Below are 115,343 nucleotides of genomic sequence, written 5' to 3'. Positions count from 1 at the left end.
TTGCCCGGGTCAGCGCCAGCGCGGTGGGTGGTGCGTTTGAGGGTGATGTGCCTTTGGTGCGGCTGGAGCCTGTCGAAATTGCGCAGATCAATCCCGATACCGGTGAAGACCGGTTGCCGGTGTCCCTGACGCAGGTGCCGGATGCTCTGGTCAATGCCATTATTGCTGTGGAAGATCAGCGTTTCTATCAGCACTGGGGCGTTGATCCCAAAGGTATTCTGCGAGCATTGTGGGTTAATCTGCGCCGGGGTGAGGTCGCTCAGGGTGGCAGTACCCTGACGCAGCAATTGGTCAAGAATCTCTACCTGACACAAGACCGTACGTTGCGTCGCAAGATCGAAGAAGCGGTCATGGCATTGGCGCTTGAGCTGCATTTCAGTAAAGACGAGATCCTCGCGGCCTATCTGAATGAAGTGTTTCTGGGCCAGGACGGTAACCGTGCCATCCATGGTTTCACACTGGCCGCGCAATTTTACTTTGCGCGGCCCCTGGCGGAGCTGTCACTGGCCGAGCTCGCACTGTTGGCGGGCCTGCCCCGCGGTGCATCCTATTACAATCCACGACGCAATCCCGAACGCGCCATGAATCGTCGCAATACGGTATTGCGCAACATGTTTGAGCAGGGATATATCTCTGCGGCTGACTACGATAGCGCACGGGTCGCAGATTTACGGACCAGTCAGCGGCCCACCCGTCGCAACCGGGCCTATCCGGCGTTTATGGAGCTGGTGCGGGCGGACCTGGCCCGGGATTATGACGCTGATGCCTTGCGTTCGGAGGGGCTGCGGATTTTTACTACCCTGGATCTGCGTGTGCAGGACACCATGGACTCGGCGCTGGAACCGGCGGTAGCGGCTGTCGAGGTGACTGCAGATGATGGCACAGCGTTGCAGGCCGCGATGGTTATTACCGATAGCAATACAGGTGAAGTCAGAGCACTCGCGGGCGCGCGCCGGTCCGGCGCGGTCGGCTTTAACCGGGCACTTAATGCCGTTCGTCCGATCGGGTCGCTGGTAAAGCCGGCGGTCTATCTGGCAGCACTGGAGTCGGGCAACAACACGCTGGCCACGGTGTTGTCGGATCGTCCGGTTGACTTGTTGGCAGAGGGCGGTCAGCAGTGGTCGCCGCGCAACTACGATGACCAGATGTTCGGTGATGTTTATCTGCACGATGCGCTGGCGCGTTCCCTGAATCTGGCTACTGTCGACCTGGGCATTAAAATCGGCGTCGATACGGTGATAGATATGCTGGCAAAACTGGGTCATACACGGCCGGTACCCGAGTATCTGTCGCTGTTGCTTGGTGCGGTAGACATGGCACCTCTTGAGGTGGCCCGATTCTACCAGACTCTGGCCAGTAACGGCTTTTACTCGCCATTGCGCTCGGTCGAGGCGGTGACAACGGGTACCGGCGAGCGGCTGCAGCGTTATGGCTTTGAAACTGAACAGGTCGCTGATGCATCTTCTGTTTTCCTGCTGGAACAGGCGCTGCAGGATGTTTTCGCGCAGGGCACTGCGCGCAGCGTCGCAGACGATCTGGCGGACAAGTTACCGCTGGCCGGGAAAACCGGCACCACTAATGACTTCAGGGATAGCTGGTTTGCCGGCTATGGAGATGATCTGACGGGTGTGGTATGGCTGGGCTACGACGATAACAGAAGTACTGGCCTGACCGGCGCAACGGGTGCTTTGCGGGTATGGACCGCAGTTATGCAACAATTGAATATTCAGCCCAGACAAACGCGCGCGCCAAATGCTATTGTATGGCATGAAGTACCTGTTCAGGCAACTGCACGCCCGGCTGATGACGATTGCCGTAACACCCGATTGTTGCCCTTTCGCGCCGGACAGTTGCCTGTCGCGGTGACCCATTGTCTGCAGAGCGAATCATTGTTGGAACGGGTATTTGACCGATTTCGGAGTCAGAATCCATGATGTTGCGAGTGTTGTTACTGATCACTTCAGGCCTGTTGACGGCCTGCGCCGGATACCAGCCGGTCAGCCAGCAGCCGGCGCCAGTCGAGCGTAGCGAGCCCGACACGGTAAACACGCCGGCTCTGGTAGGACCGCCGCCGCCGTCGTCTGGGCAATCAGTGCCGAGAGCGTCGACACCGTCCTCGCCGTCACCTGAATCGCCGCGGGACACGGTACCGGCAACTGCATCATCAACCCTGTTGGCATCGGTGGATGCCGCGATCGCTGCGGGTGACCTGGAGCGCGCAGCCGCCGTCAGTGAACGGGCCTTAAGAATCAGCCCGCGGGACGCGATAATCTGGTACCGGCTAGCCGATGTCCGCTACCGGCAACAACAGTACGCTGATGCCAGGGGGCTGGCCAGAAGGGCACTCAGTTATGCGGGTTCTGATGCGCTATTGCGACAACAGATCAGTGATTTTATTGAACAACTGAATCGTCTTTGATAGGAGGCGCCATTACACCGGTACAATGCTTTATTGAATCGGGTTTGTCAGTGGTATTCGGGTAACCAAAAGGACATTGGAGTTTTTTGTGAGTGACAATCCGGAACAGCGCGGTGAACGTGCGGATGAGTGCACCACAGGCAGGCAGCCGGAGAATCTGGAAGCCATGCTGGATCTTCTTCATGACGTGGCCTCGGATGGCGATGAGGTCTCCCTGAATGATGTTTTTGACACTATCGGCAGACGCTCCTTTGGCCCGGTCGTATTGTTTGCCGGGCTGGTGACGCTGGCGCCGGTGGTTGGTGATGTGCCGGGAATGCCTACCATTATGGGATCGATTGTGTTGCTGACCGTCGCGCAGATCGTCCTGCAGGCCCGACATTTCTGGCTGCCTGACTGGTTGTTGGCCCGTTCAGTGTCATCAGAAAAGATGCGCAAGGCGGTGTCGGCAATGAGGAAACCGTCGCGCTTTATCGATCGTTTGCTGAAACCTCGCCTGACGGTTTTGGTGCGCGGCGCCACGAGATATGCCGTGGCGTTGGCCTGTGGTGTCACCGCGATGATGACACCGGCTATGGAGTTTATCCCGTTCAGCGCCAATGGTGCGGGGTTGATCTGGACATTGTTTGGCCTGGCATTGATCACTGATGATGGTTTTGTGGCGTTGCTTGGGTACTGCCTGTCGGGTGGCGTGCTGGCGATAATCGTGGCCAACCTGATGTGATGGCGGGCATTTGCCAGTGCAGAGGAGTTTCTTTAGTATTAGACAAGGTTTGAGGATAAGACTGTTATACTCACCGCAACAGGAGAATGGTTATGGCAACTGCAAAGAAACAGGGATCGGAAGCGGAACTGGAAGCAAGTAAACAATCGGCCCGGGAGGCGCTGGACAAGTTGCTGGAGGCAAAAGATCATTTCCGTCATGCGGCAGAAATTGCCGGCCTTGATGTGAAGGCGGAAGCGTTGGATCAACTGGTCAAAGGTAAGGACAAAGCCGATGACCTGACTGGCTCGGCAATCGAATACGTAAAGGAAAAGCCTGCACAGGCGCTTGCTATCGCGTTTGTGGGCGGGTATGTGCTATCGAAAATATTCTCCAGAAATTGAAGCGGGTAGCATGAGCGACGATCATCGCGAGCCGCTGAAACTGCCTGGCCCCGAAAAAGACAGCGGCAAAGCGCAGGATGAGCTGAATGCCTGGCTTGCCTGGTTCCGGCAGCTGGCAGCATTGGCCAGCGCCTTGTCGGTGTTGGCGACGGCAGAAATCAGGCTTGCCAGCGCCGATTTGCGTCGATTATTTTTTCTGGTTTTATTTTTTCTACCCATCGTTGTTTTTGCCTGGTTGGGTCTGTCAGTTTGTATTTCCTGGCTGGTGTACAGTCAGAGTGGTCTGCCCGGCGCCGGTTTTTTTACCTTTTTTGTGGTGCAGGCAGCCGCTGTGGTTTATATGTGGCTTTTGTTCAAAAAGTACCGTCGCAGTTTGACGTTGCCAACGACCCGCCGCTACCTGGATGAGATCATTGAGGACATAAAACATGGCCCGTGACGACCTGGTGCTCAGAATCAAGGCGGCGGCGATAACAGTCGAGCTGGAGCAATTGCGCAGCCAGCGACTGGGATTGCGGCCGATCAATACGTTCAGACGTCACCGAGGCTGGGTTATTCCGCTGTGTGGATTTACCGCCGGCGCTATTGCGGGCAGTGCGTCCGGCCGTGCTTCGGTATCAGCGTTATTGTCCACAGGATTCGCTGCGATTCGATTGCAACCGTATGTGGTCCGATTTCTTAAAATTATCTAGTTTGCCTTCGGGCAAAACAGCAAACGACCACAGCAGGACTTGAGTACCGCAGGGATGAACCCAGACGCAGAACAAAAACAGAGTCGGCAGACAGAGTTGCCAGTTACGTTGATCACAAGAATGCTGCAGGGCTTGCTCGCACTGGCCTTGTTGTACACCCTGTATTTCGCCAAAACCCTGCTGGTGCCTATCGTGGTGGCGTTGTTGCTGACCTTGCTGCTGATTCCCGCCGTTAACTTTTTCCGCCGCTATCACGTGCCTCGGGCGCTTTCGGCAATATTGCTGATGTGCAGCATTGCTGTGCCGTTCACCCTGCTGGGCATGGAGTTGGCGGGTCCGGTACAAAAGTGGGCACAGCGTCTGCCGGAACTGTCAGCCACGTTTACGCAACAGATTGATATCATGACCTCCGCCTGGAGTGCCGAGCCAGAGACAGAGCAGGAGGACCCATCGCGGGCATTCTTCTCCCGATTATTCGGCGGCGATGACGAGGCCCCCCCCGAGCTTGTTGATGACAGCAATGCGGTAACCGAGCGCATTACTCAGGGTGGCGTCGAACTGATGATTTACATGTTGGCGGCAACACCAATCTTTCTGGCGCAATTGGTAACATGCCTGACGCTGACCGTTTTTCTGTTGGTGTTTGGTGCCCGGCTGTTCGATTCTGCTATCAGGTATCTGCCACGAGTGACCGACAAGGAGGGGGCTCATGGGCTGATTGATACCATAGAGCTTGAGTTGTCCCGCTACATATTGACGGTCAGTATCATCAACTCCCTGCTTGGCATGACCACTGCCGGCGTATTCTGGCTTTTAGGTGTCGAGGATGCCTTGCTGTGGGGGGCTCTGGTTGCTCTGCTCAATTTCGCCCCGTACGTGGGTATGTTTATCGGTTTGAGTCTGCTCTCGCTGGCCGGTTTGGCACAATATGGTTTTGTGCCGTTTGCCATGGTACCGGCGCTCGTCTACTTTTGCATTAATGGCATCGAAGCGCAGTTTGTGACACCCACCGTGCTGGGCAATCATATGCGCCTCAACCCGCTGGTGTTAATGATCTGGCTGATAATCTGGGCCTGGTTGTGGGGTGTGGTGGGTGTATTGCTGGCGGTACCATTGCTGGTATGCATCAAGCTGGCTGCCAGTGAGCTCAATGTTCCGGGTCACTGGATTCGGATTATCGAAACCCGCGCATGAGTTGTTTGTGAAACCAAATTCCCGACAGTGTCTGTTTTGTGGCCTGCTTGACTCGCGAACTCCCGGCGAGATTGCCGACCGCCATCTGGAGCCGGTTTGCGTCAAGTGCGACACCCCGTTGTGGAGCCAGAGTGATGGTTCCACAGTGACGGTTGATATCGCGCATCAACGGGAGACCGTGGCACAGGCATTGGGCAAATTCAAAGAGGCATTGAGCCGGAGTTGGCAGCGCAGCCATGCAGAGCATTTGCGCCTTATTGTAGGTGGCGGTCTCATCAGGGACGCGGTGCTGGGTGAATTGTTTTTTCTGAACAGCAAGGGCATCGTGCTGGCATTCGAGGAAGAAAATCGCGGGGCGGTGCTGGTGCGGCTGCGATGGCCGTTACTGTAACGGCCGGGTTGCTGTCTTCCGGCCTAACACTGTCTCAGCGGCGCAAGGAGCGACAGGTAAATCTGGCGCCTGCCGCCACACCCTGGACCACAGCTTTTGCCGCTACCCAGAAGGACAGACGGGCACGCTGTCCCCAGGACAGGCCGGCAGTTGCATGCCAGGATTGCAGCTGTTTGCGGAACCAGGGCTGATTGTGGGCATAGGCAGAGGCCCGACGCGATACCCGGGTTAACAGGAGCGCCGCCAGAAACAGGAAAAGCACGCCGGGTATAATAGGCAGAATGAGCCCGATAATACCAAGCAGCACAAAACCAACTATCACGACCAGGGCAATGACTTTGGCATAGAGTGGCAGTGGGTTGAATTGTGGTGTGGGTAGATGCACAAACACGCTCCTGAGGCTTGGGGTGTGACAACAAGACCGCCAACATGACGATCTCCGTGCAAATACTCAAGCAGTGTTTGTGCCAGTTTTCAAGCCATTGATAAACAACTACTTTTAGTTCGCTTTGTGAGCCATTGGTGGCATCAGAAACCAACAGTTGGCGTGTTTGGCAGTGTTGCCGGTCATTTTGGCCATGCCAGTCGGACCCACGCCAGTCTGAAGAGCCGGGGCGCTAGTTGACCAGATAGGCGCGGGCACGTCTCAGTGCCGGACGATCAGAGTCAGCGGTCGCGGCCACGGTCAAAAGCTCCCGATAATAACCCCGGGCCGCTTCCGTATCGCCGGCATCATGGGCTGCCTGAGCGGCGCCCTTGAGTGCCAGAAAACGGTTGGGTTCTTTCGCCATGGTGGCCTCGAATTCGACCAGTGCCAGTTCCGGCAGTTCGGCAGCCAGCAACATCATGCCCAGCAATTCGCGAGCAGGCGCCAACGGTCCTGGCGAAACTGCCGATTTGTCGGTACCGTCCTCGACCAGTGCTGCCGCCCGCAAATCAGCGATAGCCTGCTCCTGCTCTCCCCGTGCAAATGTCACCCAGGCGCTCGAGACCTGCAACTGGATGTCAATCTGCTCGGTCCAGTAGGCGTCACTGTTTTGTTCTGCACGTTGCTTCTGGGTTCGCAGCATATCGATATCGGTACTGGCAGCGTCAGGGTTGCCGCTTCGAGCCGCACCCAGGGCGCGGGCGAAATGCGTCATGGCCTGGGTATGCGGCGTGTCAGCGGGATTCACGGTAAGACCGGCTGCGGCAGTAAAATCCTCTCTCTCCAGTGCATACCGAGCCGGAATGGCAGCTATTGCGAATGCGCCTGCCTGAGTGGCGCCCACCGCGGTAATATTGACCTGTTCAGTCAGGGACAGCGCGCGCTCTACGACGCCCGCCGCCGCCTGATCCCGTCCCATTTGCAAATAGGCGTAAGTCAGATAATCCAGCGCATGCAATTCAGAACCTGCATCGTTATCGTTACGGGCAGCTTGTGCCGCGCGCAGATTGGTATTCACCGATTCCTCCCACATGCCCACCCGGGTGAAGGTGTGTGACGGCATATGCAAGGCATGCGGAGCGTCCGGCGCCAGCGACGCGTAGACCTGAGCGGCATTCAATGCGCGTTCAGCCAGCGGCGGGTGGTCGTAAGCGTGAATAATGTAGTGCGCCAGCCCGGGATGTTCCGGGTATTGTTCAAACAGGGGCTCCAGAATGCCCGCGGCTTTTAATTGCTGCGCGTAGGTCTTGTCACTGGCCCGGGCATTCTGGTTAATGGCCAGGGCATAGAATATTTTGCCTTCCCTGTCGTCCGGATAACGAGTAGTCAGTGTTTGCATGGCATTTTCATAAGCCATCGTGCGCTGATACTGGTTGCCGGGCTGATCGTCGGCAAACAGTTCGGCGACAGCGTCTATGTACAGCGATTCTCTTGGTGTCGGGGAGCCGGTCTGCTGCGCCAGTGTCACGGCTGCCTGCCCGCGCTGCAGTTGTTGGGCATTGCGTTGACCGGCAAATGGATTGCCCCAATGGCTCAGGGCTATGCCCCAGTGTGCCATGGCACAGTTCGTATCCTCTGCCAGCACGTCATTAAAAACGTCAATTGCCTCTGCGAACCAGAATGAGTGCATCAGGGCGATCGCGCGATTGAAATCATCCCGGGTCGACTCGGCGCAGGAGGTGGTGAATTCAACATTTGCACTGCCCACCTGACTGGCATCCGGTGTATTCTGTCCTGAGTGTTGAGCGGCCGCAACTGAGCTCAGCGTAAGGGTGAACACAGCAGCAGTAAGCGATTTAAGCTGACTATTCATGGCAAAACCTCCTTTTGGAAGCCTACTCTAACATTATCTTCTCCCCGTTGGGGCGGGTGCGAGTGTGGCGGATGCGGAGTTAACTATAAAATGTCAAAATATTTATTAATAAAATCATGTAAGTGCTGGACAAACTGAACAATTAACGTGAGAATGCGGCGGTAGCAGAAAAATAATGACCAAATTTAGTGGGGCAGACGGTATGCGGAACCTGACACCAGCACTTGTAGCGATACTCCTGATTGCAGCGGTCAGTACGGCGCAGGCACAGACCCTGCGAGGCTCGCGCGAGTCCATCACACAACAGAATCAGCATGCGGTGACGCATGGCTATACGTTCGTTCAGACCTCCAGTCAGGTGACTGACCTGGTCAATACGGGCGAGCTGGTCCGGGTCGGCGCAACTCGCACCATGGTTCTGCACAACGTGTCTTATCCGTATGCACGGCCTCCCGTTAAAACCCTGATCGAACGCCTGAGCGCCCAATATTTCAACGCCTGTGGCGAAAAACTCACGGTCACCAGTCTGACCCGGCCCATTGCCCGTCAGCCGGCGAATGCCTCTGACGATTCGGTGCATCCTGCCGGCATGGCGGTAGATCTTCGCATTCCGTCGAACGGTCGGTGCCGAGCCTGGCTGGAAAACACCCTGTTGTCGCTGGAGAAAAATTATGTGCTGGATGTTACTCGCGAGCGACGACCACCGCATTACCATGTTGCCGTGTTTCCGGAAACCTATATCAATTACCTCGCCACGATCACCGGAGACAGCCGCGAATATACCGTCAGGCGTGGTGATACGCTGACAGCCGTCGCAGCGCGGATGAATACCACGGTGGCGCAATTGCGTGCAGCCAATGGCCTGCGTAGCGACCTGATTCATATCGGTCAGCGTCTGACGGTACCCGGTGACACCGCTTCGACCATTGCCAGTGCCTCATCTGCGCCCGTGATTCGCGAAGTCACGCATCGCGTCCAGCGCGGGGAAACCCTGTGGCGTATCGCCAGCCGCTACGAGACCAGTGTCGATGTACTGCGCAGCCAGAACGATCTGGCCGGAGATCTGCTCAGAATTGGTCAGACCTTGCGCGTTGTCCTCGACGGATCCTAGCGCTTAACCCGTTACTCTTAACACCCTGGCCAACTGTCGGGCACCACAAAAAAACGCTGAACCTCGCGCCACGAAGCGGATGCTTTGTCATGAGCCAGTGACGCAAACAGCCGTGGCGTGTCGCTACTTTCTATCTCTGCAAACACTGATGACAACGCTTCTGCTTCGGGAGTCCCGGTCTGTGACCAAGGCCCCAGCCAGTGCGGTTTGCGCAAGACCACCCAGGTCTCCGACATATCTGATTGTGCGCGCTTGCGGGCATCCGGCAATCGCAGCCAATAGCCGCGCAAGTGGCCGGAATCGGCTGAAGCAGGTGCCGTCAGTGCACTATCACGTGGATAAAACAGGTAGCCGGGCATGAATATCCGACTCGTTACGGGGGGCGTGATGCCGGATGCCGACAAGGTAGCAATGGTCTCGGGCAGCCGGCACCGCTGACTTTGTTCCCGGAGCATGCGGCTGGATTTGAGATCCAGACGGTCGCGTGCATTGGGGCCGTACCAGCGTATCTCCAGGTCATTACGGGCCATATATCCCAGATAGAACTTAACGGCGATTTCATGATGTTCATTGTGTCCGGTATGCGGATTGTGGACGATAAAATCCAGTTCACCCAACGTGATGCCAGCATCCCGGATAGGCAGATTTCTGGCGACGACAGTCCATCCCAGAAGGTCGCGCATCAGGCATTCGTAAAGCCGTTCGGCGTAGAGTCCCAAGCGGTAGTGTGGTGTCTCGGTCAACACGTCGGGTCCGTCTTCCGGATGACGGTCCCAATGTCTAAGGGTGGTCAGCGAACCTGTTGGTAACCAGTCATTGGGTCTGAAGCTGATGGGGCTGTTGATAAGCTGAGGCGTTTGGCAAAGCCAGGCCAGGTGGCGGACGGCAGGTGTCTGAAAGCTGGCTGCGACACGGGGAGTGAGCAGCCCGGGGGCCAGCGTCAAACAGTCACGTCCAGCAGTGAACCCACCATGGCGTCGGAAGTCCCGACCACGTTGGCGGAGGCATCAAACAGGGTCTGATTCATGCGGAGCTCGACCAGTGGTTGCGCAAAGCCCGTCACTGCAGCATTGATATCGGCACCGGCATCATTGGTCCGGACATTGAGGCGCGCAATGTCGTTTGCTGAATTAGCCATGCCCTGATAAGCGGCTTGCATGCCGTTCAGGCCAGCTTGCATTGTCGAGTTGATCATCTCGGTACCTTGTACATGGTCTGATCATCAGATTACTGCCTGTGGCGCATAGGGTCAAGCGTCGCCATCATCATGCTTGCGGCAGCCTGCCTGCAGTTAACAAACCGGAAGCAGCGTTGCGCTGCCCCCGGTTTGAAGGCATCAGGACAGTGGTGTTTTCAGTTGTCGATAAAAACTCTCACACTTCTCACCCTGGTTTTCCGGCGACTGTGTCAGCAGCGATACAACCGGGATGACAACGAGCGGCACCAGTGTTGTGAAGTAGGCAGCAACGTCATTTTCCAGATGCAGGAAGAAGGTGTTTACTGCCCAGGCCAGCAGGCCCAGACCATAACCCAGGGCAATCCCCCAGAAGACTCCCTGTTCCGTCGTCTTGCGCCAGTAGAAAATAAACGCGATGGCCAGCGCAGGCGGCACCACCATGGCGAAGCCCAGCAGCAATAGTTGCAGCACCGACGTAATCGGCAGCACACACGCCAGCGCACCGGCAAACAGGCCGTAGACCACACTGGTGATGCGGTAGGTTTTAAGTTTTCGTTTGGGTTCGAAGTCAGCCGAGCCCGGAATCCAGTCGTTGACAAACAACGTGGCGCTGGACAACAGGATTGGCCCGCCGGATGAGATCAGCGCGGCCAGCACGGCAGCAATCGCAACCCCCCCGATGATTGGACCTGTATCCGTGGCTATCTGGGTGATAGTGGCGTAACTGCTGATGCCGCTTTCGGTGCCGTAGCGGGCGACCGCTTCTATGCCAATAATGGACGCCAGAATAGGCATGATGGCTGCCAGTACACCGGCGATCAAAAATGCCGGTATCAGCAGGTTCTCGCTGCGGGCAGAACTGGAGTAGTTAACATACACTGACGCCGCTGGCGTGTGAATGACCGCCGAGAAGAACATGGCGATGATCGGGAACCAGCCCAGGCCAACAAAGCTCCACCAGCTTGTGGGTGCAATATCCGAGTTCAGCAAAGCGATATCAACTTTCTCCCGGATGCCGCTGATGCCACCCAGTTCGTTACCGGCAATGATGGCGACTGCGCCCAGTCCGAACATCACTACCAGTACATGTATCACATTGGTGGCCGAGGCGCCGCGCAGCCCGGAGAATGTGGTCGACATGATAATGATGACGGCGCCGAGCATGATGGCCACTTCGCGGTTGATGCCAAACACGGCACTGATAATGATGCCCACCAGCAATGGTTCCAGAATATTGATGATCAGGTATTCGGTCTGTACGCACAGACTGGTCAGCCAGCCGTTGCGGGAACTGTTGTGACGCTTGACGAATAGTTCACTGATAGTGGTAAGACGCAGGCGACGATAGGGAACCGCGAACAACAGGCCCACCAGGGCCAGGGCAAGAAAGGAGTTGACGCCGTACCACATGTTCCAGACGCCGGTGTTCATGGTGTCGCCAGCTACGCCGTAGGTACCGGCGCCACCGATACGGGTGCCGGCAATACCGGCGGCAATCAGCCACAATCCCATGCCGCCGCCGCCGATGGCCCAGTCGGCGGAGTTTTTGTTGCGTTTGGTCAGGTAAACACTTACCAGTGCGATAAGTGCCAGATAGACGATAATCGTCACGCCAGCCAGATTCATTGTAATTCCCCCCGGAATTTACCTGTTCTAATGATTTTGATAGCGCTTGCGCTTGTCGCGCGGCATGATGTTCTGCCCTGAGCAAGCAACGCGCAGGGATTGTATAGCCCTGCCGAACGGTTGTTAACCTTTATTTTGTGGCAAGCTGCAACCTGGCGCTGCCTGCTGCGAGCCTGGCGACAATGTGGATCAGCTCAGGGTTGTGCAGAAACGCCATGCTCTCTGCGGGTGTCAGCCAGGCTTCCAGTGCGTCCATTGATGGTGAGCGTTCCGCCTTGGCGGCTGCCAGGACCTGCGCGGGGTCAAAACGATTTTTGTCCGCAGGCGTCTGCGGTAACTGCGCACAATGCCACTCACAAAAAGCAGCATCATGCAGCATCAGAGCCAGCCCCGGTTGCGCATTGGCAGAATTGTCCCCGCGTGTGCTTTCCAGCCGCCGGGTGACGTCTGTCAAAATTCTGTTGGGACGTCTTTCTTCCGGTGTTCGCAAAATGCCAAACAATTTCAGTGCCTGCCCTGGCCCGCGCTTGCCGCTGGCCCATGACAGCAGCGCTGATGATAACAGGCCAGCGGTCACCGGCAACGTCCACAAAAACAGATCATGGTGCAGATAAAATGTGAGGCCTGATACCACGATGCCCACCACGGTATGCCATTTGTGTCGGCGCCAGGCATCCATCAATGGGATGGAACCATCATCCCTGCGTTGAGGTTTCCAGCCGCTGTCACCGCCGGTAAAGATCTCCCAGACCATTCGGCTTTGCGCCAGCATCATGATTGGAGCTACCAGGGCAGACAGCAGAATCTCGACCAGAACGCTGAGGGTCACCAGCACGGGGCCGCCATAACGGAAACACCGGCGCAGATTGATGATGGCGCTGGCCCAGCCCAGAAACTTGGGCAGCAGCACGATGGCCATGGATGCCACAAACAGATTGATGGCACGCTCGGAGTCGAACACCGGCCAGGTCGGGAACAGCGACGGTTGGGTAAAGTACTCCGGTCGCGTCATGTCGGCCTGCACGGCCAGCAGCAGACCGGTAGCGACCAGCATCAGCCAGAATACTGCGCTCATGTACGCCATGATGCCCGAAAGAATGTGCAGTCGGCTGGTCATCGCCAGACCTCTGGCGAACAGGAAACGCGAATGTTGCAGATTGCCCTGACACCAGCGTCGATCGCGCACCATGACATCGGTGATCGACGGTGGTGGCTCTTCGAAACTGTCATTCAGATCGGTTGCCAGCTTGACTCCCCACCCATTGCGTCTGAGTAGCGCCGCTTCGATGAAGTCATGGCTTATGACATGCCCGCCGAAGGGCGGCTTGCCTTTGAGTATTGGCAGGTGGGCAGAGGCCGCAAATGCTTCGGTGCGGATGATGGCGTTGTGACCCCAGAAGTTGCTGCCTTCACCATGCCAGATCGACAGCCCATGGCTGAAAATAGGCCCGTAGAGTCGGTTGGCAAATTGTTGCAGTCGTGCATAGAGTGTGTGACCCCAGACAATCGCGGGTACCGTTTGCAACAACCCCAGTCCGGGCTCTGCTTCCAGGCGCCGGGCCAGTTCGATCATGGTGTCAGTGCCCATGACGCTGTCCGCATCAAGCACCAGCATGGCCTCATAACCGCCACCCCAGTGCGTCACCCAGTCGGCAATATTACCGGCTTTTCGCTCGCTGTTGTCGCGACGGTGACGGTAGTAAACGGGACAAACTCTGTTGCTGTTGATGATCAGTTGGCGGAATGTTCGTTCCTCGTTGATCCAGGCAGAAGCATTGTTGGTATCACTGAGAATGAAAAACGCAAACCGGCCAGGTGCGTCGTCCGCAAGCCCGGCAGCCATGGTCTCTATTGCTGCCGCTACACGAACAGGGTCTTCATTGTAAACGGGCACCAGAACCGCTGTACGGATGGCCGGTGGTCGGTCATGAAGATAACGGCGTCCGCGGATATCGCGAAACATCAACAACAGGAAACCGAGCAGGGCCTGGCTGCCAGCAAAACTTATCCATGCGAAATTAATCGAAAACAGGATCAGGAATACCCACTGCACAGTAGTGATGCTGCGATTGAGCACAGCATACATTTCATACACGCCGTAGCTGGTTACTGCCAGCGTGATGATGGTCAATAACAGCCGCATGAACCACGTTCGTGCGCGGAATGCAGACCAGCCACTGCGCAATGCTATACCCGCCGCGTGTTGATGCTGGCGCGGCATGTCCAATGGTTGCTCCGGGGGCAGCGCAAGGTCAGGCCTGGTGTTCATGGCATCAGTTCCCTGTCCAGCGATAGAGCCATGTCTCACCGATGGGCTGGCCCTGCAATACCGGCTTGCCCCGGATTTCGATCAACTCGGCGCCGCGTGGATCGAAGGTGACGATGAAGCGTGCACCGTCGAGGTGATTGGGTTGAGCAATGGTTTCCAGCACGGTGCCGGCACTGACCGTTACGTCGAAATTGACATCATTCAGGTTGATGCCTGCAGGCAGGTCACTGTAGTCAATGACCATTTGCGGATGTGGTTGCGCCAGTTTCAGGCCGTAAGCACTTCGGGTCACCCGTCCGAACCCCTCAGGCAGAGGCCGCTCGTCCGGCCAGCTCATATGGTAAGCGAACCGGAACGGTTCACCCGGCACCAGAGGTGTAGCGGGCTGCCAATAGGCAACGATATTGTCATTGAACTCCGATGGTGTCGGAATTTCCACCAGTGTCACATGACCTTCGCCCCAGTTTCCCACCGGCCGTATCCACGCGGAAGGCCGACTGTGATAGTTTGCCTCAAGATCCTGGTAATCCTCCAGCGAGCGTTGCCGCTGCATGAGGCCGAATCCTTGCGGGTTGTAATCCATGAAGGCGCTGATCTGCAACGCACGCGGGTTGTTCAGTGGGCGCCAGATATACTCACCCTTGCCATTGAGGATGGCCAGGCCATCGGAGTCGTGCACAGCGCTACGATAATCAGGGCGATCCGAGGTATCCATACTGCCAAACGTATACATTGAGGTCAGCGTGCCGATACCAATGTGACGCAGCTCGCTACGAGCGAACAGGGTGGCCTCAACATCCATCCTTGTCGGAGCACCAGGGTAAATACCAAACCGGTAGGCGCCGGTCACCCGAGGACTGTCGAGCAGGGCATGGACAACGATACTGTCCGCCCGTGATGAAGGTCGCTCGATCCAGAACTCACGGAAGATGGGGAACTCTTCCCCGGTCGGTTCTGCTACATCAATAGCAAGGCCGCGCGCGGACAGGCCATAGGATTGTCCCTCAGATACTGCGCGGAAGTAGCTGGCGCCCTGAAATACAATGAACTCATCCTGATAGTCTTCGTTGAACGAATAGTGCAGACGAAAACCTGCCACTTTGGCAATGGACGCCAGTATTTCACCGATCTCGTCAGAGACTCCTTCAAACGCGTCCTCATCAAGCGGGATGGGCAGCGCCCTGGCGTTCTCCACGATGGAGATATCAACGCCGGTGTCGTACAGACTGCCGGGGGCAAAGAATTCAATGGAAAACCGGGTGGGTGTTCCGCCCCAAATGGCAGCACCTTTTCGATAGCGGATGCTGCGATATTGATCATAGTTCAATGACAGCAGTTCGTCGGGCACGGCTTCCAGCGGTTGAAATCGGGTTTCAGCTAATGCGCGTGCGGCTTCAATAACCACATTGTGTGAGAAGCGTGCCTCCTGGGCTGATGACCCGAAAGGCAATAGCAGCAGGACCAGAGCGGCAAAAAGCGCAGGGATGCCAGTGTTTACAGCACTACTATAGGGGGAGGCGGGGAGCCTTAACTGCATGATTCACTCCGTTTGAACCGTATTCCGAGTTTGGCGTCGCTAAGGTAACAGAAATGCAAGAATTAACTATGGGCCGGATAAAATAATCCTGTCCGACGTGGTCTGACCTTTGACTATAGACCGTATTCGGGGTGTTAAACGTTCACACGGGGTTACGCTGCGATTGTCGGTCCGGATGACTGGGGATGTCGTATTTGTTATGTTCGTCAGATGTTTAAGTCAATTATCAGGGTCACGGAACCCAGGCACAATCGGGGAGAGACATGAGAGCAGTCACAAAACTTAACGCAACATGGCTGCTGACGCTGGTGTCGTCAGCAGCCATGGCGGGCAAAGCGCATCAGACGGCAACGACACAGGATGCAGACAGCGCGGGCAGTCAGCAAAGCCCTGCACTGTCGATCGTCGAGACCGAGCCCAGTGTTGATGTCGATGACGTTGATAGCTCTACCGTTGTGTATCCGGCGACATTCTTCGAGCCCTACAGTCCGGTTTCTGCCAACGACATGCTGGATCGTATTCCCGGGGTCGATGTGGACGGTGGCGGTGGTGGGGGACGCGGCCTGGGCACCGGCGGCGACCTGCTGATCAATGGGCAACGTATTGCCGGCAAAGACAACTCTCCGCGCGCCCAGCTCAGCCGGATCCCGGCACAGGAAGTACTCCGCATCGAAATTATTCGTGGCACCTCGGGGGACCTGGCTGTGCGCGGTGCCGGTCAGGTGGTCAATATTGTGCTTACCGATGTTGGCAGCCGCGCCAGCACGTCGGCGGAGCTGGTTGCCCGCCTGAACCACGATGATTTGTTCGAAACCGGTGCGGAAATTTCACACAGCCGCCAGATCGGTAATTTTCAGGCGCTGATCAGCGCGCTGGCGCGGCCCAACTATGAAAACCGCGAAAGCCGGGAAACCCAATTGAATGCCGCAGGACTGGTCGTCGGCTCACTGTTCGAAACCAACATCCGCGATCAGGATATAATGGAGCTCAGTGGCAATACCAGCTACCGGACGGGTTCGCACCGCATGCAACTTAATGCGTTGTACAGTGACTCGGGGCATCCCCGGCGAATTCGGCGTGAATTCCTTGAGTTCGGCGACAATGAGACTGTGGCCCGCACTGAAGCTGAAGCTATCGCCAATGATCATTTTAATTGGGAAGTCGGCGGCGACTACGAGTACAGCTTTGCCAATGAGCACCGCTTGCAAGTGTTATTTATCGTCAATGATCAAACGCGTGACTCTGTGCGCGAACGCTTTGCTGTCACACCGACAGGCGGTGGCGCCGTGCCGCGCGACAAAAATCTCTACATAGAATCCAATCAACGCACCCGTGAGCGTATTGTTCAGGGCAATTACAGTTTTCCTCTGGGCGTGAGCCAGGACTTGCGGATGGGTCTTGAGAGTGCTGACACCCGGCTCGATTCCAGCCTTTTTATTGGTAGTTCAGGCGGTTCGGCGCCGGCCTCGGATCGCTATGGCGGACTGCCACCGCTGCGCGATATCTCCAACCCCGGCACTGAGGTGCAGGAGATCCGGTACGAAGGCTTTGTATTCCACAACTGGACACTCAGCGATCGGATGACCCTGGAAAGCAGTGTTGTTTATGAGAGTTCGGAAATCTCCCAATCCGGTGTGGTCAACAACAGCCGCCGATTCAACTTTGTCCGGCCGGGCGTGGATTATCGTTTCAATCTCACTGAGTCATTCCAGATCCGCGCGACTATTGAGCGTGATGTGTCGCAACTGAGCTTTGCCAACTTTGCGGCCACTGCCAATAATTCTGATCGTGATCAGGACGCTTCTGCCGGAAATCCAGAGCTGGAGCCGGAACAGGAGACCCGCTACGAACTTGGTTTTGAATATCGCCTGCCCAATGACAATGGGGTATTGAACACGCGGTTCTTCTACCGTGATATCGAAGACTATATTGGCAGGATCAATGCGACCCGTGATCCGGCGCAACCGCTTTCTGCTGTCGGCAATGTGGGCTCCGCGCAACGTTGGGGCGTGTTCAATGAGTTCAGTACGCGGCTGAGCTATTTCGACTTGCCTGATGCAATCGTGTCAGGGGAATTGCGTGTGTTTGATTCAAGTATCAGCGATCCGTTTCTGGGGACCGATCAACGCATCAATCGCCGTGGTGACGCGTCACTGGCGTTCCGTCAGGATGTCACCGAGTATGCACTTAACTACGGCATGGAATACAACTATCCTTTTCACGGCGGCGAATACGAAATAGATATCACCACGGTGACCCGCAATGACCAGCAGCCATCGCTGAACATGTTTGTGTCCAAGGTGTTTTTTGACGACATTACCGTGCGTCTGGAGTCCGACAATACCCTGGGTCAGTCACGTTGCCGTGAGCGCCGCCGTTATGACGGTACTACCATCAATGGCAATATCAGTGAAATTGAGGATTCCTGCAGCAGCCGCTATCGTCGCCTGACCTTGCGGGTGCAGACGACGTTCTGAGCGTTGTCAGCGCTATTACTCTGACAGAAACTCAAGCAGCGCCGGATAGAATTCAGCGGGCTTCTCGAAGAACGGCATATGCCCTGCCTGTTCGATCAGGTGCAGGCGTGCATCGGGTATGTCTGCTACCACTTGCTGTGCATCTTCGCGAAAGCTTGCGCCATCCTCTGCCCCACTCAGGAACAGTGTTGGCGCCTCGATATGGGGCCGGTCATACACAGTAGGGTCCTGATACAGCCACTGGGAATTGAGTGCCAGCACCTTGGCCAGCCGTGGCCACTCGCTGCTCAGTGTCCAGCCATAATTGATGTTGATATAGCGTTCGAAGCGCGGGTCCCAGGTTACGAAATAACGCTCGAAGTTGCGACGAACAGCTTCATAGTCGCGGTTGTCGCGGCGTGATTCATAACTGTCCTGCAAGCGCGTCCAGCCCCTGCCCATGCGCCAGTCAGTGAGGGCAATGGGGTTGACCAGCACCAGTTTTTCAGTGGTCTCGGGATAGGAGAAGGCAAACCGTGTGGCCATTACGCCGCCCATGGAATGGCCCAGTATGATCGCTTTTTCAATGCCCAGTTCATCCAGCACAGCATGGGTGTTTGCTACGTGGTCGTGCAGACTGTAAGGCATGATGGGTTTGGAGGAGCGACCGAAACCTATCTGATCGGGTGCGACGACACGGTAGCCTTCAGCCGTCAATCGTGCCATGGTTTCGCCCCAATACTCCGCATACCAGTTCATGCCGTGCAACAACACCACGGTTTTTCCATTTGACCGGCCCTGCGGCCGGGCATCCATGTAGGCCATGCGAATATCATTGCCATAAAGTGTCAGCTCAAGCGTATGCACCGGATAGGGGTAGGGTACATCTTCCAGATTGATACTGGTGGCTTGCAAATCCTCCGGGGCCTGGCGGCGCTCCTGGGCAAGTGCCGGGTTAAGCGCGAGCAGTGTCAGCAGCATTCCGGACAGAATCTGGATAATAAGACTACGGTGCACCAGTCGGCGCGGAATTGTTGTCATGATTTCCTCCATTGTAAAAATACGCGAGTGGCGTCCAAGCCCCGTACCATACGTCAGCTCGGTGACAGGCGCCAGACATCCATTGCCGGGGTCAGGTACCGGAATCTGGATTAACGACTTGAGTGGGGAGTGATTGCGAAGGTCTCAGCGGGCCAGCAAACGTGATACGGATCACCTTCACTGGCCAGCACATCGACAGCAAATACAGGGTTTTAGTGACGCTTTACAGCTCGCCCGCAGCCTCGGCCTCAGCACGTCGGGCTCCTGCCAGAATGCCGGGCATGGCATAGTTGCCTTCGTGACAGGCATATTCGTACATGGGGCCTTCAGTGGCATGATAACTCAGCTCGGCTGTCCACGGCTGGCTGTACAGGTTGTCATCGTCGACGGTGAACTGGTAGACAATCTCTGTGTCCGAATGGCGCATAAATCGTTCAGTAATCACGCCATCTGCAGTGATTGGCACCGAACTTTCAGCAATTTGCAGGGGATTAATGTTGATGGTCTCCACCACCAGCCAGCCGTCTTCGTACCAGCCTCGTGAGTCGCCGAACCACTGGTTCAGTTCCGTCGGGCGGGCATTGGCGCGTGCTTCCTCAGCGCTGTCATACAGCGGAATGATACGGGCGTCGTGGTTCATCTCGACCAGAATGGTGAAGTAATCGTCGGTCTGCACGAACTGATAGGTGCTGTTGTACAGCGTGCCCATCATGCCGGGTCCGGCGGTATTACCGAAACCGATAAAACAGCGCTCTGACAGTGGCAGTGCTTCCGGACCATCAGCGTTGCCCTGGCCGGTGACATAACGTGCCCCAAAGCTGCGGGCAATCTCTACTTTCGGGGTTTCCAGTCGTGGTACACGACCGTTTTCCGGGTCGATAACGTAGGAGGTACGGAACTCGCCCTTGACCAGTGCCAGATTGGAGCCGGGATCGATCCAGAAGTCATTGTAACCTCGCAGTCCGAAGTCGAAGCTGCCTGCCGGTGGCGCCTCGCCACTGCTGGAGTCCGCCGCATCAACTTCGTCAATGGGCAGGCCCGCAACCGAGGTGTTGGCCACGATCATCTGGGCTTCCTCTGGCGTTACCACCAGCTGGTCCACGCCTTGCGGGCGGTTCAGGCTGGTCAGCGACGCATTGGTCCACAGGCCGCTTAAATCGGGGCGTTCTGCGTCCTGGGCGCTGAGCGTTGATGCCATCGCCAATGACAGGCCAAGCAGGGTGTATTTAGCGACGTGCTGACGTGCCTTGATCATGTCCGGACTCCTGATATTGTTCAGTTAAGCTGTAGTCGTTCTGATCCCAACGGTATCCCTGTCGACCGCGCTTGTAAAGTAGGTTCAGATCGGTTGTGACAAAATTGAACAAATTCAGAAGCCGTCACGGTCGCGAAAACCGAGCAAATACAGAATGCCGTCAAGGCCCAGCGTAGAGATAGCCTGTTTGGCAGATTTTTTGACCAGCGGCTTGGCACGGAAGGCCACGCCCAGACCCGCGATAGACAGCATGGGCAGATCATTGGCGCCGTCACCCACGGCAATGGTCTGTTCCAGGCTGATGCCCTCGCGTTGCGCCAGCTCGCGCAGCAGATCGGCTTTGCGCTGGCCGTCAACAATGGGTTCGACGACCTCGCCGGTGACCTTGCCATCGATGATGGGCAGGGTATTGGCATAGACGTAGTCGATGCCGAGCGTTTTTTGCAGGCGTTCAGCAAAATAGGTAAAGCCGCCTGACAGGATGGCGGTTTTGTAACCGAGGCGGCGAAGCTGGTTGATCAGGGTTTCAGCGCCTTCGGTCAGCCGGAGCTGCTCTGCAATCGTTTCCAGGGTGGACTCGGGCAGCCCCTTCAGCAACGCCATGCGCTCCCGGAAACTGGCCTGAAAATCCAGTTCGCCGCGCATGGCACGCTCGGTGATGGCGGCGACCTGATCACCAACGCCGGCGGCCTTGGCAAGTTCATCGATGACTTCGGCGTCAATCAGTGTGGAGTCCATATCAAAGACCACGAGGCGACGGTTGCGCCGGAAAATACTGTCCTGCTGGAAAGCGATGTCGACATTCAGCTCTTGGGCAATGGTCAGAAACTCAGCGCGCAGGGCGTCCGCGTCTTCCGGTTCGCCACGGACAGAGAACTCGATGCAGCCTTTGCCCTGATCATCGGCCAGCCCCAGCGCCATGCGGCCGGACAGGCGGTCAATGTGATCGATATTGAGGCCGTGCTGTGCGGTGATGGAGCTCACGCGGGCAATATGGTCGGCCGTTACCCGGCGCGCCAGCAAGGTGACGATGTGACGCGATTTACCCTGGCCGGTAACCCATTGCTCGTAATCATCTGCACTCACCGGCGTAAAACGCACCTGTTGGTCGAGCTGGGACGCGCGTGTACGCACATCATCCAGCACATGGGATTGTTCGTGCTGGGTATCTATGTCTACCAGAATACCAAATGACAGCGTGTCATGGATGACAGCCTGGCCGATGTCCAGAATGCTGACGTCGGATCGCGCCAGTATGCCGGTAATGGCAGCGGTCAAGCCGGGGCGATCAGGGCCGGTAATGTTGATCAGGACAATCTGTTTCAAGGTCAGGCGCTCCGGAATCCTGGGAACTGCGACTGGGGGTCGGCAACGTAAGGCGCGTATTGTACCCGTAAAAGTGCATCCCTCACAGATGCCGATGCATTGCCCAGTCTTGCAGCATGAGCAAAGGCAGGTATACTCCGGTGCGAATCAATTGAACGGAATTCCCGCGATGAACAAGCTAGTCCTTCTTGCCTTTGGTGTCAGTGTGCTGGCAGCTGCCTGCAGTGATAACGCATCAACGACCGCGCCCGCCGTGGTTGCCGACGATGAGCCCTGTCTGCAGGCCGATCTCGTGCTTCATAATACGACTGTCTATACCGCCAATGACGCTCAGTGGACGGCTGAGGCCGTAGCCAGCAGGGATGGCAGGATTGTATTTGTCGGCAGCAATGCCGATGCCGAAGCTTACATGTGTGGCTCCGCCAATGTCATGGACATGGCGGGCAATACTGTTTATGCCGGTTTCACTGACAGTCACCAGCATCTCGAAGGCGTAGGGCGCCGAACCAAGACTCTGAGTCTGTTCGGCATTGCCACCCTGCAGCAAACCGTGCAGACCATTGAGCAGTGGGCACAGACCATTCCCGAAGGCGACTGGATTCTGGGTCGCGGCTGGATTGAGCGTGAATGGACCGATGAGCGTCGGTTTCTGAACAAGGCCGACGTCGATTCATTTACTGCCAACAAGCCTTTGTACATGCCGCGAGCGGACGGCGTGTCGGCGTTGGTCAACTCGCGGGCCCTGGAACTGGCAGGGGTGACACGTGACACCCCTGATCCGGAAGGTGGCCGTTTTGAACGGGATCTGGACGGCAATCCGACCGGTTATGTGCTGGCCAATGCCATGAACGTCTTCCGTGATATTTTGCCGCCGGAGACCGACGACTATCTGAAGGACAATCTGCTGCGTGGTCTGCAGGCGAATGCTGCCATGGGCTGGACGCAGACCCAGGACGCAGGTATGTCCTATCGGCTGGTGGATCTGATGAAAGAGATTCACGCTGAAGGTGATATGGCGCACCGTATATACGCGGCCATACCCATTGCTGAGGCCGACGAAATGCTAGAGCGCGGGCGTGAAACAACAGCAGACGACATGTTTGATGTGCGTGGCATCAAGGTATTCATAGACGGCACTTTGGGCTCTCGTGGCGCAGCCCTGATCGAAAATTATTCGGATGCCGACCACAACGGTTTCATGAATCGTACCACCAAAGAAGAATTGGTGCCGGTGCTGCACGCTGCCTTGCGACAGGGTATTCAGATTGAGACCCATGTGATCGGGGACCGTGCCGTACGCACGCTGCTGGATTGGTATGACGAGGCTTATGCGGCAGTGCCACGCAATGAATGGGCCAGTGAGGACCTGCGCTGGCGCATGGAACACGCTCAGATTATTCCGCCCAGTGACCAGCAACGTTTTGTTGACCTGGGCGTGCTGCCATCCATGCAGCCCAGTCACGGTATCGGTGACCTGAATTTCGCTCCTGATCGGCTGGGCCCGGATCGCCTCGGTTACGCTTACCCCTGGCAGCAGCTGGTGGAGCAGGGCCTGATGATTCTGGGTGGTTCCGATGCGCCGGTGGAAGCCGGCGATCCGCGCATCGAGTTTTATGCCGCCATTACCCGCAAGCGTCTGGATGGCACCGATGGCGCCGGCTGGCACCCGGAGCTGGCAGTCTCGCGTGAAACTGCGCTCAAGATGTTTACTTTGTGGCCAGCGCACGGGGCGTTTCAGGAACACCTGCGCGGTTCAGTGGAGGTCGGTAAATATGCTGATTTCACTGTGTTCAACCGGGACTTCATGACGGTTGATCCCCAGGATATTCTGACCGCACAAACGGTGCTGACCGTGGTCGGCGGCGAGGTCACCTATCAAGGCAGGTGACTGCCAACGGCGGTCGCTGTGCTAGTGCTGCTGAGCGCGCGAGTCACTGCGGGCGATTGAATCGCCCCATGTAGACTGACTTGCCCAGCACATGCCCGTCCATTGCCGCCATCACCGCATCGCGGGTTTCCAGCGGATCGTCTGTCGCACCGATGTTCAGTTCGGTGTCCAGCGCATAAACCTCAAACAGGTAATGATGTCTGGGGCGCGTGGCCGGTGCACCGGGCCCGCGGTAGACGCGACCGGTGGCGCTGATCTGGGAGGCACCATTGGGTAGCTGGTTGCCTTCGGGCTGGTTTTCCGCCAGCCCGTCCACTGTGCCGGGGATATTCCACACCACCCAGTGCACCTGGGTGCGCGTGCCGCGGTTGGGCGCAAAGTCCAGATCCATCATGTTGATGACAAAACTGCGGGTGCCCTCCGGCGCGTTAACCCAACTGAGGGCAGGCGACGTTCCGCCACCTGGTCGGGCATCTTCTGCGGCCTGCGAGAAGCGCACCGGTATGTTACCCCCGTCTTCAAAGCCGTCGACGGTGAGGACAAAGTTACCCTGCGCCTGGACAGTGGAGCTGAAAATCAATGTCATGGCGAGTAGCGCCATGAATCCCGTGAGCGAACGTTGTCCTGCAAGCATGCTGGCTCTCCTGGTGTAATTTGGTAAGGGCTGTGAACATCAAAAGATGGGGCACTGTCGCAGGACGGATGACGTATCAGTCGTCCTCGGATCTGGCCTCAACTGTCTGCAGCTCACCGCCATCGGCATAAACAGAGATTATGATGGGCCGACAACAGACGCTGCAATCTTCAGTATACTCCTGCTCCGTGACCGAGCAGTCAACGACAACCTCTATGGACTCCCAGCAGTATGGACATTGCAGAGTGGCAAGTTCAGTCAGCATAGCGATGCACCTCCTGGTTTTTGCTAGGTGGCAAGGACCCAGCGAGTTGTTGGAGCCTTGCGTGTAAGAATGCCATAATCCAGACCCTGACAGCGTAACAATATGAACCACGCTGAGTCACTTCAAGCACGAGATTTATGCATTATGGAATCCATCCCACGCGCGATCGGGCGCCGACTGGCCGCCTACCTGAGTAAGCCCCGCCCGGGCTATGAACGCCTGAGTCGCCTGCCATTGCAGGATATCATGGATACGCTGCAGCCAGCCGACATTGTGCTGGTAGATGGTAACAGCCATATCAGCACCGCTATCAAGTACCTGACCCAGTCAACCTGGTCGCACGCCTGTCTTTATGTCGGTGCCGAGAAGGCGGACGTGGAGCAGCCCAGCTTGATAGAAGCTGATCTCAATGATGGCGTCACTCAGGTGCCGTTGCGCAAATATGAGCAATTCAACCTGCGTATCTGCCGCCCGGTAGGGCTAAGTGCTGAGGACAAGGCCTCCATCATTGCGTTTGCCCGGGCCAGGGTAGGACATGTTTATGACCTGAAGAATATTTTTGATCTTGCCCGGTATCTGATCCAGAGTCCCGCCGTGCCGGTCAGGTATCGTCGGGACCTGATCACCTTTGGTAGCGGTGAGCCGACCCGGGCCATCTGTTCAACGCTGATTGCCGAGGCATACCAGGAAGTTGGCTATCCGATCCTGCCGGAATTTATCAGGGTCGAGAATAAGAAGGGAGAAGCAGTTTCCATGGCGCGGCATTTCACCCACTACGTGCCCGGAGATTTTGATCTGTCACCTTATTTTAGTATCATCAAGCCGACCATTGAGCACGGTTTTTCCCTGAGTGCTCCGCCACAGTCGGAATAAGTATGTGTCCATGATATTTAATCCGGCTGACCGGGATCTGACGCAGCTTGCCGTTCAGATCAACTATTGTGTCTCTTGTACAGGCTGTCAGAGCCAGGTCAAACATTTTATGCAAAACGCAGTGCTGTTAGTATTGTTTAGCGTGTCAATTTTCATTGGCACTATTTTCGAGTTTCCTCTTCCCGGAACCACGATCATGCAGACAGGGCAGACCATCGCGGTCCTGTGCGCTGGCGCTTTGCTTGGCCCGCTATTGGGGGCCGCCAGTGTAGGGCTGTATCTTGTGCTCGGTATCGCCGGCCTGCCAGTATTCAGTGAAGGTGCCTCTGGCGCGCAGGTGCTGTCAGGTCCCAGTGGGGGTTACCTGATAGGCTTCGTGATCGCGGCCGGGGCAATGGGGCTATGGCGTAACGCCGGGCTAATGCGAACGCCCGTGACGGCAGTACCGGGCATGCTGCTCGGGCACGTTGTTATCCTGGTGTGTGGATGGTCATGGATGAGTGTTCTCATGGGGCCCCAGGCAGCGTACGAGAATGGCATTGCACCGTTCTACCTGGGTTCTTTGGTAAAATCTGTGCTGGCAGCCCTGCTGGTACTTGCCATACAGCGGCTGGTGCCCGGTGGGCGCAAAGAACTCTCTCAAGAGTAAACGATTGCGCAGTGCATCATCAGGCCCGGCTTGCTGGCGTGAGTGGACTCCAGTTGGATCAACGTCTTATTTTTTTGTTGCTACCCGGTGCACCAAATACAGCTTGCGTAAGCTCTCCACGGTCAGCACAAAGGGATAACTGTCCGGTTGACCCATGCTTCGCGCCAGTACATTCAGCACGCTGCTGAGTCGCACCCAGCGATTGACCATGTCCAGGAATGAGTCGGGGTCGGTTTCGCTGTCGGTATTATCGACAGGGAACCTGTTGTCTTCCAGTCGGTTCCGGGTGAAAGGGTCGGTTTGTATGGCGATGGTCCTGGGATTGATGCCAAACTCTTCTGCGGCGTTTAGGGTGTCGGTCATGTGAAGGTAGTGCGCCCAGGTTTCTGCCCAGTCTTCCCAGGGGTGGGAGGCGGCATAACTGCTGATGTAAGTTTGCTGCCAGTTGGCGGGCGGGCCATTCTGGTAGTGCTGCTGCAAGGCAGTGCCGTAGTCCAGACGTTCGTCACCAAAGAATTGGCGGCAGACGGTCAACCAGGGCGTGTCGCGGACCAGCAGGTCCCAGTAATAGTGACCGGACTCATGGCGGAAGTGGCCGAGCAGTGTGCGGTAAGGTTCGTGCATCTGCTGGCGTAGCTGCTCGCGGTGGGCAGGGTCGGCTTCCATAATATCGAGTGTGATGACGCCGTCTTCATGTCCGGTCATCACCGGCGGCTCCCCCTGTTGCCAGCGCAGCAGTTCGAAACCGAGGCCGCGGTAGGGATCAATGTTGCGATTGTTGACTGGCAGTCCAAGAATTATAAGCTGGGCGATCAGTTGACGTTTGGCACCTTCGCAGGTCTGCCAATACTCGGCATTGTCAGCCTGGCTCAGGTCGGGGATGGTGATGTTGAGGGCGCAGGCGGTGCACAGAATGCCAGTGCGCACGTCAGTCACGAGCCAGTTACACTGCGCAGGGGAGTGGAGGTTGGCGCATCGGGCATAGCTGCGACGGGTATTGGTGTCTTCGCCGTGAATGTACCATTGCTCTTGCGTTTCGGCGGGTTCCAGGCTTATTACCTGGCCAATATTGGGCTGATAGGCCACCGCAGCGCCGCAGCGCAAACAGACTGAGTTGTCAAAAAAAAGCAGTTGGCCGCACTGACATTGATGAACATGCCCGTATGATGTGCCTGTCAATTTTTGCACCTATTCGCTCTGCTGCCGGGAAATTTCTGTCGGGCCGTCGAAATAGGTTTGTCGGATGGCTTCATGCAGGTCGGTAAAATCGACCTGAATTTCATCCACGAAAGCGTGAAGTCGATCCGGCTCTGCCGCCAGTACCGCGATTTCGGCATCTGCCAGGTGCTGGCGGCAGGTTTCCACTTCGTTAAGCGCGGTTTCGTTGCGTGGCAATGTCAGCAAGGCATTAGCCAGCCGCTCCAGGCTGCAGGCAACTGCTCGCGGAAAATTCCGGTTCTGCAGCAGAAAGCTTAGCACGTCCGGCCCGCGAATCCGCAGGCGCACATGTTGGCGATACATCTGGTACCCGGTGAGTGATTTGAGCACACTCATCCACTGCAGGTTTTCAAACGGGGTCAGTTCGCCCGGACTGCGTGGCAGCAGATTGGCGGAGCGCACATCAATAATACGGGTGGTCATGTCGGCGCGCTCCAGCTGGCGGCCAAGCATCAGGAAAGTGCGTACCTGGGTGTAGCTGAGCGAGCCCTCAATCAGTCCGTTGACGGTCTGGCAGCTGTGAATGACCCGGCGCAGGAAAGCATCGCGCTTGCGCGGCGTCACACCGGATTCGACCAGGTCGCGCACGCCCAGATAAAGCTGGTTGATCTCTTCCCATATTTCGCGCGGAATAACATCGCGCGTGGTCCTCAGATTTTCACGGGCCGCAGACAGGGAGCTGATGATGGAGCCGGAATAGCGTCGATCGCTGCAGATAAAGGACAGGACGCTGACTTCGTCACGGTTGGGGTACAGCTCATCAAACAACTCGCCGTGTCCGGTAATGGCGATAATCTCCGACCAGCCCAGCTGTGTGGCACGCGGCAGGTCCAGCATCAGGTTGCTGTTAACGCTCAACAGTCGTGCGGTGTCTTCGGCACGTTCAATATAGCGTGCAAGCCAGTAAATATTTTCTGCAACACGTGAAAGCATTTTAGTTACCTGCTCTCTGTGAAAGTCCGGGGCTATTGGTCAGGCCGTCGATGTCGACTATCCAGGTGTCCTTGCTGCCGCCACCCTGGGATGAATTCACCACCAGTGAACCCTTGGTCAGCGCCACGCGCGTCAGCCCGCCGGTGGTTACGAAAGTCGATTCGCCCGACAGAATAAAGGGGCGTAAATCCACGTGGCGTGATTCCATGCCATGGTCAATCAAGGTGGGTGAGGTGGACAGCGCCAGTGTCGGCTGTGCCATGTAGTTGCGCGGATCTGCCTTGATCAGTTCGGCAAATTTCTTACGCTCCTTTTTGCTTACGTGCGGGCCGATCATCATGCCGTAACCGCCGGACTCATTGGCGGGTTTAACGACCAGTTTGTCCAGATTGTCGAGCACGTAATTACGGTCATCTTCAAACATGCACAGGTAACTGGGCACGTTAGGCAACAGCGCTTCCTGATCAAGATAGTATTTGATGATTTTGGGCACAAAGGCGTACACCACCTTGTCGTCCGCGACGCCAGCGCCGGGCGCATTGGCGAGTGCGACATTGCCTTTGCGCCAGGCGCGCATCAGGCCCCGGCAGCCCAGTGTAGACTCGGGGTTGAAAACTTCGGGATCCAGAAACATGTCATCAACACGGCGGTAGATCACATCAACCCGTGACAGGCCGTCTACCATACGCATGTAGACGCAGTCGTCGTCACCCACCACGAGGTCCGAGCCTTCCACCAGCTGCACGCCCATCTGTTGTGCCAGGTAGGCATGCTCGTAGTAGGCGGAGTTATAAATGCCGGGTGTCAGGATGACGATGGATGGATCATCTCCGGGGCGTGGTGACATTGATGCCAGCATGTCATAAAGCTGGGAGGTATAATCGTCCACTGGCTGGATCTGACCGGAGGCAAACAGTTCTGGCATCACGCGTTTGGTCACATTGCGGTTTTCCAGCATGTAGGACACACCCGACGGTACCCGCAGGTTATCTTCCAGCACATACAGAGTGCCATCCTTGTCGCGCACCAGGTCTGAGCCACATATATGAGCCCAGACATTATGCGGTGTTTTGATACCCACGCACTGGGGCCGGAAATTGACCGAGTGAGTCAGCAGTTCCCTGGGGAAAATACCATCTTTGATGATTTTCTGATCGTGATACAGGTCATTGATAAACATGTTCAGGGCCTGTACGCGTTGCTTCAGGCCGGCTTCGGTCTTTTGCCATTCCTGTAGCGGTATGATGCGCGGCACGATATCAAAGGGCCAGGCGCGGTCGATCATGGCGCCTTCGGTGTATACAGTAAAGGTGATGCCCATCAGCTGAATGGCAACGTCGGCAGCGGTCTTGTGCTCCTGAAGTTCCCGGGCGTCGAGGTTGGCGAGATACTGGCATAACTTGTCGGCTTCCGGGCGTGGTTTGCCGTCAGCAGCGATCAGTTCGTCGTAGAATCCGGTAGCTTTGTATTCTTCCCAGTTGATGTTGCTCATTCACCCTCGTTTTGGCTTTGTGTCTTGATCAGTCTGAACCCGTTCTGTGCGAACCAATTTGTTTAAACCAACCTGTATAAACCAGTTCAGTCAAACCAGGTTGTATGAACACAGTGAAGCAATCTGTGTACCAGCTTTGGAAAGTCTGTTCTCTGCATCTATCTTTTCACGGCTCGCGCGAGCTGACAACTGTTTGCTAATAAAATTATGATAACTTGCTTTTGGCACAGGCGTTGCTATCCTCTTAACATACTCTCTGGAAGCCTAACCCGATGACCATCCGCGTAGCACTGAAACATTCCACCCGTTATGATTTTGACCGGCCTATTGAGGTTGGTCCACATCAGGTCCGGCTGAAGCCGGCACCGCATTGCCGCACGCCCATTGATGCGTACAGCCTCAAAATAACCGGGGGTGAATATTTCATCAATTGGCAACAGGACCCCTTTGGCAACCACATCGCGCGCCTGGTATTTCCGGAAAAAATCTCCCGCCTGCATATCGAAGTTGAACTCATTGCCCCGATGACGGTGGTGAACCCGTTTGACTTTTTTGTGGAAGAGTATGCCGAGCATTTTCCCTTCGATTACCCACCTGATCTGCGTAAAGAGCTGGCACCTTATCTGGAAAGTAACCAGTCGTGGCCGCTGCTGGATAAGTGGCTGAGCAGCGTCAAGCGAGAAAAAACAGATATTACCGGTTTCCTGGTGGGCCTGAATCAACGCCTGGCACAGGATATCGAATACCTGATTCGTATGGAGCCCGGCGTGCAATCGCCACAGGAAACACTGAAGCTGGCTCGTGGGTCCTGTCGCGACTCGACCTGGTTGCTGGTGCATATCCTGCGCCGACTGGGTCTGGCCGCACGCTTCGTCTCGGGCTACCTGGTGCAATTGACCGCCGATGTGAAGGCGCTGGACGGTCCGTCCGGTACCGACAAGGATTTCACCGATCTGCATGCCTGGTGTGAAGTGTTTATTCCGGGTGCAGGCTGGATAGGTCTGGACCCGACCTCGGGTCTGTTTGCCGGCGAAGGCCATTTGCCGCTGGCGGCGACGCCGGACCCGGCGGGTGCGGCCCCGATTACCGGTGCTACCGAACCCACGGAAGTGACCTTTGGCTTTGACATGAGCGTGACCCGGGTGCACGAAGATCCGCGCGTCACCAAACCTTATACCGATGCGCAGTGGTCGGATATTGAAGAACTGGGTAATGTCGTGGACAGTGAACTGGACGCGCTGGATGTCCGGTTGACCATGGGCGGCGAGCCCACATTTGTGTCAGTTGATGATATGGATGCACCAGAATGGACCATTGCCGCGCAGGGGCCCACCAAACGTAAATTGTCAGAACAGTTGATGCAGCGCTTGCGCCCGCATTACGCGCCCAACTCCTTATTGCAGTATCAACAGGGTAAATGGTATCCGGGTGAGGTTCTGCCACGCTGGGCACTGGCCTGCTACTGGCGCCGGGATGGCAAACCCATGTGGCGTGACGACCAGTGGCTGGCTGACATCGACAGGGACTATGGTTATGGCGAAAAAGAGGCCAGGGGCTTTGCCAACGCTCTGGTAACTGCGCTCAAGGTGCCCGGTCGTTTCCTGATACCGTGTTACGAAGATGCCTACTACTATCTGTGGCTGGAGCAACAGCAGCCAGCGGATCTCGACCTGCACGCTGAAGATCTGAGCGATGATATCAATCGCGCGCGGCTGGCGCGGGTACTGGAGCGCGGTCTGGATAAACCCGTGGGACTGACGCTGCCGCTGACGCGCGAGAAGGATCGCTGGATGACTGGGCACTGGCCGCTGAAACGTGACCATCTGTTCCTGATTCCGGGTGACTCGCCGATGGGTTTGAGGCTGCCGCTGTCTTCGTTGCCAATCAAAAAGCGAGAAGAGATCCAGCCGCGTTCGCCATTTGCAGAGTTGCCCGATCTGGATGATCTGCATACACAGGCGGGGGAGGTGGCGCGCATGTATAACCATGTGCCGACTGAAGTCTCGGGTACGCCCGGGCACCATCACCTGGCAGCCGGACAGAACTGGCAGGAACAGTTGGTGGATGCCGCCGACGAAGGCGTCATCGGCACCGCGCTGTGCATCGAAGCACGCGAGGGGAAACTGTTTGTATTCCTGCCGCCGCTGCCACTTCTGGAGGACTATCTGAGCTTGCTGGCGGTCGTTGAACATACGGCGGCAGCACTGAATCTGCCGGTATGTATTGAGGGCTACTCGCCGCCGGCCGATCCGCGTCTGGAAAAGTTCATGATTACGCCGGACCCGGGAGTTATTGAAGTTAACGTCATGCCGGCCTCGTCATGGCCGGATCTGGTTAACAATACGCGTATCCTGTACGAGGAAGCGCGGCTGACCCGGCTGGGTACGGAAAAATTCATGCTGGACGGGCGTCATACCGGCACTGGCGGCGGCAATCACGTCACTCTGGGCGGGCGCACGCCGGAAGAGTCACCTTTCCTGCGCCGTCCGGATCTGCTGGGCAGCATGTTGACTTTCTGGCAACACCACCCCAGTTTGTCGTATCTGTTTTCCGGCATGTTTATCGGGCCGACCAGCCAGGCGCCGCGTGTGGATGAGGCCCGTCACGAGGCCCTGTATGAACTGGAAATCGCCCTGTCGCAAATGCCCAGGGGTGATGTCAAGGAGCCTTGGCTGGTGGATCGCCTGGTGCGCAATCTGCTGACCGATATTACCGGTAATACCCATCGTGCCGAGTTCTGTGTCGACAAGATGTATTCCCCGGACTCAGCCACCGGGAGGCTGGGTTTGCTGGAGCTACGCGGTTTCGAAATGCCACCGCACCCGGAAATGAGCCTGATGCAGCAATTGTTGATTCGGGCGCTGGTCGCGCGTTTCTATAAGGAGCCCTACCGCAAACCGCTGGTGCGCTGGGGCACGGCATTGCACGACAAATGGATGATGCCGCATTTTATCTGGCAGGATCTTGCCGATGTCCTGTTTGACCTGCGCGAGCACGGCTTTGACTTTGATCTGTCATGGTTTGCCCCGTTTCTGGAGTTCCGCTTCCCGATGATTGGTGAGGTGCGCTATGAAGGTACGCACCTGAGCCTGCGTCAGGCGATCGAACCCTGGCATGTACTGGGGGAAGAGGCCAGTGGCGGCGGCACCGCGCGTTATGTGGATTCTTCCGTGGAACGTCTGGAAGTGAAGCTTACCGACTTCAACCCGTCACGACATGTGCTGACCTGCAACGGTTATAAAGTGCCGCTGCAGTCCACCGGGATGCCGGGGGTAGCCGTTGCCGCTGTGCGTTATCGGGCCTGGCAGCCGCCGTCGGCATTGCACCCACGCATCAAGGTACATGCGCCGCTGGTGTTTGACCTGATAGACACCTGGCATCAACGCTCCATGGGTGGATGTACCTACCATGTGGTGCATCCGGCCGGGCGTAACTATGAGACTTTCCCGGTCAATGCCAACGAAGCCGAGGCACGCCGCATGGCGCGCTTCTGGGCACATGGCCACAGCCACGGCAAGATCGACCATGTGCCGCAGGCGCCAGGGCAGGATTATCCGCATACGCTGGATTTAAGACGTGCCGGTGTTGCCGGCACTGGTCTATAATGTTCCCCCGGCCAAATTGGCAGTACACCACACTGCGGTAAACGATATGCAGCCTTCGGGCATTAAAGATCCTGCCTTGAATGACCTGCTGGGCGACTATCCCGGTTACAACGGCCGCGATGAGTTGCTCGGTCCCGGTCAGCAGCCACGCCCGCATTGGCAGGCCTTGCTGGCCGAATTTGTCGCCATGGGCGCCGATACCCTGGTCGCCCGTAGCGAAGAAGCGCAGAGTCTGCTGCACGAAAACGGTGTCACCTTTAACCCCTATGAAGATGATCCGGGACAGTTGCGCTCCTGGCGCCTGGATTGTCTGCCCTATGTGATCAGTGATGACGACTGGTCTTACCTTGAAGCCGGTCTGCGACAGCGCAGCCGATTACTGGCGCTTTTGCTGGATGATCTTTATGGCGAGCGGCTGGTCATCGATGAAGGTCTGCTACCGCCAGAGCTCGTGTTTACCCATCCCGCATTCCTGTTTTCCGCAGCTGATTCGCCATCACAGGTGGATCGGCCACTGTTGATTTTTCACGGGACTGATGTCATTCGTGATGAACAGGGGCAGTGGCAGGTATTGGCTGACTGGACTCAGTCACCTGCGGGCGTGGGTTATGCGCTGGAGAATCGAATAACCCTGTCACGCGCATTACCTGGCGTTTATCGGGATGCGCCAATGAAGCGTCTGGCCGGATTTCTGCAGGCCCAGCACCGTTGTCTGGCCAGTCTGGCAAGCAATCAGCGCCAGGAGCCCAATATCGTGCTGTGGACGCCCGGTCCCGGTAGCCCAGGTTATTTTGAACATGCCTGGCTGGCAAACTACATGAACTTTCCGCTGGTGGAAGGCGACGATCTGGTGGTCCGGGATGGTCAGGTCGCGGTGCGGACGCTGGGTGGGTTGCATCAGGTGGATGTCATCATGCGCCATATCAATGATCCCTGGTGTGATCCACTGGAGCTGCGGCCGGACTCCCTGCTCGGCGTGCCGGGTCTGATGCAGGCAGCGCGCAGCGGGCATGTGCATGTGGTCAACGCATTGGGCGCCGGGGTGCTGGAGCACCCGGCACTGGCCGCTTTTTTGCCGGATCTGTGTCAGCGGCTGTTGGGCGAAACTCTGATGCTGCGTGGCCGCGACGCGCTCTGGTGCGGCGATCCGCAGGCACTGGAGCAGATCCGGAGCTCGATGGACGAGTGGGTATTGCGAGACATCACCCGTCCCGGTAAAACTTACCATGTCGATCAGATGGGACTGGAAGCGGTGCAGACACTGCGTTTTGATCTGCAATCGCGGCCGCACCTGTTTACCGCCCAGAAACCGCTGCGGGCCGCAGTGACGCCCGGATTCAATCCGGTGAGTAAATCCGTGGAAAGGCAAACCACCACTTTACGTTTTTTCTCCGCTATCGAAGCGGAATACATCAACAAACCGGTGCGTGATCATGCCTTCCGGATCATGCCCGGAGGCCTGGCCTGGGTCGGTGAGCCGGGCACTGCCATGATGAAGAGCCGGGTGGTGAAGGACATTTGGGTACTGGCACAATCGCCACAACCGCATGTCAGTATGCTGCGGCAGGCGCAGGGACCGATACTGGTCACCCGGGACGGCAAGGATCTGCCCTGTCGGGTGGCAGAGAGCCTGTTCTGGATGGGGCGTTACGGAGAGCGTCTGGATATCCGGGCCCGACTGCTGCGCGAAGCCCTGGGCCGGTTGTTGCAGGAGAGTCCACAAGAGGCGGTGGTCACTTTGTTGCCGGATCTGCTCACAGCGTTGGGTGTCGCGCCTGATGAGGATGAGCTTGCCGAGGAGCTCGCAGCCATGGGCGAACACCCGCGGTTTTCTGCGGAATATCTGCTGGCGCGCGATCGGCTACTGCATCTGCTATCTGACCAGGCACCCGACGGGCTGCCGGCGACCTTCAGTCATTTTATCCGCAATAGTCGGGCGGTGCGCGATCACCTGGGCGATGATGCCTGGCGCTCGGTCAGTAGTATACGTCAACGCTGCAATGCCATCGCCCGCACCAAAGGCGCGGTAGCCGGTCAGCGCTTGCTGGAAGCGATCGTGATCGATCTGGCGGCTTTTTTCGGCTTGTGCAATGAGACCATGCCCCATCACTATGGTTGGCGGTTCCTCGATATCGGACGCTTTATAGAGCGTATACTGGGTACCCTGCAGTTGCTCAAACTGGCACTGCTGACCGCCAACCAGCCGGGTATTCCCTTGTGGGAGGTGGTTCTGGCCACCACTGATAATTTCACCGTCTACCGTCGACGCTACCGCTCGCAATTGCACCCGTCCGCCATCCTGGACCTGTTGTTGTTTGATGAAACCAATCCGCGCTCCGTGGGGTATATGCTCAAGCGACTGGGGCGTCAAGTGGCACGTTTACCGTCCACGGACGAAAACACGTCCTATCGCAACCTCGAGAACCGGCTGATTATTCAGGCCTCCAGCACGCTGCACCTGGTTGATATCGAAAGTCTTGCTGATCTTGAGCATTCGGAAGAGGCCCGCGAGATTCTGATGGATTTGCTGGATGAGTTGATAGAACCCATGGCGGAATTGTCCAATGCCGTTTCGCACAGTCATTTCAGCCATGTGGAGGCGTCACGTCAACTGGTCACCATGGAGGTGGGTCACTGATGAAATATCAGCTTAAACATCTGACCCGTTACGAGTACAGTGGGCCGGCGACGCTCAGCCACAACGAGGCACGCATTTTGCCACGGCAATTGCCCTGGCAGACCAGCAGTAATACTCAGTTGATCATCAATCCGGGCGGGCTTGGTTTTTCTGAGCGACAGGATTTTTTTGGCAACCGGGTCACTTACTTTGCCATTGAAGCGGTGCATAACAGTCTGGAGGTGGTGGTTTCCAGTGAAGTGGAGACCTTTCCGCGGCCAGCGCAGGATTTTTTTTCCGGCACGGCATGGGAGGACGCAGCGGCAGAGATGTCGTGCGCTGTTCGCAGTGGCAACAGGGACAGTATTGCTGCCCGGCTGTTCGTGCTGGATTCACCTTTTATCGCAAGGCAGTCGGCGTTGATGGAGTACGCCCGGGTCAATTTTGCCTCCGGTCGGCTGTTGCGCGATGCCTTGCTCGAGCTCAACAAGCGCATATTTGATGAGTTTACCTACGATGAAGATTCCACCACGCTGGCAACTCCGTTGCAGGAAGTACTGGAGACAAAGCGTGGCGTGTGTCAGGACTTTGCGCATTTGCTGATTGGTTGCCTGCGCTCCATCGGCCTGGCCGCGCGCTATGTCAGTGGTTATATGGAAACTTCGCCACCGCCCGGTCAGGAAAAACTGCTGGGCGCTGATGCCACGCATGCCTGGGTCGCCGTTTTTATTCCCGGCTGGGGCTGGCAGGAAGTGGATCCGACCAATGGCTGTGTGCCGGACGAGCGCTATATAATCCTGGGCTGGGGACGCGATTTCGCTGATGTGACGCCGTTAAAGGGCGTGATGACCGGTGGCGGCGAACACAAACTTACGGTAGCCGTGGATGTTATCCCGATTGTTGACGTCGCCAATGAACGTTCGCTGTTCTGATTACTGCTCAACCGTATAAGTCAGGTCGATACTCTGGCTTTGTCCTGATGTCGCTTCCAGCTTGACCCGATCATTGATCGTATAATCAATCTCAAGGCTGTTTTCAGTTTCGAAAAGACCGACGGCATAGCGAATGAATATACGCGGTGTTATGTACTTGCCCAGCATCAGGCTGCTGTCATTGACATCACCGCGGCTGTTAATAGCAAACGTGTCCAGCCCCAGCTGGTTTTGAATCTGATCGGTAAGTCCCTGACCCTGTTTGATGCCCAAAGACGTAATTGCACCTACCAGCGCATTGCCGTCCTGCTCCGTGCCGATTTCAGCGATCGGGCGGCCGGTGATCATCACTGCCAGAATGTCACCGTCGGGCAGTGTCGGGGTAGAGAACAGGCTGCTGCGGATATCACGCATGGTGCCGTTCATCTGCACACCAACACGCATGTTTTCCACCGTGCGCACGGCGCGGATGTCGATGGCGGGATTGTCATAGGTTCCCATGAACAACAGTTTCCCCTGTTCGATGTTCAGGGTTCGGCCGTAAATTTCGAAACTGCCTTCTGCCACCTCCAGTTCGCCGTAGGTCAGCGGCGGTGCCTCTGGCCGCTGGTCGATATCAAGCTGGCCGGTCAGGCGTGCATTGAGCCCGAAGCCGGCAATATTGACACTATCGCCGAGAATGAGCTGGATATCCCCGGTCAGCGGTATGTCAGCAAGAATGCCGCGATCGACGCGCGCCGCGTTGCGGACGTCACTGTCCTCGTCGGCGGCCACAATGACAGTATCACTGGACACATCCACGGCACTTTCCGGCAACGTCGTAATGCGGGCAGCAACGCGAGGAATAATGAGTTGTCCGTTGATATCGATGCCATCGAGGCTGGCAGTGCCGCGCAGGTCAGGGCTGATGGCGACAGACAGGTCGGGCAGATCTGCCACGACAAAATTGGTGCCGGCGATCTGTAACGTCAGACTGCGCTCGTCGCTGAATGGCTGCATTATATCGCTGTTGAACTCAAGAGAGCCGACGCCTGACTCGGCGTAGCCGGATAACGTGAACACATCCGCGTCATCGCTACTCAGAGTGATTTCTATAGCCCGCATATCCAGTCCCAAGGCGGGCATCTGGAATCCGGCTTCGCTGAGCATGATGTCGCCACCAACCACGGGCGATGCCAGTGAGCCGTCGATATTCAGTCGTCCGTCCAGCTCGCCGGTTACGTTGGTCAGCTGTGGCGCAAGCGCTTCAACCCAGCCCAGGTCATCAAAGTCCAATTGCACATTGCCATCCAGCTCGCGGGCCTCGGTCATGCGCAGGCTGGCGTTGGCTGAGCCGCGCATGGCAGCCGCAGTGCTGTCCGGATCTTCCTGAACAAACTGAATCTGGCTGCTTACCTGCCATTCACGGTTTTGCTGACTGGCCTGCAGTGCAATATTGGACCAGACAAAGTGAGTGATCAGCGGTTCCGCTAGTTCATTGCCTGCCAATTCATCAACAGACGGCTCTGACTGTAAATAAAAGTTGCCATTTTCGCTGCTGGTGTTGATATCAATGTTCAGTCCGTTGATGTCAGATATGGCACCCGTCACTGTCGCGTCGAGTGAGACTGTTCCCTCCAGGGCCATATCCGCAGGCAGGGTGAATGGCAGGCGGATGTCAGCGCTGGCAGCAGTGGCGGCATGGAAGTCCATACCCGTCGTCTGCGCAATATTCCGCTCTGACGGGACGTCGTTGAGAGCTGTCAGCGGGTAGTCCTGCAACATAATCTGTGCTGCAAGTTGCTCACTGTCGGTCAACGTTGCATCGACACACAGGCTGGTTGCAGCCATGTCCCAGCACAGCGTATCCAGATTCATTTGAGCCGCAGTCAGCGACAAGTCTGCCGTCTGTGTTTGCTGCCAGCGGCCGTAGTCGGAGTCGATTTCGCTGCTCAACAGGCGCCCTTGCCAGCCGCCATTGGTGACACTGCCGTCTGCGTTCAGACGCAGGTTGACCAGGGAGCTGTCGATGCGTAACAGAAGATTGTGTGCGTCGGGCTGCCCGCGCAAGCGCAACAGCGCATCAGTGATGGTTTCGGTGGTATCACCCACTGGAACCTGAATGTTGGAGGTCGTCAGCTCAATTTCGTTCATGCCGCCGCGGTTTTGTCCGGTGACGACAAGTTCGGGGATACTCAGTGCGCCCAGCACGACGTCATTGGCGGTCAGATCCAGATCAATCACCGGCTGTTCAAGTGTGCCGGTTACAGTTGCATCTGCGTGCAGCCGGCCACCCAGTTCCGGATAGATAGCGCTCAACGTCGGGGCATCAATACTGGCCTCAGCGTTGAGTATGTTGCCGTCGTTCAGTGAGGCGGTCAATGCCATACGGTTCTCACCGGTTTGCAGCACGAATGAGTCCACTGTCCAGTTGATGCCGTCGAAGTCGAAACCACCATCACCGGTAAATGTGTATTCATTGACGGTCGCCTGCAGGTCGTTGGTACTGAATGCGAGGGCCATCTGCCCGGCTTCTCCTGACGGGGAGGGTGGGTCCTGGTTGAAGGCTACCTGACCACTGGAACGCAAATCCTGAATTGCCATGCTTTCGGGCAGGCCGGGAATATAATCGCCCGGTGACGGCTCATCGAGTTCATAGCTCAAATCAACCGCAATACCGTCGGCCCAGTTCACTCTACCTTGTATTGCCAACAGGCCGGTGGCGGTGCGCATGGCCAACTCGTCCAACCGGAACTGGCTACCGCGCAGCGCAGCGCGCAAATTGAGATCGGTCTCCAGCACAAAGTCATCGGCCAGATCAATGTCCAGGCGCGCTGCTGCGAACAGTGCCAGATCCTCCGGCGTGCCCTGGGTGCGCAGGGTCAATGCCTGCACGGTAAACATCTCCATACCGGGTCCGGGCAGGGTTTGTGTGCCCAGCGTGTGCTGCAGATCGACACGTAGGTCCAGCGCATCGCTTCGCGCATTCAGCAGTCGTGCCAGGCCTAATTGCACTTCGCCGCTGGACGTCACCTCGGTCAATCCCGACAGCTCGTGATCGATTTGCAGGCGGTCCAGGTCGCCATCTACTGTGAGCTCTCCCGATGGTGCCTCGGTGCCTTCAAGCAGACTGTCATCCAGTTGCCAGTTGGCGTTGCCGCTCAGGGCGTATGGTGATTGCAGTTCGAGCTCGAGTTCGGCATCCAGCGTCACGGGTGCCGCATCGAAGGTCAGGTCCTGAATGTCCAGCGCCCGGCCCTGAAGCGACATGTTCAGGCCCAGTGAACTGATGGTGTAATTGAGGTCATCGTAATTGATGGTTGCACCATCCAGGCGGGCATTGGACAGTCGCACCGAAATCGGCAATGGCAATATGGGCTGCAGAATATCATCCAGAACCATGGGCGGGGCGGTCGGCGCATTCGGGTCACTGTGCCAGTCAATCTGCACGCCGGCGATGCGCAGGGATTGCAGGTGGAATTCCCCTTCCAGTAAGGTCATCGGGTTCCAGCGGCTGTGAATCTGCTCAACCCTGACCATATTGTTGCCGCTGCGGTAACTGACACCATACAGGTCGATGCCGCGCAGGAATGTGCCCTCGGCGCTCTCATAGCGGAAATTAACACTGTTTGCGTTGATGAACGCGTTGGCCTGGGCCAGCACCCATTGGCTGCCCCGATGCGTCCCGAGCGCGGCACTGATTGCGCTGAGTGTTATCAGCACTAACAGGAATACTGCAGCCAGGACACGCAGCAACCACTTCAGCAGCTGTCGGGGGCGCTGTTCCGGTGTTGCCGTTGTCCCGGTCACAGGTCCGGCCCCATGGTGATGTGCAGCCGAAAGCTGCCGTCGTCGAAGCCACGTGCCACGTCCAGTCGTATCGGGCCGATCGGAGAGCGCCAGCGTACACCGATGCCTGCGCTGTCCCTGAGTTTCATGTCATTAAAATCGGCGAATGAGTTACCCGTGTCATAGAACACCGCCGCGTGCCAGCCGCCGACAACGGGTACATCGTACTCGACACTGCCAACCAGCAGGTGTTTGCCACCCACCACGTCACCGTCTGCATTGGTGGCACCGAGGGCGCCAAACTGATAACCCCTGACGCTTTGGTCGCCGCCGGTGAAAAAACGCACCGACAGGGGCAATTCCAGCACCTCATCAGCCAATGTGGTTGCTGCTTCGGCGCGCAACAGTAAGCGACCGGGCCCGATGCTGTGAATCAGTTTTGCGCTACTGTAGAGCTGCGCGAATGTGATGTCGGACAACAGGTTTTCCTCAGCACCGCTGACCTGGCCAAACAGGCGCCAGCCTTGAGTCGGGTAGATTGGATCGTCGGCCCGGGTTCGCGCCCAGTTGATGCCGGTGATGGTCGAGTTGACCTGCTCCTCAACCCTGTCTGCCGCTGCAATATCGGTCAATTCCGAGCGTTCTGCCTGGTAGTTGACGAAAATATTCTGCACCCAGTTGTCCCACACCACGGAGCGCCAGGTCACACCTGCGCGGTAGGTGTTGGTAATGTAGCTGTCGGTCTCCAGGCGCTGGAAGCCTCCGGAAATTCTCAGGCTGTCATTAACCGGATCGCTAAGCGGGATAACATAGCTGACGCTGGGATCCTGCTGCAAAGTGGAAATGCCCAGATCTGCGTTCAGGCGGTGACCGCGCCGGTTAATGTAACGATCCTCGTACGACAGACGAAGTCGGGGGCCAATGTCGGTGCTGACGCCAGCGCCGGCTGTATACGATCGCCTGGGTCGCAAGGCCAGCTCGACGTTCACCGGAACCCTGTTCTCTGTTGCCTGCGACAGCTGGGGGGTGACCGAAATCTGACTGAAATACTGACTGTCGTTCAGGTTTTCGCGCAATTCGATCAGCGCATCAGTTGAGTAATCACTGCTTTCCTCGAAGGTGAGAAAGCGGGAAACAAACGTATTGGACAGGCCGTCGAGAGGACTGATGCGGATGCGGCCAAAGCGGAAGCGTTCGCCCGGTTCGAATTCCAGGTTGATATCGGCCCGGTTGCGCTGCAGGTCGATGGCCAGCTCCGAGCGGGTAAATCGTGCAGAGAAAAAGCCATTGTCGACCGCTTGTGCGCTCAATCGCGATTTGAGCTGTTCGTATTGTGTATGCACAAGTCTGTCGCCCTGCTGAATATCGATCTCGGACAGCACAGAATTGAACAGGTTGGCATAGCGCTGGTCGCTGAGAATCACGTTGACCTCACCTATCAGCACCGGTTCACCCGCCGTGACGTTAATGCTCAGCGTCCAGCAGTTGGCGGCATCGGCATCCCCGTCTTGCGGGGCCGGTGTAATCTGTATCTCATGTCGGGCGCGATAATAACCCAGCGCCTGAGCGGCGCGTTCAACATCCCGGCGTATCGCCGGCAACATCCGGTTCAGGCGACGCTGACCGCTGTCACATCGCGCCTCGGGGGTGCCCACATGAACCCGTATATTGTCGGTCAGCGCTTCATTCGCTCCGGACACTGATATGGCGGGTGCGGGGGACTGCGCATAGGCGTTGCCTGCGACAATGACGGTGCAGTACAGAGCGGTTCTCGCGGCGCCAGTCACTAAACCAGTCACTACATTGGTTACTACGTTCTTCAAAGCCTTTCTCGAAGTACTCTAACTGTGTGTTAACTGTGTGTTTTGCGGGCACAGGGCAGCACTAACATGCTGGTAGAATCGACAATTGGTTTGTCAACTATGAACTGTACAGTTTAACGTGGATCGATGCAGCAAACCAGTCAGCGCTGGTTCGCCTGATCGCAGTCTGTGGGGTATACTGCGAACAATCCCCTTGTCCGTGATACGTAAGACGGACCGCATTCGGATCTTAAGGAGGAAGTCGCATGAGTACAGATCAGGCAATGGCAGATACCCGCAGAACGCTGGACGTAGGCGGGAAAACGTTTGAATACTTCAGCCTGCCGGCATTGACGGAGGCCGGTTACGGCAGCGTGGAACAATTGCCGGTAACACTGAAAATACTGCTTGAAAACCTGCTGCGTCATGTAGATCAGGGTTTTGCCAGCGAAAACGATATTAAAACCCTGCTTGCCTGGCCGCAGACACGCTCCTCGGACCATGAAGTGGCATTTATGCCAGCCCGGGTGCTGATGCAGGACTTTACCGGGGTGCCGGCCGTTGTTGACCTGGCCGCCATGCGCGATGCTGTGGCCAGCAAAGGCGGAGATCCTGACCGGGTCAATCCGGTCAATCCGGTGGATCTGGTGATTGATCACTCGGTGATGGTTGACAAGTTTGCCAGCGACAGTGCGTATGCCGATAACGTTCGCATTGAGATGGAGCGCAATCGTGAGCGCTACGAGTTTTTGCGCTGGGGTCAGAAGGCGTTCAACAATTTCCGTGTGGTGCCGCCTGGCACCGGTATCTGTCATCAGGTCAATCTTGAATTTCTGTCACGTTGTGTGTGGTCGAGCGAGCGCGATGGCAAATGGCAGGCCTACCCGGACACGCTGGTGGGAACAGACAGTCACACAACCATGGTTAATGGTCTGGCGGTGCTGGGCTGGGGTGTGGGCGGCATTGAAGCCGAGGCCGCGATGCTCGGGCAGCCACTGACAATGCGCATCCCTGAAGTAGTGGGCGTGCGACTGGATGGCCATCTGCAGGAAGGTGTCACTGCAACGGATCTGGTACTGACGGTGGCAGAAATGCTGCGCAAGCACGGTGTGGTCGGCAAGTTCGTCGAATTTTTCGGGGAAGGACTGGACGATCTGACACTGGCTGACAGAGCCACAATCGCCAATATGTCTCCGGAATACGGTGCCACTGCCACCTTTTTTGCTGTCGATGACGAGACTCTGCGTTACCTGGCGTTGACCGGCCGCGATCAGGAAACAATAGATTTGACCGAGCGCTACAGCAAGGAGCAGGGGCTGTGGCGCAGCAACGAGCCGACGGCTGTCTACACCAGCGAAGTAGTGCTGGACCTGGCGACGGTGGAGCCCTGCCTGGCGGGTCCGCACCGACCGCAGGACCGGGTACCTCTGCCCAAGCTGGGCGAGGCAACACGTGCCCAGTTTCCGGATGAGAAGAAAACAGTGCCGGTGGCTGGCGAGGACTGGTCACTCAGTGATGGGGCTGTCGTCATCGCCGCCATCACTTCCTGCACCAACACCTCCAACCCGGCTGTCATGATGGCAGCGGGTTTGCTGGCAAAAAATGCACTGGCCCTGGGCCTCACCGTGCGGCCGTGGGTGAAAACCTCACTGGCGCCCGGATCCAAAGTGGTCACGCACTATCTTGAGAAAGCGGGTTTACAGGATTCGCTGGATGACCTGGGCTTCAACCTGGTTGGTTATGGCTGCACCACGTGCATCGGCAACTCCGGGCCATTACCGCCGGCGATTGAGGAGGCTGTCGACAAGGGTAAATTGACGGTGTCTTCGGTGCTGTCCGGCAACCGTAATTTCGAAGGCCGGATTCATCCGCGCGTCCGGGCCAATTGGCTGGCGTCTCCGCCCCTGGTCGTTGCCTATGCGCTGGCCGGCACCACCGATATTGATCTGAGTACTCAGCCACTGGGTACTGACAAGGATGGCAAAGACATCTATCTGCGTGACATCTGGCCAGACACCAAAACCATCGCCGACGCCGTGGCTACAGTGAGTCGCGACATGTTCGCGAAAGACTATGCCGATGTATTCAGCGGTAATGCAGAATGGAATGCGATGCCCACTGCAGAAGGTGCTACCTATCAGTGGAATGACGATTCGACCTATATTCAGAATCCGCCATTTTTCTCCGCCGACCTGTTGCCGGAACCCGGCAATATCAAAGGTGCCAGCATTCTGGCTTTGTTGGGCGACTCGGTCACCACGGACCATATATCTCCAGCAGGCGCGATTGGTCGTAACACACCCGCAGGCAAATACCTGCTGGAAAAGGGTATCAAGCAGGAAGACTTCAATTCCTATGGTTCGCGCCGCGGCAATCATGAAGTCATGATGCGCGGTACTTTCGCCAACGTCCGTATTCGCAATGAAATGCTCGACGGCGTGGAGGGCGGCGTCACCCGCCTGATGCCTGATGAGGAGCAAACGAGCATTTATGATGCTGCGATGATTTACCAGCAGCGCAAGATTCCGTTGGTGGTGATTGCCGGCAAGGAATATGGCACCGGATCCAGTCGCGACTGGGCTGCGAAGGGTACACGCTTGCTGGGCGTGCGCGCAGTGGTGGCGGAAAGTTTCGAACGCATTCACCGTTCCAACCTCGCTGGCATGGGCGTGTTGCCGTTGCAGTTCCCCGAATCAGTGAATCGCAAAAGCCTGAAGATTGATGGCAGCGAAACCATCGCCCTGGAGGGTCTTGACACCATTTCTACCGGTATGACTGTCACCATGGTGGTGACCCGCAACGATGGAACTGAAGAGCGGGTAGATCTGTTGTGCCGACTGGACACAGCAGAAGAGGTGCACTACTACAACAGCGGCGGCATCATGCCGTTTGTTGCTGAAAAGTTGATGTCCTGAACCGGGGAGTGATATGAGAACCGAGCATGACAGCCTGGGTGCCGTTGAGCTGGCAGATGATGTCCTCTGGGGGGCACAAACTCAACGCTCCCTGCACAACTTCAAAATTGGCCGGGATCGATTTTCGATTGATTTCATTCACGCGTTTGCGTTGGTAAAAAAAGCCTCAGCGCAGGCCAATCATGCACTGGGTAAACTACCGGCTAAACACGCTGAATTGATTGCTGCCGTGTGCGACGAAATCGTCAAAGGGCGCCATGACGACCAGTTTCCTTTGTCGGTGTGGCAGACCGGTAGTGGTACGCAGACCAACATGAATCTGAATGAGGTTATTGCCAACCGTGGCAATGAATTGGCAGGAAACGCACGCGGCACCTACCAGCCTTTGCATCCCAACGATCACGTCAATATGTCGCAATCGTCCAATGATGTTTTTCCCACGACCATGCATGTGGTGACTGCCCAGTCAGTGCGAGAGCTACTGGAGGTGCTGGATGTTCTTGTAGACGGCATCGATGACAAGGTGCATGGTTTTGCCGATATCCTGAAAAGTGGCCGCACCCACCTGATGGACGCCACGCCGATGACGCTGGGGCAGGAGTTTTCTGCGTTCAGTGCGCAGTTGGTATTCGCGCGTGATCAGTTGCTGGCTTGCTTGCCGTCCATACAGCAGCTGGCCCTGGGGGGCAGTGCTGTAGGTACCGGATTAAATACGCACCCGGACTGGTCGGCAACGGTGGTTGAGCGCATCAGCGAGCTCAGCGGCATTGCATTTACGCCGGCAGAGAACAAATTCATGGCACTGGCCGGACATGATGCGCTGGTGGATTTGCATGGCCGGCTCAATACCCTGGCCACCGCCCTGTTCAAGATGGCCAGTGACATCCGTCTGATGAACAGCGGACCGCGCTGCGGACTGGCGGAGCTAAAGGTACCGGCGAATGAGCCGGGCAGTTCGATTATGCCTGGCAAGGTTAATCCCACGCAGGCCGAAGCATTGACCATGGTATGTGTCCGGGTCATGGGCAATCAGACCACGGTGGCGATGGCAGGTAGCCAGGGACACTTTCAGTTGAATGTGTTTAAGCCGGTCATTATTCACACGGTGCTGGAGTCCATGGAATTGCTCAAGGATGCCATGTTCAGTTTCGAGCAGCATTGCCTGCGTGGCCTGGAAGCCAACCGTGAGCAGCTGGAAACCAATGTGTCGCGCTCACTGATGCTGGTGACGGCGCTGAGCCCGGCGATAGGTTATGAAAAAGCAGCCAAGGCTGCGCGCTATGCAGATGAACATCAGCTTAGCCTGAGGGATGCCGTATTGGCCCTGTCACTGATGACGGGTGACGAATTCGACACCCAGGTTGATCCGCGCCAGATGCTCGCGCCACACGATTAAGCTGTACGTTGTTGATTCGGAATGACAACTTGCAAAGCAGGTATATGAGGTATTTGTGAGTAAAATCAGTAGTGTTAATCCGTACACCGGCAAAACGCTGGCAAGTTATGAGGCGTTTGACCTGACCCGTCTCGATTCTGTGCTCGATAGCGTTGATAAAGCTCAGCAACATTGGCAACAGACCAGTCTGCAGGACCGGGCGAATGCCTTGCGGGATCTGGCGGCGCAGCTACGCAAGCAGCAGGGGGCGCTGGCTAAACTTGCGTCCGAGGAGATGGGCAAAACCCTGGTCAGTGCCGAAGCCGAAGTCGAGAAATGTGCCTGGGTTTGCGAGTATTACGCTGAGCAGGGCCCCGCCATGCTGGTCGATGAATATCTGCCGGATGAGGACAGCAATGGCGTCGAGCGCTTTGTGTGCTATCAGCCGCTGGGTGTTGTGCTGGCCATTATGCCGTGGAATTTTCCATACTGGCAGGTGTTCAGGTTCCTTGCCCCAGCCTTGATGGCGGGTAATGCGGCGCTGCTGAAACATGCGTCCAATGTGCCCGGTTGCGCGCTGGCGATAGAGAAACTCCTGCTTGATGCCGGGCTGCCTGAGAATATGCTGCGCACCTTGCTGGTGCCTGGCTCCAGGGCGGCTGCCCTGATCGAACATCCGGTAGTAAAAGCGGTAACCTTTACCGGTAGCACCGACGCCGGGCGCAAGATTGCCGCCACCGCCGGCAAGGCGCTCAAAAAGACGGTGCTGGAGTTGGGGGGGAGTGATGCCTACGTGGTACTGGAGGATGCCGATGTTAAATTGGCAGTGGAAAAGTGCGTCACCAGCCGTCTGTTGAATAATGGCCAGAGCTGTATTGCCGCCAAGCGCTTTATCGTCCATACCAAACTTTACGGCGAGTTCGCCGCACAAATGACCGAGGCCATGAACAAGAAAGTGGTGGGCGACCCGCTGGCGAAGGAGACTGATGTCGGCCCGCAGGCGCGTGAGGATTTATGTGAAGATCTGGCCGCTCAGGTGACTGAAAGTATCCGTCTGGGTGCGGTGCTGATGTGCGGCGGCGAGCGCGACAAGACTTTCTACTCGCCGACGGTGCTGGGTGAGGTGCGGCCTGGTATGCCGGCGTTTGACGATGAACTGTTTGGGCCGGTGGCTGCGGTGATCAGGGCTCGCAGTGATGACGAGGCCATCACACTGGCCAATCAGAGCATGTTTGGTTTAGGGGCTGCGGTATTTACCCGGGACACCAGGCGCGGCGCCAAGATTGCTGCCGAACGTCTGCAGGCTGGTGCCTGTGCGGTCAATGATTTTGTGAAGTCCGATCCCCGCATGCCCTTCGGCGGTATCAAGGCTTCCGGTTACGGGCGTGAGCTGGGCCGTTTTGGCATTCACGAGTTTGTTAATATCAAGGCCGTCGTGGTCAATGGCGAGGCGGACCACAACGAATGAGCCTTGCTGACTATCAGCGGCGTGTCAAAACCCTGTCCGACCAATTGATTGAACTGCAGCGTCCGATTCGGATTCTGGATGCGATCAAGTGGCCGGCATCGGCACAGTCGCAGTTTCTGGCCAGCAATGGTCAAAAAATGCCGGATATGGATCTGGCCTACTACCAGCGCATCAAACTGGATTTTGATCCGGATATCCTGCGTGACCGGTTTCTGGGCCTGCGTCGTGACGTTCAGCGGACACTGGGACGCAAAGACGGCCTGGGAGGCATCCTGTGCGACACCATTGACCAGTATCTGCTGGTAATCGAGCTGCTGCGGACACGTGGCACGGTCGATTTTGGCCGCTACAGCCGCGAGCTTTACGGCTCGGCCCGCGACCATCTGCGTGGCGACCGCAAATCGCTTCGACAGTTGGGCGAAAAACTGTGTGAGATATTCTCCCTGCCCGCCGCGGAACATCTGGCACGGCCTTACCTGAAACACATTTCGGCACCGGCCGCCGTAGACATTCTGCAGCAACGCCTGGGCGAATATTTTCAGCCCGGAGACATTCGTGTCATTCTCAGCGACGGTATTGTGTCTGATGCAGCCGCCGGTGGTGACTATATCAAAATCAATCAGGATGCAGAGTTCACCGAGTTTGATTTACAGGTGCTGGCAGTGCATGAAGGCTGGGTGCACGTTGGCACGACGCTCAACGGGCGCAAACAGCCATGGGCGAGCTGGCTCAGTGTCGGTTCGCCACGGGTGACGGCATGCCAGGAAGGCCTGGCGGTGCTGATGGAAACGCTGACGTTCAGTTCCTATCCGCGTCGCGCGCTCAAGGTCAGTGACCGGGTAGTCGCCGTTGATATGGCCGAGCAGGGTGCCGACTTTATTGAGGTTTATCGCTTTTTTTGCGAGCGTGGCATGCCGGAAAAGGATGCCTACAAGATTACCCAGCGGGTGTTTCGGGGCGGCACGTTACGTGGAGGCTCGGTCTTCACCAAAGACCTGTCTTATCTGCGTGGCTTCGTGGAGAATGTTAACTTTATTCGCAGTGCCATTCATTCGGGCGTGCCGGAAATTCTGCCTATGCTGTTTGTGGGCAAGGTGACGCTGGACGATATTCCGACCCTTTACCAGCACTACCTTGAAGGAACCATTGCTGGCCCCCATTATATCCCTGCGATGTTTCGAGATTTGAACGGTCTTTATGTATGGTTCGGGTTTGCTAGCGGTATTTCTGTGATCAACATGGCGCGGGTGCAAAAACACTTTCACTCCCTGTTCAAGGATTTGCCCAAGGTTGCCCCGTTGTACGATAAAGTTATTGATACGGTAGTAGATTGAGGAAATTCATATGAAGCGGATTGCGCTGTTTCTGGTAACAAACCTGGCCATTGTGCTGGTGTTGAGCCTGGTTTTGCGTCTGTTGGGTGTCGAGCGCATTCTGGACGAGAGTGGCAGTGGGCTGGACCTGAATGCATTGTTGGTGTTTTCTGCAGTGATCGGGTTTGGTGGTTCGTTTATCTCGCTGGCGATGTCAAAGTGGATTGCCAAACGATCCACCGGTGCCAAGGTCATTTCCCAGCCTGGCAATGCCACTGAACAGTGGTTGCTGACCACAGTGGCAGATCAGGCCAAGCGTGCTGGTATTGCCATGCCGGAAGTTGCCATTTTCCCGTCCCCTGATGTCAACGCGTTCGCCACCGGTGCAACCAGGAACAGTTCAATGGTTGCGGTGAGTTCCGGTTTGCTCAGCAAGATGACAAAACAGGAAGCGGAAGCGGTGCTGGCGCATGAGATCAGTCACGTTGCCAACGGTGACATGGTGACGCTTGCGCTGATTCAGGGGGTGGTGAATACTTTTGTCATATTCCTGTCGCGGGTGATTGGCCATGTTGTCGATCGGGTGGTGTTCAAAACGGAACAGGGACACGGGCCGGCGTTCTGGATTACCTCGATCATTGCACAGCTGGTGCTGGGCATCCTGGCGTCTACCATTGTGATGTGGTTCAGCCGGCAGCGCGAGTACCGGGCAGATGCCGGTGGTGCGGCGTTGGCCGGGCGGCAGAACATGATCGCTGCACTTGAGCGTCTTCAGGCGGGGCAGCCTAATCATTTACCGGATGAGCTGGTGGCATTTGGTATCAATAACAAGGCGCGGGATACGTTCTCCAAGCTGTTCATGACGCATCCGCCACTCACTGAGCGCATCGCGCGTTTGAAAGAAGCCCGTTGAGTGCATCGCCAGCCCGGCGATACGGGAGTTGTGACCGCTGTATTCGTTCAGGTACGCCGGTGGCACCTTCTCGATTAAACAAACACAGCCAGCCTTTTTAGGGAAGTTGTCAGAGCCTGACGGCTCGCGGCTGCAGAGGGGGAGGTTCCTCGGGTACACCCTCGCTCACAACCCCCTCCACATCCACGGCCTGGATCGAAGCCAATGCACGAGACGTCTGTACGAGCCTGTCGGGGCTGGGTGGCAACTGAAGGGGCTTATGCGGCAGGGAAGCCGCATAAGAGCCTCCAGGGACGGATTCACGGCGTCCCCTGAAGGTGACACCCAGTCACGGCAGGCGTCGCCAAAAGAATACGGTATCTTCTGCAGCCGCGAGCCGTCAGGCTCACCTTGAAGGGTTGGGTGTGACTATTTAATCCAGGTCGTCGTTGTTGACCGCGCGGCCGGGATTTTTGTCCCAGGCGGCGGCCCAGGCAAACGGCGGCATTTGCCGGAAGGCTTCTTTCAGGCGCTGATCCCAACTGCGTTTGACCTCACGCAGGAACTCACTGTCCTCATCGAAACGCAACGGCGTATCGAGTGCCAGTGTGTCTGTACGGTACACCAGCATCTCTATGGGTGGTCCCACGCTCAAATTACTGCGCATGGTCGAATCCATGGACACCAGGGCGCACAATGCGCAAGTGTCCAGATTCAGGTCACGGGTCAGGATGCGGTCCAGGATGGGCTTGCCATATTTGCTTTCGCCGACCTGCAGGTAAGGCGTGTCGTGTGAGCTCGTGATGTGATTGCCTTCAGGGTACACCATCATGATGCGATGCTTTTTGCCTGCAATCTGCCCACCGATCACGAAACTGGCCTCAAAGCCGGTGCCGTGAGCATCGTGCTTCTCCTGCTCGGCACGGCTGATGCTGCCCAGGTAGTCGGCGGCTTCGCTGATGCTTTCCACCGTAAGCAGGCTTTGAATCGCGCGCTCTTTGATGTCGCGTTTGACGCGACTGATGGTGGCCTGTGTGGTGCCGAGATTACCCGAGGATAAAATGACAAACTGCCGTTGGCCATCGACACCAAAACGATACATTTTGCTGTAGGTGCTGACCCGGTCGATGCCGGCGTTCGTGCGTGAATCAGAGCAGAACACCAGGCCTGCATCTACCGCAATAGCTACGCAATAAGTCATACTTTTCCAGCTTTTGAAAGCATCGTGTGCGAGGACGCCAGGTGACGCCCTCTTGTCACTGAATCAGTGCTCAATCGTCGATCAGGTCGTCAGCATCGTCAGTGAAATCGGCGCTGAAGCTGTCGCCCGAAAAACGCCTGTCTTCCATTTCGTCGAACTGCAGGTCGCCGTACATGCGCTTCCAGTCCAGTCGCTCTTCGGTCCGGCGCCGCATTTCGGTCAGGCGTCGGCGCTGGCCGTGCTTGTCCTGGGGCTCTTCGTCAAACTCGGCATCCGGCAAAAAAGCGCCGGAATCGAAAAAATCTTTGGCACTGTCGTTTAATTCGTCCCACGAATGACTTTTCATGTGAAACCTCTCTCGTAAACCCCGGTTGCGGAATCTTTATGAGCAGGTGACCGCGATGGATTACAGCATCAGTCACCATCCAGCAATCTGGTTATCGGCGGGATATCAGATTGCATGAAGCAGGTTTTAAGCCTGTCAAACTGCCTTTGTGGAGCGATTTGACCGGACCGGCCTTCACGAAGCGGATTATGGTTATAAACTCGCAGAATGCAATAGCTTTAAAAATTTTTTTTCAAGCCATGTGGCGGGGGTCACACAGAGGCGGGAATCGGGTGTTCACTGCTTTGGCACCGGGACCTGGATCAGGCCCCGTGCAAGCGTTGGATAGCCTGTTCGCGCAGGATTTTCTTGGCAATTTTGCCGGAGGCGATACGCTCCAGTTGTTCGGTTTCAAACCAGATGTGGCTGGGTACCTTGTAGTGAGCAATGTGTTCGCGCAGGAAGCTTTGCAGGTCAGCGTCGCTCAGGGTAGCACCGGGTCTGACCATGACAGTGGCACCGACGATTTCACCCAGACGCTCGTCCGGCAATCCATACACGGCCGCTTCAAATACATCCGGGTGCTCGGAAAGGGCGTATTCAACTTCGGCACAGGCAACATTTTCACCGCCCCGGATAACGATATCCTTGGCGCGATCCTTGATGATGAGAAATCCGTGCTCGTCCAGCAGGCCAATGTCGCCGGTGTGGAACCAGCCATCCTTGATGACCTCTGCGGTTTCCTGCGGCCGCTGCCAGTAGGCTTTCATGACTGTTGCGCCCTTGATGCAGATTTCACCTGCCAGGCCATTCTCCAGCACGTTGCCATCGGGATCTTCGATCCGGATCTGGGTGACGGGTTGAGTTGGCCGACCGGTGCTTTCCGGTTTGGCCAGATAAAAGGCGCCGGTGATGGTGGCGCCGATTGCATTGGTTTCCGTCAGGCCGTAACCCAGACCGGGCTGTACGACGCTATCGAATTTTTTCTGCATCATGGTCAGATGACCTGGCGGTCGCGACGCGCCGCCACTCTGCACGGTTCGCAAGCTGCTCAGGTCGGTTTTTTCGAACATGGGCGAATGCATTACTTCCCAGGTCATGGTGGGCACGCCGTGCAGGACGGAGAGTCGTTCGGACTCGATCAATTCCAGGGCTTTTTCGGCATTCCATTTGTACATCATGACAAATTTGCGCAGGTAGACGAAGCTGACCAGGAACTGGGCATGACAGCCGGTGACATGGAATAGAGGTACATTGGACAGGATGCCAGGGTCAAACTCGGGGTTTTCTTCCACCAGTTCCGGGCGCAGCTTGTCAGTAGCTTCTTTGCCAAAAATCCAGCTATACAGCGCGTTGACTATATTGCGGTGGGTGGATAAAACCCCTTTGGGGGTGCCGGTGGAGCCGGAGGTGTACATGATGGAGGCGTCGTCCTCCGGTGCCAGATCGATAGCGTTGAGGTCCTGCTGAGGCCCGTTCGCTGCTGTTTCTGCCAGCGCGTAGAACTCCGGAAAAGCAGTTGTCCCGGCATCGGGCTTGATGGCAATAATCCTGACCTCGATATCATCCAGAACCGGTTGCAGTTGGTTGATGCGCTCCTGATCGGCAAACAACACTCTGGCGCCGCTGTCCTTGAGGCCATAGACGAGTTCACTGCTTTGCCACCATGAGTTCATCGGCACCACAATGCCACCGATTATGGTCACTGCCATGTAAGCCATGCACCATTCGGGGTAGTTGCGTGAACACACGGCGACGCGGTCGCCTTTGCGGATGCCGTACTGGTTAATCAGGGCCTGGGCGATGTTTTCCGCAATATCGAGGGTCCGGGCAAAGGTATAGCGTTCGTTTTCGTACACCAGGAAGTCTTTGTCGGCGGCGTTGAGGCCGAGCCGGTAAATCTCGCGCAGGTTCTGTGGGATATTGGCGAAAACGGTCTGTTCGATACCGTCGATGGTGACAGTCTTGACACCGAGTGGTCCGGCGGGATCCCGCATTTTGATGACGATGTCTTTCAGTGTTGCCAGGTCTTGTTCGATTTGTTGTGCTGTGAGCATATGTTTTTGTCGCCGGAATGCTGAAAACGAAAGAGCAGCATTATACGGAGGCGGGGAGGGGAATCAAGAGCGGTTGTCCTGCCGATCGGTCGGCAGGCCGCATCATTGCTGCACAGGTGTGCAACCGTTCGGTTGTTTGGTGCTCAAGTTGGCTTCGTTCTGGTCGTCAGCCGGGGTTGGGTAACTTATTGCGGAGACGCCCGTGAACCCATCCATGGGGGGCTCGGTGACAACCATCCAAGGGTTGTCAACGCTCCTCCATAAGTTACCCAGCCCCGACTGACTTGTGCCAGATTCAAAGTAAGTTCAATCAATTCAGTTTGGAGGATGTCGGCTGCTGAGGGTTGGCACGAGCCCTCCGGGTGGTGGGTGGCGACTTGAGTAGCGTATGCGACCCTTGGACGGTCGCATCCGAGCCCCCAGGGCCGGTTTTTGCTCCTGCAAAACCGCCATTCCCGCCATCCATGGCGGTCAGATGGGTTCCCGGGCGTCTACGAAAGCCGCCACCCGCCACCCGGAGGGCGACCCGATTCAAATCTCGAGTACCCTTCTAAAGAAATGTTGCAGGCCTTGTTACTCCGAGCGGATCTCGAAGGTGACCTTGCCCATGACTTTGCGCTCACGGAACACGTTGAACGCGGCAACGTAGTCCTCGAAGGCAAAGGACTTGGTGACGATGGGTTTGATCTTGCCCGCTGTGTACATATCGAACAGTTCACGGAAATTCTGCTCATAGGCTTCCGGCTCTTCCTTGCGGAAACGACCCAGGAATACCCCCATCATCGAGCTGCCTTTGAGCAGTGCCAGGTTGGCCGGGTAGGACGGGATGCGGCCACTGGTGAAACCGACCACCAGCAGGCGGCCGTTCCAGTTGATGCAGCGGGTGGCCTGATCGAACAGATCACCGCCGACCGGGTCGTAAATGACGTCGGCGCCCTTGCCGTCGGTGAGGGCTTTGACTTTCTCTTTCAGCTCCCCGTCACCGTAGTTCAGCAGTTCATCCGGCCCGGCCTGGTTGACAAATTCCAGCTTTTCATCGCTGCTGGCTGCTGCGATGACCCGTGCTCCCATCAGTTTGCCCAGTTCGACAGCGGCCATGCCGACACCACCACTGGCGCCCAGCACCAACAAGGTTTCGCCGGGCTGCAGTTGCGCGCGCTGTTTGAGGGCGTGATAGGACGTGGTGTATACCATGGCAAAACCCGCAGCCGTCTTGAAATCCATGCTGTCAGGTATCTTGCGCAAGCCTGATGGTTGTACCTTGACCTGCTCGGCCATGCCACCGATTGAGGGGGTCGCCATGACCCGGTCGCCAACCGAAAACCCGGTTACTTCATTGCCGACAGCAGAGATCACGCCGCCCACTTCCGAACCCGGCGAGAATGGCATCGGCGGCTGGAACTGGTATTTGCCCTGAATCTGCAGGGTGTCCGGAAAATTCAGTGATGCCGCATACACATCAACAATGACTTCGCCCGGCAGCGGTTCCAGGTCAACAACCTCTTCCAGCGACAGATTTTCGGGAGGGCCATAGGATTTGCACAGCAACGCTTTCATAGGAGCATACCTTGTCTGTAAAACCTTAGATTCAAACATGTTTGCGGCGACCGTACAATTGTTTGTGGCGGCACAGCAAGATAGCTTTGGTGCACAGGTGCTCCTCTGCTTTATAATGCCAGACTGACGGATAATCGAATTCGAAAGTCACAGATGGGGCCATTGATGGCAACAGAGAATCGCAGACAGACATTGTTGCGGGAAATAGGCATTCAGAGCTGGTTTCCGCGGACAGCGCTGCCCGGGGCAGGTACTTCGCACGATATCGACTGGGTGACGGGCATTGAACCTCAGCCGGAGACTGTGACTGAGGCAGCGGGGGCACAGGCGGCCGTCGCGGCGCCGGCCGCAGCCGGAGACCAGATACCGGCATCATTGCGGGCCGCTCTGCGTCAGGCTCCGGCCCCCGACACCGCCCCGGAGGCCCGTAAGCCTGCTGCGCCTGTTGATAACGCACCGTCTGTGGCGCAGACGCCGACGTCGACTCAGTCGCCAGCAGCGGCAGAGGCGCCGGCATTGACGGACGAGCCGGCATTGGAATTTGCCTTTAGCTGGTTTAACGTGGACAAGCGGCTATCCGTACTGGCCATGTTGCCTGCAGGTGCCGATCGACTGAGCGGCCCCTGCAGACAAATGTTGCAGCGAATCCTGCTGGCGTTGATGCCGCAGGCGCAGAGCACAGATTGGCACGAACACACGTTTCACTGGCCTTTTTCCGGAGATCTGGGCCTGCCCACCGGACAGCAGGCCGCCCGACAGGCAGTTGACGGATTTGTTGCCCGGCGTCTACGTGAGCAGCCGTCGGCCATGGTGTTGATTCTGGCTGACCAAACGCCGCCATTTCTGTATAGCGATGTCGCCGGCAGCGGGGAAGACCATGACGGCAAACTGTCTGTGCACCGGCAATTCGGTTTTACCATGCTGCGCACGCATTCACTGCATGCCATGGAGGCCAACGGTGAGCTCAAACGTTCCGCCTGGCAGGCCATGCAGACCTTGCGGGATCGCCTGAATCGTGGCGCCGAGTAACCATTTGCACAGGACAAGATTTCAGATTCAATGTTTCAGACAATTACTGACCCAAGCCAGGTGATATGCCGTCGAATGCGGCCCAGTGATCTCGACTTTGTGGTACACAACGAAGAGGTCTCCTATCCGAATCCCTGGAGTAAACGCATATTCCTGGATTGTTTACGGGCGGGGTATGAATGCTGGGTGCTGGCGACCCGTGATCGTATCCTCGCGCACGGCGTGCTCAGCGCGGCCGTCGGTGAAAGTCATATTTTGACGTTATGTGTACACCCCGGCTCCCGTCGCAATGCATATGGTCGTCGCATGTTGCAACATTTGCTGGCTGAAGCCCGCAAGCTGGGGGCGACCGCCTGTTTTCTGGAAGTCCGGCCGTCGAATGAGGCGGCACGGGCACTGTACTACTCAATGGGGTTTGTGCAGGTTGGCGAGCGCAGGCACTACTATCCCAGTGAGGCTGGCAGCGCCTTTCGGGAGGATGCCCTGATATTCTCCTGCCAACTTGATTGAACGTGTGACTGGTGAAGGAAAGATCCATGTGGGACAGGTTCTACAGAATCCCGGTTAGTCTGGTAGCGCTACTGGCGCTGTTGCTTTTGTCTGCCGTCGCCCGGGGTGATGAAAAGTTGCCCCCGCTGGAACCGTCACAGGCCGACTGGATTGCTGATCAAATATTTCAGAATGAGTGTAACCGGCAGGTGTCATGCCTGACCAGCTGGAATGTAGGCGAGGACTTTCCGTCATTGGGCATCGGCCACTTTATCTGGTACCGGCAGGGACAGCAGGAGCGTTTTGTCGAGAGCTTTCCTGACCTGCTTGGCTATTATGTGGCACGTGGCGTCAATTTGCCTGACTGGATAGCCGGATTGCCCGGGTGGGCATCGCCCTGGCCAGACCGGGATGTGTTCCTTGCTGATATTGACAGCCCCCGAATGCAGTCCCTGCGTAATTTTCTGAATGAGACGCGGGGTATTCAGGCCGGATATATTGTCCGACGTCTGGAGCGTAGTCTGCCAGCGCTGATGGCAGCCAGCGAGCGTCCCGATGCCATTGCGGCCGAGTTCTATCGCGTTGCTGACAGCGAGGTGCCCCATGGTATGTACGCGCTGATCGACTATGTTAACTTCAAGGGCGAAGGTACGTCAGTCAGCGAACGTTATCAGGGTGAGGGTTGGGGCTTGCTGCAGGTACTGGAAACCATGCTGGACAACCCCCGATCCGGCACTGTGCTGGAGCAGTTCGCGGCAGCGGCGCGACAGGTGCTGGCGCGACGGATTGAAAACGCGCCGGCAGAGCGGGGTGAAGAGCGCTGGCGACAAGGCTGGAACAACCGCACGTTGACCTATGTTCCCTGATCCGCCATTCCCCCACCTACATGACACTCAGAACAAACCGACAACAGGTAGCACCCGGTATGACATACGAAAGAGCAAATATCCGAGATATGGCAGGTTACACCTGGGGCGAGCAACCTGCACAAAAGCAGGTAATCAAACTTAACACCAATGAAAATCCATACCCGGCAACAGCGTCGGTCGCGGACGCCCTGAAGCAATTGCGTGTGGAAGAGCTGCGTCGCTACCCACAACCATTTGCCGATGGTTTCCGCGATGTCGCAGCTGCAGCTCACGGTGTGGCGCGGGATAACATCATGGCAACCAATGGCGGCGATGAGCTGCTGCGCCTGGCCATCACCACCTTTGTGGATGCCGGGCAGACGCTGGGGATGGCCGAACCGAGTTACTCTTTATACCCGGTACTGGCAGCCGTGCAAGGGTGCCGTGTCAGTCGCGTCAACCTCAATGACGACTGGTCCCTGCCGCAGGATTTTGCGGCTCAGTTGAACGCTGTGGACGCCAAGCTGGCATTTGTTGTCAACCCTCATGCGCCGACCGGACAATTGCTGCCGGTTTCGCGCTTGCGTGAAATCGCTGCCGAGTTCAAGGGTGTGCTGGTCATCGATGAGGCCTATGTCGATTTTATCGAGCCGGCGCAGAACTACAACGCGGTGCCCTTGATTCATGAATTCGACAATGTCATGTTCCTGCGGACCATGAGTAAAGGTTTTTCGCTGGCCGGGCTCAGGTTTGCTTACGGCATCGGCTCGGCGTCGCTGCTGGCGCCGATGCTGTATAAAACCCGCGACAGTTACAATACGGATGCCTTGTCGCAACATTTGGCTACAGCGGCGTTGGCCGCCCGTGACGAGGCAGCCGTAAACTGGCAAAAAGTTCGTGACGAGCGTGCTCGCCTGGGTACCGCTTTGACTGGGCTGGGTTTCGCGGTTCTGCCCAGCGAAAGCAATTTCCTGTTGATAACGGTGCCCCTCGGGTCCGACTCCATGCCAGGGGCCGGTGAAAAGCTGGCACAGCAGCTGTATCAGGGATTGAAAGATGATGGCATCCTGATACGTTACTTCGACCAGCCGCGCCTGCGTGACAAACTGAGGATCACGGTTGGCACAGCACATGAAAATACCCAATTATTGCAGCAACTGGAATCCAGGCTGGAGCAGGCACGGCAGTAATCAGACATCGCAACAAATACGGAACGTGACGAGGACCTGAGCCCTCAGGTCTGACATCGAGGCGACATGCATGTGTGCAGATCTGTTTGATGGAATTGAACCGGACAAACCTGTGCCCGCCAACAGTGGCAGCCAGGGCGAATCAGACGGCAACGCCAGCAAGGCGGACAAGCGTAATGCTGAGACGCCGACAGGGGCCGCCACAAGCTCCGTTCCGCAGCGCACTCACTATTGCCCGCGGTGCCGCAACCCGATGCGCCGCATCATAGGCAAGATGGGGCCTTTCTGGGGCTGCACGACCTACCCTGCCTGCGACAAAAAGCTTTACGATATGGACGGGCAGCCGTCAGACACACCTGACGAGCGTTATCGTTGCCCGGTTTGCACCCGGCCGCTGGTTCGTGCGGAAGCCAAAAACGATGCTGACGCTTCGCGGGGCGATTATTGGTACTGCACAGGATACAATAAGGGTTGCAAAGTGACGTTGTCCGATGACAACGGCAAGCCGGCGGATGCCTGGCGCTGCCCGCGTTGTGGTCATCTGTTGAAGCAGCGGCGCGGCAAGAACGGTGTGTTCTGGGGCTGCAGTCAGTACCCTTTGTGTACAGCAAGCTTTACCGATATGGGCGGTAAGCCCAAAGGACCTGGTTTTGAGTAAATCACGATTCAGAATTTCCCGTCGCAACCGCGCAGTGATCGGCGGCCTTGTCATTGCGCTGGGCTCCATTTATGCGCTGGCGGTGTCCTACAATATTCCTGGCGCCGAATTATTATGGTTTCTGGTTGGCAGTGCGCTGGTGTTGCTGGCCGCGATGCTGGCAGCGTTGTTTCTGGTGTTGATTGTCAAAGGCCTTGGGTTGATGTGGCGTCGGTTGTTGCCGGCAACACAACCGGGTGTCGAGGGGCAGTCCGCCGAGGGCAGAGCAGAAGCGAAAAGGGACAGCGATAAAGCCCGGGATACCGCGGATCGCGCTGACAGCTAGGCTGAGCGCCATGTGTCATCACGATGCGATGGCGGGCGGCTGAACGTCGAAAGCACTGATAAGCCAGCGACCCTGTTGCCGGAACAGGCTGATGCGAACCGTTGCGACTTCGGATTCGAACCTGGCATTCATGGTGTAACTTGCCGATACCTGCCCGTTTACCTGCCACCAGGCGGGCATGTCGATCTGGTACCGAATGTCGTAGATTTCCTGCAGCGCACCCAGCCGTCGGCCCATGGGAGTATAACGTCGCTGCATGGATTCGGCATTTTCCTGCGCAAGCAGTGCGTCGTCGGCATGCCGGCGGACAGTTTGCGGGTCCCAGTTGACCAGCATATCAGTGGTTACCGTCATGACCAGGGTAGTGCTTTCCTGCACCGCCATGTTCCGCTGGTAGACGCTGTGGGCGAAGATGCCTGCAAGGCTCAGGCAGGCAATAACAGTAACAATGATCAGGGCTGGTTTCATGGGTCTGGGTGAGTCCATTTCGGGCGATCAAATATTGACTTTATTATAGCTAAAAAAAACCCTGAAAAAACATAGGGAAAACGGCATAAATTGCAGTCGCCTGTGAGAAGCAACGGGTTTTATGCACATCGGTGTCAGCACTGTCAATCAATTGTGTCAAAGTTTGTAAAATTTGGAATTAACACCTATAAATTCGTTAATACATTGAATAATAAGACAAAAATAATTGATCAAATTTTGACCAAGTTAAGTCAAGCTACCATTTTACCAGTGCTTTGGGCTTTTCTACGCAAGTTATCACCAGACTTATCCACAGATTCTGTGGACAACATTGAGTCCAAAAACCACCACAGTAACCAGAGGTCGTCAACCGTCTTTCCGGTTTTTTTTCAGGCAAGTCGACAGGTGGTGCAATTTACCGCACGAAGTGAGAATGGATGACCCATTATGGGTCTTGAAATGTTACTGCTGTGCCCACATGTAGTGCTTTGACAGCAAAGCGCGCGCCCGATTTCCACTGGTGAATGTCAGGCACAAGTGCTATCGTATCAATACCAGCTTTTTCGTGGGTCTTACGCAACATGGTTGAACTCTCCGGCAATATTCCTTTTCTCTGGCGCCTCAGTGCAGAATCAAGCGAAGGTTTCTGTATGGTGTCCATGGTTGTGCCCTTCGAGTCCGAAGACGATCGCAACGACCTGACAATCGAGACCAGCGTTGTCAGTTTTTCATCTGACAGCACGCGCTCCGAGCGCGAAGAAATGCTGGAATGGAATCAGGATGACATGAACCTGTTCCTGAAATTGGTGACTTGCCAGCAGCAGGGCGAGACGGCACCGGTTGCTGAATCGGTGCGCGTTGATCTGACCGATCCGGAAATCATCGAGATCATTCATGTGGTGGCGGCAGCCGGCTTTGGCACGGCATACTCATCCTATGGCATGCTGAACAATTCTGTTGGTCGTTATCCCCCCCATGCCTGTGATATCGGTAGCTTCGCGTCCCTTTATACCGTTGACGGCTTTAAGCGTTGTGTCGTGGTAGATATGGATGGTGAGGATGTCGTGTGCGTCCTGCTGGAAGAAGTTGATGTGGTTTCGGTAGGTGAGTACGACAAACTGGTCCGGCATGATCTGCTCATGGTCAAGCAAACCGACCTTTTGCATCCAGATTTTGCCGGCGGCCTTATCCGTCCACCGCACGCGACTCTGCACTGAGCGTACTCACGCGCCGGACGCGCTTGTCACGGAAACCGTTTTACTGTTAAGTTTGGCTGCGATGCTCTGTTAGCCAACTTAATAATAAGACGGGGAACTGCGTGCCAACGTTTATCAAGCCTGCCCTTGCCCTGCTAGCGACTCTGATCATTGCCTGCTCCCCGGCCGATGAAACCCGGCTGGTGGGTGACAATCAGCCACCTGAGGATCCGGGCCCACCGGTACATGGCGGCCATCTGCGCGTGGCGTTGGAGGGTGAAACCAATAACTGGCTGCCGGGTCGCGGCAATCATGTTGCCCCGGCAGCGCTCACGGTTGCCATGGCCCTGTTTGATCCACTGGTTAAGCTCGATCACCAGGGTCGCTTCCGGCCATTCCTGGCTGAATCTGTGACCCCCAATGATGCCTTTGATGAGTGGACTTTGCGTCTGCGACCCGGTGTTGAGTTTCATGATGGCACGCCGTTGGATGCCGCTGCCATCAAATGGAATTTTGACAATCTGCACAAACGTCAGGGTTCAGTGACATTTGGCTCTATAAGAGACGTAGACAGTGTCGAAGTCATTGATGATCTTACGGTTGTCTATCACCTGAGCAAAGGCATCGTTCCGTTTCCCGACATGCTGACCCGTGCGGTAGGCTGGCCGGTATCACCGACAGCGGTACAGCGCCTGGGGGATGAGGCCGGACTGTACCCGGTCGGTACCGGCCCGTTTGAACTGGTGGAATGGCGCCGTGATGATCGCATGGAGCTGCAGCGCAATGAAAATTACTGGCAGCAGGGCTTACCTTACCTTGATGCTATTACCTTCCGGCCCTTGCCCGATGAAGATGCGCGTCTTGCCAGTCTTATCTCTGATGACATGGATGTAATCCAGACGCTCAGACAGCATATCGTGGCACGACTTCGTGGATTGTCAGATATTCATCTGTATGAACAGGTGGGCAATAGCAGTGGCAGCGCCATTTTTAATGCCCAGGTACCCCCTGTGGATGATGCTCGCGTGCGGCAGGCACTGGCCTGGGCGCTTGAACCCGAGGCGTTGGTGGAAGTGCTGGGCGGTCGCGGTATTTCACCGATCCAGACGCAATACTTTAACGAAAACAATGTGTGGTATTCGCCCCGTGTCGCGGCAGCCTGGCCGCAGGCTGATCAGGCGCGCGCCCGAGAACTGCTGGATGACTATATCAATGACCCGCAGCGTTCCGACGGGTTGAGTGCGGGCGAGCCCATCTCGGTGGAGATGATGTGCCTGCCTGAGCAAAGTCTGATTGACCTGGCACAGATGTATCAGGCGTTCTGGGCTGCGGTGGGTGTTGATGTCCGGTTGCGGCAGGTTGAGCAGGCGACACAGATTCAGAGTGTGATCAGTGGTGACTACATGATCAGTTGCTGGCGCACGAGCAACGAGCAGGATCCGTATATCATCCTCAGTAACGACTTTGGTCCGCCCGACATGCAGCCGCTGAACTACACCAATTTTACGCATCCGTTGATTGACGAAAATCTGGAAATCCTGCGCCTGGAGCCTGATTTTGATGTGCGTTACGCGGCGGTGGAAGAAATCATGATGCTGTTGACGGGACAGGTCCCCAATACCTGGACCGGCTCGACACCGGCCGCCGTCGCTGTGCAGCCGCGTGTGCGCAATATTATGGGCTGGAGCTTTCCCGATGGCACTCTCGGTGATGGCATGCCGGTAGCCCAGGTCAGTTGGGCCCAGGTCTGGATGCTCGATGATGCGGCCTGGCAGGCTGAGCAGGCGGCGGGTGAGTAGACGGTGAAACTACTGGCCAGAAAACTACCGTGGTTGCTGGGCACCTTGTTTGCGGTCTCTTTTTTTACTTTCATGCTAGTGTCCTTGTTGCCCGGTGATCCCGCAGTCATGATCCTCGGGGCAGGCGGCGTGTCGCCGGAGGCGATTGCCCAGCTGCGGCTGGAACTGGGGCTTGACCGACCCCTGGTCATTCGATATTTCGATTGGCTGGGCAGTGCGCTCAGCGGCGATCTGGGCCGCTCGCCGATGACCGGGCAATCGGTGACCGATGCCATTCTGAGCCGTTTGCCAGTCACCATCCAGCTCGGAGTGATGGCAATAGTCATTGCGCTGGCGCTGGCCATCCCGCTGGCAATGGTGTCTGCCTATTTTGCCGGCAGTCGCCTCGATCGCAGCATCAGTGGTGTCGGTTTTGCGTTGATGTCAGTGCCTGGTTTCATGATGGCCATATTTCTGATCCTGATTTTTGCTGTCGGCCTGGGCTGGTTCCCAGCCACTGGCTGGGTGTCATTGACTGATTCACCTGCCGCCAATCTGCGCAGCGCCCTCCTGCCGGCATTGTCGCTGGCAATGATCGAACTGGCTTTGTATATGCGTTTGTTGCGCACCGACCTGATCGATACCCTGCAACAGGACTACATCACCCTGGCGCGCGCCAAGGGTTTGCCCAACTGGTTGATTCTGACGCGACATGCGTTGCGGCCCTCGTCGTTTTCGCTGATGACGGTGGTTGGTTTGCAACTGGGCGGTGTGATCAGCGGTGCCATTATCGTGGAAGAAATATTTGCCTTGCCCGGCGTTGGCAGGCTTCTGTACCAGTCGATTCTGCAGCGCGATCTGTTGATGGTGCAGGGCATTGTGCTGTTTATTGCCACGGCCTATGTCGTGGTCAATTTCCTGGTGGATTTGTGTTATTCCCTGCTGGACCCAAGGGTGCGTTATGCGGACTAAGGTCAGTGATCAAAGTGTAGTGCGAAGTCGGGCGCAAGGTTTCTCGGCGGCGGCCCGACAAGTCTTCGGTCGTGGTTTCGGGCCCGGGTTCTGGATTGCGGCAGGCTGGTTGCTGGTCGTTGCACTCAGCGCGATATTTGCCGACGTGCTGCCAGTGCGGGATCCGTTGGATCCGGTTATCAGCAATCGCCTGAATGGTCCGCTGACGACCAATATTCTCGGCGCTGATGGTCTGGGTCGCGACATGCTGTCGCGACTGGTTCATGGCGCCCGCGTATCCGTGGTGATTGCTCTGACGGCGGTGACTATCGGTATGGTGATTGGAGGCACTCTGGGTATTCTGGCCGGGTATTTCCGGGGCCATTTTGAGCGTGGTCTGATGGCGGTGCTGGACGTGATTCTGGCCTTTCCCTGGTTGGTATTGCTGTTGGCACTGGTCGCGTTTATTGGTCAGAGTCTGATGGCTATTTCGGTCGCCATCGGTTTTTTGTGGATCCCCGCGTATGCCCGGGTAGCCAGGGCCAATACCCTGTCAGTGGTGCAGCGTGAATATGTGTTGGCCGCTCGCGCCATGGGAGCCGGCACCTTGCGGATATTGTTACGTGAAGTTCTGCCCAATGTCATTTTGCCGGTACTGGCATATGGCCTGGTGGCCATGGGGCTGGTCATTATTGTCGAAAGCGCTCTGGCATTTCTGGGATTGAGTGTTGAAGCACCGCAACCGACCTGGGGTGGCATGATCTCGGAAGGCAAGCGTCACCTGGCCACGGCTGTTCATGTTGCGCTGGTGCCCTCCATTACCATGTTTTTAACCGTACTTTCACTTAATTACGTGGGTGATCGGTTGCGCAGTCGATTTGATGTTCGGGAGTCCAACCTGTGACCGACGCCAACCAACACGAGCCGTTGTTGCTCCGGGTAACAGGCCTGACCGTGCGTCTGAACAGCAGCCACGGCCTGGTGCACGCGGTGGAGGACGTCAGTTTTTCGCTGGCGCGTGGCCAAACGCTGGGGATTGTGGGCGAATCTGGCTCGGGCAAGAGCGTGATGGCGCGCTCATTGATGGGGCTTTTGCCCCGGCGGTCCATTGCCTTCGGCAGTGGCAGTATTTTGTTCCACACGGATAATGCGCAGGAGCAGGACCTGGCACAGATGCCGGACAAGTTGATGCGGCATTTGCGCGGTCCGGCCATGGCAATGGTTTTCCAGGATCCAATGACGGCATTGAATCCGGTTCTGCGGCTAAGTGTGCAACTGACCGAGCCGCTGCGACAGCATCTGGGGCTGGATCGACAGCAGGCACGCAGTCGTGCCATCGAATTACTGGCTGCTGTCGGTATTCCTGACGCGGCCGGGCGCATTGACCAGTATCCCCATCAGTTATCCGGCGGCATGCGGCAACGGGTTGTCATTGCTATCGCGCTGGCCTGCAACCCGGCGTTATTGATTGCCGACGAACCGACAACGGCACTGGATGTCACGGTGCAGAAACAGATCCTTGATCTGCTGGCCAGATTGCAGCGCGAACATAACATGGCGATGATTCTGATCACCCATGATCTGGGCGTTGTGGCCAGTCGCGCAGATTATATTGCGGTAATGTACGCAGGCAGAATCGTGGAATATGCACCGGCTCGCACTTTGTTTACATCGATGCAACATCCCTACACAGAGGCTTTGTTCAAATCCATTCCCCGCATCAACGATCCCAGCCATACACGCTTGCAGGCTATCCCGGGGCGTCCCCCGCAGTTGATTAATGCGGCGGTCGGTTGTGCGTTTGCGCCGCGCTGTCAGTATGTGCAGCCCCGGTGCCGACAGCAGACACCGCCTGTGGTAGAGGTGCCGGACGCCCGGGAGCACCGGCACGCCTGTTTTTACCCGATATCACCAGGGCTCAACAGGGAGGAGGGGGATGACTGACAAGACACCCTGCCAATTGCGCGAGCGCGATGACATCGTGTTGCGTGTCGCTCATCTGAGCGTCAATTTTGCGGTCGGCAAGCAAACCGTGCAGGCGGTGACAGATGTCAGTTTTGACGTCGCCCGCGGCGAGACGCTGGGGCTGGTGGGTGAGTCGGGTTGCGGCAAATCCACGATTGGCCGGGCGATCATGCAATTGCCGCCGCCGAGCGCGGGCGCTGTGATTTTCCGGGACCAGGACATGACGGTGCTCAGTGGCGAAGCGCTGCGCCAGACACGGACCGGGCTGCAAATGATATTTCAGGATCCGGTCTCATCGCTGAATCCGCGGCGCCGGGTGCGCGATATTATCGCCGAAGGGCTGACCATCTGGGGTCGGGACAATAGCGCGGCCCGGGTTGAGGAAGTCATGTCTGCAGTCGGCCTGGACGCCGCCAGTGCCGGGGACCGGCGCCCGCATCAGTTCTCCGGTGGCCAATGCCAGCGGATCTGTATCGCGCGCTCACTGGCACTGGACCCGGATGTACTGATCTGTGATGAGCCGGTTTCTGCGCTCGATGTGTCGGTACAGGCACAGATTCTCAATCTGCTGGAGGACATGAAGGCGCGTTATCACCTGACCATGGTGTTTATTGCCCATAATCTGGCGGTGGTCAAAAATATCAGTGACCGGGTTGCAGTGATGTATCTGGGCAAGCTCTGTGAAATCGGCAATACGGAAGCGATCTACAGTAAACCAGTACACCCCTATACCCGTGCTCTGCTTGCCTCCATTCCGGATGCGGATCCGCTGGCGCGTGAACAGGCTTTATTGGATGAAGAGCCATTATTGCAGGGTGAATTGCCGTCACCTGCCGATCCGCCGTCGGGTTGCCGGTTCAGGACACGCTGTCCATATGCACAGGAGCGTTGTGCCCGGGAAGAGCCATTTATGCAGGCGGCAGGCGACGATCATTTTGTCGCCTGCCACTTCCCTCTGCTGTAACAGGCCTCTGTTGTAACAGGGGCTTGCGTTATTGCCCCGGACCCAGAAAGCTGCCAGGCTCAATCAGGCGATAATCAGGCACCATGATGTGTTCCTCGTCCTCCTCGGTCACCAGGCTGCTGGGCAGCACGGCGTCAGGGCCGGCGGAGAACAGGAACTGGCCTGACATCAGTTTTTGCTCCGGATCGATGACGCCCCAGTCGACAACATAGTAATCGGACTTTGGCAGTTCAGGCAGGGGCCAGATGAAAACCCGGTTGGCAACCGGGTTGTACCTGAAATTGATGTTGATTACTTTGCCTTCGGCATTCTTCATGACCAGTTTGACGAGACTGACACCGGCACTGAAGCGTAAAATCAGATTGTCAGGTGCCTGTGGCAGTATTTCATCATGATCCGGGATGTGATCGATCTCCACATCTCCGGTATAACGATACGTATGTGAGAAGTGCTGAGCAAAGGCATTGCTGCCGAAAAGCAGCATCAAAGTGCCCAGCACCAGGGCTGTCAGGTGTGGCTGTCGGGTTCTTGTGCTAACTGCAGTTTTCATTAATGCGGTTGTCCTGAAAAGCGGCCATGAGGGGTAAGCTGCATGGGTACGGGCATGGCTGTGAGATAGCGACTTTATAACATGCCCGCCGCAGCCAGCGTAGCGTGCACCTGATGAAATCCGGACGAAATACATGTGATTTCAGAAATCCGTCAGAGATTGTCACTAATCAGCAAGACGACGACCGTATTTTCATGCTCCAATCATCCTGTCAATAGTAACAACAACAAAGGAGGTGTCCTGTGCGGATACTGCAACTCCCCCATCGAAGTGCGCCCGTCATGGGCTGGGCCATCAAGCTCGTGGCCGCCGCCGGCTTCGCGCTGCCATTAAGCGTATCAGCGCAATCCGCGACTGACGAAGTGACTTTCCACAAAGATATTACGCCGATTCTGCAGCGCAGCTGCCAGAGCTGCCACCGCCCCGAAGGCGTGGCACCGATGTCGCTGGTGTCCTACGATGAGGTTGTGCCGTATGCAGGCCTGATCGAATATCGCACGCATCTGCGGGACCGCGCCGGCGCCATGCCGCCATGGTATGCCGAGAAAGATGTCGGCATCCAGGAATACAAGCAGGATCCGTCACTGACTGACGAAGAACTGGCAAAGATCTCTACCTGGGCGCGTAATGGCGTGCCGGAAGGCAGCATTGCCAATGCGCCGGAGCCACTGGACTTTGATGACAGCATGCGCTGGACGGCCGGTACCCCCGACCTGATAGTTCGCACAGAAGACATCACTGTGGAAGGTACCGCCCCGGACTGGTGGGGTGATATCCCCAGCATCCCGACTGGTCTGAATGAAGACCGTTATGTCAAATCGGTGGAAATCCGAGAAGTGAATGATCTGGACATGGTTGCCGCTGGCGGCACCGTCGGTGGCCGTAACATCGTTCACCACATGATCTGGAGCACTCAGGTGTTTAACGACGATGGTACCGCTGAAGGCATCCAGGTGCCCTGGCCGGTGCATGAAATTGCCCGTAACCCGGACATTTTTGACCAGGACGGCGGTCGCCTGTTGCGTGCCAATTCGCACGTGGTATCGAACTCTGTGCACCTGCACGCTACCGGTGTTGATACTACCGGTCATCTGGAAATCGGTTTCCGTTTCCATCCGGTAGGCTATGAACCCAAGTATCGTCCGGTCAGCATCGGCCTGGGCAATGGTGTGGATATCAGCATCACCGGCAATCAGGACAATCAGCAGTTGCACGCCTATGCCGTGCTGGAGCAGCCGACCAAAATCGTCACCTTCGAGCCGCATTTGCACGCGCCCGGCGAGCGTATGTGCCTGGAAGCGATCTGGGGATACACAGTTGAGACGTTGTCCTGTGTGGGTTACGACCACAACTGGGTCCGTGGATACACCTTTGGCGAGGATGCAGCGCCATTGCTGCCCGAAGGCACTGTGTTGCACATCACCGGCTACATGAACAATACCAGCACCAACTCGAATGTACCGGATTCGCGCAACTGGCAGGGTTCCGGTAACCGCTCTGTAACCAACATGTTTATCGATCTGGGTATGCGTGTGGGTATGACGGAAGACCAGTTCCTCGAGGAAATGACCAATCGTCGCAAGAACCTTGATCTGGGTCCCAATGACCACGTGATTGGTTGTCCGCTTTGCCTGGCGCCGCTGGTGGCACCCATAGAGCTGACCGATGAAGACAAAGAAGAAATGTCAGAGGCCATGATCAATTACCTCACAGTGACAGACGACGAAAAAGAAAAAATGCCGGAAGCAATGATCAGCCGGGCGGAGGTAGAGTAATGCTGGTACGTTTTGGAAAAACCTGCTCTGTTGCCCTGGCAACGGTATTGAGTGTGGCGATGTTGTGGTCTGTTGCTGCGTCAGCACAGACCTATCGCAAAGGGCAGCACATCGAAGTGGCCTATGAAGGCTGGGAACAGAACGACGACGGCAGCTACAGCTTCCTGTTTGGTTATCACAACGAAAACTGGGAAGAAGAGCTGGATATACCGGTGGGTGAGAACAATTTCTTCTCACCGGGAGATGCCGACCGCGGTCAGCCGACTCACTTTTTGCCACGCCGCAATCGCTTCACCTTCAAGGTGCAGGTGCCGGCTGACTGGGGTGACAAGGAGCTGGCCTGGACCGTGACTTCCAACGGCGAGACCCGCACTGCCTATGCCACGCTGGCTAAAGACTATGTGGTAGACAGCGTTGTTATTGCCTCGGAAACCGGTTCTCTGGGTGCGGGCACCAGTACGCCTGAGTCGCGTGCCAACACGGCACCACAGGTGACAGTGCTGGGTGATACCATCCGCAATGTCCGTGTCGGTGAACCTTTGACGCTGCAGGCACGCGTTGATGATGACGGACTGCCCACGCCGGGCAACGTTGGCAACTTCCGTTACCCGCTGGCAAGTCGCACGGCAAGCTCGGAAATGCGTCGCTTCAAGGACGCACCCTCGCGTATCACGGTAGGCAAGACCAATGGTCTGTTCCTGTCGTGGAACGTGTATCGTGGTGAAGGCAAGGCAACATTCTCTCCCCAGCAGGTCAAGCCCTGGGAAGACACCCGCGCCAGCGCCAACTCACCGTGGGGTGCTTACTGGACGCCACCACCCATCCCTGAGGATGGTGTGTATGAAGTGTCGGTGACCTTTGATGAGCCAGGTCAGTATATCCTGTGGGGACGCGCTGATGACGGTGGTCTGTATCATGACCAGTATGTCACGGTAAACGTTAATCCCTGAGCATTGTATGCCGATTCAGGGCATACAATGCGGCTGGCTGACAGGGGCCGTGCCCGGTGCCTGTCAGCTGTGATAAAAAACCCCGATCAGCTTTTCCAAAGGAAAGTTGTCCGGGGTTTTTTTATGCCTGTTATACTTGTCGTCGATGATCGATCTGCCGGCATTATGGCAGCGCCATCTTTCGGCACAACTGACGTGTCCATGGCTAAACGAGCACGCACCTACTATGCAATGGATTCATTCCGCGAGCAGTTATCTGGCAATTTCCCAGCTGATGTTTCTGGCCAGCCTTTATCTGGTGTACTTTCCCGGTAAGTTGTTGTCGCGCCTGATTGTTTTATTCAGCGCCTGTATTGCTGCCTACATTCTTTCGCGCTCAATGGCGCCCATGCCGGCAGAACTGAGAATGCTGTTCTCCATGATGGCAACGCTGGCGCCGGCGGTATTGTGGATTATTGCCAGGTATCTGTTTGAAGATCACCGGCGTATTCAACCCGCCATGTGGGCACTGATCGGTGCCTATATAGCGATTCGTGTGATTGGTCTGTTCATTTATGATGGATCGGTGCCGCGTACCAGTGGTTTTTTCCTGTTTTATTTCTACATCCCGCAGCTGGTCATGCTGTTCCTGGCGTGTCATGTGGTTTATATGGCTTGCCGGGGGCGCGATGGTGACCTTATTGAATCCCGGCGCCAGGTCAGGGTGCCGTTTGCGATCGGCATGGGCAGTATTGTCGGACTGATCATAGGCACCGGGTTTTTCTGGATTGGCAGTCCGCAGCTGGACAGTTTGTACTTTCTGGTCGTTTTTGTGTTGATACTGTCGGTCAATCTGGCCATGTTCCGGTTTCAGAATCAGGCACCGCATCTGATTCAGACGGCTGCTGATGCGCCGGTGCCCAAGGTCCCGGTGCCAGACAATGGTGATGTGGTATCGCGCCAGGACCAGGTATTGATAGACCGGATCCTGAAAGCGATGCAGGAAGATCGGCTATATGCAGAATCCGGTTTGACGATTGGTGATCTTGCGGCCCAGGTCTCGGTGCAGGAGTATCGTCTGCGCCGGCTGATCAATCAGTCATTGCACTACCGAAATTTTAATCAGTTTCTTAATCACTATCGTATAGAGGAGGCGGCGCGGCGGTTACTGGATCCGGCGGAAGAACATATCCCCATCTCAAGTATCGCACTGGATGTGGGTTATGCCTCGCTGTCGTCTTTCAATAAGGCATTCAAGGACACCCATGGCGTGACGCCTTCAACCTGGCGCAGTAGCGACCAGTCCACGGCCTCTGTTTTTCCACATTCTGATGAAAGTAGACTATGACTGACACTGAACACATGACTGAAGATACCGCTAAACTAAAATCGTTTCGCCGCATTGCGCTGATCACCATCTGCGCAGTGTATTTTCTGATCCTGGTGGGGGCGAGCGTGCGTGCCTCCGGCGCCGGCATGGGGTGCCCGGACTGGCCTACCTGTTTTGGCAGTTGGATTCCCCCGATCAGTGAGGCGCAATTGCCTGACAATTATCAGGAAATATACGCCGATCGGGGCTACGCAGAAACCCGATTTAATCCGGTGAAAACCTGGACCGAGTATCTGAATCGTCTGGCGGGCGTCAGCATTGGCCTGCTGATTCTGATAACAGCATTTAAATCGCTGCCGCTGCGTCAGTATGACCGGTGGATCACGATTGCCTCTGTGGCGGCGTTGCTGATGGTCATCTATCAGGGCTGGCTGGGCTCGCGAGTCGTGGCCTCGAACCTGCAGCCGGGAATGATCACTCTGCATATGCTGATGGCATTGGCCATTGTCGGCACCTTGCTGTTTGCACTGGCGCGTGCGCGCCGGGGTGTGCTGGCGGCGCAAAGCGTAGCGGCGGTTGGTCCCCGGTTCCAGCGTTGGCTTTATGTGGTGCTGGCGCTGACGGTGCTGCAGGTGGCCATGGGTACCCAGGTACGCGAGATGGTGGACTTCCTGAACCATACCCAGGGGGAGGAACGTTCGGCCTGGGTGTCGGCGCTGCCCTGGTTTTTCTATGTCCATCGTACATTCTCTGCCGTGGTGCTGTTTGCCAATGTCTGGCTGGTCTGGTTGCTGTATCGGTCTCTGGGGCTGCATCACAGTCTGACCCGACTGGCCATGGGCATGTTGGCGGTCATTGTGCTGGCAGTTGTGTCCGGAGCAACGCTGGGGCATCTGGGCATGCCGGCATTGGTGCAACCGACCCACCTGCTCAGTGCGTCGCTGATATTTGGTTTGCAGTTCCTGTTATGGATGGATTACCGCCACGCCCGGGAAGTGTGATGCGGTCTCTGGCTGCGCTGCTCCTCGCGTTTGTCGCAACAGCCTGTGCCTCTTACCCCGGGGACATCACTCGCGAGACGCTGTCGGCGCAGCAGCAATTGGCGCTGGATAACCAAACGCTGGGCCTGAGCTGGCGCCAACACGAAGACCCGGCTGCGGTTGTGGTACTCGTGCACGGCCTCAACCTTGATCCCTCCGCCATGCTGGACGTACAGCAGCTGCTGTTTGATGCCGACATGGATGTGCTGAGTCTGTCGCTGGCCGGCCATGGCAATGCGCTGGATGACGAGGCCCGGTTGCTGCAGTTTAACGAAGCAACGTTCGCCGATTGGCAGCATGACATCGGACGGGCGGTGCAGTCGGCAGCCCGCAGGGCGGCAGTGCTGGATCGGCCTTTGTATCTGGTCGGATTTTCTCTGGGTGGTTTGTTGAGTGCTGATTACCTGGTGCAAAACCCGGGGCATGGCTCTGACCCGGGTGTCGGTGATATTGATCGCATGGTGTTGCTGGCGCCGGCCATTAGCCTGAAGTGGTCTTCGTATCTGCTGTATCCGCTGCAGGTTTTTCCTGACATGTATTTGCCCAGTGTTGCGCCTCGCATATACCGCGCCAATGATTACGCCCCGGTGTCGGCCTATCTGGCACTTTACCAGGGCGTGAACCGGTTCAATGAGTTGGCCGGGCAGCCGGATGGCAGACTGGCGCTGAATATACCGACGCGGGTATTCATGCAGCCGCGTGATGAGCTGGTATCAGCCGACGGCGTGCGTGGTTTTATTGCTGAACACCAGCTCAGCCAGTGGCAGTTTATTGAAATAGAGAAAAGCGGGGATGCTGCTGATGTGCTGAATCATCTGATCATTGGGCCGCACTCACTGGGCGGTGATGCCTGGCAGTCGTTGAGTGTTCAGATACTGAATTTCCTGGAATGACGATCATGCAGCGGGCAGACCGGGGGTCGGTCTCGGAACGACGCCTTCGGCGCCTGATTGTTCCTCGACGGACACCCCGCTCCACCTGCTGCACGAGCTTTGTGTCGTACGTGCTTTTTAAGATCAGTTCTTGATGAACTTCATGGTCATGCGGTCACTTTCACCAATGGCCAGGAACGCCGGCCGCTGTTCGGCAGACAAACCGCGCAGGTTGGGAGGCAACATCCAGACGCCATCGGGATGGTTCTTGGGGTCGTTCGGGTTGGCATTAATCTCCGAGCTGCCGGCGAACGTGAAGCCGTGCTCAGTCATCAGGTCGATCAGCTGTTGTTCGTGGATGTAACCGTTGCCAGGAATCGCGGCTTCATCGGCATCCCAGCGGTGATCCACTATGCCCACGGTGCCACCGGGCTTCAGCGCTTCGTGCCACGCCATGATGACGCTCTCTGCCCCCATGCCAATCCAGTTGTGTGCATTGCGAAAATCGAGAATGACATCGACGCTGCCCGGCGCAGCGATACGCGACTGGGCCTGGGTCAGCTGCTCGGCAATGACAACGTCGTCGTATACATCCGGGTTGCTGTCGAGCAGGCGCTGGAACGTGGCATTGCTGCCGCTCATCCAGCCAGCCAGCGGTTCCGGGCTGCGATCATAGGTGGCGCCGATCAGGGTGCCATGATCCTGCAGGTAAGGGGCCAGGATTTGGGTATACCAGCCGCCGCCGGGCCAGGCTTCGATGACCGTGTCATCCTGTTCTACGCCAAAGAAGGTCAGCGTTTCGTAAGGGTTGCGGTAGACATCGCGTGTCCGATCAAGATCAGAGCGATGCTCGCCATCAATGGCGGCACGCAGCGGACCGTTGCCCTGAGCGTTCACGCTGCTGATGCTCAAGGCACCCAGCATCAAGGTCAAGAGAGAGGTTTTTACCAGGGTTTTCATTATTTTGGACTCCGATCATGGTTGGCTGTAACCCTGAAGATTACCCCAGAACCTGTTGTGTTAATAGACTGTGATTATGCTCAGGCTCAAATAGGCAATCAGTGATCCCAGCAACATGCCGGCCAGCACATCGGAAATGAAATGCACCTTGAGCATGACGCGTGACAGACCGATCAGGGCCGCCCATGTGTAGGCCAGCAGGCTGACGCCGGGAAAGCAGATGCTGGTGATGCCGGCAATCATGAAGGCCGCGGTGGTGTGGCCGGATGGAAAGCTGAATTCGTCAGAGGGTTTCAATACCGGTGTCATTGCTTGTACAACGTGGAACGGGCGTCGGCGTTTGAAGCTTCTTTTGAGCACCCAGTAAATGGGCAGTTCGATCACAAAGGCCAACAAACCGGCCAACAGGAATGTTGTGCCCTGGTCAGGGAACAGCATCGGCAGAGACAGACCCATCAGCAGATAGAGGTAACCATCTCCGGTGAAGGATATAAAACGTATCAGTGTTTCCAGTTGCATGCGTTGGTGAAGACGGTTGAGACCAAGAAACAGTCGGGCATCCAGGGCGGCTAACCATTGCAATGCGACTATGCTTCGCTCCATCATGACCGGGGTCTCCGATATCTGAATTGGCGCCAGTGTGGCAGTGCTTTGTGACAGCCGTGCGTCCTTGATATGACAGTTGTGTGACGGCGCATTGGTGGCGCCCGGTGCAAACATATGCCCGTTGTTGACCGGCCTGGAGCTGAGCCTGAGTTGCGTCTGCCATTGGCCAGCTGCTAATGTTCAGGGCAGTAATATTGTCAGCAACTATTCAGGTAGACCAACCTCATGACGCTATCCCCTCTGATTTCTGTGTCTCAAGCTGCTCAACGACTGGCGGATGACGATGTGCTTGTGTTTGACGTTCGCTTCAAGCTGGATGATCCGGCCTATGGTTCGCAAGCCTACGCCGAATCACATGTGCCCGGCGCCGTCTATCTGGATCTGGATAAGGACCTGTCATCGCCCATCGTGCCGGGTGTCACCGGACGGCATCCATTGCCGGATGCGAATGTGTTCGAGGCGCGCATGCGTGAGATCGGTTTGCGCAAGTCGGACCAGGTCATTGTCTACGATGATGGTCCGGGTTTTTATGCGGCCAGACTCTGGTGGTTGCTGACCTGGCTGGGTCATACCCGGGTCCGTGTGCTCGATGGTGGTCTCAGTGCCTGGCGCCAGGCGGGCATGCCGATGACTGCCGAGAGAACGGTGCGGCCCTGGCCGGGCGATTTTACCGCGCAGCCGGATAACGCGTTGTTGGTAGCCGCCGATGGCGTCCTTGCACAGGTTGGTGAAGCGCCCGATCAGGCAAACCTGGTTTTGCTGGATGCCAGGGCGCCGGAGCGCTTTCGTGGTGAAGTCGAGCCGATTGATCCGGTTGCCGGCCATATTCCGGGTGCCATGTGTCTGCCTTGCACTGGCAACCTGGATGCCGAGGGACTGTTTTTGTCGGCCCCGCATCTGAAGGCACGCTTCCCGGATGTCGACGCGGGACAGAACCTGGTGTGCTACTGCGGATCCGGCGTTACCGCCTGCCACAATATTCTGGCTGCGGTTATTGCCGGGCTGCCGATGCCTCGCCTGTATGCCGGTTCCTGGAGTGAATGGATTACCAATCCCGGCCGGCCGGTCGCGGTCACTGGACCTGAGGTCGGCTGACCGGTCGGCGGAATCGCGAGTTGAGCCACAATGACAGCGCGATAATGCCGCCGCCGATGATCAGCGGCAGCAACGGCTCATCATGACCCCAGATCGCCAGGTTGACGACCAGGCCGGCTGGCACCAGAGCATTGTTCATCACTGCCAGGGTGCCGGCATCCACTTCGCAACCGCCGCGATTCCACAGGTACAGGCCGACACCGGACGCAACAATACCCAGCCACGCCAGGATGCCCCAGTGCAAGGCATTGTCAGGCAACATCTGCTTGTTGCCAAAAATCAGGAATGACGGCAGTGCAATGATCAGGGCACCTATAAAGAAGTGGCCAAATGTCCGCCATGGCGCGATTGCTACGGGCCAGCGCAGCATCAGGTGTTTGTAACCTACCTGACCCGCTGCGAAGGTAATGTTGGCGATCTGCAGGAGGACAAAACCGGTCAGATAATCCTGGCTCAGACCGTCGAAACGAATCACTGCAGCGCCCAGCGTGGCTATGGCCGCGGCCAGCAATGCCAGGGGAGAGAATCGACGATTGAGGGCATCGTCGATCAAGGTGACATACAAGGGGGTGAAAATGGTAAACAACAACACTTCAGGCACGGTCAGCATACTGAAAGACCGGTACATCAACGCGTAGGTGATACCGAACTGCAATGCACCGCACAACATGATGCCGGTCACCAGCGGGCGCGGGATACCGCGCCAGACAGTAAAGGGCAAAAACATCAGGGCCGCCAGTGTTACCCGGGTCAATACGGCAAAGTCACTGTCGACGTTGCCGGAGAGGAATTCGCCAATCAGGCTGAATGAGAACGCCCACAGCACGGTGACAATAACGAGCAGGCCCATGGACAGGATCCTTGTAAATGAGTGTGAAAGCAGTGACGGGCGAAATAATGGATTTGCCAGCTATGCGTCTTTTGAGGCGCGCAAGGGTATCACAGCTCTGATCTTGCCGCTATTTGCCGCTTTATGATTGTTTGTCTGCGAGACATCGGCGAAAATAGCGTTTTTAAGTCCCTGGCAGCCGTGTGCTGCTGCAACCACAAGACCCGTATTCAATGTCTACCAATCTACTAGCGCAGGAAGTTGCGACGCGTCGTACCTTTGCCATTATTTCGCACCCGGACGCCGGTAAAACCACGATCACGGAAAAGCTGCTGCTGTTCGGCAAGCTGATCCAGTCGGCAGGCTCGGTCAAGGGCAAGCGTAACGAAAAGCACGCCACCTCGGACTGGATGGCAATGGAGCAGCAACGGGGTATCTCGGTGACCTCGTCGGTGATGCAGTTTCCTTACAATGACGCCGTCGTCAACCTGCTGGATACGCCCGGCCACGAAGACTTCTCGGAAGATACCTATCGGGTATTGACCGCGGTAGATTCCGCTCTGATGGTGGTCGATGGCGCCAAGGGTGTCGAGGATCGTACCATCAAGCTGATGGAAGTCTGTCGCTTGCGTGACACACCGATCTTCACCTTCGTCAACAAACTGGACCGTGATACCCGCGAGCCGATCGAAGTGCTGGATGAAATTGAAACGGTACTGAACATCCGTTGTGCGCCGATCAACTGGCCGCTGGGTAATGGCAAGGGTTTCAAGGGTGTTTACAATCTGTACACCGATACCATCCATGTCTATCACCATGGCCAGGGTACCCGTATTCCGGATGATGTGCAGATCAAAGGGCTGCGCAGCGCCGAGGCAAAAGCGCTGCTGGGTGCCTATGCGGATGACTTTGCCGATGAAATTGAACTGGTCCGCGGCGCCAGCAATGAGTTTGATCTCCGCGAATATCTGGCAGGTCGTATGACGCCGGTGTTTTTTGGCACCGCGCTGGGTAATTTTGGTGTGCGCGAGATGCTCAACGACTTCGTCAAATGGGCACCGCAACCGCGGGCGCGCGCTACCGAAACCCGTTCGGTGACGCCGAAAGAAACACCATTTTCGGCTTTTGTATTTAAAATCCAGGCCAATATGGACCCAAACCATCGCGACCGTATTGCCTTTCTGCGCATCTGTTCAGGCGCTTACAGCAAGGGCATGAAACTGCATCATTGCCGCCTGGGCAAGGAGATTCGCATCAGTGATGCGGTGACGTTTATGGCGGGCGAGCGGGAGCAGGCAGAAAACGCAGTGTCCGGCGATATCATCGGTTTCCACAATCACGGCACCATTCAGATCGGCGACACCTTTACCGAAGGTGAGGACCTGCAGTTCACGGGTATCCCGCACTTTGCGCCGGAACTGTTCCGCCGCATCCGGCTGAAGGATCCATTAAAGACCAAACAGTTGCAAAAAGGTCTGAAGCAATTGTCGGAAGAGGGCTCGGTGCAGGTGTTCATGCCGCAGCGCAACAATGACCTGATTGTCGGCGCGGTGGGTGTGCTGCAGTTTGAGGTGGTGGCCTACCGTCTTAAGGATGAGTACAAGGTGGATTGCATTTATGAGCCGGTGAACATCTACAGTGCGCGGTGGGTTGAGTGTGATGATGCGAAGAAGTTTGAGGAGTTCAAGAAGAAGGCCTATGAGAACCTGGCTGTTGATGGGGGTGATCACCTGACCTATCTGCCACCGACGCGTGTGAACCTTGCCCTGATGGAAGAGCGCTGGCCCGATGTCCGCTTCCGCGCGACCCGAGAACACAGGAAGTCCGATTGATTGAGAATTGCCATTTCGTTCCGAGCCGCGGGCTACTGATTGTCTGCTAGAGGAGACGCCCGTGAACCCATCCCTGGGGGGCTCGGCGACGACCGTCCAAGGGTCGTCGACGCTCCTCAAGCAGACAATCAGCATCCCGCGTCTCTACCTTACGTGCAATCTGTCAGGTTGAGTTTGCAGCAAGAGACGCGGGGTGTGGGAGGCGAATTTCGGAGCGTATGCGACCCTCGGACGGTCGCATCCGAGCCCCCCAGGGATGGGTTCACGGGCGTCTCCGAAAAGCGCCTCCCACACCCCGTGGCTCGACAACAGATCGCTGATCCAAATTTGATTGTCATAACCAAGCAGAGAACACATGAAATTTGAACTGAAGACAACTGATGGCGCCGCGCGGCGTGGCACGCTGACGTTTCCGCGCGGCGAAGTGCAGACCCCCGCATTCATGCCCGTCGGCACCTACGGCACCGTAAAAGGTCTGACGCCCGAGCAGGTCAAAGGCACCGGCGCCGAGATTATTCTTGGCAACACCTTCCACCTTATGCTCCGGCCTGGCACCGACATTATCAAACAGCACGGCGACCTGCACGACTTCATGGGCTGGGACAAACCCATTTTGACTGACTCCGGCGGTTTCCAGGTATTCAGCCTTGGTGACATGCGCAAGATCAGTGAAGAGGGCGTCAATTTTCGCTCACCTGTTGATGGCGCCAAAGTGTTTCTCGGTCCCGAGTCCGCAATCAAAGTGCAGCAGGACCTGGGCGCCGACATCATCATGATCTTTGACGAATGCACGCCATACCCTGCCACTGAAACCGAGGCCCGTGACTCAATGCAGCTATCCCTGCGCTGGGCCGTGCGTTGCAAAGAGGCCCATGGCGACCATCGCGCAGCCCTGTTCGGTATTATCCAGGGCGGTATGTACAACCAATTGCGACAGGAGTCGCTGGATGGCCTGGTGGCGCTGGATTTTCCCGGCTACGCCATTGGCGGTCTGTCCGTTGGTGAAACCAAGGAAGAGATGATCAGCGTGCTTGATTATGTCGGTCACCGTATGCCCGCGCACAAGCCCCGCTATCTGATGGGCGTGGGTACGCCCACGGATATCGTCGATGCCGTGAGCCGCGGCATCGACATGTTTGATTGTGTCATGCCCACCCGCAATGCCCGCAACGCCTACCTGTTTACCAGTCAGGGCCTGCTCAAGCTGCGCAATGCCCGCTTCCGGGACGATACCCGGCCTCTGGACCCGGCATGTAGCTGTTACACCTGCCAGCACTTCAGCCGTGCCTATCTGCATCACCTGGACAAGTGCAAGGAGATGCTGGGCGCGCAATTGAACACAATTCATAACCTGCACTACTATCAGGACCTGATGCAAGGTTTGCGTCAGGCCCTGGAACAGGGTAGATTTACCGCCTTTACAGAAACGTTTTACCGAAATCAGCGTGTGCTGGAAACCCGGCAGGACGCCTGACAGGCGGCAGATTCGCCTTTATATTACAGTAATAACCATTGACCCTTCGGCCGCACCGGGTAGTTCCCGGCAGGCCCCATTGCTTGAGAGACTTGTGTTATGGATTTTCTGATTAGCTCCGCCCACGCTCAGGATGCCGCATCGCCAGCAGGTGGCGCCATGTTCAATCTGTTGTTCATTGGCGGCATGTTCCTGCTGTTTTACCTTATTTTGTGGCGTCCACAGGCCAAGCGCGCGAAAGAGCACCGCGAACTGGTGGGTGGCCTGAGCAAAGGTGACGAAGTGCTGACCAGTGGCGGTATTCTGGGCCGTATCACAAAAGTGTCAGATGACTATGTCACTGTTGAGGTGGCTGACGGTGTTGAAGTCAGTCTGCAGAAGTCTGCAATAGCGGCCGCGCTTCCGAAAGGCACCATCAAGTCAATCTGACAGGCTTAACGAGACATGCTGAACAAGTTTCCCTTATGGAAAAACGTCATGGTACTGCTGGTGATTTCACTGGCAGTGCTTTTTGCTGTACCAAATCTATTCCCTGACGACCCGGCGATCCAGATTTCGCACGAGAACGATGCCATTACCGAACTCGACCTGGGCATGGCCACCGATGCTTTGCGCGCGGCCGGAGTTGATTACTTTGGTGACGAAGTCACGGATATGGGGGCCATGATCAGGTTCGCCGGCCTTGACCAGCAGCTACGTGGCAAAAGCGCTATCGAAGAGGCCCTGCCGGACGGTTACATCATTGCCCTGAACCTGGCAGCAACCACACCGGATTGGCTGCAGTCGCTGGGTGCAACCAAGATGAATCTGGGCCTGGATCTGCAGGGTGGTGTGCACTTCCTGATGGAAGTCGACATGGAAACCGCGCTACGCAGGCGTATGGAGAATATCCTCAGCACGATCCGGCAGGAGCTGCGCTCCGAACGTATCCGCTCGCGCTCGCTGGAACTGGTGGGCGAAAGCGAAATTGAGCTGCGTTTTGCGGATGAAGAATCCCGCAGTCAGGCGCGGAGCATCATTCGCGATGGTTTTAGCGACCTGCAGGTGCAGGCGCGGGAAACCGGCGGCGATTACCTGCTTGAGTTGACCATGTTGCCCGCCAGTATTCAGCAGATGCAGGTTGATACCATTGCCGCCAACCAGACCACGATTCGTAACCGTGTCAACTCTCTGGGGGTGTCGGAACCGATCGTGCAGCAACAGGGCCCCGACCGAATTGTAGTGGAGTTGCCTGGTGTCCAGGATACCGCGCAGGCAAAGCGTATTCTGCAGCGTATCGCTACCCTGCAGTTTCATCTGGAGGCCAATGCCGGCGCCTCGTCAACCAGCTATGAAGTCTATGACTATCAGGGGCAGCAGATTCGTGTCGACAATGATGTGATTCTGCAGGGTGATCGCGTCAGCAATGTGCGCTCGGCACTGGATCAGTATGGCCAGCCCCAGGTGGTGATCAATCTGGACGCGCAGGGGGGGCAGCAATTCAACCGGGTGACACGCGAAAATATCGGCCGGCCAATGGATATTCTGCTGATCGAGACCCGAACCCGCACCGTGCTCGACGAAGATGCTGAAGGCAACACCGTTGAGCGTCAGGAAACCTACGAAGAGCGCCGGCTGATCAGCCATGCCGTGATTCGGGCCGCATTGGGGCGTGAGTTTGTTATCACCGGTCTCAGTGGACAGGAAGCCAATGACCTGTCTCTGCTGATCCGCTCCGGTGCGCTGGCAGCACCGATGTACTTTATCGAAGAACGCACGGTCGGACCCAGCCTGGGCGCCGAGAATATTGCGCAGGGCGCCGGTGCGGTGTTGCTGGGCTACCTGTTGGTGATGTCCTTCATGCTGTACTACTACCGCCTGTTTGGTCTGGCCGCCAATCTGGCGCTGATGATCAATATTGTGCTGCTGGTGGCCATGATGTCCATTATCGGTGCCACACTGACATTGCCGGGTATCTTCGGTATCGTGTTGACCATCGGTATGGCGGTGGATGCCAACGTACTGATCTTCACCCGCATACGGGAAGAAATGGTCTCCGGGTTGTCGCCTCAGAATGCCATTTCATCGGGCTTTGATCGTGCCTTCTCAACCATTGTGGATGCCAACCTGACCACCTTCCTGGTGGCGATGGTACTGTTTACCGTGGGCACCGGTCCGGTCAAGGGTTTTGCGGTCACATTGATGATCGGCATCATGACCTCCATGTTCTCCGCGATCATGGTAACGCGATTTATCGTCAATACAATTTATGGTGGGCGGGCTGTTAAAAAGCTCTCAATCGGCCCATTCATTAAGGCCGCTTAAGGCCACCGTTACAGCACAGGCAAAGGCAACGTTAGCATGGCATTGTTAAAAAACGACATAGATTTCATGAGCCCGCGCAAGCGACGCATTACCGGAATCATTTCTGCGGTGATGCTGGTGGTGGCGATACTGTCGCTGGCCATCAACCGCTTTGAATTCGGTCTGGATTTCACCAGTGGTACGCTGATTGAAGTCGGTTACTCCGAGTCGGTGAATCCCGAGAACATTCGCCAGCAGCTTATCGTCGCGGGTTATGAGGACGCTGTGGTGGTGACCTTCGGGTCGGATCGCGATGTGCTGGTGCGCCTGCCTGTGGCTGAAGGCGACGATGAAGCCATGAACAATGAGGCCGCCTCACTGGGTAATGAGGTGCTTGCATTGCTGCAGGCCGAAAGCGACACGCCCATTGAGATGCGGCGCTCGGAATATGTGGGTCCGAAAGTTGGCGCGGAGTTGGCGGAGCGTGGCGGCCTGGCCTTGCTGGTGGCGCTGGGCATTGTCATGCTGTATGTGGCGGTGCGCTTTCAATACAAATTCGGTATTGCCTCGGTGGCGGCACTGGCACACGATATCATTGTGGTGCTGGGTGTCATCTCCCTGTTCCACCTGACCTTTGACCTGACAGTGCTGGCGGCGCTGCTGGCCGTGATCGGTTACTCGCTTAATGACACCATCGTGGTGTTTGACCGTGCCCGGGAGAATTTCCGCATTATGCGCTCGACCGACCCGGAGCACATCCTGAACACCACGCTGAATCAGGTGATTTCACGAACCTTCGTCACCTCATTGACAACCTTGATGGCATTGACTGCAATGCTGATCATGGGGGGTGAGGCGATTCGCGGTTTTGCTGTGTCCCTGATCGTGGGCGTGACCGTAGGTACCTACACATCTTTGCATATAAGCTGCAATTTCCTGATGTACCTGGGGATTACCAAGGAAGATCTGGCTGTTCCGGTCAAGGAAGGCGAAGAAGTCGATTCCATGCCCTGATCGGTGACATGCGAGGCGGCAGGGACTTGCCGCGGCGCCCGGGCAAGTTCACTCGCATGATGGTGTCAGTTCAAGCTTCCGATTTACTCAGACCCAGTACCGCCCGAATATCCTTCAGCTGCGCCTGCATTGCCGGGCGGCCAGCAATCTCGCGCTGCTCTGCCAGCATGTCCTGCAATATTTCCACGGTGGTCAGCGGGTTCGCCAGCACTGCCCGGAATACAATAATCGGATCCCGTTGGTAACGTACCGGATTCAAGCGGGTGCGTGACACAAACGAGCGGCCCAGGCCGCGTTGGGTTTTCTGCATGCTCTTGGTCAGCAGGCTGATCAGCTGATTGGCCTGGCGTCGGATGTCATCGTCCGCCACTGGCAAGGCCTGCTGGATATCCGCGGGCAAATAGCGATAGGTCAGTATATTCAGCTCCGGTTCGGTAACCAGCTCGAAGTCATCTGCCTGCGTGATCATGTCGGCAAAACTGCGCGCCTTTTCGATGCCCTGGTCAATCAGCAGTTCGTAACCCTGGCGCCCGATGATCTGCAGTCCCGAATGCACCAGAATCGCCATGCCCGGGCGGGATCCTTCCACGGTATGGCTGCCCAGATCCTTGGAACCCTTGCGGATGATGTATTCGGCGTGGTGTTCAACGCTGCTCAGGGTTTCCGGGTTACGGAAGACACAGATACCGGCCCCCATGGGGACATAAAGCTGCTTGTGGGCATCAAGTGTCACCGAGTCGGCGCGCTCAATACCCTTCAGCAGCGAGCGATACTTGTCAGAGAACAGTGTCGGTCCGCCCCAGGCGGAATCAACGTGGAAGTGGATCTGGCGTTCGGCAGCGATGTCAGCCATGGCATCCAGCGGATCGACATTGCCGGTTTCCGAGGTGCCTACGATGCCGACGATCGCCATGACCTTAATATTCTGCTTTGCCAGCTCGTCGCATTTTTGCGCCAGCAGATCGGTGCGGATCTTGTTATTGGCATCGGTCTCAATGCCAATCAGTGAGCGGCGGCCAATACCAAGAATATCGGCGGCCTTGCCCAGCGAATAGTGGCCGCGCTCCGATACCAGAATGGCCAGACCCTGATAGCCGTAATGCTGCATACCTGCCAACAGACCGTCCTGGCCCAGGCCGGCAAAGTCACCACGTGGTGCCAGCACGTTGTTGCGTGCGGCCCACAGGGCCGTCAGGTTGGCGATGGTGCCCCCGGAGCAGAAGCTGCCCAGCGCATGTCCGCGGTCGTGCATCCAGCGCTGGTAGAAGCTATCGTCCTGCTGGTAAATCAAATGATGCACCATGCCGATCACCTGGCGTTCCATTGGGGTAAACGCCTTGGAGGTTTCCACCTTTACCAGGTTCTGATTGAGGGCCATCATGATGCGCGACAGGGGCAACATGAAATACGGCAGGGCCGAGGTCATATGACCCACAAAACTGGGTGCGGAGATATGCACGGACTGCGCGACCAGTTTGTCCAATACAAACTGAATCTGATCCGAGACAAAGGTTGGCTGCTCTGGAATGTGCGGGTTGGCGAAATCGGCCTCAATATCGGCGAGATCGCGTTCGGCGGCCACAATATGCTCCTGCAGGAACCCGGCGAGGTTCTGGGAGATAGAGTGATCGATTTGTCCGAGAGTTGAATCCGGTGCTTCCGGTACCGTGAAAATGCGGTACAGGGACTCCAGGCTGGCTTGGGCCAGTTTTTTGCTGTCGCTCATCAGGGACGCTCATCCAGACACGGGGTGCGCAGTATAGTGCAATTGCGGTAGCGATGGAAACGCTGGCCGGCAGTGACAGACGGATGTGATGCCGGTGTCAGTCCCGGGTTTGCGCTCTGAGTACAATCGCGGTATGAACGCCGGTGGCATCCATGGCATAAGTGCCGTAACCGCTATAGCCGGCGCGGAACTCAGTGTCCAGGTCTTCAAGCAGTTCAAAGCGAAACTTGCCGCCTGATGCGGACCCGGAAGGCAGGGGGCTGATGATTGCTGCCTGAAAATCAAAGAATCGGTTTACCAGCGGGAACAGGCATTTGAACAGGCTCTCCTTGGCGGAGAACACCAGTGTTAAAAAATGCAACGGTGAGTCAAATAACTGTATTTGTCCGCTGCGGGTTTCGCTTGGGGTCAAAATTAGCGAGCTGACGTTTTCTCTGTTGCTCTTTTTAATCCAGGTCTCCGAATCCAGGCCCACGGCCCGGATGTGCTGTTGGCGCGCCACGACTGCGGATGCGTAGCAATGGCTATGGGTAATTGAGCCGACGAGCCCGGGAGGCCACAAAGGGACGCGATTGGCACCGATTCCGACGGCCGCGTCAAGGTTACTATCAAGCTGTGCCAGGGCTGCGCGGGCGCAGTAGCGGCCGGCGAGAAACTCGGCCTTGCGTTTCTGTACCGCGCTGTCCATTTTTGCCGGCAGGATGAGGCCGAGCTGGTTGGCAGTCTCGTCGTGAAACAAAGTCCTGTCGAAGTGACAGCTGACTTGATAGCAGTCGCTGTCGATAGCAAGCGGTGGGCTGAGTTGACGTATCATGATGGACGTTTGCTGCACTGCTTTGGCGGGAATGCTACAGGATAGCATGCCGGGATGATGGTTTTGTGTGACATGGTTCAATCTCTCGCCCACAGCCCCTGAGTTTTCGAACAAAACGGTTGCGTTGCACGATAACATGTCAGTAAAATCAGATGAATTAATGTAACAAATTCTTGAGTTTTTTTCGCTGCGTAAGCTCTGCTGTGATGACTCCACGGAAACGTTTCGAGTGATAATATGAGTCTGGAGCAAGATCCGGCAGATAAACGTGATCCATCGTCAGTCGGTGATACTCTGCTTCGTTATCTGACGCGGTTTCCCCAGCCTCGGTGGAAAAACCCTTTCAAATCCAAATTTTTAAAAATGGCCCGTGTCGACAGCCCGTCGGTCAAGGGTCTGCTCGGCGTTGCCGTGCTCAGTGCCGCCTTCGGTACCGCAGTGGTCTACTTTCTGAACGCCGAATCCAAGCTGGTTGGTGAGGAGCAGTATTCCGTATTTGCTGCCGTTGCCTTTCTGGTCATGCTGGTGTGCTACCGTTTTTGTCAGCGCTTTCTGATAGCACAAGCCAGCAAATCCATTGAAGCCGCCATGAATGAGTGGCGGCAGCGGATTGTCGCCAAAGTCACCAAGCTGTCACTAAGAAACATTGAGGATTTCTCGGAAGAAGCGATAACGGATGGTCTGATAAAAAACTACGGACCACTTTCCCAGGCGATCATCACCATAACGGCAGGCGTCGAGTGTCTCAGCTTGCTGATTTTCATGTATTTCTATGTGATATTCCTGTCACCTCTTGCCGCATTGCTCACAGGTATAGTCGGTGTGCTGACGGTGCTGGGGTATCTTTCCGTGTCTGCGCGGCTGGCTGATACCTTGCGGGAGTCGGCCATGTCCAATGCCAGCCTCGATCGGTCAATGGAAGCCGGCATCAAAGGGGCCAAGGAGCTCCGGCTGAATACCAGCAAGCGCACCGAGTTTCTCGAAGACGCCAGATCAGCTTCGTCGCAATTGTATAAGAACAGATCTGCCAGTGCCTCGCTGTTTGCGGAAGTGCTGGCCTCCGGAACTACGGCATCCTATCTGATGGCGGGTTCGGTAATTTTTATTCTGCCCATCCTCAATCCTCAGGAGAAAGACGAGATTGCCCGTATCGTGGTGGCCGTGCTTTTTCTGATCGGGCCGATTGGCGGTGTGATCGGCAGCATTCAGCAATTCAATATCGCCCGCTTCTCGGTGTTGGGCATCATGAAGTTCGAAGAGGAAGTGGATGCCTGTCTGGACAAAAATGAAGACACTGATGACAATGACAGCGCTAAAGATCTGGCAGATTTCGACATTATCCGGCTTGAGCAGGTCAAATACAGCCATCGCTCGGCGTTGGCCGCGGATGCTGAGCACGCATTCAGTGTCCGCGAGTTGAATTTTTCCATAGAACAGGGGTCGATCACCTTCATTACCGGGGGCAATGGCTCGGGTAAAACCACAATTCTGCGGCTGCTGGCCGGGCTTTATCCACGCGAGCGCGGCGATATCCATGTCGATGATACCCTGATCAACCGATTCCCGACGCAGAACTACCGTGATCTGTTCGCGAGTGTATTTGCCGATTTTCATCTTTTTGCCAAGCCTTACGCTCTGGATGCGGACGGTGTGGCGAGACTGGACAACTGGCTGACCAGGTTGCATGTGCGGGGCAAATTTCCCGCTGATCTGAACGCAGGTTATGACACGCAAGCCTTGTCGACCGGGCAGAAGAAACGCCTGGCGCTGGCATTAGCGCTGGCTGAAGACCGGCCGGTACTCATTCTTGATGAGTGGGCGGCAGATCAGGACCCGCAGACACGCAAGTTTTTTTATCGAACCCTGTTGCCGGAATTCAGGGCATCCGGGAAAACGCTGGTAGTCGTTACGCATGATGATCGTTACTTCGATTGCGCTGATCATCATTACCATGTGGAAGAGGGCAGAATCACGCTCGCTACCGAAGGCCAGGATGGGGGAGACTTCAAACAGTGAAAAAATATTTGCATGCCGTATTCATGCGATTCCGCTACGGATTTATATTCACCGTCCTCATATTGCTGTTCCTGCTGATCATATTGTGGGACAAGATCGTGTACAAAGTCCCCGACGGCCATGAAGGCGTGATCTGGCACAGTTTCCGGTTTCCCTGGGCCCCCAACTATCACAGTGAACTGGCCGGAGAGGGCCTGGCGTTCATCTGGCCCTGGGACAAGTTCTATCTGTACGACATACGCCTGAAAACTCACAACGAGACCTATCAGGTCGTGTCACAGGAAGGTTTGCATTTTGAGATCGAGATGACCTTCAGATGGCGGGTGGTGGGGGAAAATCTCGTTGAGCTGAATCAGACAGTGGGGCTTGATTACCTGCAATCCATGCTGATTCCGGAAATTGGCTCTGTGCTCAGGCATGTTGTTGCCGACTACCGGGCCGAGGCCCTGTACACAGTGGCAAGAAATGCCGTGCAGGCCGAAATTTACGAGGAAGTCACGTCGAGTTCCCTGCCTAATCATATCGGTTCCCGTGCTACCCAGGAGCCGGGCATCACTATTGTGCTTCAGGACACGTTGATGACCAGAATAGAGCTGCCGGAAACCCTGCAGGTGGCGATCGAAAGCAAGCTGGCGGAAGCTGAAATGGTAGAGCAGTACGAGTTCAGGGTGGAACGCGAACGTCTGGAAAGTGAACGCAAGCAGATTGAGGCGGAAGGTATTCGCAACTTCCAGGAAACGGTCGCCCCGGCGATCACCGACAGCTACCTGCAATGGCGTGGCATTGAGGCCACGCTGCAACTGGCTGAGTCCGACAACGCCAAAGTCGTGGTAATCGGAAACAGCGCCAATGGCCTGCCCTTGATACTGGATACCGGAGACGGCGCGCGCCGGCCCGCAGCGAGTATCCTGGACAGTGTCATTGAGCCAGACAGCGACACTGAAACTGACCCTGAAACAAACAATGAGACTGACCAGACCGGTGCTGCTCAACAGCAGTGACAGTCTGGCGTATTGGGATTGACGAGTGACGGAGGCTGGTGACAAGCAAGCCCGGTAGCGTTAAGGATGATTTACATTTAGCACCCGGTAGGTGTCTGTGGCAAATAAGACTGGCAGTGAAATACAGGGATGCGAGCGCACAAGGTTCAGCGTTCCTGAAAACCAGCTCGTGGCGTTACTGCTCGCGCGCCGCTCGGTGTCGGACACCGGCATAACGACTCTCGACAAGCGCGGTGACACCAGCGCGCTGTCCTATGCGGAATTCTACCAACAGGCCGCACAGCTGTGTGCGGGTCTGCAGAGCGCCGGCCTGCGTCCCGGCGACAGACTGGTACTACAACTCTCCGATGCGCTTGATGTCATGGTCGGCTTCTGGGGCTGCATACTCGCCGGTGTGGTGCCGGTGCCGCTGAACACAGCGCCTTTTTACAATCGCCCCAACAGCCAGACTGATCGCCTGCTCTCGGCTGTCGCTCGCTTTCGCATCCGCGCAGTACTTTCATCTGCCGATTTGTCCGGGCCCATCGCGGCGCTGCTCGATACGCAGGATAAAGACAGTGTCACCGTCGTCAATATCGCGGACTGCCGCCGCGTAACCGCTGCACCAGAAATTCACACGCCGGCGCCGGATGACCCGGCCGCAATGTTCCTGACCTCAGGCAGTACCGGCGCAGCCAAAGGTGTGGTGCAGAGTCATGCCGCGATGCTTGCGATGGCTGATGCGACCATTCAGATGAACGGCTTCACTGCCGACGACGTCACGCTGAACTGGATGTCGCTGGATCATGCGGGCTCGCTGGTGTTTCTCGGCGTGATGCCAATGGCGCTGGGCGCCACTCAGGTTCACGTTCCGATCGATTACGTGCTCAAGGAGCCGACCCGTTGGCTTGACCTGATCGGGCACTGGCGTGCATCGATAACCTGGGCACCCAATTTTGTGTTCTCACTGCTGCTGGATCGCCAGCAGCAACTAACGTCCCGGCAATGGGATCTGTCCTGCATGCGTTTTATGGTCAATGCCGGTGAAGCTGTGGTCAGTGCTACCGCGCGGCGTTTTCTTGCCTTGCTGCAGCCATTCGGCTTGCCGGATGATGCACTCAGACCGGCTTTCGGCATGGTGGAAACCTGCTCCGGCATTACCTGGTCAACCGGTTTCAGGCTACAGGACACCTCCGATTCAGACTCCTTTGTATCGTTGGGACCTCTGATTCCGGGCGCGGCAATGAAGATTGTTAACGAATCAGGCAAGACCGTGAACGAAGGGGTGGAAGGCAGGCTGTGGATGAAAGGCGCCTCGGTCTTCAAAGGTTACGATGGGGAGGATGCGCTGAACGCCAGTATGCTGGTCGGTGACTGGCTGATCACCGGTGATCTGGGCTATACCAAAGCCGGTGAACTTTATGTAACCGGGCGCGAAAAGGACATGGTGATCATCAACGGCAATAATCACTATTGCCACGAGATAGAGGCAGTGGTTGCCGCATTCCCCGCTATCGCCGGTGACTGCGTGGCAGCGGTGGGTGTCCGTGCTGCGGGGGAAAACACCGAGAGTCTGGTTGTTTTCTATGCGCCAGCGTCCGGCGCGGACAGCAGCAATGATGATCAGACGCTCAAAAAAGCCGTACGTTCCGGGGTGGCCCGCCTGACCGGCATTGCACCCGCAGCGCTCGTGGCGTTGCGGAAAGAGGAATTCCCGCGCACGGAAATCGGCAAGATCAAGCGCAGTGTGCTCAGGCTTCGTTACGAGAAAGGCGAGTTTGACCGGTCCGCCGGTGTCAGAGTGAATCCGCGCCACATCGACGAACCAGGCGCTGACGATTCCGGGCCGTTCACAGAACTGCTTGCCGGCATCACTGCCATCTGGCAACGGGTACTCGGGCTTGAGACTGTCGGGCTCGACGAAAGTTTCTTTGAGTTGGGCGGCTCGTCGCTGCTGGCAATTCAGGTGCAGCACGAACTCGAATTGCTGCTGGGCCGCGAAGTGTCGATGGTGGAGCTGTTTGATACACCCACGATCCGCACCATGGCCATGCATTTTTCCGGCCGGGCGGCCGCAGCAGCCGATAACGCCCAATCCGCTCAGGCTGCCCGCTCTGCGGCCAGCCCTCGCCGTGGTGACTGCAACGATATTGCCGTTATTGGTATTGCCTGTCGCTTCCCCGGCGCGCATGGCCCCGACGCTTTCTGGCGCGTGCTCGAGGAGGGTGTGGAAACACTGACCTTCTTTACCCCGGCGGAGGCAATCGCTGCCGGCGTGCCATCGTCACGGGCTCATGATCCGGCACAGGTCAATGTGGCACCGGTGCTGGACGACATAGAAGGCTGTGATCTCGATTTCTGGAAGTATGCGAGGCGGGAAGCGGAATTGATGGACCCCCAGCAACGGGTATTCCTCGAGACTGCCTGGGAAGCATTTGAAGATGCCGGCTACGTACCGGGTTCAGCGCTGGGCAAGGTCGGCGTTTATGCGTCGGCGGCGACCAACACCTATCTGCAGAATAATGTATATGCGAACAGGGCCTGGGTTGACGACAACGGAGGCAATGTTCTGACCGTGAACTCGGTACCCGGCTTTAATGTGATGGTGGCCAATGACAAGGACTATCTGCCCACGCGGGTGTCCTACAAGCTGGACCTGACGGGTCCGAGCATGGGAATACAGACTGCCTGTTCCAGCACGCTGGTCGCAGTACACGAGGCATCTCGTGCTTTGCGTGAAGGCGAGTGTGACCTGGCTGTAGCCGGCGGTTGCGCGCTGATGCTGCCGCAACATGCCGGTCATTATTACGAAGAAGGCATGATCAACTCTCCTGATGGTCACTGTCGGGCCTATGATCGCGATGCCAAAGGCACGATTTTTGGCAGTGGCTCGGGCGCAGTACTGTTGAAACGACTTGACCGCGCGCAGGCAGACGGTGATGCCATTTATGCTGTCATCAAGGGCAGTGCTGTGGCCAATGACGGTGGCCAGAAAATGGGCTTCACTGCGCCGAGTATGCTGGGTGAATACCGCGCTATTTCCGGCGCCATCGAAAGCGCCGGTATCGACGCTGACAGCATCGGCTATGTCGAGGGACACGGGACTGGTACACCCATCGGTGACCCCATCGAAGTGCAGGCATTGACCAAAGCGTTCCGACATAGCACACAGCGCAGCGGTTTCTGTGCATTGGGGTCGGTCAAGACCAATATTGGTCACATGGGCATCGCGTCGGGCATCGCCGGATTCATCAAGGCCGTGCTGGCGCTGCATCACAAGACGCTGCCTGCGACGCTGCATTTCAGGGAAGCCAATCCGGCTATCGGGTTCGATAACACACCATTTTATGTGAGTAATCGTACCCGCGAGTGGCCGGCAGGCACCACGCCGCGCCGTGCCGGTATCAATTCGCTTGGCATTGGCGGTACCAATGTTCATGTCATTCTGGAAGAGTCGCCGGCGCAAATACCGGTCGATGCCGAACCTGGTGTGCATGTGGTGCCGGTATCGGCCGGCAATGAAACGGCGCTGAACGAAAAAATGTCAGCGCTCGCCGACTTTGTAAAGCGCCACCCCGATACCGCGCTGGCCGATATTGCGTTCACCCATCAACGTGGACGGCTTGATATGTCGCGCCGGCGCGCTTTTGTGGCTGCGGACCATGATGAGCTGCTGTCCCGCCTTGCTCTGGCCGACGAACCATCCGTGTTCTCAGGCAAGGGGAGCGCCGTGCCCCGCATCGTGTTCATGTTCACCGGACAGGGCAGCCAGTATGCGGGTATGGGCAGGGAACTGTATGCAACCCATCCGGCCTTTCGCGAAGCATTTGATGCCTGTGCCAATCTGTTCACACCACATCGCGAGCACGCCATTCGCGATCTGATACTCGCCGCAGCCGATGATGCGGCAGCAGACGCGATACTGGGTCAGACGCAATATACGCAGCCGGCGTTGTTCTGTATCCAGGTCGCGTTGGTGCAACTTTACCGGCAACTCGGCGTGCGCCCTGATTTTGTTGTCGGACATAGTATTGGCGAGGTGGCCGGCGTCTGGGCTGCCGGTGGCATGAGCCTCACGGATGCTGCGGTGCTGGTGGAAGCCCGCAGCCGACTGATGCAGACGGTGACGCAAAACGGCGCGATGGCGTCCGTGAAGGCTGACGTCGACACGGTGCGCAAATTGCTGAAGAACGCAGGAACGGACTGTGAGATTGCCGGCTGCAACTCACCATTCGATACCACGATTACCGGTGATGCAGAGGCAGTTGAATGTGCCTGTGCGTACTTGCAGAAACAGGATGTGCGCGTCGTTCGGCTAAACGTTTCACACGCATTTCACTCGCGGCACATGGAAGCTGTGCAACAGGAATTTGCCACCGCTATCGCCGGCCTTGAGTTCAGAAAAACGAGCATTCCGGTATTTAGTAATCTCGACGCGACAGCGCTGGAGCACGACAGGCGTGGAGCGGACTACTGGTCTGCGCAACTGCGCGCGCCTGTGCAGTTCGTGCAAGGGTTGCAACAGGTGAAGGCAGCCGGTGGTAGCTGTTTCATTGAAATAGGGCCGGCTGCGATCCTGTGTGGTCTGGGTCGTGCACTGGACAGTGACGGGGTTGATCGCCATGAGCCGCAAGCGCTTAATCAGGCGCAGCCAGGCAGCTGGATACCGAGTCTACGCAAGGGGCAGCAGGACGCACGGGTGTTCGCTAGTGCACTGGCGGCATTGTTTACGCTGGGGCACGGTATCGACTGGTCCGGGTCAGCAGCGTTCGACGGCCGCAGAGTCCATCTGCCGACATACCCGTGGCAACGTCAACGCTGCTGGATAGATCCTGACCCCCGCCAAACCGGTTCGCCGCAAGTGGACCCGCTGCTGGCAAGACCGTTGGTGTTGCCGCGGCTCGGGCAGCAGCTTTATACGCTCGACTATTCGCCCTCCACCATGCCTGTGCTCGAGCAGCATCGTGTATTCGGCATCGTGGTTCCGCCGGCGGCGCTGTACGTGTCGCAGCTGCTGCGCACCGCCGCAGACGTGACCGGTCAGGGGCGCGTTATGCTCAGCGACATCAATTTCATCTCGCCCATGCATCTTGGCGATGAAGGGTCAGGCCATGACACGAAAACGGTACAGATTCTGTATGATGCCAGCGGTGCCGTGACCAGCATTGAGCTCAGTAGTCAGGCGACGGATCTGCGACTGTCAGGCCTGCTGGCCGGACAGAATTCCCCGGCAGCGAACAACAGCGGTGTGCAGGTACATGTGGCCGCGGAACTGCTGCCGGCTGCGCCGCACGCTGAAGGGGCAGTGGACATGGCGGCACTGCGCCGGCGCTGCAGCGAAGCACTGAACCCGCAGCTAATTGAAGCGCACATGACTGCCATGCAGGTTGAACTGGGCGAGTCTTTCCTGTGTTTTCGACATATTCACCGCGGCGACAACGAAGCGCTGGCGTTGCTTGAAGTGCCGGTAACGCCGGCATCACGTATCGCTCAGGGCATTCCTGCGGGGCTGATCGATTGCCACTGGCAAACGATGCTGGCGGCGCTGCCTGAGTTGCCGCCCGAGACCATCGTGCCTGCCCGCATCGACGCGCTGGTCAGCCACACGGACGACCTTCCGGATCAAGTGTGGGCGCATGCCGTGATACATCGGCAGTCTTCGGCTCTGGTGATCGCAACAGTCACACTGTTGTCGGCCGACGGGCAGGTTCTGCTGGAAAGCCGCGGCATTGAATTCCGTAAGGTAGCCGCAAATTCGTTCCGGCATACCGACGCGTTACGCAATACGGGCTCGCAGCCAGCACTGTTTTCCAGACACTGGCAGGCCATCAAGGGCGAAGCAGTGCCGACTGCTGAGTCAGCTCAGGCATTGGACAAGGTGTGCCTGGCTGGCAACGCTGATGACGTCACTTTGTTTGCCGGGAAGCTGCACGCCGCCGGTGTCAAGACGATGTTGTTTGCGGAAGCGACTGCTGCGACGACGCCAGGTAGTCGTTTGCCGCTCATTTATGTCGACAGGGTAACTGGCGTCGACAGCGGGGCCGGCGCCAGCATTGCGCTCAATCAATTCCTGGCATCACTCGAGTCTGCTCCAGCCACGTTCAGCCAGGTCATCGTGGTCACTGCCCTTACAGAGCCTTCGGTCCCGGAAGAGCCCTCAGCGGAAAAAGAACCTTCAGCGGAAAAAGAGCCCTCAGCGGAAAAAGAACCTTCAGCGGAGAAAGAGCCTTCAGCGGAAAAAGAGCCCTCAGCGGAGAAAGAGCCTTCTGCCAAAAAAGAACTGTCAATCAATAATAGACTCCCTGACACCAAACCGCTTGCCGCACTCGCCAATGCGCAACGCTCTGCGCTTGCGGTTCAGGCCGTGGCGGCAGCGCATGAGTTGCAGGACTGGCATATTCGCGCCGTGGCAATGGATCAGCAAGAGACAAGCATTCAGGCGCTGATGGGCCTGCTGGCAACGGTCACCGACTCCGGACGCCGGCTGCAGATAAAAGCCGGGACGGTACAGACTCTGAGAGCAGACCAGTGGATTCCCGGTTCCGATGAGGTCAGCTTTACATCCGACAGTCTGCAGGTCATCACCGGAGGTCTGGGCGGCCTGGGGCTGCTCACAGCCCAATGGATGTTCCGGCGCGGTGCCCGACATTTCCTGCTGGTCGGTCGTTCCGCACCTTCGGAGCAAGCAGAAACGGTACTGGCAGAGCTGCGTTCACAGGGTGCGCAGACAGACATTTATCGCTGCGATGTCAGTCAGTACGATCAGGTCATGGCATTGGCAGCAAAAGCAGAACTGATAGCGCCGGTAGAAACCGTCATTCATGCCGCCGGTGCGCGCCGCGATGGTCTCATTGGCTCGCTGCAGGACCAGGATTTCTCCTTGCTGACGCAGGTAAAAGCGGTGGCGGCAGACAATCTGCACCGGGCATTTGACGCCCTGCGGCCCCGCCATACTATTTTTTATTCCTCGACTGCAGCCTGGCTGGGCGGGGCCGGACAGAGCAACTACTGTGCAGCCAATGCGGCGCTCGACAGTCTGGCCAGTCAATATTTTTCGACGACTGGCAGCCACACAATCAGTGTTGCATGGGGCCCCTGGCATCAGGCCGGCATGACTGCAACACTCAATGAGAGGCACTTGACGCGAATCAGAGAAACTGGCTACGGGTTTCTGGAAGCGGACACCGGTTTTGCTTTGCTTGGTCGCTACCTGGCGGCTCCGTTTACCAGTGAAATCGCAATCATGGCGGCCGATACCGACAGGTTGTCGGCATTGCCCGGCGTCGCAGGGTTTTTCGCCACGCCCACCCGGGGCGCGGCGACGCCGGGCGCGGTCACCAGTCAGGCGCCGGTCAGTCAGTCTGCTGCGTCCGGGCTGCCGGCGCTTGCCGGCGAGCTGCTGGATCTGGATCACAAAGCCGCAGACGAACGACTGCAGGATTATCTGATCGGTCTGGTCACTGACATGACCAGCCCTGGCAACAGAGACCACATTGATGTCGATGCAGGCTTCCTGGACATGGGCATAGACTCGCTGGCGGCACTTGAAATGCGTAAAAAGCTCGAATCGGCGCTGGGCCTGAAATTGAAATCCACGCTGATTCTGGATTATCCAAGCATCGCCGTAATGGCCCGGGAGCTGGCATTGCAGGTTCGGGCGTCGCAACCGTCACGCGGGTCACGTCAACCTTCCGATGCTGACACCCGTTCGCGGGACGCCGGCGCGAAGGCAAAACCGGACAGGTCGGAATTACTCCGACAACTCGCCAACGAAATTGATTTCGAGGAATAGGCATGATCAGCACATTGGGCGTGATAGGCGCCGGCGTAATGGGAAGAGGGGTAGCTCAGGCGGCTGCGCAAAAGGGCATGCGGGTTGTGTTGCTCGATATTGCTGACGATATTCTTGCCGCAGCGGACAATGAAATCCGCCAGGCTATCCGCTTTGCCGCAATGCTGGATAAAAAAACCTCAGCGGAGTCTGCGGATGACGTATGTCAGCGTATCGAATTCACGACCGACATTGGCAAACTCGCACAAGCGGATTTTGTGGTCGAGAATGTCAGTGAGAAAGTCGCCATCAAGCAGACACTGTATCCGCAACTCGATCGCATCTGTAAAAGCGACTGCGTGATCGCAGTAAATACCTCGGCAATATCGATCACCAGAGTTGGTAGCTGGACTGAGCGTGCGGACAAAGTTGTTGGTATGCACTTCATGAACCCGGTGCCGATGAAACCGCTGGTGGAAGTTATTCGCGCCCATCATACCAGCGACGCAACCATTGCCACGGCAAAACAGTTCCTGGCCCAGCTTGGCAAAGAGGCGGTCATAGTCAATGACATGCCCGGCTTTGTTTCCAATCGCATTCTGATGCTGACGGTAAACGAGGCAGTTTTTGTGGTGCAGGATCAGGTGTCGTCCGCGCGTGATGTGGATCGCATCTTCAAGGGCTGCTTCGGGCATAAAATGGGTCCGCTGGAAACCGCTGACCTGATCGGGCTGGACACCATCCTGTTCTCGCTTGATGTGCTTTACGAGAGTTATAACGATCCAAAATTTCGTCCGGCGCCGCTGCTGCGCAAGATGGTGGACGCAGGTTTGCATGGGCGCAAGTCCGGCGAAGGATTTTTCAAATACCCCAATCTGCATCAGGCAGTCAAAAAAAAGCCCTCTGAAACGGAAATGGTAAAACAGTGACCAACACAAACTATAAACAGGACATCCGCACTTTTCTGGAGAACTTTATCAGCGAGGAGGACTTTGCCGATGAAGACGATATTTTTGAACTCGGGCTGGTGAGTTCTCTGATGGCTATGCAACTGGTGCTGTTTGTGGAAAAAACTCTGGATATCCGCGTCGAAAGCGAAGACCTGAATCTGGATAATTTCCGCAGCATCGACAGAATGGATACGTTCATGCAAAAAGTATCGGCGCCGGTCCATGGATAAGCACCAATCATCGCAGCGTGCAGAGCGGCGGCTGGAAGTTGCCAGGGTACTGGCAGGTTTTTCACCTGCAGATATTGCTGCCTGGGATCAGGCTGAAAGCCTGCCGGCCGATGTTCCTGCAGCGCTGGCCCAGGCCGGTTTGCTGGGCACATTTATTGACACCAGAAACGGTGGCAGAGGCTGGGATGCCGTGTGCTTCGGACTGTTATGCGCCGAATTTGGCCAGGCCAGTCTGTCTCTGCTAAGCATCATTACGGTCCACAGTATGGTCATGGAAGCCATCCGGCTGTCGGGCACCGAACAGCAACGGGCCGACTGGTTACCGGCGCTGGCCCGTGGCGAAAAGCTGGGTGCGTTTGCTCTCACCGAACCTGATTTCGGCAGCGAGGCCACTGGCATACAGACGACTCTGGTTCAGTGCGAAGATGGTTATCGCGTGAGTGGCAGAAAAAAATGGATCTCGTACGCTGCCCGGGCGGATCTGCTCCTGGTATTCGGCAAGCTGGAGGATGGCAGCGCGGTGGCGTGTTTGTTGCCGGCCGATACTGACGGTTTGAGCATCACGCCGATGAAAGGCTTGCTGGGTTTTCGTGCGGCAATGCTCGGCGAGATCGAGATGCAGGATTGCCTGATACCGGCCGCTAACCTGATAGGTGGGAAGGGCGCTGGTATCAACTATGTTGCGGCCGGCGCACTCGACCTGGGCCGACTGGCGATCGCATTTGGCAGCCTGGGCGCGATGGAGGCCTGCGTGGCCGATTCCGTGACCTATGCCAACAAGCGGAAACAGTTTGGCCAGGCGCTGTCGAAACATCAGCTCATTCAGCAAATGCTGGCTGATATGATCACCGCCTACAAGGCGGCCGAACGTCTGTGCTGGCATGCCGCGGAGCTGCGCACCGCTGGCAGTCCGATGGCGACGATGGAGACCGCAACCGCGAAATATTTTACCTCCACGCATGCGGTCACGGTGGCAAATCAGGCCGTGCAGATTCATGGCGCCGCCGGTTGCAGCGCCGGTGAAAGTCGTACCGAGCGCTTCTATCGCGACCTCAAGATTACCGAAATCATAGAGGGCAGTAATCAGATGCAGCAGGTCATGATTGCGCAGAATGGCATGGGGGAGTTTGTCCAGTCAGCCCTTCGGCGCAAACGCCTGTTGGCAGGGAACTGAACATGGGCGACAGCGTGACAAAAAACCGGATCAAGTGTGTGGTCTGGGATCTGGACAACACCCTGTGGGACGGCGTGCTGCTGGAAAGTACCGATGTGCCCGGCTTGCGCCCGCATGTCCGTGACGTGATAGAAGCGTTCGATCAGCGTGGCATCCTGCAGTCGCTGGCTTCAAAGAATGAACCCGGGCCTGCCATGGCGGCCTTGGCGAAACACGGGCTCGATCAGTATTTTCTGTACCCCCAGATCAGCTGGAACTCAAAGTCGCAAGCCATCGGTACGATCGCCGAGCGCCTGAACATTGGCATCGATACCTTCGCTTTCATCGACGATCAGGCCTTCGAACGCGATGAAGTGTTGTCGGTGCACCCGTCAGTCAGAACGTTCAGCGAAGCCGGACTGGAACAACTGCCGGCGTTGCAGGACTTCGTTCCGCTGCATGTGACGGCAGACTCAAAAAACCGCCGTCAGATGTATCAGAAGGAAGCGCTGCGCGCCAAGGCACAGGAAGACTTCAAGGGTCCCGAGGATGCATTCCTGCGCACGCTCGGCCTGAAGCTGCGACTGAAGCCGGCCAGCGAGGAAGATTTGTATCGGGCTGAGGAACTGACCTTGCGCACCAATCAGCTCAACACTACCGGTGTGACCTATTCAGCCGGGCAACTGCGCGATCTGATCGCATCGGCGCAGCATCAGGTCATCGTCGCCGAGCTGGAAGACAGATACGGCTCCTATGGTGCGATTGGTCTGTTGCTGATATCACAGCAACCGGGGCTGTGGTGTATTGATCTGTTTCTGATGTCGTGTCGTGTGATGTCGCGTGGCGTCGGTGGGGTCATTCTGACGGCCTTGCGCAAGACCTGTCACAACCGACAGCTCGGGTTGGCGGCGCAGTTCAGGGAAACCGATCGCAACCGCATGATGTTCATCACTTACCGCTTTGCCGGTTTCAGGGAAGAGGGCGACTTGTTGATGAACGAATTAACCAGTATCCCGGCGTTGCCGGATTATATGCAATTGGATATTGACGCCGCGATGGACTGGAGACTGCAGTGAACGACTCAGTGAACACCGACAGTGGCGATGACGATATCATCGTCAAGGCACTGGCTGAAATCCGGCGCCTGAAAGCAGAGAACGCAGAGCTGCGTGCCGGTCATGCCGTGTCAGCGTCGGCGCAGCAGGCGTCAGCACCGGCGCCGATCGCCGTCATCGGTTTTGCCTGCCGCACGCCCGGTGCCGGCGACAATCCGGAGGCCTTCTGGCACATACTGAAAGAGGGCCTGTGCACGATTACCGAAGTGCCTGCCTACCGCTGGTCGGTGGATCAATACTACGATGCCAATCCGGACGCACCCGGCAAGATGCGATGCCGATACGGCTCCTTTCTGGGTCGGGTGGAAGATTTTGATTGCCGGTTGTTTGGCATATCGCCAATCGAAGCCAGCTACATGGACCCTCAGCAACGCCTGCTGCTGGAGCTGTCCTGGGAAGCGCTGGAAGACGCCAATATGAACATGGAAGCGCTCAAGGGCTCAGCGACTGGCGTGTTCGTTGGGCAGAGCGGCTTCGATTTCGCCACCCAGCACATGACCGAGGAGAGCCTCTGCGAAATTACGCCGTACGTGGGCACCGGTTGCGCATCCAGTCCGGCGGCCGGACGTATTTCCTATACCTTCGACTTCACGGGCCCCTCCTATGTCGTGGACACCGCCTGCTCCTCGTCGCTGGTGGCGTTGCATAACGCCTGCCAGAGCCTGCGCCAGGGCGAGTCCACGCTGGCTCTGGTGGGCGCAGCCAATCTGATTTTGCGCCCGGGCATGAGTATCAACTTCGACAAGGTCGGCATGTTGTGCGAGGACGGCGTGGTCAAAACCTTCGACAAGGATGCACATGGTGTTGTGCGCGCTGAAGGCGGGGGCATGGTGGTGCTCAAGCGCCTGGATGCTGCGTTGCGCGACGGCGACCGCGTAGACGGTGTCATTCTGGGTTCCGCGATCAGTCAGGATGGCGCCAGTTCGAGTCTGATGGCGCCCAGCGGCAAGTCGCAAAAGGCTGTCATGCAGGCCGCCCTCAGGACTGCGGCCATCAGCGCTGATAACATTGATGTTATTGAAGCGCATGGTACGGCAACAGCATTGGGTGATCCCACGGAATTGACTGCACTGCTCGACGTGTATTGCCGAACGCCGCGCGCACAGCCGTTGCTGGTCGGCTCGGTGAAAACCAATTTCGGGCACATGGAAGCCTCTGCCGGTATTGTCGGTTTTATCAAATTATTGCTGGCTTTGCGCAACGAATATCTGCCACGGCATCTGAATTATGCCGAGGGCCATCCGGACATCGACTGGGCCAACGAAGCAATCGAGGTCTGCGCACAAGGCAGACCCTGGCCCAGAACGCAGCGCAGGCGAGTCGCCGGACTCAGTGGTTTCGGTTTCTCCGGCACCAATGCTCACGTTATTCTCGCCGAAGCGCCGGAAAAAATGACACCAGCGCCGGTCAACACAAGCAGTAACGCAGACGTGCCATCCGAACAGTTGCCGCACTTGCTGATGTTGAGTGCGGCCACGCCCGTGGCATTGCAGCGCACGGCAGCGGCGCTGGCTGACTGGATGGAAAGCAACAAGGATATTTCGCTGGCCCGTGTTTGCCATACCTGGGCGACTCGCAGAAAGCGTCAGGTTAATCGCCTGGCAGTGGTGGCTGCCGATAAGGAGCAGGCCATCGCCAGGCTGCAACGTTTTGCTGAAGCCGGCAAAGCCAAAGGCTGTTCCAGTGGCACTGTACAGTCGCGCTCCGGACGGCTGGCAGTGGCCATGGTCTGTGGCGGTCACGGAGCGCAATATCACGGCATGTCGGCATCCCTGTATCAGACCCAGCCGGTGTTCAGAGCGGCATTCGATCGCGCCAGTGCTATCGCCAGTGAGTACTGCGACAGTGACCTGGCGACGTTGTTGCATACCGCGCCCAAGCAGGCCAGCAGCAATCTGTTTGCCGGCAACAAAGTAGAAGGCAAACTGGGCCGCACCCTGCAGGCACAATTGGCGATCTTCTGTGTGCAGTATGGTCTGGCGCAACAGTGGCAGGCCTGGGGTGTGGAGCCGAAAATGTTGCTTGGGCATAGTCTGGGTGAATACACCGCGGCATGTCTGGCAGGCGTGTTTTCGCTGGAAGATGCCATTATGCTGATTGCCGAACGCGCCCGCCTGATGGACGCGCATACGCCACCGGGTGCGATGCTGACGGCTTTCCATGACGAAGTGGCAGTACAGAGTATTGTTGCCAATTATGCCGATGCGGGTATTGCCGCTGTCAATGGTCCGGGCATCATCCTGGTCGCAGGAACAACTGAGAGTATTGCCGACATAGCGCAACGTATTGACGCCGACGGCGGGCGTACTACCAGCGTGCCTATTGACCGGGCTTTTCATTCGCCGCTGGTTGATACCGTGCTGCCGTATTTCCGGCGCGTGCTTGAACGCGTGCATTTTTCACCACCGAAAATCCCGCTTATTTCGAATCTGACCGGCGCCGTGGCCGATCAGGAAATCACCACGGTTGACTACTGGCTGCAGCATTCCCGCGCGCCGGTGCAGTTTATGAAAGGCATGCAGACGTTGCACGCTGCCAGGTACGATGCTTTTATCGACCTGAGTCCGGAGCCGGTGATGATGGGTCTCGACCTGTGTTTCCAGGAAATTCGTGCCGAACTCGGTTCCAAAGGCGTGTGGGTGCCCAGCCTGAGGAACGGAGCTGATGATCAGGCGCGCATGCTCGAATCACTCGGCAAACTGTATTGTCTGGGTCTTAATCCCGCCCACACACACCCGGCGCAAATTCCGGTGCGGCTGCCGACTTACCGCTTCGACAGGCAACGTTGCTGGTCGGCCGCGGCCGAGCGGGGGCAGCATGCTTCTGCGGGTAACGCCGAAACCGGCAACACTAAACCAGCAGTCATGCCGCCATCGGTGCCATCATCCGGCAGCGATGATATCCATCGCGTGATGCTGGAACATATGGCAGTCGTGGATCAGTATCTGGCGCTGACCGAAGGAAACAGGTAAACAACATTATGTCGCACGAACATTCAACTTTCGACGCTATCGCCGCGATAATCGAATCGATCAGTGGTGTCAGCGTCAGCGATCTGAACCGGGATACTGATTTGCTGGACCTGGGCCTTGATTCGTTGATGTTCGTGCGCATTGGCCGTGTGCTGGAGAGCACATATCGCGTCGATATTTCGATGAAACGTTTCTATGACGAACTTTCCGGTCTTGGCACGCTCGCTGACTTCCTGGCTGTCAACGGCACCGCGCAGGAAACCGATCCATCAACACCATCAGGTGAACCGGCAGGCAATGCCGTGCTATCGCAACAGAACATCTCCGGCTCGTTGCCGGACACCGGTATCAGACCGGGAGACAGCACACCTGCGGCGCAACCCCGGGCACCGTCACTGACCACGCCAGTCAGCGCAACGGGCGCCGACATCAATACGGTGATGTCAGCGCATATGGCGTTGATGCGCCGCTATCTGGACGGGGCCGCTGCTGGCAGATATGCAGCAGATCAGGCGCCTCCAGTCGTGCGCGGCGTGCCGGCAGCAGTCACGCGGCAGGCGGCAGCCTCCGGGGATGCCATCGAGACCCGCAAGAAATTCAGTGGCATCGACACCCAAAAAGAAGAACTCAGCACACAGCAGCGTAACTTTATTGAAAAGCTGTCTGCGCGGTTATCGGCGCGTTGCCGGCGTAGCAAACAAATGGCGGAAGAGGGCAGGGAGTATCTGTCTGACTGGAAGTACTCGCTGCAGTTCAAGCAGGATCTGAAAGAACTGCGTTTCCCCATCGTCTGTGAGACCGCGTCGGGTTCGCGGTTTATGGATGTTGATGGCAATGAGTATGTTGATATCGCCATGGGCATGGGTGTGCATTATTTTGGTCACTCCCCGCGCTTCATTGACGACGCCGTGCGAGCCCAGCTTGACCGGAATCTGGCGCTGGGACCTCAATCGCGGCTGGCGCCCGATGTTGCACGTAGAATATGTGAGTTGACCGGTCATCAGCGTGCCGCGTTTTTTGTCACCGGATCGGATGCCGTCATGCTTGCCATGCGTCTGGTGCGGGCTGCGCGTGGCCGCGACAAGGTGGTAATGTTTGCCGGTGCCTATCATGGCATTTGCAGTGATGTATTGGCGGGTCAGGGGGAAAGCGGCGCGGTGCCGATGTCGCCGGGCTTGCCTGCCGGCATTGTTGATGACCTGGTGGTGCTGGATTATGACGCACCCGAATCGCTGGACCGGATCAGGGAACTCGCCGATCACCTTGCCGGTGTGTTGGTGGAGCCGGTGCAGAGCCGCAACCCGGCACTGCAGCCGCAACGCTTTCTGCGTCAGTTGCGCGCGTTATGTACAGAACTGGAAATTCCGCTGATTTTCGACGAAATGGTTAACGGCTTCCGCCAGGCTGCCGGCGGTATGCAGGAATGGTTCGGGGTTAAGGCCGACATGTCGACGTACGGCAAGATCATCGGCGGCGGTTATCCGCTAAGCGTGATCGCCGGTAACGCTGATCTGATGCAGTGGATTGATGGCGGTGTCTGGCATTTTGGTGATGACAGCGCACCGCTGACGGACTCGATTTCAACCGGCGGCACTCACAATAAACATCCGGTGGCGCTGGCCGCTGCCGCTGCAGTGCTCGATCATATCGAAAACAATCCGCAACTCTTCCAGTCTGCCAGAATGCGCATGCATCAACTGGCAGATCGCATCAATGTCTGGTTTGAGCGTCATGCGGTGCCACTTCGCCTCACCTATTTCGGCACCCAGTTCAAATTCGAGAGTTTTGCGTCGGCGCTGGAACTGGAACTGTTTTTCTATCTGTTGCTGGAAAAAGGTGTCTATACCTGGGAATTGCATGTTGCGAATCTGTCCACGGAGCACACACAGGAAGATGCTGATCACCTGTTTGCCGCTATCGTGCATGCGGTGGAATCGCTGCGCGCCGGTGGTTTTGGATTCCGCGCCGCCAAGCTACGGCGCCAGTATGTGCCGATGTCTTCCGTACAAAAGCGACTTTATGCGGTCACGCAGCGCGAAGGCGCCGAGAAACCTTATCATCTGGCAGGCGCCTGGCGGCTGCAGGGCAAGGTCGATGCTGACCGCCTGGAAGACTGCATTCATCAGGTCATTATTCGTCACGAGTCATTGCGCACCGCTTTTGTTGTTGTTGATGGTGAGTTCTATCAACGCATCGTCGCTGAGCCACGCTTTTTTCTGGATCATGTTGATGTCGGTGACGGTAACGTGGAAGAGCTGCTGGATAACTACATCCAGCCCTTTAATCTGTTGGAACCACCTTTGCTGCGTGTGGCTCTGGCCGCTCAGGCAGACGGCTGCCACCTGCTGTTGATGGATGTACATCACATTGTGGCCGATGGTCTGTCGATGAACGTGGTGTTGCAGGAAATCCTGGCGTTGTACGATGGTGCAAGCCTCGACCCGGTGCGCAGTCAGGCGCGACATGTGCAGGATGCCATTGATCAGTATCTGGACAGTGACCGGGCGCGGGAAGCGGCGCGTTACTGGCAGGAGGCGCTCGCCCCCCTGGCTGACTCGCAACAGACCTTCGACCTGTCGCCGGATTTCAGCCGGCCGCCGGTCACCAGTTTCGCCGGCAAACGTATTGCACTAAAGCTGGATACAGATGCCACGGCGGCATTGCATCGCTTCTGCACGAATGCCCGGGTTTCCACGTTTGGCGCCCTGTTTGCGGTATTCGTGGCCTGGACCTGGCGTTACGCACGGCAGCAGCATTTTGTTGTGGGCTTGCCCGGTTCAGGGCGACCTGATGCCGCGGCTGACAACGCCGTGGGGATGTTTGTAAACACCCTGGCGTTTCCGGCCAGCGTGGATGAGCAGAGTTCCGTCGCAGCATTCCTGCAACAGATCAGGGATCGACTGTTCGAGGTGCAGGAACATGCAGATTATCCGTTCAGTTCGGTAATCTCGGCGCTGAATATCGGTCATCGCGCCAATCGCAATCCGCTTTTTGATGTCATGTTTTCTTATGAGAACGCCGGATCACGGGTCATTAAAACCGATACTTTTGCGGGCGAGACACTGACCCAGTACGAAGGTGCGGGCATGTTCGATATCAGCTTCGACCTGATTGAAGCTGAGGGCAGCATACTGATCAACTGCGCGTACGCGGAAAGCCTGTTCAGTGACATCACAATGCGCCGGCGCCTGGACGAGTACCTGGCGTTACTGAAGCTGCTGGTAGCGGGCGAAGCGACCACGGTGGCGGACTGGACAAACGCCGCGGCCAGCTCTCCGGGCACGCAGGCATCGGCGCGCGCCGCCAGTCCGGCAACCCGGCCGGTGGCAGCTTATGCAGCTACAGTTGCAGATACCGACACTGACACGGTTTGCACGTTGTGGGACAAACAGGTGGTTGGCGGCGCACAGAATGTTGCGCTGATTGACGGCAAACGCACGCTGACTTATGCCGAACTCGATCACCAGATAAGGGAAACGGCATTTACGCTGTTCAACCTCTACGGTGTCAGGGCGGGTGACAGGGTTCTGGTAAGCCTGGACTCTTCGGCCGATCTGGTGGTTGTGATGCTCTCATTGTTTTCGATGGGCGCGGTGTATGTGCCAGTGACACCTGACACGCCACTGCCACGGCTGCGCTTGATTCAACAACAGTGCGACGCGCGTTATCTGATTCACGCCGCCGGCCACAACTGTGTCGCTGAGCTCAGGGCGGCGGAGGCGCTGGAATGCATTGCCATGGAGGCGATACGCGAGAGCGTCATCAGCGCAATGCCTCATCAGACATTACAGCCCCCGTGTCCGGACGATGTCGCCTACGTGATCTTCACGTCCGGCAGCACCGGCGTGCCAAAGGGTGTAGAAATCTGTCATGCCGGCATCGTCAACTCGGTGGCCTGGCGGATTCAGAGTTATCACATGGGACAAGCGGATACGACGCTGCAAATGCCCAGTGCGGGCTTCGATGCCTCGGTGATTGATATCCTCAGCGCACTGTTGAGTGGTGGCAGTCTGGTGATGCTGGATACTGCGTCCAAGCGGTCCGTTGAGTGCATCGGGGAAACCATCGGTCAGCACAAGGTGACGTCGATTCTGCTGACGCCGACATTGTATCGCGTTCTGCTGGACCGGATTCCCCGGGCTATGGCATCCCTGCGGTTCATCACCCTGGCAGGCGAAAAATTGCCGCCGGACCTGATGCAGGCGCATTTTGCGCAGGCGCCAAACGTAGAGCTGTGGAACGAATACGGGCCCACCGAGTGCAGCGTTGTGGTCAGCGGTGGCCGGCTGGAACCGGGACAGGACCGTGTCAACATCGGCTGGCCGGTCAACAACGTGCAGGTGCATATACTGGATGAACAGGAACGTCCGACGCCGACCGGGGTGTGGGGACGACTCTGGGTCAGTGGCATCGGCCTCGCCAAGGGTTACGCCGGCGATGAGACCAACACATACAGCAAATTCCGCTGTCTGCCGGCGCTGGACAACCTCCGGTGTTACGACACTGGCGACATTGTGCGTTTGCTGGACAACGGCGCGCTGGAATTCAAAGGCCGTGACGACGGCCAGGTCAAGGTCAATGGCAATCGCATTGAGCTGGAGGATGTCGAATCGGCGTTGCGTAGCCAGCTTGACCTGAGCGAAGTGGCGGCCAGCGTTGTCGCCACGGGAACCAGCGCCAGGCTGCATGGCTGGATCGTGACTGACGCCGAACCCACCGGTTGGCGCGACGCGCTGATGTCGGTATTGCCGGTGTGGATGGTACCCGGAACGCTACATGTGGTCAGCCAGCTGCCGTTATTGCCCAGCGGCAAGCTCGATCGTGGCGCGCTGGTACCGCCACCTGAAAAAGCAGGGCCATTCCCGGACACAGAAACGACACAGGCTGTTCCGGTAACTGCGTGTCTGGAGCAATTGCTGAGTCATTGTCGGGAGGTGCTCGGGCGTCCGGATCTGAAGCCGGGTGATAATTATTTTAATGCCGGCGGTGACTCTATCCAGGCTATCGTGCTGGCATCGCGGTTGAACGAAGCTGGCTATTTGCTGGATATAAATGATCTGTTCCGGAACCCTGTGCTGTCCGAACTCGCGCGCAGGATTGAAGTCAAAGGCAGCCAGCGCAAGTCTGTGTTGCATGCAGCTGAAACGGCACTGCCAACGCCGATGCAGGCGTGGTTCTTCGAAACCTGCAAGGGCGATGCCGATGCCTTTACGCAGGCTGCCTGGGTACGTTTACCTGACCGGATGACGTTGGCACAACTGGATACGCTTTGCCGACACTGGGCCAGCCAGCACAGTGTGTTCCGGGAGGTCCGGGCGTTGATCGCAGACCGTGACGGTCGTCCGCAGCCTGACACGGCGAACGATGCGGTGGTCCATTGCTCGGAAGCCGATACCGGATGGACGCCTGATGCTGTTGCTGAGTCGGCGCGCGGCGACATCAGACTGCAGGGAGGTCCTTTGCTGAGAGTCGTGCTGGTGCATACGGAGGCAGAGAGCAAAGCTCTGGTGGCATTCCATCATTTTGTCGTCGATGCAGTGTCGTGGAAATTGTTGCAAACGCAGTGGGCTCAGCTATGGGAAGATATCGGGGAAAAACACACGCTCCGGACTTTGCCTGCAAGCGCCACCATGCGTCAGTTCGCCAGCGCGCTGCATGACGAAGATGCCAGGCATAAAGCGTTACTGGAAGTTCCGTTCTGGAAGTCAGTGTTGGCGGACGCCAGAACAGTCCTGGGCGCTGGTAACCCGGATCAAATCGCAGAACAATCGGCGCGGCAACAACGCTTGCATCTTGCCGCCAGTCTTGACGCTGAAGTGGCCGAGATTCTGCTTGCCACCGGACACCAATACTTCCGCAGCAGGGGTAGTGATCTGCTGCTGGCCGCGTTCACAGAAGCTGTGGCGCGAGTATTTGAACTCGATGTCGTCACCGTGCTGATGGAATCCAACGGCAGAGCACAACGCTACGCCGACGCTGATTTCTCGACAACGCTGGGCTGGATGACATCAGCATACCCATTGAGCATAGTCACGCCCGACGCGGGCCCGGATGGTGACTGGACAGCGAAGCTTGAGCGTATCCGTGAGCGGACTCAACGCGTGCCGGAGCAGGGTGTTGGCTACGGCGTGCTCAGGTATGTCCTTCGGCATGAAGCTTTGTCGGCGTTCGCGCCCGAGTTTGCGTTTAACTATTTAGGGCGCTTCAAACATCATCCGGACAACGATTTTGCCATCCTCGATGAGTCGCCGGCAGGCGATCGCATGGGTGAACTGGGCCTGCTGCCACCGCTGGAGTTTGTCTGTTTCGCTGATGATGCCGGTTTGCATGTGTCGCTATCCGCGGATGCGGCGCTGGTCGGCCAGGATACGCTGGCGAGTATCCTGACGGCATTCCGGCAGCAGGCACAGGACCTGGTTTCTGTCTGCCGCAAGCTGACGGCCCCGGTCGCACTAGCACCGGTCGATTTCGTCGAAGCCGATTGGTCTCTGGACGATTATCTTGGCTTGCTCCGCGCGAATGCTGTCGAGCGCGGCGATGTCGACAATCTTCTGCCCATTACTGCGATGCAGAGCGGGCTGATTTACCATGCCCGCAGCAAGCCGGATGATCTGGCCTACCTCGAACAGGTGGATTTTACCCTGCATGGTGTCGACGCTGACAAGCTGGCGACCGCTTTCCAGCGCCTGCTCGTGGAATTTCCGTTGCTTCGGGCTGCGTTTGTGGTCGGCAGCAATGGTCGTACCGCGCAATTGATCAGGACGCAGGTGACGCTGCCGGTGGTGTGTCACGACCTGAGCACGTTATCGTCATCGGAGCAGCAGCGTGTGATTGACGAGGCGCGGGCAGCCGATCAGCTCTTGCAATTCGATATCAAGCAGCCGCCGCTGATGCGGGTGCAATTGTTCACGCTACAAAAGCCGCAGCGCAAACGTAAAACGCAGCGAAAACAAAAATCAGACCCCACAGTAAACGGCAAGGTGCATGTTATCTGGACGCACCATCATCTGATCATGGACGGTTGGTGTGTCGGCATTCTGTTCGACAGTCTGCTGTCCTGTTACGCGGAGACAGACGCGCCCGCAACGGACATTATTGCTGCTGATGCGACGCATGACAGGCTGAATCTGGATTACTTCCGCTGGCTGGCCAGTCGGGACAGGGACACCACTGCTGGCTACTGGTCGACACTGTTGGCCGGTGTCGAGCGAGCGACCCGTTTGTTGCCCTGGCCGCAGCCGGATACGAGCAGCGCCGACACAAGCTATCAACTGCAACGCCACACCGTGCAACTGTCTGCCCGTCTGGCGACGGATATGCAGGCCTGGGGTGCGTCACACAATGCAACTATCAGCAGCGTGATCAGGCTGGCCTGGGCAGTATTGCTGGCCAGATTCACCAACAGCGCCGATGTGGTGTACGGCACTGTGGTGTCAGGCAGGCCGCCGGAAATCGCAGGCATTGATCGTGCTGTTGGCCTGTTTATCAATACCGTGCCGGTACGGTTTCAACTGGTCCCCGGGATGACTGCCAACGACGCGCTGGTATTGGTTCAGCAGCAGGCCAACGCCGGTCGCAGCCACGAATATCTGAGTCTGGCCGAGATTCAGGCGGCAGCACCGGATCTGCTTGCGCGCGAACCGCTGTTCGATCATCTGGTGGTGCTGGAAAATTATCCGATGGACGCGGCGCTGCGCGGCAGTGGCGAGTCTGATAATGCAGCCACTGTCGGTATTTCTGACATCCGGGCGTTTGAGCGCACAGACCTGCCGTTGAACCTGGTCATTGTGCCGTCAGATGGAGGCCTTGAGGCCACGTTCATGTTTGATGCGTCGGTTTATCCTGCCCGGCAGATCGAACATCTGGCAGAGCATTTTGCCCACCTTGCGCAAGCACTAGTGCAGACGCCGGATCAGGCCCTGACCTCACTGGACCTGCTGACAGTGGCGGAAAGCAGCTGGCTCTCCGATCAATGGAACGGTCGACAGTCTGCATATCCGACACACACGAGTCTGTTCGCGTTGTATCAGCAAGCCGTCAATCGCCATGGCGACAGAGTCGCACTGCGCGATGATCTGGGCAGTATCAGTTATGCAGAGCTCAATGCAAACGTGCAGCGTGTTGCTGCCGGGCTGTTGCAAAGTGACGCCTTCGCGTCAGGTCGGCGCGTGGCGCTATGGTTGCCACGTAACCGGGATATGATTGTTGGCATGCTGGCAGTGCTGGCGGCAGGTGGCAGTTACGTTGCGCTGGATCCGATTTATCCGGAAGAACGTTTACGCTTTATCGTCGAAGACAGCGGGGCGGCGCTGGTGCTGACGACTGCTGATATGCCGGCCGTAGCATTTGCTGTCAACAGTGTCGATGTCACTGACATGGCATCAGCCACCGACGAGCCTGTCACGCTGCCTGCGCTAACACCGGACACGGCGGCGTATGTAATTTATACCTCGGGTTCTACAGGACAGCCCAAAGGCTGCGAAATTTCTCATCGCAATGTGGTGCGCCTGTTGCGCAACGAGGACTTCGACTTCGACTTCGATCACAATGACGTGTGGGTGTTGGCGCATTCCTTCTGCTTCGATTTTTCAGTCTGGGAAATGTACGGTGCCCTGGTCAATGGTGGCACGCTGGTGATTCCGGCTGCGACCGAAGTACGCAATGTCGAGTCTTTTGCAGAGCTTGTGGCGCGCAACAACGTCACCGTGCTGAATCAGACGCCGGCGGCGTTTTACCAGTTCAGCAAAGCCGTGTTGAAGAAGCAAGCCGCGTCGGGTAAAGCGGGCGCTGGTCTGGCGGCGTTGCGTCTGGTTGTATTCGGTGGTGACGCACTCGCCTGCAACCGGTTGCAGACATGGGTTGACGCATTCCCCACCAGTCGCGTCAAGTTGGTGAACATGTACGGTATTACTGAAACCACCGTCCATGTGAGCTACCGGGAAGTCAACGAAGAGGACATCATAAACGGCTCACGACTGAACCTGGTCGGGCGACCGCTGCCGGAAACCCGCGTGTGGATAGTCGATCGTTACGGCCAGCTACAACCGCCGGGTATCGCAGGTGAAATTGTAGTGGGTGGTAGCGGTGTCGGCATGGGGTATCTGAACCGGCCGGAACTGACGGCACGCAAATTTGCCTCCCTGGAAGCGGCAGGAAAAGAGCGCTGTTACTGGTCAGGCGATGTTGGTTATATCAGTATGGAGCTTGGCCTGGTTTATCAGGGCCGCAACGATCATCAGGTGCAGGTCCGCGGCTTCCGCGTTGAATGCGAGGAAATCGCGCGATGTCTTGAGATGCACCAGAGCGTTGCCGAAGCATTGGTGATTGCGACCGAGAATACGCATGGTACGGAACTTGTCGCCTATCTGGTCGGTGACGAAACGGCTGCCCCTGTGCAGTGGCGACCGTGGCTATCGACCCGGGTGCCGGACTACATGATTCCCTCATACACGCTATGGCTGAATGCGCTGCCAATGACCACCAATGGCAAGATTGATCGCGCGGCGCTGCCCGATCCGTTCAGTGTGGTAACGGCGCCCGAGACGGAGCCGGCAGACGATGTTGAGGCCAATATCATCAGCGCCTGGCAACAAGTGCTTGAGCATGAAAAGGTTGATTCGCATACCAACTTTTTCGATGTTGGCGGGCACAGCCTGAAAGCGCTGACATTGGTCGATGTATTGCAAACCCGGTTTGGACTGAGTCTCGGTGTGGCTGACGTTTTTGAGTTTCCCACGCCACGCCAGCAGGCGACACTGTGTCAGGCCAATGGAGCTGTTGCATCGCCGCCAGCGGATGATATTGATGCCGTGCTGTCGGATATCGATGTCGACGATCTCGATCTGGATGCGCTCGAAGCGCTGCTCGCCGATGTAACAGACAAGGGGCAGGGCAGGTAAACGTGGACAACAATGCGGCACTCAAAACACGTCTGGAAAAACTGTCGCCCGAACAGCGCACGGCGCTGGTGCAGCAGATTGCCCGGTTGCGTGAACAGCGGGGTCAGCAACAGGGGCGCCCGCCCGCCGGCTCGCGTTATCCGCTGAGTCTGGCACAGCGCCGTCTTTGGCTTTTGTCTCAGCTCGGTAGTGAAGCCAGTGCCGCCTATAATATTGCCTCTGCATTTACTTTCGACAGGGGTCTGGATCGGGAGCGACTACAGCGTGCCTGGCGCAGGCTGCTGGCCAACCACGAAGTGCTTTGTTCCTCTTTCGTTCAGCAGGACGACGAATTGTTCCAGGTTCCGCGCGCTGTTGGCGGGTGGACACTGCAGCAGCATACGCTGGTTCCTGAGCAGGACGTGGCAACACAGCTCCAGCAACTGGCCAGCGCCGAAGCTGTCCGGCCGTTTGATCTGCAACAGGACTGGTTGCTCAGGGTGATTTATTGCGCGGCGGATGCCGGGCAGACGGGGCTTGTTGTGGTCATTCATCACAGCGTCTGCGATGGCCTGTCGATTACCCATATGGTATGGGAGCTGGCGCAGTACTACGAGGACGATACGCTGGTCGCAGGCCCTGCGATTGCCGGTGATCAAGCGGCGCCGGCAGCGCTGCAATACCGGGATTTTGTTGACCACGAACGCCGTGCGGATACCGGCAAGGCGAGGGCATACTGGAAAAACGTTTTCTCCAGCGCGCCGGAAACACTCGATGCCTTGCTGGACCTGCCGCGGCCGGTGAGCAAGGATTTTCGCGGCAGTTCTGTTACGGCAACGCTGCCAGCGTCGGATGCTGCTGCGTTCGAGACCCTCTGCCATACACACAATGCTACGTTGACCATGGGACTGGTGGCGCTGGTGCAACTGCTATTGGCACGTTTTGCCAATGTCGGTGAAGTCACTCTGGGAACGCCGGTGGCCGGTCGCCCCGGCGCGCAGTTTGACAAGGTCGTGGGCCCGTTCGTCAACACCATTGCGCTGCGTCAGGCTGTGGATCGCAAGCAGACTTTCCCGGAACTGCTGACGCAGGTACGTCGCCGCGTGCTGGAGGGCTTCCAGCATCAGGGCCTGGCGTTCGATGAACTGGTAACGGAGCTTGGGTTCGCCAAAGACCCGAGCCGGTCACCATTGTATGACGTCATGCTTGGGTTCACGGCGGCGGACGACCTGGCGCTGAGCTTCAGCGACGGCGCCGGACATGACAGCGTGGGTCGGTCACTGCGAATACCGCAGGCCTACAGCAAGGTGGATCTGACCTTTCATGTTGAGAAGCAGAGCGATGGCAGCCTGCGACTTGATCTGGAGTATGCCACCAGCGTGATCCTTCACGCGACCGCCCGGCGATTGTGTGATGCCTGGCGCTTACTGGCCGGTGCGCTACCACGGCATCCGACACGCCCGATGGGTGAATTGGCACTGCAGAGCGAGTCAGATCAGCGTTTATTGCTGGAGCAGGTGAACGCGACCGCAAGGCCATATCCGCAGGATTCTTCGCTTGTCGAGGAGTTCCGCAAGGTCGTGCAGCGTAGTCCCGACGCAATCGCAGTGCATGCCGGGGATGCGCAGCTTAGCTACCTTGAACTGGATCAGCGATCCGGGCAACTGG

82 protein-coding genes (2 of these 82 cut by a window edge) are annotated in these 115,343 nt (G+C 57.0%); 54 read left to right on the top strand and 28 right to left on the bottom strand.

Going from position 1 to position 115,343, the window contains the following annotated elements:
* From mrcB to ENH71_RS03790, 8 genes are all read left to right on the top strand, one after another.
* On the top strand, nt 1-1,934 hold the 3' portion of the coding sequence (mrcB, locus tag ENH71_RS03825) for a penicillin-binding protein 1B (protein ID WP_294133429.1). 388 nt of this gene lie to the left of the window's left edge; only the last 1,934 of its 2,322 coding nucleotides appear in the window; its start codon lies off the left edge, out of view; the stop codon is at nt 1,932-1,934.
* Nucleotides 1,931-2,419 carry a tetratricopeptide repeat protein gene (locus ENH71_RS03820; RefSeq protein WP_294133427.1) on the top strand — a complete coding sequence of 163 codons (489 nt, stop codon included), beginning with the start codon at nt 1,931-1,933 and terminating at the stop codon, nt 2,417-2,419. Before mrcB ends, ENH71_RS03820 begins: the two co-directional genes overlap by 4 nt.
* Nucleotides 2,420-2,507: 88 nt before the next feature.
* Nucleotides 2,508-3,143, top strand: coding sequence for an exopolysaccharide biosynthesis protein (locus tag ENH71_RS03815; RefSeq protein WP_294133425.1), 636 nt, complete (start codon nt 2,508-2,510; stop codon nt 3,141-3,143).
* 92 nt (nt 3,144-3,235) lie between these two features.
* Nucleotides 3,236-3,526, top strand: a complete 291-nt coding sequence (locus tag ENH71_RS03810) for a hypothetical protein (protein WP_294133422.1) — start codon at nt 3,236-3,238, stop codon at nt 3,524-3,526.
* Nucleotides 3,527-3,536: 10 nt separating this feature from the next.
* On the top strand, nt 3,537-3,965 hold the full coding sequence (locus ENH71_RS03805) for a hypothetical protein (protein ID WP_294133420.1): 429 nt from the start codon (nt 3,537-3,539) through the stop codon (nt 3,963-3,965).
* Entirely contained in the window at nt 3,955-4,218 is a 264-nt protein-coding gene (locus ENH71_RS03800; RefSeq protein WP_294133417.1) for a hypothetical protein, read from the top strand. The genes ENH71_RS03805 and ENH71_RS03800 overlap by 11 nt, the downstream gene beginning before the upstream one ends.
* A gap of 108 nt (nt 4,219-4,326) precedes the next feature.
* Nucleotides 4,327-5,412: an AI-2E family transporter gene (locus tag ENH71_RS03795; protein WP_294133414.1), complete on the top strand. Its 1,086-nt coding sequence runs from the start codon at nt 4,327-4,329 to the stop codon at nt 5,410-5,412.
* 7 nt (nt 5,413-5,419) lie between these two features.
* On the top strand, nt 5,420-5,803 hold the full coding sequence (locus ENH71_RS03790) for a hypothetical protein (RefSeq protein WP_294133412.1): 384 nt from the start codon (nt 5,420-5,422) through the stop codon (nt 5,801-5,803).
* 34 nt (nt 5,804-5,837) lie between these two features.
* Here the strand turns inward: ENH71_RS03790 and ENH71_RS03785 are convergent, their stop codons facing one another.
* Both ENH71_RS03785 and ENH71_RS03780 read right to left on the bottom strand, forming a co-directional pair.
* A complete protein-coding gene (locus tag ENH71_RS03785; RefSeq protein WP_294133409.1) occupies nt 5,838-6,188 on the bottom strand; it encodes a DUF454 family protein in 351 nt (116 codons plus the stop codon).
* Between the two features lie 232 nt (nt 6,189-6,420).
* Nucleotides 6,421-8,043 carry a hypothetical protein gene (locus tag ENH71_RS03780; RefSeq protein ID WP_294133407.1) on the bottom strand — a complete coding sequence of 541 codons (1,623 nt, stop codon included), beginning with the start codon at nt 8,041-8,043 and terminating at the stop codon, nt 6,421-6,423.
* 175 nt (nt 8,044-8,218) lie between these two features.
* On the opposite strand from ENH71_RS03780, the gene ENH71_RS03775 reads away from it, so the two are divergent.
* Nucleotides 8,219-9,154, top strand: coding sequence for a DUF5715 family protein (locus tag ENH71_RS03775; RefSeq protein WP_294133404.1), 936 nt, complete (start codon nt 8,219-8,221; stop codon nt 9,152-9,154).
* A 17-nt stretch (nt 9,155-9,171) separates the two neighbouring features.
* Here ENH71_RS03775 and ENH71_RS03770 read toward each other — a convergent pair whose 3' ends face one another.
* From ENH71_RS03770 to ENH71_RS03750, 5 genes are all read right to left on the bottom strand, one after another.
* Nucleotides 9,172-10,098: a DUF1853 family protein gene (locus ENH71_RS03770; protein ID WP_294133401.1), complete on the bottom strand. Its 927-nt coding sequence runs from the start codon at nt 10,096-10,098 to the stop codon at nt 9,172-9,174.
* Nucleotides 10,095-10,349, bottom strand: coding sequence for a flagellar biosynthesis protein FlgE (locus tag ENH71_RS03765; RefSeq protein WP_294133400.1), 255 nt, complete (start codon nt 10,347-10,349; stop codon nt 10,095-10,097). The genes ENH71_RS03770 and ENH71_RS03765 overlap by 4 nt, the downstream gene beginning before the upstream one ends.
* 141 nt (nt 10,350-10,490) lie before the next feature.
* On the bottom strand, nt 10,491-11,957 hold the full coding sequence (locus ENH71_RS03760) for a sodium:solute symporter family protein (RefSeq protein ID WP_294133399.1): 1,467 nt from the start codon (nt 11,955-11,957) through the stop codon (nt 10,491-10,493).
* A 130-nt stretch (nt 11,958-12,087) separates the two neighbouring features.
* Nucleotides 12,088-14,226 carry a glucans biosynthesis glucosyltransferase MdoH gene (mdoH, locus tag ENH71_RS03755; RefSeq protein ID WP_294133396.1) on the bottom strand — a complete coding sequence of 713 codons (2,139 nt, stop codon included), beginning with the start codon at nt 14,224-14,226 and terminating at the stop codon, nt 12,088-12,090.
* Nucleotides 14,227-14,230: 4 nt separating this feature from the next.
* Complete coding sequence (locus ENH71_RS03750; RefSeq protein ID WP_294133394.1) at nt 14,231-15,763, bottom strand: glucan biosynthesis protein G; 1,533 nt, start codon at nt 15,761-15,763, stop codon at nt 14,231-14,233.
* 263 nt (nt 15,764-16,026) lie between these two features.
* Between ENH71_RS03750 and ENH71_RS03745 the strand changes: the two genes are divergently transcribed.
* Entirely contained in the window at nt 16,027-18,240 is a 2,214-nt protein-coding gene (locus tag ENH71_RS03745; protein WP_294133391.1) for a TonB-dependent receptor plug domain-containing protein, read from the top strand.
* A 15-nt stretch (nt 18,241-18,255) separates the two neighbouring features.
* On the opposite strand, the gene ENH71_RS03740 is transcribed toward ENH71_RS03745, so the two are convergent.
* From ENH71_RS03740 to serB, 3 genes are all read right to left on the bottom strand, one after another.
* Nucleotides 18,256-19,260, bottom strand: a complete 1,005-nt coding sequence (locus ENH71_RS03740; RefSeq protein WP_294133387.1) for an alpha/beta fold hydrolase — start codon at nt 19,258-19,260, stop codon at nt 18,256-18,258.
* Between the two features lie 223 nt (nt 19,261-19,483).
* A complete protein-coding gene (locus ENH71_RS03735; protein WP_294133386.1) occupies nt 19,484-20,515 on the bottom strand; it encodes a hypothetical protein in 1,032 nt (343 codons plus the stop codon).
* A gap of 114 nt (nt 20,516-20,629) precedes the next feature.
* Nucleotides 20,630-21,841 (bottom strand): phosphoserine phosphatase SerB, encoded by a 1,212-nt coding sequence (serB, locus tag ENH71_RS03730; RefSeq protein WP_294133383.1) that lies wholly within the window; start codon nt 21,839-21,841, stop codon nt 20,630-20,632.
* A gap of 169 nt (nt 21,842-22,010) precedes the next feature.
* On the opposite strand from serB, the gene ENH71_RS03725 reads away from it, so the two are divergent.
* Nucleotides 22,011-23,729 (top strand): amidohydrolase, encoded by a 1,719-nt coding sequence (locus ENH71_RS03725; RefSeq protein WP_294133381.1) that lies wholly within the window; start codon nt 22,011-22,013, stop codon nt 23,727-23,729.
* Between the two features lie 43 nt (nt 23,730-23,772).
* Here ENH71_RS03725 and ENH71_RS03720 read toward each other — a convergent pair whose 3' ends face one another.
* Complete coding sequence (locus ENH71_RS03720) at nt 23,773-24,363, bottom strand: YbhB/YbcL family Raf kinase inhibitor-like protein (protein WP_294133378.1); 591 nt, start codon at nt 24,361-24,363, stop codon at nt 23,773-23,775.
* A gap of 76 nt (nt 24,364-24,439) precedes the next feature.
* A complete protein-coding gene (locus ENH71_RS03715; protein ID WP_294133376.1) occupies nt 24,440-24,628 on the bottom strand; it encodes a CPXCG motif-containing cysteine-rich protein in 189 nt (62 codons plus the stop codon).
* 144 nt (nt 24,629-24,772) lie between these two features.
* Here ENH71_RS03715 and ENH71_RS03710 point away from each other — a divergent pair, with 144 nt between their 5' ends.
* Both ENH71_RS03710 and ENH71_RS03705 read left to right on the top strand, forming a co-directional pair.
* Nucleotides 24,773-25,501: a YiiX/YebB-like N1pC/P60 family cysteine hydrolase gene (locus ENH71_RS03710; protein ID WP_294133373.1), complete on the top strand. Its 729-nt coding sequence runs from the start codon at nt 24,773-24,775 to the stop codon at nt 25,499-25,501.
* Between the two features lie 10 nt (nt 25,502-25,511).
* On the top strand, nt 25,512-26,150 hold the full coding sequence (locus ENH71_RS03705; protein ID WP_511060008.1) for a biotin transporter BioY: 639 nt from the start codon (nt 25,512-25,514) through the stop codon (nt 26,148-26,150).
* 66 nt (nt 26,151-26,216) lie between these two features.
* On the opposite strand, the gene ENH71_RS03700 is transcribed toward ENH71_RS03705, so the two are convergent.
* The 3 genes from ENH71_RS03700 to ENH71_RS03690 are packed head-to-tail and all read right to left on the bottom strand — an operon-like array spanning nt 26,217 to nt 29,793.
* Nucleotides 26,217-27,338 (bottom strand): zinc-binding metallopeptidase family protein, encoded by a 1,122-nt coding sequence (locus ENH71_RS03700; RefSeq protein WP_294133368.1) that lies wholly within the window; start codon nt 27,336-27,338, stop codon nt 26,217-26,219.
* Nucleotides 27,339-28,301 carry an alpha-E domain-containing protein gene (locus ENH71_RS03695; RefSeq protein ID WP_294133365.1) on the bottom strand — a complete coding sequence of 321 codons (963 nt, stop codon included), beginning with the start codon at nt 28,299-28,301 and terminating at the stop codon, nt 27,339-27,341. It lies immediately after the preceding gene.
* A gap of 1 nt (nt 28,302) precedes the next feature.
* Nucleotides 28,303-29,793 (bottom strand): circularly permuted type 2 ATP-grasp protein, encoded by a 1,491-nt coding sequence (locus tag ENH71_RS03690; RefSeq protein ID WP_294133363.1) that lies wholly within the window; start codon nt 29,791-29,793, stop codon nt 28,303-28,305.
* Between the two features lie 272 nt (nt 29,794-30,065).
* On the opposite strand from ENH71_RS03690, the gene ENH71_RS03685 reads away from it, so the two are divergent.
* Genes ENH71_RS03685 through ENH71_RS03675 form a run of 3 tightly spaced genes read left to right on the top strand, consistent with a single transcriptional unit; the run spans nt 30,066 to nt 36,947 of the window.
* A complete protein-coding gene (locus tag ENH71_RS03685) occupies nt 30,066-33,398 on the top strand; it encodes a transglutaminase family protein (RefSeq protein ID WP_294133360.1) in 3,333 nt (1,110 codons plus the stop codon).
* Nucleotides 33,370-36,036: a circularly permuted type 2 ATP-grasp protein gene (locus ENH71_RS03680; protein WP_294137488.1), complete on the top strand. Its 2,667-nt coding sequence runs from the start codon at nt 33,370-33,372 to the stop codon at nt 36,034-36,036. The genes ENH71_RS03685 and ENH71_RS03680 overlap by 29 nt, the downstream gene beginning before the upstream one ends.
* Nucleotides 36,036-36,947, top strand: a complete 912-nt coding sequence (locus ENH71_RS03675; protein ID WP_294133354.1) for a transglutaminase family protein — start codon at nt 36,036-36,038, stop codon at nt 36,945-36,947. Before ENH71_RS03680 ends, ENH71_RS03675 begins: the two co-directional genes overlap by 1 nt.
* Here the strand turns inward: ENH71_RS03675 and ENH71_RS03670 are convergent, their stop codons facing one another.
* Together ENH71_RS03670 and ENH71_RS03665 are read right to left on the bottom strand one after the other, a co-directional pair.
* A complete protein-coding gene (locus tag ENH71_RS03670) occupies nt 36,948-40,736 on the bottom strand; it encodes a translocation/assembly module TamB domain-containing protein (protein ID WP_294133352.1) in 3,789 nt (1,262 codons plus the stop codon).
* On the bottom strand, nt 40,733-42,538 hold the full coding sequence (locus ENH71_RS03665; RefSeq protein WP_294133351.1) for an autotransporter assembly complex protein TamA: 1,806 nt from the start codon (nt 42,536-42,538) through the stop codon (nt 40,733-40,735). Before ENH71_RS03665 ends, ENH71_RS03670 begins: the two co-directional genes overlap by 4 nt.
* 245 nt (nt 42,539-42,783) lie before the next feature.
* Between ENH71_RS03665 and acnA the strand changes: the two genes are divergently transcribed.
* The 5 genes from acnA to htpX are packed head-to-tail and all read left to right on the top strand — an operon-like array spanning nt 42,784 to nt 50,501.
* Complete coding sequence (acnA, locus tag ENH71_RS03660; RefSeq protein ID WP_294133349.1) at nt 42,784-45,432, top strand: aconitate hydratase AcnA; 2,649 nt, start codon at nt 42,784-42,786, stop codon at nt 45,430-45,432.
* A gap of 13 nt (nt 45,433-45,445) precedes the next feature.
* Nucleotides 45,446-46,828, top strand: coding sequence for a class II fumarate hydratase (gene fumC / locus ENH71_RS03655; RefSeq protein WP_294133346.1), 1,383 nt, complete (start codon nt 45,446-45,448; stop codon nt 46,826-46,828).
* A 55-nt stretch (nt 46,829-46,883) separates the two neighbouring features.
* Nucleotides 46,884-48,275, top strand: coding sequence for an NAD-dependent succinate-semialdehyde dehydrogenase (locus ENH71_RS03650; protein ID WP_317622379.1), 1,392 nt, complete (start codon nt 46,884-46,886; stop codon nt 48,273-48,275).
* Complete coding sequence (locus tag ENH71_RS03645; RefSeq protein ID WP_294133343.1) at nt 48,272-49,609, top strand: flavohemoglobin expression-modulating QEGLA motif protein; 1,338 nt, start codon at nt 48,272-48,274, stop codon at nt 49,607-49,609. Before ENH71_RS03650 ends, ENH71_RS03645 begins: the two co-directional genes overlap by 4 nt.
* A gap of 10 nt (nt 49,610-49,619) precedes the next feature.
* Complete coding sequence (gene htpX, locus ENH71_RS03640; RefSeq protein ID WP_294133341.1) at nt 49,620-50,501, top strand: protease HtpX; 882 nt, start codon at nt 49,620-49,622, stop codon at nt 50,499-50,501.
* Between the two features lie 412 nt (nt 50,502-50,913).
* Here htpX and ENH71_RS03635 read toward each other — a convergent pair whose 3' ends face one another.
* The 4 genes from ENH71_RS03635 to ENH71_RS03620 all read right to left on the bottom strand — a co-directional run bounded on the left by ENH71_RS03635 (nt 50,914) and on the right by ENH71_RS03620 (nt 55,620).
* Nucleotides 50,914-51,681: a proteasome-type protease gene (locus tag ENH71_RS03635; protein ID WP_294133338.1), complete on the bottom strand. Its 768-nt coding sequence runs from the start codon at nt 51,679-51,681 to the stop codon at nt 50,914-50,916.
* A gap of 70 nt (nt 51,682-51,751) precedes the next feature.
* Nucleotides 51,752-52,027, bottom strand: coding sequence for a hypothetical protein (locus ENH71_RS03630; protein ID WP_294133336.1), 276 nt, complete (start codon nt 52,025-52,027; stop codon nt 51,752-51,754).
* Between the two features lie 302 nt (nt 52,028-52,329).
* Nucleotides 52,330-54,063 carry a class I adenylate-forming enzyme family protein gene (locus ENH71_RS03625; RefSeq protein WP_294133334.1) on the bottom strand — a complete coding sequence of 578 codons (1,734 nt, stop codon included), beginning with the start codon at nt 54,061-54,063 and terminating at the stop codon, nt 52,330-52,332.
* Nucleotides 54,064-54,636: 573 nt separating this feature from the next.
* Complete coding sequence (locus ENH71_RS03620; RefSeq protein WP_294133332.1) at nt 54,637-55,620, bottom strand: NADPH:quinone oxidoreductase family protein; 984 nt, start codon at nt 55,618-55,620, stop codon at nt 54,637-54,639.
* A 165-nt stretch (nt 55,621-55,785) separates the two neighbouring features.
* Here ENH71_RS03620 and ENH71_RS03615 point away from each other — a divergent pair, with 165 nt between their 5' ends.
* The 6 genes from ENH71_RS03615 (at nt 55,786) to ENH71_RS03590 (ending at nt 60,159) form a co-directional block, all read left to right on the top strand.
* A complete protein-coding gene (locus tag ENH71_RS03615) occupies nt 55,786-56,649 on the top strand; it encodes a superantigen-like protein SSL4 (protein ID WP_294133329.1) in 864 nt (287 codons plus the stop codon).
* Between the two features lie 75 nt (nt 56,650-56,724).
* A complete protein-coding gene (rimI, locus tag ENH71_RS03610; RefSeq protein ID WP_294133326.1) occupies nt 56,725-57,159 on the top strand; it encodes a ribosomal protein S18-alanine N-acetyltransferase in 435 nt (144 codons plus the stop codon).
* A gap of 26 nt (nt 57,160-57,185) precedes the next feature.
* On the top strand, nt 57,186-58,004 hold the full coding sequence (locus tag ENH71_RS03605; protein ID WP_294133324.1) for a hypothetical protein: 819 nt from the start codon (nt 57,186-57,188) through the stop codon (nt 58,002-58,004).
* Between the two features lie 59 nt (nt 58,005-58,063).
* Nucleotides 58,064-59,176 carry a histidinol-phosphate transaminase gene (hisC, locus tag ENH71_RS03600; RefSeq protein WP_294133321.1) on the top strand — a complete coding sequence of 371 codons (1,113 nt, stop codon included), beginning with the start codon at nt 58,064-58,066 and terminating at the stop codon, nt 59,174-59,176.
* 70 nt (nt 59,177-59,246) lie between these two features.
* The gene (locus tag ENH71_RS03595) at nt 59,247-59,834 is read left to right on the top strand and encodes a topoisomerase DNA-binding C4 zinc finger domain-containing protein (RefSeq protein ID WP_294133318.1); all 588 of its coding nucleotides are present in this window, start codon (nt 59,247-59,249) and stop codon (nt 59,832-59,834) included.
* On the top strand, nt 59,827-60,159 hold the full coding sequence (locus ENH71_RS03590) for a hypothetical protein (RefSeq protein ID WP_294133315.1): 333 nt from the start codon (nt 59,827-59,829) through the stop codon (nt 60,157-60,159). Before ENH71_RS03595 ends, ENH71_RS03590 begins: the two co-directional genes overlap by 8 nt.
* 18 nt (nt 60,160-60,177) lie before the next feature.
* Here the strand turns inward: ENH71_RS03590 and ENH71_RS03585 are convergent, their stop codons facing one another.
* On the bottom strand, nt 60,178-60,627 hold the full coding sequence (locus ENH71_RS03585; protein ID WP_294133312.1) for a hypothetical protein: 450 nt from the start codon (nt 60,625-60,627) through the stop codon (nt 60,178-60,180).
* Between the two features lie 581 nt (nt 60,628-61,208).
* On the opposite strand from ENH71_RS03585, the gene ENH71_RS03580 reads away from it, so the two are divergent.
* The 6 genes from ENH71_RS03580 to ENH71_RS03555 all read left to right on the top strand — a co-directional run bounded on the left by ENH71_RS03580 (nt 61,209) and on the right by ENH71_RS03555 (nt 67,481).
* Entirely contained in the window at nt 61,209-61,844 is a 636-nt protein-coding gene (locus ENH71_RS03580; protein ID WP_294133309.1) for a hypothetical protein, read from the top strand.
* 101 nt (nt 61,845-61,945) lie between these two features.
* Nucleotides 61,946-63,622 (top strand): ABC transporter substrate-binding protein, encoded by a 1,677-nt coding sequence (locus ENH71_RS03575; protein WP_294133306.1) that lies wholly within the window; start codon nt 61,946-61,948, stop codon nt 63,620-63,622.
* Between the two features lie 3 nt (nt 63,623-63,625).
* Entirely contained in the window at nt 63,626-64,573 is a 948-nt protein-coding gene (locus ENH71_RS03570; RefSeq protein WP_294133303.1) for an ABC transporter permease, read from the top strand.
* Nucleotides 64,563-65,456 carry an ABC transporter permease gene (locus tag ENH71_RS03565; protein WP_294133300.1) on the top strand — a complete coding sequence of 298 codons (894 nt, stop codon included), beginning with the start codon at nt 64,563-64,565 and terminating at the stop codon, nt 65,454-65,456. Before ENH71_RS03570 ends, ENH71_RS03565 begins: the two co-directional genes overlap by 11 nt.
* On the top strand, nt 65,453-66,496 hold the full coding sequence (locus tag ENH71_RS03560; protein WP_294133298.1) for an ABC transporter ATP-binding protein: 1,044 nt from the start codon (nt 65,453-65,455) through the stop codon (nt 66,494-66,496). The genes ENH71_RS03565 and ENH71_RS03560 overlap by 4 nt, the downstream gene beginning before the upstream one ends.
* Nucleotides 66,489-67,481 carry an ABC transporter ATP-binding protein gene (locus ENH71_RS03555; protein WP_294133295.1) on the top strand — a complete coding sequence of 331 codons (993 nt, stop codon included), beginning with the start codon at nt 66,489-66,491 and terminating at the stop codon, nt 67,479-67,481. Before ENH71_RS03560 ends, ENH71_RS03555 begins: the two co-directional genes overlap by 8 nt.
* Nucleotides 67,482-67,509: 28 nt before the next feature.
* Here the strand turns inward: ENH71_RS03555 and ENH71_RS03550 are convergent, their stop codons facing one another.
* On the bottom strand, nt 67,510-68,031 hold the full coding sequence (locus ENH71_RS03550; RefSeq protein ID WP_294133293.1) for a copper resistance CopC family protein: 522 nt from the start codon (nt 68,029-68,031) through the stop codon (nt 67,510-67,512).
* 242 nt (nt 68,032-68,273) lie between these two features.
* Here ENH71_RS03550 and ENH71_RS03545 point away from each other — a divergent pair, with 242 nt between their 5' ends.
* The 5 genes from ENH71_RS03545 to ENH71_RS03525 all read left to right on the top strand — a co-directional run bounded on the left by ENH71_RS03545 (nt 68,274) and on the right by ENH71_RS03525 (nt 73,998).
* Nucleotides 68,274-69,806: a c-type cytochrome gene (locus ENH71_RS03545; RefSeq protein ID WP_294133290.1), complete on the top strand. Its 1,533-nt coding sequence runs from the start codon at nt 68,274-68,276 to the stop codon at nt 69,804-69,806.
* Entirely contained in the window at nt 69,806-70,756 is a 951-nt protein-coding gene (locus ENH71_RS03540) for a hypothetical protein (RefSeq protein ID WP_294133286.1), read from the top strand. Before ENH71_RS03545 ends, ENH71_RS03540 begins: the two co-directional genes overlap by 1 nt.
* A gap of 226 nt (nt 70,757-70,982) precedes the next feature.
* A complete protein-coding gene (locus ENH71_RS03535) occupies nt 70,983-72,083 on the top strand; it encodes a helix-turn-helix domain-containing protein (protein WP_294133283.1) in 1,101 nt (366 codons plus the stop codon).
* Nucleotides 72,080-73,066, top strand: coding sequence for a COX15/CtaA family protein (locus ENH71_RS03530; protein WP_294133280.1), 987 nt, complete (start codon nt 72,080-72,082; stop codon nt 73,064-73,066). Before ENH71_RS03535 ends, ENH71_RS03530 begins: the two co-directional genes overlap by 4 nt.
* A complete protein-coding gene (locus ENH71_RS03525) occupies nt 73,066-73,998 on the top strand; it encodes an alpha/beta hydrolase (RefSeq protein ID WP_294133278.1) in 933 nt (310 codons plus the stop codon). Before ENH71_RS03530 ends, ENH71_RS03525 begins: the two co-directional genes overlap by 1 nt.
* A 123-nt stretch (nt 73,999-74,121) precedes the next feature.
* On the opposite strand, the gene ENH71_RS03520 is transcribed toward ENH71_RS03525, so the two are convergent.
* Nucleotides 74,122-74,937: a class I SAM-dependent methyltransferase gene (locus tag ENH71_RS03520; protein WP_294133276.1), complete on the bottom strand. Its 816-nt coding sequence runs from the start codon at nt 74,935-74,937 to the stop codon at nt 74,122-74,124.
* A 60-nt stretch (nt 74,938-74,997) separates the two neighbouring features.
* Nucleotides 74,998-75,657, bottom strand: a complete 660-nt coding sequence (locus tag ENH71_RS03515; RefSeq protein WP_294133274.1) for a phosphatase PAP2 family protein — start codon at nt 75,655-75,657, stop codon at nt 74,998-75,000.
* Nucleotides 75,658-75,768: 111 nt separating this feature from the next.
* Here ENH71_RS03515 and ENH71_RS03510 point away from each other — a divergent pair, with 111 nt between their 5' ends.
* Entirely contained in the window at nt 75,769-76,638 is an 870-nt protein-coding gene (locus ENH71_RS03510) for a sulfurtransferase (protein WP_294133272.1), read from the top strand.
* On the opposite strand, the gene ENH71_RS03505 is transcribed toward ENH71_RS03510, so the two are convergent.
* Nucleotides 76,616-77,488, bottom strand: a complete 873-nt coding sequence (locus ENH71_RS03505) for an EamA family transporter (protein WP_294133270.1) — start codon at nt 77,486-77,488, stop codon at nt 76,616-76,618. The two genes, ENH71_RS03510 and ENH71_RS03505, sit on opposite strands and share 23 nt — an antisense overlap.
* Before the next feature lie 212 nt (nt 77,489-77,700).
* Here ENH71_RS03505 and ENH71_RS03500 point away from each other — a divergent pair, with 212 nt between their 5' ends.
* From ENH71_RS03500 to secF, 5 genes are all read left to right on the top strand, one after another.
* On the top strand, nt 77,701-79,299 hold the full coding sequence (locus ENH71_RS03500; protein ID WP_294133268.1) for a peptide chain release factor 3: 1,599 nt from the start codon (nt 77,701-77,703) through the stop codon (nt 79,297-79,299).
* A 355-nt stretch (nt 79,300-79,654) separates the two neighbouring features.
* Nucleotides 79,655-80,773: a tRNA guanosine(34) transglycosylase Tgt gene (tgt, locus tag ENH71_RS03495; RefSeq protein ID WP_294133265.1), complete on the top strand. Its 1,119-nt coding sequence runs from the start codon at nt 79,655-79,657 to the stop codon at nt 80,771-80,773.
* Nucleotides 80,774-80,872: 99 nt separating this feature from the next.
* Nucleotides 80,873-81,202 carry a preprotein translocase subunit YajC gene (gene yajC / locus ENH71_RS03490; protein ID WP_294133263.1) on the top strand — a complete coding sequence of 110 codons (330 nt, stop codon included), beginning with the start codon at nt 80,873-80,875 and terminating at the stop codon, nt 81,200-81,202.
* A gap of 15 nt (nt 81,203-81,217) precedes the next feature.
* Complete coding sequence (gene secD, locus ENH71_RS03485) at nt 81,218-83,077, top strand: protein translocase subunit SecD (protein ID WP_294133260.1); 1,860 nt, start codon at nt 81,218-81,220, stop codon at nt 83,075-83,077.
* A gap of 36 nt (nt 83,078-83,113) precedes the next feature.
* Nucleotides 83,114-84,070: a protein translocase subunit SecF gene (gene secF, locus ENH71_RS03480; protein WP_294133257.1), complete on the top strand. Its 957-nt coding sequence runs from the start codon at nt 83,114-83,116 to the stop codon at nt 84,068-84,070.
* Nucleotides 84,071-84,140: 70 nt separating this feature from the next.
* On the opposite strand, the gene panP is transcribed toward secF, so the two are convergent.
* Both panP and ENH71_RS03470 read right to left on the bottom strand, forming a co-directional pair.
* Nucleotides 84,141-85,796 carry a pyridoxal-dependent aspartate 1-decarboxylase PanP gene (gene panP / locus ENH71_RS03475; RefSeq protein WP_294133254.1) on the bottom strand — a complete coding sequence of 552 codons (1,656 nt, stop codon included), beginning with the start codon at nt 85,794-85,796 and terminating at the stop codon, nt 84,141-84,143.
* 97 nt (nt 85,797-85,893) lie between these two features.
* Nucleotides 85,894-86,610 (bottom strand): 4'-phosphopantetheinyl transferase family protein, encoded by a 717-nt coding sequence (locus ENH71_RS03470; protein WP_294133251.1) that lies wholly within the window; start codon nt 86,608-86,610, stop codon nt 85,894-85,896.
* A 237-nt stretch (nt 86,611-86,847) separates the two neighbouring features.
* On the opposite strand from ENH71_RS03470, the gene ENH71_RS03465 reads away from it, so the two are divergent.
* The 10 genes from ENH71_RS03465 to ENH71_RS03420 form a co-directional block, all read left to right on the top strand.
* Nucleotides 86,848-88,626, top strand: coding sequence for an ATP-binding cassette domain-containing protein (locus tag ENH71_RS03465; protein ID WP_294133248.1), 1,779 nt, complete (start codon nt 86,848-86,850; stop codon nt 88,624-88,626).
* Nucleotides 88,623-89,627 (top strand): prohibitin family protein, encoded by a 1,005-nt coding sequence (locus ENH71_RS03460; protein ID WP_294133246.1) that lies wholly within the window; start codon nt 88,623-88,625, stop codon nt 89,625-89,627. The genes ENH71_RS03465 and ENH71_RS03460 overlap by 4 nt, the downstream gene beginning before the upstream one ends.
* 97 nt (nt 89,628-89,724) lie before the next feature.
* Complete coding sequence (locus tag ENH71_RS03455; RefSeq protein ID WP_294133244.1) at nt 89,725-97,398, top strand: type I polyketide synthase; 7,674 nt, start codon at nt 89,725-89,727, stop codon at nt 97,396-97,398.
* Between the two features lie 2 nt (nt 97,399-97,400).
* Entirely contained in the window at nt 97,401-98,306 is a 906-nt protein-coding gene (locus tag ENH71_RS03450) for a 3-hydroxyacyl-CoA dehydrogenase family protein (protein ID WP_294133242.1), read from the top strand.
* Nucleotides 98,303-98,557: a phosphopantetheine-binding protein gene (locus ENH71_RS03445; RefSeq protein ID WP_294133241.1), complete on the top strand. Its 255-nt coding sequence runs from the start codon at nt 98,303-98,305 to the stop codon at nt 98,555-98,557. Before ENH71_RS03450 ends, ENH71_RS03445 begins: the two co-directional genes overlap by 4 nt.
* A complete protein-coding gene (locus tag ENH71_RS03440) occupies nt 98,550-99,731 on the top strand; it encodes an acyl-CoA dehydrogenase family protein (protein ID WP_294133239.1) in 1,182 nt (393 codons plus the stop codon). The genes ENH71_RS03445 and ENH71_RS03440 overlap by 8 nt, the downstream gene beginning before the upstream one ends.
* A 2-nt stretch (nt 99,732-99,733) precedes the next feature.
* On the top strand, nt 99,734-100,786 hold the full coding sequence (locus ENH71_RS03435; RefSeq protein ID WP_294133235.1) for an HAD-IIIC family phosphatase: 1,053 nt from the start codon (nt 99,734-99,736) through the stop codon (nt 100,784-100,786).
* Nucleotides 100,783-103,797, top strand: coding sequence for a type I polyketide synthase (locus ENH71_RS03430; RefSeq protein WP_294133234.1), 3,015 nt, complete (start codon nt 100,783-100,785; stop codon nt 103,795-103,797). The genes ENH71_RS03435 and ENH71_RS03430 overlap by 4 nt, the downstream gene beginning before the upstream one ends.
* Before the next feature lie 8 nt (nt 103,798-103,805).
* Nucleotides 103,806-113,696 carry a non-ribosomal peptide synthetase gene (locus ENH71_RS03425; RefSeq protein WP_294133232.1) on the top strand — a complete coding sequence of 3,297 codons (9,891 nt, stop codon included), beginning with the start codon at nt 103,806-103,808 and terminating at the stop codon, nt 113,694-113,696.
* 2 nt (nt 113,697-113,698) lie between these two features.
* Nucleotides 113,699-115,343, top strand: the beginning of a protein-coding gene (locus ENH71_RS03420) for a non-ribosomal peptide synthetase (RefSeq protein ID WP_294133230.1). Its footprint extends 11,198 nt past the window's final position; only the first 1,645 of its 12,843 coding nucleotides appear in the window; its start codon is at nt 113,699-113,701; the stop codon falls past the right edge of the window.

It is taken from the genome of Pseudohongiella sp. (assembly GCF_011050365.1).
In the GTDB taxonomy this organism is placed as follows: Bacteria; Pseudomonadota; Gammaproteobacteria; order Pseudomonadales; family Pseudohongiellaceae; genus Pseudohongiella.
Note: the sequence above shows the minus strand (reverse complement) of the source record. Positions and strands in the feature narration are given on the sequence as shown.

What these genes read in the sequence shown, in the direction of transcription:
- ENH71_RS03450 (WP_294133242.1), top strand. Translation starts at nt 97,401, where the DNA reads ATGATCAGCACATTGGGCGTGATAGGCGCCGGCGTAATGGGAAGAGGG.
- secF (WP_294133257.1), top strand. Translation starts at nt 83,114, where the DNA reads ATGGCATTGTTAAAAAACGACATAGATTTCATGAGCCCGCGCAAGCGA.
- acnA (WP_294133349.1), top strand. Translation starts at nt 42,784, where the DNA reads ATGAGTACAGATCAGGCAATGGCAGATACCCGCAGAACGCTGGACGTA.
- ENH71_RS03550 (WP_294133293.1), bottom strand. Translation starts at nt 68,031, where the DNA reads ATGAAAACTGCAGTTAGCACAAGAACCCGACAGCCACACCTGACAGCC.
- ENH71_RS03520 (WP_294133276.1), bottom strand. Translation starts at nt 74,937, where the DNA reads ATGAAAACCCTGGTAAAAACCTCTCTCTTGACCTTGATGCTGGGTGCC.
- ENH71_RS03745 (WP_294133391.1), top strand. Translation starts at nt 16,027, where the DNA reads ATGAGAGCAGTCACAAAACTTAACGCAACATGGCTGCTGACGCTGGTG.
- ENH71_RS03810 (WP_294133422.1), top strand. Translation starts at nt 3,236, where the DNA reads ATGGCAACTGCAAAGAAACAGGGATCGGAAGCGGAACTGGAAGCAAGT.
- ENH71_RS03645 (WP_294133343.1), top strand. Translation starts at nt 48,272, where the DNA reads ATGAGCCTTGCTGACTATCAGCGGCGTGTCAAAACCCTGTCCGACCAA.
- ENH71_RS03725 (WP_294133381.1), top strand. Translation starts at nt 22,011, where the DNA reads ATGAACAAGCTAGTCCTTCTTGCCTTTGGTGTCAGTGTGCTGGCAGCT.
- ENH71_RS03715 (WP_294133376.1), bottom strand. Translation starts at nt 24,628, where the DNA reads ATGCTGACTGAACTTGCCACTCTGCAATGTCCATACTGCTGGGAGTCC.
- hisC (WP_294133321.1), top strand. Translation starts at nt 58,064, where the DNA reads ATGACATACGAAAGAGCAAATATCCGAGATATGGCAGGTTACACCTGG.
- ENH71_RS03735 (WP_294133386.1), bottom strand. Translation starts at nt 20,515, where the DNA reads ATGATCAAGGCACGTCAGCACGTCGCTAAATACACCCTGCTTGGCCTG.
- ENH71_RS03620 (WP_294133332.1), bottom strand. Translation starts at nt 55,620, where the DNA reads ATGAAAGCGTTGCTGTGCAAATCCTATGGCCCTCCCGAAAATCTGTCG.
- ENH71_RS03605 (WP_294133324.1), top strand. Translation starts at nt 57,186, where the DNA reads ATGTGGGACAGGTTCTACAGAATCCCGGTTAGTCTGGTAGCGCTACTG.
- ENH71_RS03760 (WP_294133399.1), bottom strand. Translation starts at nt 11,957, where the DNA reads ATGAATCTGGCTGGCGTGACGATTATCGTCTATCTGGCACTTATCGCA.
- ENH71_RS03565 (WP_294133300.1), top strand. Translation starts at nt 64,563, where the DNA reads ATGCGGACTAAGGTCAGTGATCAAAGTGTAGTGCGAAGTCGGGCGCAA.
- ENH71_RS03465 (WP_294133248.1), top strand. Translation starts at nt 86,848, where the DNA reads ATGAGTCTGGAGCAAGATCCGGCAGATAAACGTGATCCATCGTCAGTC.
- ENH71_RS03805 (WP_294133420.1), top strand. Translation starts at nt 3,537, where the DNA reads ATGAGCGACGATCATCGCGAGCCGCTGAAACTGCCTGGCCCCGAAAAA.
- ENH71_RS03595 (WP_294133318.1), top strand. Translation starts at nt 59,247, where the DNA reads ATGTGTGCAGATCTGTTTGATGGAATTGAACCGGACAAACCTGTGCCC.
- ENH71_RS03630 (WP_294133336.1), bottom strand. Translation starts at nt 52,027, where the DNA reads ATGAAAAGTCATTCGTGGGACGAATTAAACGACAGTGCCAAAGATTTT.
- ENH71_RS03510 (WP_294133272.1), top strand. Translation starts at nt 75,769, where the DNA reads ATGACGCTATCCCCTCTGATTTCTGTGTCTCAAGCTGCTCAACGACTG.
- mdoH (WP_294133396.1), bottom strand. Translation starts at nt 14,226, where the DNA reads ATGAACACCAGGCCTGACCTTGCGCTGCCCCCGGAGCAACCATTGGAC.
- ENH71_RS03720 (WP_294133378.1), bottom strand. Translation starts at nt 24,363, where the DNA reads ATGCTTGCAGGACAACGTTCGCTCACGGGATTCATGGCGCTACTCGCC.
- ENH71_RS03775 (WP_294133404.1), top strand. Translation starts at nt 8,219, where the DNA reads ATGACCAAATTTAGTGGGGCAGACGGTATGCGGAACCTGACACCAGCA.
- ENH71_RS03800 (WP_294133417.1), top strand. Translation starts at nt 3,955, where the DNA reads ATGGCCCGTGACGACCTGGTGCTCAGAATCAAGGCGGCGGCGATAACA.
- panP (WP_294133254.1), bottom strand. Translation starts at nt 85,796, where the DNA reads ATGAGCGACAGCAAAAAACTGGCCCAAGCCAGCCTGGAGTCCCTGTAC.
- ENH71_RS03435 (WP_294133235.1), top strand. Translation starts at nt 99,734, where the DNA reads ATGGGCGACAGCGTGACAAAAAACCGGATCAAGTGTGTGGTCTGGGAT.
- ENH71_RS03555 (WP_294133295.1), top strand. Translation starts at nt 66,489, where the DNA reads ATGACTGACAAGACACCCTGCCAATTGCGCGAGCGCGATGACATCGTG.
- ENH71_RS03780 (WP_294133407.1), bottom strand. Translation starts at nt 8,043, where the DNA reads ATGAATAGTCAGCTTAAATCGCTTACTGCTGCTGTGTTCACCCTTACG.
- ENH71_RS03685 (WP_294133360.1), top strand. Translation starts at nt 30,066, where the DNA reads ATGACCATCCGCGTAGCACTGAAACATTCCACCCGTTATGATTTTGAC.
- ENH71_RS03690 (WP_294133363.1), bottom strand. Translation starts at nt 29,793, where the DNA reads ATGAGCAACATCAACTGGGAAGAATACAAAGCTACCGGATTCTACGAC.
- rimI (WP_294133326.1), top strand. Translation starts at nt 56,725, where the DNA reads ATGCGGCCCAGTGATCTCGACTTTGTGGTACACAACGAAGAGGTCTCC.
- ENH71_RS03530 (WP_294133280.1), top strand. Translation starts at nt 72,080, where the DNA reads ATGACTGACACTGAACACATGACTGAAGATACCGCTAAACTAAAATCG.
- ENH71_RS03500 (WP_294133268.1), top strand. Translation starts at nt 77,701, where the DNA reads ATGTCTACCAATCTACTAGCGCAGGAAGTTGCGACGCGTCGTACCTTT.
- ENH71_RS03580 (WP_294133309.1), top strand. Translation starts at nt 61,209, where the DNA reads ATGGTTGAACTCTCCGGCAATATTCCTTTTCTCTGGCGCCTCAGTGCA.
- ENH71_RS03705 (WP_511060008.1), top strand. Translation starts at nt 25,512, where the DNA reads ATGATATTTAATCCGGCTGACCGGGATCTGACGCAGCTTGCCGTTCAG.
- ENH71_RS03765 (WP_294133400.1), bottom strand. Translation starts at nt 10,349, where the DNA reads ATGATCAACTCGACAATGCAAGCTGGCCTGAACGGCATGCAAGCCGCT.
- ENH71_RS03515 (WP_294133274.1), bottom strand. Translation starts at nt 75,657, where the DNA reads ATGTTTGCACCGGGCGCCACCAATGCGCCGTCACACAACTGTCATATC.
- ENH71_RS03535 (WP_294133283.1), top strand. Translation starts at nt 70,983, where the DNA reads ATGCAATGGATTCATTCCGCGAGCAGTTATCTGGCAATTTCCCAGCTG.
- ENH71_RS03585 (WP_294133312.1), bottom strand. Translation starts at nt 60,627, where the DNA reads ATGAAACCAGCCCTGATCATTGTTACTGTTATTGCCTGCCTGAGCCTT.
- ENH71_RS03540 (WP_294133286.1), top strand. Translation starts at nt 69,806, where the DNA reads ATGCTGGTACGTTTTGGAAAAACCTGCTCTGTTGCCCTGGCAACGGTA.
- htpX (WP_294133341.1), top strand. Translation starts at nt 49,620, where the DNA reads ATGAAGCGGATTGCGCTGTTTCTGGTAACAAACCTGGCCATTGTGCTG.
- ENH71_RS03740 (WP_294133387.1), bottom strand. Translation starts at nt 19,260, where the DNA reads ATGACAACAATTCCGCGCCGACTGGTGCACCGTAGTCTTATTATCCAG.
- ENH71_RS03525 (WP_294133278.1), top strand. Translation starts at nt 73,066, where the DNA reads ATGCGGTCTCTGGCTGCGCTGCTCCTCGCGTTTGTCGCAACAGCCTGT.
- tgt (WP_294133265.1), top strand. Translation starts at nt 79,655, where the DNA reads ATGAAATTTGAACTGAAGACAACTGATGGCGCCGCGCGGCGTGGCACG.
- secD (WP_294133260.1), top strand. Translation starts at nt 81,218, where the DNA reads ATGCTGAACAAGTTTCCCTTATGGAAAAACGTCATGGTACTGCTGGTG.
- ENH71_RS03675 (WP_294133354.1), top strand. Translation starts at nt 36,036, where the DNA reads ATGAAATATCAGCTTAAACATCTGACCCGTTACGAGTACAGTGGGCCG.
- ENH71_RS03750 (WP_294133394.1), bottom strand. Translation starts at nt 15,763, where the DNA reads ATGCAGTTAAGGCTCCCCGCCTCCCCCTATAGTAGTGCTGTAAACACT.
- ENH71_RS03710 (WP_294133373.1), top strand. Translation starts at nt 24,773, where the DNA reads ATGGAATCCATCCCACGCGCGATCGGGCGCCGACTGGCCGCCTACCTG.
- fumC (WP_294133346.1), top strand. Translation starts at nt 45,446, where the DNA reads ATGAGAACCGAGCATGACAGCCTGGGTGCCGTTGAGCTGGCAGATGAT.
- ENH71_RS03820 (WP_294133427.1), top strand. Translation starts at nt 1,931, where the DNA reads ATGATGTTGCGAGTGTTGTTACTGATCACTTCAGGCCTGTTGACGGCC.
- yajC (WP_294133263.1), top strand. Translation starts at nt 80,873, where the DNA reads ATGGATTTTCTGATTAGCTCCGCCCACGCTCAGGATGCCGCATCGCCA.
- ENH71_RS03695 (WP_294133365.1), bottom strand. Translation starts at nt 28,301, where the DNA reads ATGCTTTCACGTGTTGCAGAAAATATTTACTGGCTTGCACGCTATATT.
- ENH71_RS03470 (WP_294133251.1), bottom strand. Translation starts at nt 86,610, where the DNA reads ATGATACGTCAACTCAGCCCACCGCTTGCTATCGACAGCGACTGCTAT.
- ENH71_RS03425 (WP_294133232.1), top strand. Translation starts at nt 103,806, where the DNA reads ATGTCGCACGAACATTCAACTTTCGACGCTATCGCCGCGATAATCGAA.
- ENH71_RS03505 (WP_294133270.1), bottom strand. Translation starts at nt 77,488, where the DNA reads ATGGGCCTGCTCGTTATTGTCACCGTGCTGTGGGCGTTCTCATTCAGC.
- ENH71_RS03625 (WP_294133334.1), bottom strand. Translation starts at nt 54,063, where the DNA reads ATGCTCACAGCACAACAAATCGAACAAGACCTGGCAACACTGAAAGAC.
- ENH71_RS03635 (WP_294133338.1), bottom strand. Translation starts at nt 51,681, where the DNA reads ATGACTTATTGCGTAGCTATTGCGGTAGATGCAGGCCTGGTGTTCTGC.
- ENH71_RS03615 (WP_294133329.1), top strand. Translation starts at nt 55,786, where the DNA reads ATGGCAACAGAGAATCGCAGACAGACATTGTTGCGGGAAATAGGCATT.
- ENH71_RS03440 (WP_294133239.1), top strand. Translation starts at nt 98,550, where the DNA reads ATGGATAAGCACCAATCATCGCAGCGTGCAGAGCGGCGGCTGGAAGTT.